The 115,343-nt window shown below is 45.8% G+C and carries 76 protein-coding genes, 3 rRNA genes and 1 riboswitch (2 of these 80 running past the window's edge); of the genes, 7 read left to right on the forward strand and 72 right to left on the reverse strand.

The genetic code is table 11. The features are described from left to right. The 16 genes from ACUN27_RS34925 to ACUN27_RS35000 all read right to left on the reverse strand — a co-directional run. On the reverse strand, window positions 1-790 hold the 5' portion of the coding sequence (locus ACUN27_RS34925; RefSeq protein WP_445560468.1) for a DUF2357 domain-containing protein. 683 nt of this gene lie to the left of the window's left edge; only the first 790 of its 1,473 coding nucleotides appear in the window; the start codon lies at window positions 788-790; the stop codon falls past the left edge of the window. Next, window positions 765-3,812 (reverse strand): McrB family protein, encoded by a 3,048-nt coding sequence (locus ACUN27_RS34930; protein ID WP_445560469.1) that lies wholly within the window; start codon window positions 3,810-3,812, stop codon window positions 765-767. Before ACUN27_RS34930 ends, ACUN27_RS34925 begins: the two co-directional genes overlap by 26 nt. A gap of 38 nt (window positions 3,813-3,850) precedes the next feature. Then, window positions 3,851-4,336, reverse strand: coding sequence for a hypothetical protein (locus ACUN27_RS34935; protein WP_445560470.1), 486 nt, complete (start codon window positions 4,334-4,336; stop codon window positions 3,851-3,853). 190 nt (window positions 4,337-4,526) lie between these two features. Further along, window positions 4,527-6,692, reverse strand: coding sequence for a Z1 domain-containing protein (locus tag ACUN27_RS34940; protein ID WP_445560471.1), 2,166 nt, complete (start codon window positions 6,690-6,692; stop codon window positions 4,527-4,529). A gap of 90 nt (window positions 6,693-6,782) precedes the next feature. Further along, window positions 6,783-9,530 (reverse strand): DEAD/DEAH box helicase, encoded by a 2,748-nt coding sequence (locus ACUN27_RS34945; protein ID WP_445560472.1) that lies wholly within the window; start codon window positions 9,528-9,530, stop codon window positions 6,783-6,785. A gap of 15 nt (window positions 9,531-9,545) precedes the next feature. After that, window positions 9,546-10,781: a hypothetical protein gene (locus ACUN27_RS34950; RefSeq protein WP_445560473.1), complete on the reverse strand. Its 1,236-nt coding sequence runs from the start codon at window positions 10,779-10,781 to the stop codon at window positions 9,546-9,548. Then, window positions 10,768-11,568, reverse strand: a complete 801-nt coding sequence (locus tag ACUN27_RS34955) for an OmpA family protein (protein WP_445560474.1) — start codon at window positions 11,566-11,568, stop codon at window positions 10,768-10,770. Before ACUN27_RS34955 ends, ACUN27_RS34950 begins: the two co-directional genes overlap by 14 nt. Window positions 11,569-11,582: 14 nt before the next feature. Further along, the gene (locus ACUN27_RS34960; RefSeq protein ID WP_445560475.1) at window positions 11,583-13,433 is read right to left on the reverse strand and encodes a hypothetical protein; all 1,851 of its coding nucleotides are present in this window, start codon (window positions 13,431-13,433) and stop codon (window positions 11,583-11,585) included. A 32-nt stretch (window positions 13,434-13,465) separates the two neighbouring features. After that, complete coding sequence (locus ACUN27_RS34965) at window positions 13,466-14,290, reverse strand: C39 family peptidase (RefSeq protein WP_445560476.1); 825 nt, start codon at window positions 14,288-14,290, stop codon at window positions 13,466-13,468. A gap of 1,285 nt (window positions 14,291-15,575) precedes the next feature. Continuing rightward, the gene (locus ACUN27_RS34970) at window positions 15,576-18,788 is read right to left on the reverse strand and encodes a DEAD/DEAH box helicase (protein ID WP_445560477.1); all 3,213 of its coding nucleotides are present in this window, start codon (window positions 18,786-18,788) and stop codon (window positions 15,576-15,578) included. A 12-nt stretch (window positions 18,789-18,800) separates the two neighbouring features. Further along, a complete protein-coding gene (locus ACUN27_RS34975; RefSeq protein ID WP_445560478.1) occupies window positions 18,801-19,541 on the reverse strand; it encodes a hypothetical protein in 741 nt (246 codons plus the stop codon). Continuing rightward, the gene (gene pglZ, locus ACUN27_RS34980) at window positions 19,519-21,417 is read right to left on the reverse strand and encodes a BREX-3 system phosphatase PglZ (protein WP_445560479.1); all 1,899 of its coding nucleotides are present in this window, start codon (window positions 21,415-21,417) and stop codon (window positions 19,519-19,521) included. The genes ACUN27_RS34975 and pglZ overlap by 23 nt, the downstream gene beginning before the upstream one ends. Window positions 21,418-21,436: 19 nt before the next feature. Beyond that, window positions 21,437-24,274 (reverse strand): DNA methyltransferase, encoded by a 2,838-nt coding sequence (locus ACUN27_RS34985; RefSeq protein ID WP_445560480.1) that lies wholly within the window; start codon window positions 24,272-24,274, stop codon window positions 21,437-21,439. An 8-nt stretch (window positions 24,275-24,282) separates the two neighbouring features. Beyond that, the gene (locus ACUN27_RS34990; RefSeq protein WP_445560481.1) at window positions 24,283-27,966 is read right to left on the reverse strand and encodes a DUF6079 family protein; all 3,684 of its coding nucleotides are present in this window, start codon (window positions 27,964-27,966) and stop codon (window positions 24,283-24,285) included. A gap of 18 nt (window positions 27,967-27,984) precedes the next feature. Beyond that, a complete protein-coding gene (gene brxF / locus ACUN27_RS34995) occupies window positions 27,985-28,440 on the reverse strand; it encodes a BREX-3 system P-loop-containing protein BrxF (protein WP_445560482.1) in 456 nt (151 codons plus the stop codon). A 36-nt stretch (window positions 28,441-28,476) separates the two neighbouring features. Further along, window positions 28,477-33,432 (reverse strand): AAA domain-containing protein, encoded by a 4,956-nt coding sequence (locus ACUN27_RS35000; protein WP_445560483.1) that lies wholly within the window; start codon window positions 33,430-33,432, stop codon window positions 28,477-28,479. A 1,183-nt stretch (window positions 33,433-34,615) separates the two neighbouring features. Between ACUN27_RS35000 and ACUN27_RS35005 the strand changes: the two genes are divergently transcribed. Further along, a complete protein-coding gene (locus ACUN27_RS35005; RefSeq protein ID WP_445560484.1) occupies window positions 34,616-35,275 on the forward strand; it encodes an exonuclease domain-containing protein in 660 nt (219 codons plus the stop codon). Between the two features lie 527 nt (window positions 35,276-35,802). On the opposite strand, the gene ACUN27_RS35010 is transcribed toward ACUN27_RS35005, so the two are convergent. From ACUN27_RS35010 to ACUN27_RS35040, 7 genes are all read right to left on the reverse strand, one after another. Continuing rightward, a complete protein-coding gene (locus ACUN27_RS35010; RefSeq protein ID WP_445560485.1) occupies window positions 35,803-36,582 on the reverse strand; it encodes a DUF4230 domain-containing protein in 780 nt (259 codons plus the stop codon). Window positions 36,583-36,909: 327 nt separating this feature from the next. After that, entirely contained in the window at window positions 36,910-40,212 is a 3,303-nt protein-coding gene (locus tag ACUN27_RS35015; RefSeq protein WP_445560486.1) for a UvrD-helicase domain-containing protein, read from the reverse strand. Further along, the gene (locus ACUN27_RS35020; RefSeq protein ID WP_445560487.1) at window positions 40,205-43,111 is read right to left on the reverse strand and encodes a PD-(D/E)XK nuclease family protein; all 2,907 of its coding nucleotides are present in this window, start codon (window positions 43,109-43,111) and stop codon (window positions 40,205-40,207) included. Before ACUN27_RS35020 ends, ACUN27_RS35015 begins: the two co-directional genes overlap by 8 nt. Window positions 43,112-43,127: 16 nt before the next feature. Next, window positions 43,128-44,093: a helix-turn-helix transcriptional regulator gene (locus ACUN27_RS35025; protein WP_445560488.1), complete on the reverse strand. Its 966-nt coding sequence runs from the start codon at window positions 44,091-44,093 to the stop codon at window positions 43,128-43,130. An 80-nt stretch (window positions 44,094-44,173) separates the two neighbouring features. Further along, a complete protein-coding gene (locus tag ACUN27_RS35030; protein ID WP_445560489.1) occupies window positions 44,174-45,292 on the reverse strand; it encodes a vWA domain-containing protein in 1,119 nt (372 codons plus the stop codon). Between the two features lie 254 nt (window positions 45,293-45,546). Beyond that, a complete protein-coding gene (locus tag ACUN27_RS35035; RefSeq protein ID WP_445560490.1) occupies window positions 45,547-46,068 on the reverse strand; it encodes a hypothetical protein in 522 nt (173 codons plus the stop codon). Beyond that, a complete protein-coding gene (locus ACUN27_RS35040) occupies window positions 46,065-46,883 on the reverse strand; it encodes a ParA family protein (protein WP_445560491.1) in 819 nt (272 codons plus the stop codon). The genes ACUN27_RS35035 and ACUN27_RS35040 overlap by 4 nt, the downstream gene beginning before the upstream one ends. A gap of 287 nt (window positions 46,884-47,170) precedes the next feature. On the opposite strand from ACUN27_RS35040, the gene ACUN27_RS35045 reads away from it, so the two are divergent. Then, window positions 47,171-48,346 (forward strand): tyrosine-type recombinase/integrase, encoded by a 1,176-nt coding sequence (locus ACUN27_RS35045; RefSeq protein WP_445560492.1) that lies wholly within the window; start codon window positions 47,171-47,173, stop codon window positions 48,344-48,346. Window positions 48,347-48,572: 226 nt separating this feature from the next. Here the strand turns inward: ACUN27_RS35045 and rlmD are convergent, their stop codons facing one another. The 4 genes from rlmD to ACUN27_RS35065 form a co-directional block, all read right to left on the reverse strand. Next, on the reverse strand, window positions 48,573-50,138 hold the full coding sequence (gene rlmD / locus ACUN27_RS35050) for a 23S rRNA (uracil(1939)-C(5))-methyltransferase RlmD (RefSeq protein ID WP_445560493.1): 1,566 nt from the start codon (window positions 50,136-50,138) through the stop codon (window positions 48,573-48,575). A gap of 51 nt (window positions 50,139-50,189) precedes the next feature. Next, on the reverse strand, window positions 50,190-51,194 hold the full coding sequence (locus ACUN27_RS35055) for a diacylglycerol kinase (RefSeq protein ID WP_315955677.1): 1,005 nt from the start codon (window positions 51,192-51,194) through the stop codon (window positions 50,190-50,192). Window positions 51,195-51,211: 17 nt separating this feature from the next. Continuing rightward, entirely contained in the window at window positions 51,212-51,979 is a 768-nt protein-coding gene (locus ACUN27_RS35060) for a sirohydrochlorin chelatase (RefSeq protein WP_445560494.1), read from the reverse strand. Between the two features lie 150 nt (window positions 51,980-52,129). Then, entirely contained in the window at window positions 52,130-52,420 is a 291-nt protein-coding gene (locus ACUN27_RS35065) for a YerC/YecD family TrpR-related protein (protein WP_079414635.1), read from the reverse strand. Window positions 52,421-52,655: 235 nt separating this feature from the next. Between ACUN27_RS35065 and ACUN27_RS35070 the strand changes: the two genes are divergently transcribed. After that, a complete protein-coding gene (locus ACUN27_RS35070; protein ID WP_445560495.1) occupies window positions 52,656-53,327 on the forward strand; it encodes an aminotransferase in 672 nt (223 codons plus the stop codon). 265 nt (window positions 53,328-53,592) lie between these two features. Here ACUN27_RS35070 and ACUN27_RS35075 read toward each other — a convergent pair whose 3' ends face one another. Together ACUN27_RS35075 and ACUN27_RS35080 are read right to left on the reverse strand one after the other, a co-directional pair. Further along, window positions 53,593-59,013, reverse strand: a complete 5,421-nt coding sequence (locus ACUN27_RS35075) for an S-layer homology domain-containing protein (RefSeq protein ID WP_445560496.1) — start codon at window positions 59,011-59,013, stop codon at window positions 53,593-53,595. A 30-nt stretch (window positions 59,014-59,043) separates the two neighbouring features. Further along, window positions 59,044-60,228, reverse strand: a complete 1,185-nt coding sequence (locus ACUN27_RS35080; RefSeq protein ID WP_315955673.1) for a HupE/UreJ family protein — start codon at window positions 60,226-60,228, stop codon at window positions 59,044-59,046. Between the two features lie 315 nt (window positions 60,229-60,543). Here ACUN27_RS35080 and ACUN27_RS35085 point away from each other — a divergent pair, with 315 nt between their 5' ends. Continuing rightward, the gene (locus tag ACUN27_RS35085; RefSeq protein ID WP_326062958.1) at window positions 60,544-62,697 is read left to right on the forward strand and encodes a helix-turn-helix domain-containing protein; all 2,154 of its coding nucleotides are present in this window, start codon (window positions 60,544-60,546) and stop codon (window positions 62,695-62,697) included. Between the two features lie 35 nt (window positions 62,698-62,732). Here the strand turns inward: ACUN27_RS35085 and ACUN27_RS35090 are convergent, their stop codons facing one another. Both ACUN27_RS35090 and ACUN27_RS35095 read right to left on the reverse strand, forming a co-directional pair. Then, the gene (locus ACUN27_RS35090) at window positions 62,733-64,124 is read right to left on the reverse strand and encodes an ABC transporter substrate-binding protein (RefSeq protein ID WP_445560497.1); all 1,392 of its coding nucleotides are present in this window, start codon (window positions 64,122-64,124) and stop codon (window positions 62,733-62,735) included. Between the two features lie 93 nt (window positions 64,125-64,217). Then, window positions 64,218-65,303 (reverse strand): DUF3048 domain-containing protein, encoded by a 1,086-nt coding sequence (locus ACUN27_RS35095; protein ID WP_315955670.1) that lies wholly within the window; start codon window positions 65,301-65,303, stop codon window positions 64,218-64,220. A gap of 540 nt (window positions 65,304-65,843) precedes the next feature. Here ACUN27_RS35095 and ACUN27_RS35100 point away from each other — a divergent pair. Beyond that, window positions 65,844-66,257, forward strand: a complete 414-nt coding sequence (locus ACUN27_RS35100) for a thiol-disulfide oxidoreductase DCC family protein (RefSeq protein ID WP_326062959.1) — start codon at window positions 65,844-65,846, stop codon at window positions 66,255-66,257. A 15-nt stretch (window positions 66,258-66,272) separates the two neighbouring features. On the opposite strand, the gene ACUN27_RS35105 is transcribed toward ACUN27_RS35100, so the two are convergent. Both ACUN27_RS35105 and ACUN27_RS35110 read right to left on the reverse strand, forming a co-directional pair. Then, window positions 66,273-67,073, reverse strand: coding sequence for a DODA-type extradiol aromatic ring-opening family dioxygenase (locus ACUN27_RS35105; protein ID WP_326062960.1), 801 nt, complete (start codon window positions 67,071-67,073; stop codon window positions 66,273-66,275). Between the two features lie 559 nt (window positions 67,074-67,632). Next, entirely contained in the window at window positions 67,633-68,502 is an 870-nt protein-coding gene (locus ACUN27_RS35110) for an N-acetylmuramoyl-L-alanine amidase family protein (RefSeq protein ID WP_326062961.1), read from the reverse strand. 113 nt (window positions 68,503-68,615) lie between these two features. On the opposite strand from ACUN27_RS35110, the gene ACUN27_RS35115 reads away from it, so the two are divergent. Next, a complete protein-coding gene (locus ACUN27_RS35115; RefSeq protein ID WP_315955665.1) occupies window positions 68,616-68,744 on the forward strand; it encodes a hypothetical protein in 129 nt (42 codons plus the stop codon). 57 nt (window positions 68,745-68,801) lie between these two features. On the opposite strand, the gene purD is transcribed toward ACUN27_RS35115, so the two are convergent. From purD to purE, 12 genes are all read right to left on the reverse strand, one after another. Next, window positions 68,802-70,061 (reverse strand): phosphoribosylamine--glycine ligase, encoded by a 1,260-nt coding sequence (gene purD, locus ACUN27_RS35120; RefSeq protein WP_315955664.1) that lies wholly within the window; start codon window positions 70,059-70,061, stop codon window positions 68,802-68,804. 71 nt (window positions 70,062-70,132) lie between these two features. Further along, entirely contained in the window at window positions 70,133-71,680 is a 1,548-nt protein-coding gene (gene purH / locus ACUN27_RS35125) for a bifunctional phosphoribosylaminoimidazolecarboxamide formyltransferase/IMP cyclohydrolase (RefSeq protein ID WP_315955663.1), read from the reverse strand. Between the two features lie 468 nt (window positions 71,681-72,148). Next, complete coding sequence (gene purN / locus ACUN27_RS35130) at window positions 72,149-72,760, reverse strand: phosphoribosylglycinamide formyltransferase (protein WP_315955662.1); 612 nt, start codon at window positions 72,758-72,760, stop codon at window positions 72,149-72,151. Next, window positions 72,760-73,800 carry a phosphoribosylformylglycinamidine cyclo-ligase gene (gene purM, locus ACUN27_RS35135; RefSeq protein WP_315955661.1) on the reverse strand — a complete coding sequence of 347 codons (1,041 nt, stop codon included), beginning with the start codon at window positions 73,798-73,800 and terminating at the stop codon, window positions 72,760-72,762. Before purM ends, purN begins: the two co-directional genes overlap by 1 nt. Before the next feature lie 60 nt (window positions 73,801-73,860). Further along, window positions 73,861-75,393, reverse strand: a complete 1,533-nt coding sequence (purF, locus tag ACUN27_RS35140; protein ID WP_157317295.1) for an amidophosphoribosyltransferase — start codon at window positions 75,391-75,393, stop codon at window positions 73,861-73,863. Then, window positions 75,378-77,621, reverse strand: a complete 2,244-nt coding sequence (gene purL / locus ACUN27_RS35145; protein ID WP_315955660.1) for a phosphoribosylformylglycinamidine synthase subunit PurL — start codon at window positions 77,619-77,621, stop codon at window positions 75,378-75,380. Before purL ends, purF begins: the two co-directional genes overlap by 16 nt. Further along, window positions 77,599-78,294, reverse strand: coding sequence for a phosphoribosylformylglycinamidine synthase subunit PurQ (gene purQ, locus ACUN27_RS35150; protein WP_127455582.1), 696 nt, complete (start codon window positions 78,292-78,294; stop codon window positions 77,599-77,601). The genes purL and purQ overlap by 23 nt, the downstream gene beginning before the upstream one ends. Window positions 78,295-78,321: 27 nt before the next feature. Beyond that, window positions 78,322-78,561: a phosphoribosylformylglycinamidine synthase subunit PurS gene (gene purS, locus ACUN27_RS35155; RefSeq protein ID WP_079414612.1), complete on the reverse strand. Its 240-nt coding sequence runs from the start codon at window positions 78,559-78,561 to the stop codon at window positions 78,322-78,324. Between the two features lie 30 nt (window positions 78,562-78,591). After that, on the reverse strand, window positions 78,592-79,491 hold the full coding sequence (locus tag ACUN27_RS35160) for a phosphoribosylaminoimidazolesuccinocarboxamide synthase (protein WP_315955659.1): 900 nt from the start codon (window positions 79,489-79,491) through the stop codon (window positions 78,592-78,594). Between the two features lie 33 nt (window positions 79,492-79,524). Further along, window positions 79,525-80,820: an adenylosuccinate lyase gene (gene purB, locus ACUN27_RS35165; RefSeq protein ID WP_315955658.1), complete on the reverse strand. Its 1,296-nt coding sequence runs from the start codon at window positions 80,818-80,820 to the stop codon at window positions 79,525-79,527. 26 nt (window positions 80,821-80,846) lie between these two features. Further along, window positions 80,847-82,022 (reverse strand): 5-(carboxyamino)imidazole ribonucleotide synthase, encoded by a 1,176-nt coding sequence (purK, locus tag ACUN27_RS35170; RefSeq protein ID WP_315955657.1) that lies wholly within the window; start codon window positions 82,020-82,022, stop codon window positions 80,847-80,849. Beyond that, window positions 82,019-82,504 (reverse strand): 5-(carboxyamino)imidazole ribonucleotide mutase, encoded by a 486-nt coding sequence (gene purE, locus ACUN27_RS35175; protein ID WP_315955656.1) that lies wholly within the window; start codon window positions 82,502-82,504, stop codon window positions 82,019-82,021. The genes purK and purE overlap by 4 nt, the downstream gene beginning before the upstream one ends. Before the next feature lie 136 nt (window positions 82,505-82,640). Continuing rightward, a riboswitch (purine riboswitch) is annotated at window positions 82,641-82,742 on the reverse strand. A gap of 309 nt (window positions 82,743-83,051) precedes the next feature. Here purE and ACUN27_RS35180 point away from each other — a divergent pair. Next, window positions 83,052-84,137: a stalk domain-containing protein gene (locus ACUN27_RS35180; protein ID WP_315955655.1), complete on the forward strand. Its 1,086-nt coding sequence runs from the start codon at window positions 83,052-83,054 to the stop codon at window positions 84,135-84,137. A 92-nt stretch (window positions 84,138-84,229) separates the two neighbouring features. On the opposite strand, the gene ACUN27_RS35185 is transcribed toward ACUN27_RS35180, so the two are convergent. From ACUN27_RS35185 to ACUN27_RS35315, 27 genes are all read right to left on the reverse strand, one after another. Continuing rightward, window positions 84,230-84,502 (reverse strand): Fur family transcriptional regulator, encoded by a 273-nt coding sequence (locus ACUN27_RS35185; protein ID WP_315955654.1) that lies wholly within the window; start codon window positions 84,500-84,502, stop codon window positions 84,230-84,232. A gap of 135 nt (window positions 84,503-84,637) precedes the next feature. Next, window positions 84,638-84,874, reverse strand: coding sequence for a hypothetical protein (locus ACUN27_RS35190; RefSeq protein WP_326062966.1), 237 nt, complete (start codon window positions 84,872-84,874; stop codon window positions 84,638-84,640). A gap of 176 nt (window positions 84,875-85,050) precedes the next feature. Further along, window positions 85,051-86,037, reverse strand: a complete 987-nt coding sequence (locus tag ACUN27_RS35195; protein WP_315955652.1) for a pectinesterase family protein — start codon at window positions 86,035-86,037, stop codon at window positions 85,051-85,053. Between the two features lie 26 nt (window positions 86,038-86,063). Then, the gene (locus ACUN27_RS35200) at window positions 86,064-86,987 is read right to left on the reverse strand and encodes a polyprenyl synthetase family protein (RefSeq protein WP_315955651.1); all 924 of its coding nucleotides are present in this window, start codon (window positions 86,985-86,987) and stop codon (window positions 86,064-86,066) included. 49 nt (window positions 86,988-87,036) lie between these two features. Beyond that, window positions 87,037-89,367 (reverse strand): sensor histidine kinase, encoded by a 2,331-nt coding sequence (locus ACUN27_RS35205; protein ID WP_315955650.1) that lies wholly within the window; start codon window positions 89,365-89,367, stop codon window positions 87,037-87,039. 740 nt (window positions 89,368-90,107) lie between these two features. Next, window positions 90,108-91,085 carry an aromatic ring-hydroxylating dioxygenase subunit alpha gene (locus tag ACUN27_RS35210; RefSeq protein WP_326062968.1) on the reverse strand — a complete coding sequence of 326 codons (978 nt, stop codon included), beginning with the start codon at window positions 91,083-91,085 and terminating at the stop codon, window positions 90,108-90,110. A 21-nt stretch (window positions 91,086-91,106) separates the two neighbouring features. Further along, window positions 91,107-92,267, reverse strand: coding sequence for a BMP family ABC transporter substrate-binding protein (locus tag ACUN27_RS35215; protein WP_315955648.1), 1,161 nt, complete (start codon window positions 92,265-92,267; stop codon window positions 91,107-91,109). Between the two features lie 8 nt (window positions 92,268-92,275). Next, complete coding sequence (locus tag ACUN27_RS35220) at window positions 92,276-92,761, reverse strand: (2Fe-2S)-binding protein (RefSeq protein WP_127455571.1); 486 nt, start codon at window positions 92,759-92,761, stop codon at window positions 92,276-92,278. After that, complete coding sequence (gene pucD / locus ACUN27_RS35225; RefSeq protein ID WP_315955647.1) at window positions 92,754-95,048, reverse strand: xanthine dehydrogenase subunit D; 2,295 nt, start codon at window positions 95,046-95,048, stop codon at window positions 92,754-92,756. Before pucD ends, ACUN27_RS35220 begins: the two co-directional genes overlap by 8 nt. Next, complete coding sequence (locus ACUN27_RS35230) at window positions 95,032-96,015, reverse strand: FAD binding domain-containing protein (RefSeq protein WP_315955646.1); 984 nt, start codon at window positions 96,013-96,015, stop codon at window positions 95,032-95,034. The genes pucD and ACUN27_RS35230 overlap by 17 nt, the downstream gene beginning before the upstream one ends. Before the next feature lie 181 nt (window positions 96,016-96,196). Beyond that, window positions 96,197-96,847: a nucleotidyltransferase family protein gene (locus tag ACUN27_RS35235; RefSeq protein WP_315955756.1), complete on the reverse strand. Its 651-nt coding sequence runs from the start codon at window positions 96,845-96,847 to the stop codon at window positions 96,197-96,199. Then, window positions 96,841-97,851 carry an XdhC family protein gene (locus ACUN27_RS35240; protein ID WP_326062338.1) on the reverse strand — a complete coding sequence of 337 codons (1,011 nt, stop codon included), beginning with the start codon at window positions 97,849-97,851 and terminating at the stop codon, window positions 96,841-96,843. Before ACUN27_RS35240 ends, ACUN27_RS35235 begins: the two co-directional genes overlap by 7 nt. A 47-nt stretch (window positions 97,852-97,898) precedes the next feature. Further along, on the reverse strand, window positions 97,899-99,494 hold the full coding sequence (ggt, locus tag ACUN27_RS35245; protein ID WP_326062339.1) for a gamma-glutamyltransferase: 1,596 nt from the start codon (window positions 99,492-99,494) through the stop codon (window positions 97,899-97,901). Further along, entirely contained in the window at window positions 99,488-100,732 is a 1,245-nt protein-coding gene (locus tag ACUN27_RS35250) for a pyridoxal-phosphate-dependent aminotransferase family protein (protein WP_326062340.1), read from the reverse strand. Before ACUN27_RS35250 ends, ggt begins: the two co-directional genes overlap by 7 nt. Continuing rightward, window positions 100,719-102,011 (reverse strand): M20 family metallo-hydrolase, encoded by a 1,293-nt coding sequence (locus tag ACUN27_RS35255; protein WP_326062341.1) that lies wholly within the window; start codon window positions 102,009-102,011, stop codon window positions 100,719-100,721. The genes ACUN27_RS35250 and ACUN27_RS35255 overlap by 14 nt, the downstream gene beginning before the upstream one ends. Then, window positions 102,004-103,401, reverse strand: a complete 1,398-nt coding sequence (locus ACUN27_RS35260) for an allantoinase (protein ID WP_326062342.1) — start codon at window positions 103,399-103,401, stop codon at window positions 102,004-102,006. Before ACUN27_RS35260 ends, ACUN27_RS35255 begins: the two co-directional genes overlap by 8 nt. A 48-nt stretch (window positions 103,402-103,449) precedes the next feature. Then, window positions 103,450-103,806: a hydroxyisourate hydrolase gene (uraH, locus tag ACUN27_RS35265; protein WP_315955640.1), complete on the reverse strand. Its 357-nt coding sequence runs from the start codon at window positions 103,804-103,806 to the stop codon at window positions 103,450-103,452. Beyond that, entirely contained in the window at window positions 103,803-105,266 is a 1,464-nt protein-coding gene (gene pucL / locus ACUN27_RS35270) for a factor-independent urate hydroxylase (RefSeq protein ID WP_326062343.1), read from the reverse strand. Before pucL ends, uraH begins: the two co-directional genes overlap by 4 nt. Before the next feature lie 496 nt (window positions 105,267-105,762). After that, entirely contained in the window at window positions 105,763-106,248 is a 486-nt protein-coding gene (locus ACUN27_RS35275) for a nucleoside deaminase (protein WP_315955637.1), read from the reverse strand. A gap of 20 nt (window positions 106,249-106,268) precedes the next feature. Next, window positions 106,269-107,198, reverse strand: coding sequence for an ABC transporter permease (locus tag ACUN27_RS35280; protein ID WP_315955636.1), 930 nt, complete (start codon window positions 107,196-107,198; stop codon window positions 106,269-106,271). A 46-nt stretch (window positions 107,199-107,244) separates the two neighbouring features. Further along, window positions 107,245-108,366 carry an ABC transporter permease gene (locus ACUN27_RS35285; protein ID WP_445560498.1) on the reverse strand — a complete coding sequence of 374 codons (1,122 nt, stop codon included), beginning with the start codon at window positions 108,364-108,366 and terminating at the stop codon, window positions 107,245-107,247. After that, window positions 108,363-109,871, reverse strand: a complete 1,509-nt coding sequence (locus tag ACUN27_RS35290) for an ABC transporter ATP-binding protein (protein ID WP_445560702.1) — start codon at window positions 109,869-109,871, stop codon at window positions 108,363-108,365. The genes ACUN27_RS35285 and ACUN27_RS35290 overlap by 4 nt, the downstream gene beginning before the upstream one ends. Window positions 109,872-110,179: 308 nt before the next feature. Next, a complete protein-coding gene (locus tag ACUN27_RS35295; protein WP_315955634.1) occupies window positions 110,180-110,713 on the reverse strand; it encodes a chromate transporter in 534 nt (177 codons plus the stop codon). Beyond that, window positions 110,710-111,294, reverse strand: coding sequence for a chromate transporter (locus tag ACUN27_RS35300; RefSeq protein WP_445560499.1), 585 nt, complete (start codon window positions 111,292-111,294; stop codon window positions 110,710-110,712). The genes ACUN27_RS35295 and ACUN27_RS35300 overlap by 4 nt, the downstream gene beginning before the upstream one ends. 700 nt (window positions 111,295-111,994) lie before the next feature. Further along, window positions 111,995-112,111: ribosomal RNA gene (rrf, locus tag ACUN27_RS35305) — 5S ribosomal RNA — on the reverse strand. A gap of 69 nt (window positions 112,112-112,180) precedes the next feature. Next, window positions 112,181-115,098 (reverse strand): 23S ribosomal RNA (locus ACUN27_RS35310). Window positions 115,099-115,334: 236 nt separating this feature from the next. Next, window positions 115,335-115,343 (reverse strand): 16S ribosomal RNA (locus ACUN27_RS35315) (it continues 1,527 nt past the right edge of the window). The 16S, 23S and 5S rRNA genes sit together here, the layout of an rRNA operon.

Genomic DNA, 115,343 nt, shown 5'->3' on the forward strand with positions numbered 1-115,343 from the left:
TAATCTCTTGGAAAATCCCTTGTCTCAACCAATATCTCACAAGATCCCCGTACTTCATAGCCTTCTCTGAAACATCGCTTAAACTGCAGTGCATATAAGTAACTAGAAGGCTTTGAAGTTCTAAAAGATATCTTTTTATGACTCTATTTTCATATATATTGTAAGTATCCAATCGAACATGCGTTAAGACGTTAGCTGGTATTACACTCGAGGGATCTTGAGCATAATGTCTTTCTAACCATTGCGATGTTCGGTTCGTTACGACTTTCATTTGTTCCCGCTTCAGAAAAGTATCCTTCTCTGACAGTCGCTTTAACGGATGTTCCAGAAACCGCCGAATATAGGAAGCAAGATCCTTAAACCCATGATCGATATAACTCCACTGTGCCCATGAAACATCCCTTGCTCTGTCCTGTGCGCAAATTGGAATCGTTAGCCCTGCATGATCAAAACACACCGTTGCTTCTTCCAAAATTTCACGAAGCATAATGTCATATTGCTCAGCAGTCATTTTTCGATCATCTGGGTATACATAGGTCCCATATGTATGTTGTTCTATTGTAAAGGTCAACTGTCCACTTTGGAATGGAGTCATAAATTGACCTGTAACTCCACCATCTACTTTCCGATACGTTAGAGGAACACCCTGTATCAGCAAAATAGAAAAGTCTTTATGCTCCCAAAGCCATTCATATTCTGTCGCCTCAGTTAAATAAGCTTTTTCTATCGAGATCCATTCACTGCCTTTAGAACGGACTAAAAAGCTATCTCCAAAACTGAGCGGCTCCATATCGCGCGATCTCCTTTTCCATCCGCTCTACGATACCTAGGGCAGCAGAATCCAATCCGAACTTTGCTTCAAAAACCTGATGGAGTTCAGTTAACATCTGTGAAATGGAGTCATCACCGCGAACTTTAGGGAGTACTTTTTCAATAATGACTTTTTCAAGAGCCTCCGTTTCTTCCATCTGAATATTATCTTCCAAATCTTTATTATGTGATAATTTTTGGAGCATTTCATTCATCGAACGATAACCAAAATGAAGATAATAGGGCTTTAGAATACCATGTACTTGTTTCAGAAAGTCAAACTCTATCTGAAGCTTAAGCCTTACATCCTCAGCGGATCTATTCCAGAATGTATCGAAATCCACTTCACTTAACGTCATAACAAATGCCCGGTCCAAGACTTTATCAGAAATTGTATGAGTAGTCTCGTCTACATTTACTGTTCCAATCACATACAAGTTTGGAGGAATTGTAACAGTGTTTGGAATATCAATAAGATCAGCTCGGTTATGTAAAGAAATTTCCTTCCTCGACTCCACGCCGCTCAAGTAATCACTAAGATAATACTCCACTCTCGCCAAGTTCATTTCATCGAATACCACAAAATGCGGTTTCTCACGTTCTTGATGAGCTTTCAACACCATTCTCAAAAACTCAGGAATGACATACCGATTTTCGAATGAGCTGTAATAACCGAATAATGAACTAGAATCCGTCCAATCAGGCCGTACTGGAATAACAGACATGTAAGGGTTATTCGCCTCATATTCCATTCCATATACAGCGTTAGCATATAGCCGCGCCAATTGAGTTTTCCCTGTACCAGATATGCCGCTCAAAATTACAAAATGCTTATCGTCCAGTGCCGTCAAATTTAAATGAAGATCCCGAATGATCTCTTTTGCAAAAGTAAAGCTGCTGTTTGCGATTAGCTCCAGAATGGATGTAAGTTGGAAACTCGCGGTGTGTTCTTCTTCCTCTGGTTCTCCTCCTTGTTCATCAGCCTCATCAATAATAGGCCCCATATCATCTACCGTTGGAAGCTGTAGTTTCTCACTAGCATGAGCAAATAGTAGTGCTGCAGTGATCAGCCTTTTTTTGACAACATCCGCTGCCTCTGTAAAGGTTTCAGAGACATTGTCATAAGTACCTGCGAGATATTCGCTCTCTTTAACTTCCAAACCGTGTTGCTTTAATAAAGACATTCCCGTTTCCAGTACCTCAGCATTATTCAAAGACTGCGTGGCAAACAGCTTCCGAATCCACCAATCCTTCGTTCCTGCACCGAGCAGGTTGCGAACGTTTGTATATATGTGGCTATGTCCATCTAATTTAACTGCCAAGACTTGGTGCGGCGATTGTTTTTCCTGAAATTGATAATAAACTACGTAACCCTTTACTATCAGCTGCTCTTGATCTTTCAAAGAAAATTGCTGCCTGCAGACACCCGTTTTTACTTGCTCCAAGGAACCGTACTGCAGTTGATACGATCTATGGAATAGAGTTATGTCCTGTTTTGTCTCTACTGCTTGCACAAGTGTAAGAATATGCGCAGCTTGGACACTAATTGATTCTTCTTCCTGTAAATAATCACGAATTGGGTATAAGTTTTCCCATGCTTCTTTAAGTTCATCTATTAGTTTTTCTACTGACCATTCACCTTCCAATGGATATCTTTTAGCAAAATATATCCATGGTCTTTTCCTAGGCTTAATGCACGACTTAATAAAATCCTCTAGCTCTTGTCGTTGAAGAAGTTCTCGAATTGTTGATTCCTTAGATTGGCTCGAAACAAGTACATCTAAAACAGGATTCAGGTCATTGACAATACCATTAATCCTATTCAGCCGGACAGCTTCCCAGATCGGATAAAAATTCGTTTCAACAGATAGTAAGACTTGCCTCTCCATCCCGTTAAACTCAAGTGTAAGTGCATTTACCTCAGAATCCCCTATTTTTTTCATGATCTGAATAAAATACTTTCTACCGATATTACTTTCTTTTCTTTGTTCAGCATATTTAGGATTCAAAGCATCGTGATAAGTAGTTGTTAAGGTAACACCATATGTATGTAGATATAGACTAGGATCGTTAAAGCTATCCATAAATTGTTGTACGATTGGCTTTAAAGGAGCCTCAATTTGATCAAGAACTTGCTTACAACGTTCGTGTGTGATGTCATTGTTGAAGATTGTTTGATACTCATTGAGATTTATCATTGATGGTACTCCTCTTAAAGAATGAGTTGAAGTTAGCTTCGTTTGTAATTTACTTTTTATTTCTTGATATATTTCTTTCACTTCCTCACTTGTGTCCTTCACCCACGGCTTACCGCCATTACGATCAGCCTTATAGTGTACCATCATGAAGTGATTGAAATCTGCGGAGGGATATCGATTGAGGAGCATAGTTATTCCATCTATCTTTGCTCCACGGAGCCTGTTACTCACTACCTTTTTGTCACGAAGTAATTGGTCTTCCATAAAACGAACTTCATATTGATCATTATCTCTCTTGACTGTCAGCAGATAAAACTTTGTTGGCTGGCCAATTATATATTCTTTATTAGCTATACTTCTCTCTAGTTCGTTATCTTCTACACCTTGAATAATTTGGTTTCCGGATCTTTCATATTGATTAATTTTATTTTCATATTTGGAGTTGAAACTTAATGCCTTAACTCTTTCTCTGCCAATATTCCAAGGGAATTCCAACAGTTCTTGTAAACTGAATATATAACAGTTAGTCTGACCATTTTTAGGTACTAAAACAGCAAAATATGCTTCACAATTATACTTTTCTTTTAGCTTTTTGATAGATTCTAGTTTTTCATCGTTATCAATAATATTGATTTCTGGCTGTTCACTTTGTCGCGTTATAACATTAATAAAAAGATGTTCACCAAATAGATTTCGCCCGAAAACCCACTTACTTTTGCTATCTTCCGTTTGAATTATTTTATAACCCTGAGAATCCAACCAATTTATTATCCTAGCATCTGGATCATTTAACTGTATTGTCATCTATACCATCCTATACTATTTTTGGTTTTCTAGTATTGCTAGTCACTGACTCTCATTGGACCATCTATTCTAACTAACTGTACGAGGTGATTCATTTGTATGATCAGTTTAACCAGTTGAATTGAAACAGCATTAACAATAGATTCAGTGTCCTCAGTAATAACATAATTGATTTTGTAAAACTCATCATTACGTACCGAGTATCCATGCAGCCTAGCGTAAGCGAGCATGATTTTACGTAAGCAATCTTTCTGCTCTTCAGTGATAAAGTTTTCCCTTTGTAGAAATCCAAATTCAATTCTTACCGAGGTCTTTTGATCATTTTCGTAATAAACATGTAAACGGATGTTACAGTAGTCCTTATGCCAAATCGGGGTATCTTTTAGGAAGAAATGACGGTATATAAATGTTTTACCTACGTTAGCCTTATTATTAAAAAGAAGTCTGAACCTATCTAATTCCCTCTCCACAATATTGCAAATCTCATCATTAATTTGGCGTGCTTTCTCTATTAGATTCCCCACTTTTTCACAACCTCCAAGTCATCCAATTTGCCTATTGAACATCAGCTATGTATTCCTCTGTCATCATACAAGTCAATCCGCATCACTTAATTTAAAGACAAAAGACGACAATAAAGTCGTCTTGATTCAGTCAAATTCGATGTTTCTATTCTTTTTATTTAAACTGCCGATTTAGACTTATACTCTCAGATCAATCAGCAAACAAGTTATTTGCAAAAACAACTGTCTGCAACTGTTTCGGTGCCACCAGAACTGGCCAGTAGAAAGGATGACCGTTCCATCCATCAGCAGTACCATTCTGCCTTAACAAAACAAGTGTCGGAATATCTGTTGCTAAATTTCTAGCCAGCCCCTTCTCCTGATATGAGTCGGGAGAGTTCTCTAAACGACCATCCTTTTTATATTTGGCAATGTCTCGGTTCCGACGAAGAATTACCCAAACCATCCCTTTTCGTGAGGGAATACTTGAAAGATTAGCCATATACTCCAAACTTGCTGCAAAGGCGGATGCATCCCAAGAATGTCCGTCTGCAAATGTTTCGGATATCTTCGATAGAAGTTTTGTCGCATCACTTAGATCCATCAAGAAAGGCTCTGGCAAGTTCCCTGTATCACTAATATAGGTTGTAATAATAGACTCAATTGCTGTTACTGGCTTCTGAGTATGTGTCTTCGCCTTTAATTCAAACCCAACCGGTAGCAGACGAGTGCTAGGTTTTAAAGTTGTTGTGTTAGCTAAAAGTATTTTGTTAGGTGAACAAGGGATGATGTGATTGGATAGATCTTTCTGAATAAAAATTACACCATTATCGTTGTTCCCTCTCTCAAATGCTTCTCGTAATGCCGTATCAAATTCATGAATTCGTTTCATAATGATATAAATATCAGGCGTTGTATAAAAGCGAGTAACGGTAAGATCCTCAATTGAACGTGCTCCATACATCCTAGAGTGCTGAAGTACCGTATCTTGTTGAAACGTCTTCGGACGACGTCCATAATAAAACCCTATGAGATTTCCTATAGTAATACCGCGATCTAGAATCTGACCACCAATAAATATATTAAGTGGTGTCCGAAGCTTCAATTGACCTGAATCATCGAGTAGCTCGTTAACATCTTTTTCTGAATTGACCTTCGTTATCATAATAAAATCACGATTCAAAGCTTCACTTACCTCTTCGACTATAACATCTAGACTCGGTAGATACGAATCAAGCATTTGAATTGATGTACTTAAATTCTGATAGGCTTCATCAATTAATCTATAAAATAGTGCAGTATCTTCTTTACATTCTTCGGATAATTTATCTTTGATAGCAAAAATAATATCTTCTTGCCATTCATGAGATGCCTTATTCTGCTCTGTATGAATAATAAAACTATATTTCTTAGGAATACCACCAGCTTCACGGACTTGGATACGACGTATGCATCCACCTACTATAAAGTTTATAATGGCATTCCTTAAGGAAACCACTTTGGGACTAAATATGCTCTCCTCAATTTTAAATGTACGCCGATCTGGTTTTTTCAAAACCTGCAGTTCATTATCACCAACTTCTTCAAATAAATGATAAGCAACGGAGTCTTCATTTTCGCTCTCTTGAAAATAAAAATCGCCACCTACATATTTATCGTGAATGGGAACAAGAGTAGTAAATGCTGGTTTAATTGGTTTGAACACAGCTGTATCCGTTACCACATCTTCGGGTTGAAGGTATAATGAGTATGGAGTGGCTGTTACTTGGAGGAAGCTGCATAAAGGCGCCCTATGCCTAAACTCATCAATTTTCCCAGCAATCTTTTTTATCTCCAAACGTTCTTCCTTTGATGTAAAACCAATACTAGCAAAATCTGCTTCATCATCAATTATTAAAATGCGTTTATCGGCTAGTTCTGGATATGTTTCAAAAAAGGCCTGATGAAGACGCGCCATATTTTTGATCTCTTTCTTTACTACAAAAACCAACTTTTGATCAAGCTCATATCTAGTTAAATTATTGGGGAACACCATAATATCGAATATTTGCAGGAGATCTTGATCCTGATTCATAAGTCCTTTAAACTCATCTTTTAATCTTTCTAAAGTCTGCTGAGCTAAAGCTTTTGTTCCCTTTGTGAGTATGACAACGATATCGTAAGCATTATCAAATGCTGAAGCCATCACACCTAGAAAGGTACGAGTTTTACCCGATTGTATTTTTCCAAGTAACATCCCTGGGCGGTCAACAGAAGTTGAATTAATGGATAATTTATAAACAGTCTCTTCAATACAGGTCTGCATTTTTTGATCATAACTGTTCTTATTCTTAGAGTACGTGTAGAAGGTTCCTTTATTATTTAAAGTTTTCAGCATATTCAATCCCTCCACCATAATTAGATTATGTACTCATTGTAAGTTATCTGTCTGACACTATATTGTCAGGAAACGAATGTTCGCCAAATATTACAAACTAAACTTCTGCAAAACCTCTTTCTCTAGATCAAGCTTTCGACTCGAAATAATAATGGATGAAGCTAGTTCTTGTTTCTCGGATAAAATACGATGAACGATCTCCTCAACGGTCCCCTGCTTCAACACGCCTTCATTGTCTGTAACAATGGGACAATACACATGAACAGGCTTATCTTGACCTATCCGGTATGCGCGATCTGTTGCCTGATTCTCTACGGCAGGATTCCACCAACGCGTATAATGGATGACGTGATTTGCTGACGTGATTGTCAAACCCGTACCTGCAGCTTTTGGAGACAAAATTAAGACATCAAATCCTGGCTTTCGGTTAAACTCATCTACAACCAATTGTCTACGATCAGTCATACCGTTAATGATAAAAGAACTTATACCAAATCGATCTCGAATTGCCGATTTTAAGATGTCCTGCATCTTTAGATACTCTGTAAAAATGAGTACTTTTTCACCTTTAGATTTAATATCATCTATAATTTGAAGCGTGTGCAATAATTTAGGCACCATTTCTGGAGGAAGATTAACCCATTCAGGCGCAATCAGTCCAGGGTGTGAACTTAACAGTTTTAGCCGTTGAATAGCCTGCAAACCATCCATCATTTTTGATTTTACTAACTCAAGAATCTCGGCATAAAGCCGTTTCTGTACATCGCCAAGAGGCACTTGTAGAACATGATGATGCTTAGGAGGCAGTTGACCTGCCAATTCCTCTGATTTCGTCCTGCGTTTGTATACAGAAGATAATTTGGCTAACAGCCGTTTCTCGACAGCAGAGTCTCCCTCACCAGCCTCAAGTGGAGTAATGAACTCTCGTTTAAACTCACTTAAACTTCCTAATAAGCCAGGCTGAACATAGTCCATAATCGACCAAAGCTCACTTAAGCCATTCTCAACAGGGGTCCCTGTCATGGCTAGTCGGAACTTTGATTTCATCGCTTTAAGTACATGGCTTGCAGCGGTCGATGGATTCTTTATCGCTTGGGCTTCATCGCAAATAATTGCCTGCCACTCCACCTGTCCGAAGACAAGCTGATCGCGAGCTAACGTATGATACGTTGTAATCGTAATTCCAATCTGTCTTAATACCTCTGGTGACTTAATTCTGTCCGTCCCTCGATGTAAATACAAACTGGGTAGTAGAAATGGAGCAAATTTCATTAACTCCTTCTCCCAATTATCGATCAGGGTCTTAGGTACAACAATTAAAGTAGGTGTTAAAAGATTCGTATGCTGCAGATAAGACAACAGTGAAATAACTTGAATGGTCTTACCAAGACCCATGTCATCAGCTAACAATCCACCCCACTTCCGAAAGTGCAGCATTTTCATCCATACATAACCATCCTCCTGAAATGGCTTAAGCGTGGCCTGGAAGGAATCTGGCGGTCTGCGTTCTAATACACCCTGATCATGTAACTCTTGATGCGCCTGTAAAATTGGTTTATTGAATTCGAGTTGACTAATGTTTTCGTAGATTTCTAAAATATAAGGAAGTGAAGTGATATCAACAACTGGAATATCCCCAAAACGTTTCTGGACTTCTCCAGTCGATTGAATAAAGTCCTCTACTTCTGCTGGAATTCGCAACCAATTCCCGTTCCATTCAAAATACTCATTTCCATTGTTTCTGGCTTCCTGAATAAGCTGCTGAAACTCGTCTGGTTTAAAAGATTGCCAAACTTCCCCCGTCTCGTTAACGGCTGAAAACCCTGTCTCGATCTGAAACCACCCACGGTCCGACTCTTTCGCATGAACAAAAGGCTGTGTCCGATATACGCGAATTCCAAGAGACTTGACACGATCACCGAATAGTGACAGATCTATCCCCTCTACATCTGGCAAAAAGGCTTCAGGGTTTTCGGCAAATCTAGGGATGTCGTCACCTTGAATGGTAGGAACTTCTTTGATCTTGCTGGCTTGTTCCCAAACTTTAGGATCCACAAATACTTTTTCCCGACCTGCTCCAACCGCGAATCTAGCTCCTTTGTCGTTCAAGCTCTCTAGTAAAGTTGGATCTATCTCATCGGATACATAGGTTGGTTGAATATGAATTTTCTTATCATCGTACTCCACCTGCAGCTCAAGATGATCGACAAAGAGATATTCCTGTCGCTCTAGATAAGAATCTATTGGAATACCTAGACGTTTGGCTCGGTTACGGACTTCTGCAACGTAGGAGAATATTTTTTCGGTATCCCGAGAATCTGGACTATTCCGAATCAACTGATCCAATTCAAAGGTATCTAGATCCAGTAGGCGCATAGAACCATCTGGGAGAGCTATCCATGGGCCAACTATTTTAGATGTCTGTTCAACGTTACGCCATTGTCCATAACTCTTATGTAATACAAACTGGAATCGAGAAGTACCAACAGCCCCTTCATGACCTAACATAAGCTCTGGTTTCACTGGCTCAGGAATGCCCATGAAATCCTTTATCTCAAAAGGAAGATTAAGTAGGTCCGTATACATCAAACAATAGCCTTCCGAATCGCTATGAAGCATTTCGTCATACCACAAGCTTTCAAGTATTTCTAGAAGCTCCAGTTGCGTTTCCTGCTTCAATTGTGAAATCGTTAAGTTAAGAGGGAAGCAGACAAGCTCATCGACTCCCTCGCGAATCAGGGCTAGGCTAAGACCTTTTTCAATAAAAGCCTTCTTAATCTGAATGGGAATATATTCCTCATTTTTCCCATTGCTAAAGAAACGCTTAAATAGGGACATCCCTTATCCTCCTAATTAAAATCGACCGTCTAGGTAGTTTCTCATGTGCATTGTAAACTTTTGTGGCCAACTAAAGCCATGGTGTCCATGTCTATCGATAAATAACGGTAGGCCTTGCTCAAAGGGATTCTTCCGTTTGAGAATCTCCTCTCGTTTACTTTTACTTCCATCTCGGAATTCAGGTAAACTTGACTCTAACTTAATTATTCTTTCAAATCCTACTCTATGATAGAAATAAGCTGCGCCAATGATGCCAAATTCTACAACAACAAATCGTTCAAAATAAATAAATGCTGCCTTTGGGTTTTTAATGACATCTACATCCAAAATGTAATCCTGATTCAAATAATTTTTCCAATAGTCAAATCGCGCATTATCCTCATCCTGCTCGAAGAATTGCTTCATTTTGTTATGAAGAAGCCATTTGTGTACTTGCTCCATAATAGATGGGCTCATAACATCCCAATGCATGGGCCGCTCCAATGGATTTTCTAATCTTTTGATGGCCTGAGTCATAAGTGCATAGTCAAACTCTTTGAATGATCTGGACTCCAAATATACGCTGATAAGAGTCTTGTATTCATCCATTTCATAACGCTCAAGTCTACCTACTATAAAATCGACACCATCACGCTGCACGTAGGATTGCTGAGCCAACCCTCCGAGTAAAACCCCTTTTAAGAGTTCCTTCTCCAGAAGACTGTCTTGCTGTACTTTTAAATTACCTAGCTGCGATTGGGTAGGCTGCGTTGAAGTTAACAGCGAAGTAATCAAACCCGCAACGATACCAGCACGCTCTAAAAGCGCGGTTCGAATCGTATCATTCGACTTCTCTTCAGATACCAAGAACTCAAATTGGTCTGTATTATAAATTAACCGAAGAAAATCTTGCAGAAAGACATCATGAGGATCTTGCTGAAATAACCCCCAGGCTATCTTTCCAACTTGAACGGAATATCTGTATGTTAAAATCAAATTAATTTTCCGGCGTGTTTCGTGACTTTCATCCTTAAAAGGGTAGTCATATAGTAATACGAATACTTCCATCCTCTTTAATTGTTGGGCAAATGTCTCTAGCTCATCAAAAGACACTTGCCGGATTAGCTCTAACAACTTCGGCAGTTTATTACGGCTAAGCTGCTTAGCTAGAGCTTGATCCGCATCTTTAAATACCTTCTCGACTTTGACGCGCTGTTCTTTTAGCTTTAGGGGCTCAAAGGTATAATGATAATATGTCTTATTTTCCATCATTTTGCATCAACCCTTGAAGTTTATCGAGAAGCTGCTCGTCTTTCAAACGGAATTTGAATTCTACTCGCCGTGATTTATCAGCATCAACAGTTCCATTTTCTTTATATATCGGCACTGAGAAAGAACGACCGTTTGCTGTAATAACGTCTTTTAACTCGTCTTTATACTTGAAATTAGAGAAATTAGGAGAAAAAATTTGTTGAACAACAGATAAAGCCCTGTCCTGAGAAAGTTTCAAATTATATAAATAAGAACCATCCGTGTCTGTATGTCCCTCAACAATAATCTGAGCAACCTGCCCTCTAAATTGATCTGATAAGAGAATTCCGATATATTGCGGGATGAACTTCTCTAGATACGCTTTCCCTGTTTCTGATACAGCACTACTGTCCGTTCCGAAGAACACGCCACCAGAAAAACGAATCGTACCCGTTTGTTGGTCCACTTGAAGATTCAGTTCCGAGTCTTTGAATGCTTTCACTAGTTCCAAAATAATCTTCGACTTTACTCCGAGTACTTCCTCAATAAGCTTATCTTTCTCCTGGATAACATCTTCTTTCTGCTTCATGACTTCAGCTTTCTCATCAATAGCAGTTTTAGCCTCATCAATTGCAGATTTGGCCTCTTCATATGAAGTCTGCGTATCAAACATCATGACCATTAACACTAACGCAAATATGATAAGTAATGCGGACATAAGGTCCGTGTATGATACCCAGAAACTTTCCTTCTCTTCCTCATGACCATGAGGGAGGAAGCGCTTTACATTGCGATACCCTCTCGACATCTTACTCCCTCACCTTACGCTGGATTAATCATTCGCTTACTTTGCTTGTTCAGCTCTTGTACCGTTTGTTTTAATGTTTGCATTTCATCAGGGAGCTCTAACAAGCTTTCTTGAATAGCTTGAACCACCCGGTGCAAAAGATTAACCGTAGTACCTAGTTCCTCATCAAACATTTCGAACGTATGTTTAAGGCCGCGGTGCATATCATCGGTAAATTGCCCCATCGATTTCGTTAATTGATTATTGATCTTCGTCATCACTTCACTCGTCGTATCCCAATGGTCCTTTAACACTTCAGATCTGCTATCCATACCCTCAAGTTGTCCTGTCAAATTTCCAACAATATCTTGCATTAACTCATCCATTCGGATACGTTCACTCTCGGTTCGAGTCAGTACCTCTTCCATGGTTGATTGAAGATCACTGAAGGTTCTTGCATTGGACTCCACCTGACCAATAAGTTCAGCAAGTGTCTCACCGGATCTTTGTGTATAACCGGCATATTCAGCCATGCTGTTTGCAAGAGATTCTTGACTCTGAGTGGTATCCGTCATTCCTCTCAAGTTTTGCTCCAGCTTCGTCTGAAGTTCTACCTGTAACTCGGTTTGCTGTACAATAGATTCAACATTTTGTTGAAGTACATACAAGCTTTCATCAAAATGATTATGAAACGCATTACGCTCTTCAATAATCTTCTCGAGTAACACCGATGTAGCTCCGTGAAGCTCTGCATTCTTCTCAGCTGTCTGATTTAATTGAGCAACGGTTCTCTCCAGAACATCCTGTTGCTCAGTAATTTGCGACGTATATTGATGAATATGATCGGTAAGCACCGTTGTTTTCTCAACCATAAGTGATTGTTCCTTCGCAGAATCTTGCATGGATTGAACCAACGTACCCATGTCCTCATGGACACGCTTCTGCCATTCAATCGTAGTACGTAAAGCTTCACCTAGATCTTTCATATGATCCCCGGTAATTTGCTCCAACTGTGCCACAAATGTATTCACCATATCGCCCATGCCCTGCATTTGATTTGCACTTACCGTTTGCAACATGTCCTTCATCATCACTTGCGTTGTTTCTAAATGTGGTGTTAAAGAATGTTCCAAAGCGCTTGTAAAGCCTGACATCATCTGTGGGATGAGTTGCTCCGACATGAAAGCTTGGAAATCCAACATATGTTTCTCTTGGTTACTTAACATCCGGAATAAAACCGTAGATTCTTCTTGAGTAGGAAATGTTTCATCAAGTGTGTCACGGATCAAATAGAAACTATTCGATAACCAACGATAAAAGAATAGTTTATCGAGTAGTTGCCATATAAGTGAGGCTAAAATACCTGCAATCGATGACGCGAATTTGGCTTTCATTCCAGCAAGGAGTGTACCAATTCCCCCTTTTAGTACAGCAGAATCACCACTAGGATCTAAGCCAGAAACCCCCATTGCAATCCCTAAAAAAGTTCCAATAATACCCAGAGCTAGAAATATACCTGGCAATGTATCCATTAACTTTCGTTGACCGAAACGTTGAATAAATCTCTCTTCTTGAAAGAAATCTAATACATCAGGAGTCATCATAACTCCGCTTTGTTGATACTGCATGTATTTCACACGAAATGAATGCCATGCTGGCATAACTGTCTTTTCAACGTAGTTATCCTCTATCTGTGACTTCAACCATAAGTCAAATTGTTGAACACGCTCATGAACAGATTCTTCAACTTGAAGCTGTTCTAGCTTTCTTTGTATGTTTACCGCCATCGTCCTTGCCCTGTAATAAGGAAGAACAATGAAAATGATCCCGCAAACAATAATAAAACCCATTAAACCAATAAGAAAATATGAAATCAATGATGTCATTGCAAAGCCTCCATACGATTTATATTTAACCCTCAGTTAGGAACAGGGGCATACGTCAATGCCTGCTTTCCTAACTGCTCCCAGCTACTAATGAAAGGCTGTTTTGCAATCTTTACTGCTTTTTCCCCATTTAGTGGGTTATTAATGTACACATTTTCCTCATCATAACCTACAAGTAAAACCGCGTGCTCTTCGAATGTCGCGTGAACTGTGTTCCCATCCTTGGTCTTCCATTCAACCCAATTATCAACTGGTGTAAAACTAGACGTCGTCCATATGATCACGGGATAATCCAGCGACACTTGCTTCTCTACCTTGCTGAATGCTTCACCAGTCAAATCAAGCGCTTGACCGTGACTGATCTCGTTCAATACATCAGCTATTGGTTTATGATAAACGCCGTAGCCCATCTGTTTACCAGTTATATCCCCTACAAAACCTAGATTGGGATCGCCCCATATAAGGATCGAATTATCTTCATCTTGTTGGAGTGGAGTCTCATCTTTGGCAAGCATATCGATTAGCTGCTGCCTATCATAGGGGAGCTTTAAATAATTGGTTAGCATGGCTAAACTCGTAATCTCACAGCCATTTACGTACTCGGGGTACTGGGACATGGCAGTGACATCTATGTGATACTCCTTAGGAATAGGAATCTCGCTAATCACAACATGTATCTCAGGTTCATTTCGTTGATCAGGAGGTGATTGCTTTGTAGCTATCCCTGATGTTAAACTAATTTGACTTTCATTTATACTCGATAAGGAATGATTTTCGCTAGAACACCATGTGCTAAGAATGAATGGAATCACGCTAATTAGCAATGTATTAGTAAAATGGAGCTTCGATTTCGGCATGTGAAATCCCCGTTATTCACTAGAATTTTCCTTTGCCCTTAGGTTTCTTATCATATCCTTGTATAACTAAGATATGTGGCTCAAAAGGCATGTTTGAACACATTGTATGAGTTGAAGTGAGCTTTCAATTCCAATTTCTCACTAATAATTAGATAAGATCTAATTTGAGCAGCCTCCAGCTTTCCCGATCCCATATTTTTATTAAAACTATTTAATAAGACTTGGTTCTCCTCCTCACTAATGAGTTTTAATCGAAATAGCTTTTGAATACGATCTACCTTCTTGTCGTCGAAACCTCATGTAATCCTCACACTTCTTCTCATTATTATTATTTTAAAGTATAGCATTACTGCTTTGACAGCAAGATGTCAGAAAACACTTGTTCTTATCGACAAAAAGGACACGATTGTCATTTGAATACGACATTCGTGTCCGGCAAATTATCAATTGATAAACCGTCCAGAAAGTAAGCCATACCTTGGAACTCCTTGTGACTGAAGAACTAGTTCTAGGTGGGTATTATTCGACAAAATTGGAAATAACCCTCTTTTTTGCTAAACATTTTTTTCAGTCCGACCTATATCTAATCAGATACTCCACGACCTTAGACATAATATTTTATTAAAATTCTTAGTTAGCAGGAAAATCAAAAAGCCGTCAGGAAAATATCTCACGCCCAAAAAATCTCTAATATTCCTATCCTTTTACCCGGAAGGCTTTTATGACTTCATCGCCAAGATGATATAAAACCTTGACTGCGATTCTTCCATTCTTGGGGACTTTTGAATGAAATCAAGATATCACTGGTATCGAAATTCCGTTTTTTAAAATATGTATTGTATCTTTACTTCGAATCTACTTTCCATTTTCGTGTAATTTAAATAATTTCTCTAGATTATCCAGTAATATTTTACTCTTGTTTGACTCATTCGGTAACTTTATAAAACTTTCTCCATTTCAACTCCAGTTTTACTATAACCCCTACCGTATCGAGAAGTATTCATATTCTTATCCCTAATATGTTTGCTAGAACCGAACGAAGTTTTCCCACTCAGGAAAAAAATAACAATGTTAATTGGGAATAGTTGACTGAGAATGACTGTTTCATCTTGTAGATCGTTATTAAATTACCTCCCATTACTTGCTTCGAGATGATAATGATAATGTAAGTATACTAGAAATCCCTTACAGTGACCTGTCAGGGATTGTTTCGTTCTTATAGCTCTTAAAGATTTAAAGTAAAATATAGATAGTAACAGATACTATTAGTCTTCTAGAATGCTTACTAAATTAAATAGGTACTCTGAATCTTCCTCTCTTCTTTCACTCTGCCATCCTTAACAACATAAATATAAGTGAAATCATCTATCTCTTTCAAATCCTCAATATAATCTTCGGAAGGCCAGTACAATTCATCATCCGTAATAATAATAAATCTTGGTTCCCCGTTAAATCTTTCACTATAAAAATCAACTAGAGAAAATGGATCAAATGTCTTAATATTTCCACGCCCGTTTTGACGCTCGTAATCCTGGATAAGTTCCTTGTAATCTACTGAGATGACCCGTTGAGTTTTCCCTCTTGGTACAATCTCTAGTTGGACAATACGTTTTGGAGGCTTCATTGCAATATTCTTTTGCCTTTGAACTAGAGCTAGCCTTCGCTCTTTACGCATTTCCACGTCAATTAAATTTGCATCAACTTGATTAATTAATGCGCCATTCCGATTTCCCACATTTTCCCGTTCGTAATTGCCACGGCGTTCAATTAAATCATCAATTTGTTTTTTAAACGTTTTGTCCAAATAACTTGATACTCGATCCAATTGTCCTTCGCGTTTCTGTCGAACCTGATCCCGTAGATCCATTGCTGCTTTCACCGCGGCAGATCGGATGGAACTGTCTAACGACTCACTTAAAGTGGTGAGTTCACCGATAAACTCTTGTTGAAACAACCAAAAATGATCTAATCGAATTAATGAATCATTTTGCCGCTTACCAAGAAGGATAAGCTCATTACCTAGTTCATTTCCTGTGCCATCGGTAACACTATTGAGATAGACCTCAACCGATAAAGGCTCACTGATTGGACAATATATCAGGTAGCGATCTATTGCTAATTTTTCGTTTTCTTTTCGTGTAAGAATCATCCCTAATTTAAACAACGGATGATCCTCAGAAATGATATCGATGCCTTCCTTTTCATATCCTCTAAATGAGGTAAACCGAATTGCTTCTTCTAGTTGATATAATGGAAGTCGGTTAGTCTTTGAAATATCCCGAATGTATTTGGGTAGTCGTTCAATTCTTTTTATTTTCTCATTTTGGGTCTGGTGTATCCTTACATTACATTTCTTAAGGATATGTTCTGTAAATGGCCCATAATTACGTTCTGGTAATTTTTTTACAACTAAATCATGCTGTTCTCTACGCATCTTGGGTAGATCAAATGCATCTTCAGATAACCTTTCCCTCTCTACATCTTCAAGCAGCTTTTTATGCTCCTCCGAGAGTTTTCGCTCCATAGATGCAATAATATCTTCTAGCTTCTCACGGTGAATGACGGCGGCCTGCATTAAAGAAGCCAAATCATTGAAATCCCCATCAACAATATCACCGATGAAATCATACACAAGGTCGGCACCCAAGTCTTCTCTCATGCGTTCCATTTTCTCAAGCAGACGTATCATAACATCGCCTTCACGCGTATTTGAAGCAACAAGATTGAAGATAGCAACTTCATTTTTTTGGCCAATTCGATGAATACGTCCCATTCTTTGTTCCAGCTTATTGGGGTTCCAAGGGATATCATAATTTATCATTTGATTACAGAACTGTAGATTTATTGACTCTCCACCTGCATCAGTAGCCAACATGATTTGACAATCGTTACGGAACAATTCTACTTGCCTTCTACGCTCATCCATAGAAAAACGCCCAACAATCTTTGAAATCTGAGGAACGCGTGTCAATAATCGTTTCTCCAAAAATTCTAGTGTATCTGCCGATTCCGTGAAAATAAGAATTTTTTCCTTTTGATTCAATAATCCGTTCCATCCAAATAAGGTTTGCTCAAGTTCATCATACTTTCGTTCTAGCGCTGTTTCTTTTAAATGGGATGTTTTCCTTATTAATCGTTCTAACTCATTAATTTCAATCCGTAACTCTTCTGGATCGAGGTTATCTGTTGAACTCTCAAGCTCATCTTCTAATAACTCTTGAGTTTCTAACGATTCGTCTTCATACTCATCCAAATCAAATTCCACTTTATTTTTGGTTTGTTTCTTTTTACTTGCGATCGTTTCTTCTAATAGTTTGATTAGCCGGTCTCTTCTTCGTTTAAGGGACAAGTCTATTGCATGAACAGATGAACTAAGCCTTCTTTGAAGCAGCATCATTGCAAAAGCCGTGCTGTTACTACCGGCATTCATTGCGCGGTTAAAGTACAGACGAACATAATCCGTAACCGCTTCATATAAATCCAGTTCATCTTCCGACAAAGTATACTGAATCGTTCTAACTGTTCTCTTAGGAAAAAGAGGCGTCCCATCAAAGTTTTTGAGAGTTTCCTTTAACCTACGGATGATAAAAGGATTTGCCTTTTCTCGCAGTGATTCCGTTACCGACAAGTTAGAAAAAATATCATCATCTACTAAGCGCATCAAGTGCCGGAAATTCTCCATATCACCTTTATGAGGTGTGGCCGTTAACAATAAACAATGCTCCGATTGCCTAAGAACAGTTTCGCCTAAGTGATACAATCTTGTTTTCGATGTTTTCTTTTTTGTAACACCATGAGTATAGGCTGCCATTTTATGGGCTTCATCCACAATCACAAGATCAAAATTCGCTTCACTTACGAGACTTTTTACATCATCACGGGCCGCCCAGTAAACGGAAGCAAGACAGCAATCATGTTCTAAGAATGGGTTCTTTGATCCGTACTGTTTTGTTACAGAGCGATTAATGATGAAGAAATCTTCGTGGAATTTATCCTGTAGCTCTTCCTGCCATTGCTTCAAAACTAAAGGGGGAACAAGAATTAAGATTCTCTCCACACTTTCACGTGCTTTAAGCTCTTTAATCAGCATTCCTGACATAATCGTTTTGCCTGCACCTGGATCATCCGCAAGTAAGAAGCGCACCTGGGGCATTTGCAGCATTCGGCTATACACTGCTTCAATCTGATGTGGCAGCGGGATTAAATTCTTGTTACCTAACGCTCGTTTGGAGGAGTATCTTCCACTTACTACCAACGCATGATAACGAAGATAATGCTGAAGGTCACTTGCAGTTATCTGTTGGTCAATACTTATCTGTCCACTTAATCTTTTTAAAGATTCAAGTTCGGCTTTATCCAACATTAACTCATAATAACGATTCGAATCCCGCCCAAGTGCAGCAATGGAGAAGAAGCCCTCGTCGAAGGATTCTATTTTTTTAATTTCAACGCTTTCAGGGAACTGAGCTCCTTGAACAACTTCACCGACTTTGATCATCATCCCACCGCCTTACCTCAATCCTATCATAACCATGTCTATGCCCTGCCGCATTACTTGTAGACGGCTATTTCTTAATTCGCTTTCCGATACATCTAATACAAATGGGAATACACAAGGTTCCGCTGCGATTTGCTTTAATTCTATAGCTGTTTTCTCGGTAGCTTTCAAAATAACCTCAATAAACCAGAGTTTTAATTCCAACTGTTGAATGGTTCTCTTCTCAGCATTCAAATATATTTTCTTCTGTTCGCTAATCACTTCTAAGTGTTTAAAAGTTCCTAATACGGCTCCTATTGATACACTTACTCGTCTGCGTTCGCCATACAGTGCAAATATTTTCCTGCTTAACTGCACGCTTGAGAATTCCCCATGGAGTTGAAAAAGTCGCCCCACTTGATCTGCAACATCGCTGTAAAATGGATAAGAGAGGAGCAACATTCCCCAATGAAGGAGTAATCTTTCTTCTCTAGAAGCGTTCGCAAACAACTGTAAGCCACGATCCCGAATTTCTTCATTCTCCGTGCCCACTAAGACCCAAATTTTAAACAGAATCGTTCTAGCATTCAGTCTCGACTTAGCACCAGCTATATCTGACATCAAATTTTGATCCACTAGATCATATAATTGCTGTCGACTCTCCACTCTTGTCAACTCACGAGCAATATAGTCCAGTTGATGCAATTGCAGCTTTTGATCAAAACCAACAGCCTTTTTCAATATGACACCTTCATTCTCTTCTTTTCTTAACACGTACAAATGGAACGATTACCTCTTCAATACTGGTTCCACCATGACTGACAACAACTTCGCCTTCTTTTACAAAAGCTTCACCGCTTTTAGCTGTCAATACGAAAAAATCCTCAGGAAGTCCGACTTCTTTCCATTTCTGCGACGAGTATTTATGAGCAGCTCGGTCTCGTAATTCCTCTGAATTATAAATACGAACACGTTCCCCTCGAGTATCTGCTAGCACGCCTTCTCGTATGGTTCCAATGCCTACACTTTCTTTGTTGCCATGATCAGAGGTTATATACACCTCATATCCTACATCCAATAAATCGTGAAGTAATGAACGCAGGTAACCTGCTTTTAACCAAATGGATATTTGACTATGCATTCCCTTAAGTCCTTGAATTGTGTTATGCGTCAACTTATCAATGATATCTACAACAAGTCCCGCAACCTTAATGTTAGATTTGGATAATGCCTTAATATCAGATTTTTGATATTCACCTTGCCCGAGAGACTTCTCGTACGTGACATGGATCGGTGCAATTCCATATCTGGCCCAACATGCTCTCCACTCTTTTTCCTCATTCGCTGTTGTATGAATGCTCGAATAGTAGGTTTTTGGAATTTCTCCAGAGAATATAGCTTGTCTTGACACTGAGGTTAATGTAGGGACCCAAGCAAATGTACCATTCTCTATAAAATCAAAAGAGGTATTTAAATCCGAACGAACTTGACTCCACTGTACAAAACTCAATCCATCCATTACTATTATAGCTTTTTTGGGGTTGCCTTGCAGGTGCACATGCTCAGCCACTTTATGGAGCATAACTGGAGTATGCTGATCCGACAACGAAGCCAGCGCTCCATAATGTGTATTGAGCCATAGTATAAATCTTTCTTCTATGGCTTGTTCAAGTGATTTTAATTTCTTATTAATTTCAGATGGGGACTCCAATGTAAACATCTTTGATTTCGCGGTACTGAATAATTCAATAAGATTGATCCAGCCGCGGCGATCAATCTCAAGTTCTAACATTTTCTCGACCTGACTGATGTGCTCGTTTATAGACATTATTTGAGACTGTTCTTCATTATGTTGTTTTACTCCAAATAATAAAGAATCGGGCAATGAGTCTTTATCAAACGATATAGGATTTAATTTGCCTATACGGAATAAACCAGCAAGTGTATCATGTAATTTGGTATCCCAATATGAATGATTGTCAGGAGTTTCATTTTCCAAGAAATAAAACCATTCCTTCTGTAAGAAGGAGAATAAGGCATTTGGAGATTGGATAAATTCAGATATTACCAATCGCGGATTGCTGTTTTTATGGTTTAATGTATCCACCAGATGCTTTTCAATGATTTCAGGCATTGAACAATGCAACTGATGTCGGTTAATGCAAAGTAAAAGACATTCAGCTTCTGTATCAATGGTGTCGTATGGTAATTTATATATTCGTTTCAGTATGAAGTCTATTGTATCAGCATCTGATCTTTTCGTGGGTATGTCATCAATCAATGACAACGCATCGAGAGTTCGAAAATCCAGTTCTTGCACGATAGGCGCAGATAACATTGGAAACAATTCACTCTTGCTCATTGAAATATGTTTGCCCTGAATCCAAATATCGTAGGGAATATCACTAATATCATCTGACTCGGGATGTATCAGCAAATACCTACTGAAAGTATTCCGTCTATACTGACTTTCGTACCAATACCTGAATACGGCTCGATCTTGAACTTCTACAACTTCTATCCCTAACTTCTGCAACTGACTGATAATGGCTTCATCCTGCAATAAGGAATCAGGGTCGGTCACTAACGTAATATGGTAGAAAGGTGCTTGAAAATGCTCAAGCACCTTTCTACGCCAATTTTTATTCAAATTCTATACACTTCCTTAACTACAGGCCGAGTCTGATCTGTGCATTATCGTAATACATAAGCAATTTGTCATCTTCTTGGAGTACATTTTCAGGAAGACGATCACCAATAGTAACTATAGTTTGGTAATCTTTTTCACCCCAAGCTTTCTTAAATCCGACTCGAATAGACTCGGTGCGGAATTGTTTGAGCTTTTTACGATTACCGATTAATTCATCTCGATATGCCTCAAATTCGCGAAGCAATGATTTTTCACGTAATTTTTCTAAATCTGCTTGTTTGTTTGGATCTGGAACATACCAGCGATCCTTTGCTTTTGATTTTAAAGCAGAATCATTCTTAGGTAGATTTCTCAGATCTTTGAAATCTGAACTTAAATATGTATGAATTTGGCTTGGGACATCTTCAATTGCTTCATATTTAAGATAGTTTTGCTCAAGTAGTGCATCCAACTCAGGTAAAATCTCGTGCTTTGCAATATGTTGAATTTCTTTCATATAATGTGGGTGTAAGTCCTGTCTAGTCTGTGGCTTTTTCATAAGTTGCTGACGAATCCATTCAATTGCACTGTTTTCATCAGATACAAACAACGTTATTTGAGAAAACTCCTTGGCATGAATGCGTTTTTTGTCATATTCAGCAACCTGGGTTTCTAAAAAAGCCATCCCATCCCTCATTGGAAATCGTCGCTCAACACCAATCTGAAAATCTGCCGAAGAGAGTGGTACAGGATAGCCATTTTGAACATGATAGGCAATCATACGGTCGAATAGGATTCGCGGTGTTCTTTCTACGATTAGATCAGCAGCCCCCTTCTCACCAACAAATATCGGCAACTTCTCTAGATGTTGCTGTACGAATGTCCATGCTGACGCCTCTGTATTTTGTTCAAGCATAATTTTCTCAATAAAATCACTTTTGGGCTTGTATGCTGAGATAACTAGGTCTTGTTTAACTGCTGTAGCTGTCGTTATAGCTTTAAAACTTCCTTGCTTTTTATCGAGTGCAGCAACATTTGCAATAATAAATCCCGCTTTCTCAAGGGCATCTCGAATGGAATTCCAAACACTAGATTGTGAATTGCTGAACTCGACTGTTATCCACCTGCCTGGCTTTAATACTCTAAAGTATTCTTGAAAACTTTTTACCATAAGATTATGGTATTCTGGAAGGTATTTATTTTGAGTTCTATTCATGATTGCTTCAGTAGTATTATTTGTGAATACACCGAGCCATGATTCCCATATAAAATTCAGTTCAGAATACATTATGTTGCTACCAAAGGGAGGATCAGTAAAGATATAATCAATACTGTTACTAATAACATTTAATTTGGTTGCCGATGAGGTACTCACGGCAAAATTCCCATTCTGCCCAATAATGTTTCTTAATCCATTTATTATTGCCTTTTTCCGATCTTGTATCTGTTTAATAATTGCTGTTTCAATCGGAAGAGAAGAGACATACAATGTTCCTTTTAAATAGCCAGCATTAAACCCCCCACCCCCAAAAAAATATTTTTTTAGATGGATTCGATTCATTTGCGTAGCTCGATATAGTAAACTTGAAAATAAAAATTCCAAGTAAGGATTATTATTTTTCCTTACTAGCTCTTTTAAATGCCCTAGAACTATTAAATTTCTCTTTGTAAAGAAATGGTGTACATGCGTTATTCCATTTATATCATTTCTTCTTGCCTCATCTCCTTCCGGTAATCTCTTCACTGGAAACGGATGTTTAATTTCAATATTTTCAATTTTGTCAATAAGTGTTAAATCACTTTTATCTGGTCTCTTATTAAAAGTCTTTTTTCTAACACCATAGTTGATCAATACAGGAACTTGTTTAGTTACTTTTATAGTTGAATCTGTTGCTTTATCATATTTAGAAATAAAGGTTTTATCTGAGGATTTCTTTGATATCTCACCACTACAATTAGGGCAGAGATATTGATCGTCAACCTTGCCTTCTTTTTCATTAACTGCTACGTCAAAAAAAACATATTCTTTTATACAGAATGGACATGTGAGAACATCAGACCATACTGTAAAGTTTACCTTTCCCTTAACAACCTCTCCATTACTATCTTTTTGTATTAGTCCATCAATTGAATGATTGGTTAGATACATCCAGGAATGTTCAACCGATAGATCTTGTACTATGCTATCGATTTCACTTTCAAATCTATGAGAATTGAACGTACCATTTTGATTCCGTGTAATATGCGTTGCTATTGGGGATAGATCATTTAATATTGCTTTCCTAATTCCTAACTTAGAAGTGGAACTGTGTTCATCTTGTGAAATATTCCCATCATCACTAACCCTATAACCCATTTCTTTTAGAACTAAAGGACTTCCGCACATTTGTGCTGCAACTCCTGTCATTCCTGTGCCTGAAAATCCATCTAAAATAATATCGCCCGGATTAGTGTAATGTAGTAAGTACCTTATAATTGCTTTATAAGGTACTTTGGTATGGTAGCTGTGGACATTATATAAAGGATCATTCTTGCCTTCACTAACATCTGCAGCAAATGGCCCCCTATCATAGTTATTATATTGGGTTATCCCATAGTCTTCTTTATTCTCTTCCCAAAAAGAAATAAAATTATTGATCCAAGGATTCGGGCAAGCAGTATAGTACGGTGGATCAGACAAAGCCAAGATCTCCTCATCTTCCCCGATCGGAAACCCTTCAATTTTCTTAAGTTCCGGTAATTTTCCACGTAATTCCTCAGTAAAATATGCTCTGCGCGCTTCATCACTCTCAAATGTCAAACCCAAACAGGTTATAGGGCCTGTTTGGGTTTCATTTTTCATCTCGAATAGAGTTCCTTGCTTAAGGTTATCGCTCATAAATTAAGTTACTCCTTCTTTAACATGATCCTTACTCGATTAGAAGATTGGGAACCAACCTGTTCCCGCACTAATTGCTCAAATCGTAGGCGAAGCTCCTCGATTGTTAATGGACTTCCATCCCCTGCCATTTGCAATAACCGATTTAATGGCAATTCAACTTTCTGGATGCCTTCTAGGACTTCCTTTATCGTCTGAACTAAACGTAAATCAACTGGGATCCCAAATATTTTATCGTCAATAAATTGCTTTATTAATTGTTTTTGATCTTTAGTAAGTAATTCAATGTTCTCTCTTAATTCACTATCATTAAGATTAGTCAACAAAGTATTAGTCCAAGAATCAAGTAATTCTTCTAGTTCCGTTTCCAATTGTCGAACAGTTAACTGCTGAGCAAATTTCTCATCTTTTGGACGATATCGGCAATGTGGACAAACTGGAGAATGCTCCAATTCGCTTTTTTGTAACTTCCAGCAAATTTTTAAACCATCTGACTTTACCTTCCATGTTTGCAGTTGTTGTGCAGGCAAAATTGGAATCACGGAAATCTTCTGCAATGTATCGATACGCCCATCGCGTTTGAGCTGATTGAACTTGTTTTCCTCCGTTGCGCCCAGGCGTGATGACGAATGCTGCGCGTAATAGAAAGCAATATACTGATCCTTCAATTGGTCAATCACTTGTAGTTCAACAATGCAATCGCTATTAGTCTTTAAGGAGAGGAATAGATCTTCCAATGCACCTTCAACTTTCATGTACCACTCATCTGTAATCGAAACATGATTTCTCGCACTTACGATGTAATTCGCTTTTTTTGTAATTTGAGAAGCGAGCTCGCGCCATTTGATAAGCTTATCCACTAACAAGATAAATTCTTGTTGGCTTTGAATCTCATCTATATTCTTTTTGAAATTTTTCAACTTTGCCGGTGTATCGAACACTTGAAGACTCTGCAGGAATTGATTTAACCTTTGAAGTTTGCCCTGATACTCCTGCAACTCCTCATCCGATAAAAGCGGCAATTCCCATGTAGGAATCTTATCCTTGAGCTCATGTTGTAGTTTAACCAGTTGAGCTAGCTTTTGCTGCAAGATTGTTTGAAGCGTTTGAACCCCATTCGTTTGAGAATCTGGTTGAAGCAATCCATGACTAATTCCAAATAAATCAAACAATGCCCGCAGCTCTGATAATGGCAGATCACTTGGTTTCTTAATGTGACTAAACTCAGTGATACCCTCAGCTTTCAAAGCGATCAACTGGTTAAACTTCATGGAATCATAAGTTTCTCCGTTAATCGTTATAACAATATCACCAGTGTAAACTAGAGTGGCTAATATTACACTTAAGAGTTCGGGTTCCAATTGATACTCAATCGTTTTTTTAACTTCCCAATCTCCTTGAGATTGAAGAACTTCAAGTAGTTCAGAAGAATTCAGTACTTTTCCATTTCCCTTTTTATTTAACAAGTTCATTATCCATTTTGCAAATCCCGATTTATGTACATTAATTCTCTCTCCATCCAACAAGACTAATCCTTCAAGTATGGTTCTTGCTGTTTTTGTTTTTGGATTCAAGATTTGGGTTAATGTCTCAGGAATATACGTCTTTAACATGGCCTCTCGAGTAATACTAATGGTACTAAGTCGGAATGTAGGATAATCCGAGTATTTCTCCTCAAACCAAGTAGTTAAGCAATCATCTGCTGCAGCATCGATAATCTCCCGCACTGTCGCTTGAGCAGGAGCAGATAGACTCCAATCAGCAAGTTTCTTCGTAACGCTCTTATATGTCATTTTGTATGCGGATGGCATGTTTTCAACAAGCCACTTCATTAATTTTCTTAAGAACTCGGCAGATTTATCATCATACAACTTTTTGGTTACACTTGAAGCAGTTATGGACATCTCCCTAGCACCCGCGTATAGACGAAGGGCATTATGAAATGATTCATCTTTTGTATCTAGTTTGAAAAAAACTTCATCTGGTTTTGCTTCATCTTTGAATTTAGGTGGATCGTATGGTTGAAGCATATAAATATAGAAATCCCGCTCCGGTTGTGCTGTGGAGCGTTCATTAGGCGCACCGAAAAACAAATACCCTGGCCGTGTTACTTTCCTCGAGTACCAGTTCAATTCGTGCTGCCAAATTCGATATCCAGAGACTATACTTGGAGATCCATCGTCTGTTAACTTCTCAAGGACTTCAAAGTAATATCTGTCCAGCTGATTATTAACTAACATTTCTGATTTTTGTTCAATCAATGCATCTACATCAGTATCCTTATCTAAGTCAAGATAATACTGGCCGTTATCGCGATTGAACGAAATAAATTGATAACTTACCGACTTCATAATTTCGTTTAATACAGTGTCAATCGTAGCATTTAAGAAATCAGAATCTAAGTCCGGGAAATCGATATATAAGAATAATTGATCTCTTAATTCTGCTGACGTGACACCAATCTTTACTTTTATATCATCGGTCGTCAATCGAAATACTGATAGTGCACGGACTATTCTTTTGGCCATTGGTTTATACGATGCTTTAGCTTTTGGAAAAGCATTTTCAATTCGGTCAAATAAAATAGCGGACTTATCCATTACCTCTTTAACATCAACATCATTACGAAGACTACTGTCACTTTCAATGTGTAACCAATAATTGTCGTAAGAAATGACACCTGGACTATTAAGTGGTACGTCTGTGTCTAGTAGCTTATTAATTTCTTGGCTTATTGTAGTTAAAGCTACTCGTTTCTCCCCAATTTTGACCTTTTCAAATGAAGAAAGATATGCAGGGTGGATTGGGAACAATTCTGCATACTTCTCAATCTGCTCGCCTAGCTTCTCAAAAAGTGGCGCAAATTGTTGTAAGTGCTCTCGAATAAGTGCTTTTTGCCTGTCATCTTTTCTGAGCATACGTTGGGATACAACATATTCGATATCTTCACGGACAATGATCGCTTGTACAGTACGTTCCTTGACCCTACGAAGCTCTGATGCTACGAATTGAAATTTAGGATTATCAAATAGCATTTCCTGTACTCCGGTCATGAAACGGAATCGTGTATTTTGACATATCTCTCCTAATGCTCTTAGGAAACCTAAATCCAAAATTAATTCCTGTTCTTTTCGTGTACGCAGGTAGTCAAGTAACTCGTCAATGATTAGCAAAAAGCCATGATCTGGATACACTTCATGGAAAGCGGACATCATGCGCATCATTTCGTCCTTATTGCTGGTTAATTTCAACAAGTCTGGCATTTCATAGTCCACGCCATTATCTTGAAGGAACCTTGTCAACTCATGGAAGAGCACTTCTCTTAACGGAACCACGATTCCATCAAACTCAACCCGAAGTACTTTAAATTTCCCTTCAATCTCTTTGGCCTTTTTTGCAATTCGTTCATTTTGAATATGATCAGAAATTCCAGTTGTTTCGGAAATAGCTGCAATAACACTCATCAAATGAGATTTACCTGTACCATAATTACCTACGACCATAATCCCTTTATGATCTATCGGACGTTGAAACTGAAGCTGTTCAATAATTACACTATCGATAACATCTGCCATACGATCTGAAATCACGTAAGTTTCAACAAGTTTTTTAGCCAGTTGATCTTCAACAGAATTCTTTAACACAACAATTGATTTAATTGGTTCAAACTGTATTAGATCTCTATATTTCATATGTATATCCCTCCGCGATTAATAAAAAATAATACTATTACTGTATTCAGAATTCTGAGTATACTCCTGATGTTCAGGAGTTGCATAATAAAGCACTCCTTGTTCACCTTTGCCAGGCCAGACAACCAATAGCACCGTATTTCCACTGTTTGCTTCCAGCAACTTCACAGGATTTTGCTTTAGTTCAGTATCAAATAAATATTCAATACTGTGTATGCATACAACATCATTCTTTTGTTCATTTATAGCCTGCCTTAGCCATTTTGCCACATCGTAAGGCCGTTTATCTGAGGGGATTAATCTTAGTTGTTCTGACAAGTATAAACCAATGTTTACTGTGGGAATGCCCTCATGATTTAAATCATTGATTAGTTTCTGTTGGGTCGTTGATTCCGGAATAAGAAATAATAGTTTATATCTTTGATTTATGACATTAGAAATCTCAATGCGTAGATTCTCTAATTTGATGCTCATCCTGATTCAACCTCGAATTCTATCATTGTTCAAATATCATTCCTGATATTTAGTATACCACGCCGGCTTCTTCTGGGAAGCTTGACTGCCATTTTGCAAGTAGTTGAAAATTATCCCATACTTTTCAAGTTCTTTAAAGTGATGAGCTATTTTCTTATCCCCGATAACCCAAAGCGCCCCGCCCTTATCCCTTTTATCTATATAAGGTACGTTTCTATCTTGGAGATATTGGTGAAGATCAAAAGTTGCTTTAATTAATTTTTCTTCAAAAATTGGAATCTCTATCTGCTTAGGAATATTCATTACTAAATCTTCCTCAAATAAGTCTGGTTGTTGATAAATTTGAGCAGCGGTTGGGCTTATCGGAGTAGTAATTTCATTCCTGCTAGAATTAAATTCCAGCTTACTCGTTGATCTTGATTCGATTTTCGGTTTTTTTACTTTCTCCTTTTTATTAAGGCCCAAGTACTCCCCCTGTTGTTCGTCCCATTCCTTCCTTATCTGACCTGCTCTAATAATTACAGTATTCTTTAAACCCTCATCTTGATTGCCAACAACAGAATCTATCGAATTCAAAGTGTGAAGCTCTCTTGGTATTTCCATTGAAATCAGCGTATTAAACAATGGAATTAAAGCATTTTCTGGGTTTCTGAAGAACTCTCCACCTCTAATTCGAACAAATGTCCATCCAAGGCGTTCAAGAATGGCTTGTCGCGCCATATCTTCACCAATCTTTTCAATTGGATGCCATCTATCACCATCACATTCAACTGCTAGTTTTTTCCTTCCACCTTCAACTACCATATCAATACTATAAGCTCCGACTTTCCATTGGGGCGTTACTTTATAACCTTCTTGAAAGAGTCTTTGAATAACTAGTCTTTCAAACTCAGATTGGATCTTAGGCTCTGCTTGTTTCAACATTTCTTCAGCAGCATACGGATTTCTAATGTGTTCGATGAGTCGTTTACGTAAGTCCCCATCCTTTAATTGTACTGAAGCATAAAGAGAGTGTACGAGCCAAAGTTGATTTCTTGCTCGGCTAGCAGCAACATTGTATCGTTTCTTCATGCGATCTCCAGGATCAGAAAGCATCCTCATAGGCCCATCTCCATCAGAAGAATGAACCATTGATAAGAAGATAATATCCCTCTCATCTCCTTGAAATTGCGCCGAATTTCCACAACGAATGTTGCGTTTTTTATACTCTGTAGCCGGCAAGTACTTCTGTAAATATTGATCGATCAAAATAGCTTGTTCCTCGCCTAAGAGCGTGATAACGCCAAAAGTAGCGTCCTTGTATGCATCTTGCTCAATGGCCGCCATAATAAGTGAAGCTATCGCTTTGGCTTCCACATCATTCTTTTTAGAACCTGAGAGAAATCCATCCACTCTGTACTCAATTGTAAAAGGTCTTGTAAGAACTGAACTTGCATCTCTCAGCGGTAATATTCTCCCCTGATAGGATAAATGATTACTAAATTGAATGATAGGCTCCACACAACGGAAGTGTTCCCTCAGTTGAGTCATACCGGCAAACGACGTTTTTGCCAAGTCATAAATTGATGTCTGGCCATCATACAATGCTGCATTTGGAATCCCTTTGAGGTGCATGTCTATAAGCTTTTGCACTTCTTCCTGTTTTTGGCCTATTGCTTCAGGACTAACCTGTTCATCATCGCCAACAACTACAATTTGTTTTCCCAAATACAGTGCAGTTAAAGCCATCACATCTGCCTGACTCGCTTCATCAATGATCACTACATCAAATTGATTCTCTGTTGGATTAAAACTTTCGACGACACGGTGTATTGGCATAATCCATACCGGAACTGCTGTTTGGCACAATGGCATTAGGCTTCTTGCTTCTGCAATTAGATGTGGTGCTCTAATCCCAGTACCCTTACCGACTTTTTTCATTAATAACTTCCATCCTTGTAGTGCATTTTGCTGCTGTAAGGTTGTTTTTTGCGCTAATGCTAGCCAAGCTCTTTTTTCAACCAATTGAGTTGTAATACTCTTAAATTGGCCGCGCAAATTTAAGAGTTCTTTTTGCAAGGCTTCTTGAGAAAGACTTATTCGCCGCGAAAGTTCCCCATCTAATTGTTTTAGAAGCCAGACATTCTGTAAATCATTGGGTACGATACTATTACCATGTATACCTTCTCTATTCCTGATAACATCCGCCCAACTAGGGGCTACTGCTTCAAGTTTTTTAAAAAGATGACTTCTTCTCTGCATTAATTCATTTTTACCCCAAAGTTCTTCTAATGCTGAATACGCTTGTGCATACTTGCTTACATCGAGTTCATTAACAGCTTGCTTCAAAGAGGTGACAAGTAATGACCCATTTGAGGTATATGTGTCAATTGTTTGTTGTAGTTGTAGTTGATTTTGCAATAAGTTGTTCCAATTAAATTTGTTAATATAAGAACTTACTACTTCTACAAGCTCGTTTTCAACGATCGTTTTAAGATGATACAGCTCAGAATGTTTAGAAATTTCCGCTTTTCTTGATTGAAGCAAAGGTTCCCATTGAAGACCAAAGTCAGTTAATTGTTGGACTTGTTTGCTCCAGGATACTTGAAACCAGTTTAGGCAGTAATGAATTTCATTCTTTATTTGCTCTAAAGATTCTTCCGGCTCATCTCCTAACGAATCTAAATCGTATCCACCAATAGACGTTACTTGACGCTTCCATCGATTAAACACTTGATGTCGCTTTTTCTTATATTCGACATGAACTAGTACAGCTTCAAAATGATCTATCTCTTTAGGAGTTTGATCATTTACCTTAATAGAAGAAATTGCCTTTTTCCATTTTGGTTTCAATAATAACTGAAACGAATTTAATTTATTACCTTCCTTTGAATAACTGATAACTTCTTTAAGAACTTCGGATAGCAGATCTAACTCAACACCATCTTCAATAGACGGACCGAATTTATACTGAGCTGACTTGGCGGAATGATAAAGTTCTATTAATTCCGTAATTTCACGGTTTAATTCTTCCCAATCTTTTGTCCTATTAGCTCCACTTTTTCCTGCTGAAATTATTTCTAATTTCCATTGATGTTCTTGAGAGATAATACCCACTGTGTTAATTACTTGTTGTAACGTATTCTGCAATTCTGTAATTGAAATTCCGTCTTTTTCTTCCCAATAGTTGTCATGCGAGTCCTTTAAGCTTATAGATAAAGCATCGTGATCATTAACCATAATGCCAAACACTTCTGGTGTCATTATTTTTTGAGGATGCAGTTCAACACTTTGGAATTCCTGCTCCTCTTCTAAAGAAACTTCACTTGTACTCATATATAGGAATTCAACTTCGTCCTTCGTAAAAGGGAACTCTTTACCTAGGGTAATTTCCCCTGGAATGATAGAAAGTTGTTCCTGACCAGCAGAAACTAACCTTGCCGCCTTTGACGGTTCAAATTCCTGACCTGTGAACACAATAGATCTATAGTCATTCTCCCTTGTATGCTTTAGATCACTATTGATCTTTCGGATACTCTCAAGCAAATGGTTTCTTCTTTGAGTCAGATTTCTAATATCTTCTTCTGCTTGTTTGGGATGTAATGAATTTAGTTTTTCTGTTATGATATCGATCGAGTTTTCAAGTTGATTTCTTCCACCCTCTTCGTCCAGAACACTGACGCAAAGATCCTGTAAAGGTTCGGCAACCTTATCACGCAAAACATTCAGAGCCTTGGATGTATGACTTGTCACCAGTACGCTTTTTCCCTCAGATAAAAAGTGACCAAGAAGATTTGCAATTGTGTGTGTCTTACCTGTACCAGGAGGGCCTTGAACTAAGACTGACCCATATTTGTTTATCTTTAAAGCGATGTCAAGCTGCTCAGAATTCGCATCTTTCGTAAAGAGAATATCTTCATTTTCTCCATTAACATCTAGAGACTGAAAGATACCCCGGTCTGAGGATTTATCACTTCCTAAATCAATACCTGTAATTCTAGTTACAGCTTCAGGTAATACAGCTGTTTCAATGAGGTCTTCTATAATGTCTTCTATAGCATTTGTGAAACCCAATGAGCGTTTTCTTAAAAAGAGGACTGGATTCCTTTGTATAAAAGGAGCCCTTTCTTCTAATGTAATCTGGTTAGTTGAGTCGCCAAATGCAACAAACTGCCCCTTCGCTGTCAAATGACTTATAACCCTTTTAAGGTAATCATCTGTAACATGATATCCAAGAGGAGTACACTGAATTGCCTCAATGTCCTCCGTACATCTAGTCACTGAATATGCACTTACTTCTTCAACATCCCTAAACAATGCACTAAAAAACTCAATGGTTTGTTCCGTGGGAACTAGAGTAAACTCAGGAACATTGGGATCAAAAAGCAATCTTACTTTTTGCAGAAGGATTGGATGATGGATACTTATTCCCTTAGTTAATTTCCAGTCAAGTATGCCGTCACCAAGGATTAACTCAACTTGGTCATTCTCACGCTCTATCCAAGAATATAATGAGTATAACTTTTCAAATATCTTCATGGTTTTGCGTGCGGGCAGTTCAATAAGCCTCCATTGGTTTCTTTCATTTAACCATTCTTCGTAAACAGCGATTCTGTTCTCGTCATCAGTAAATAATTCAACTGCTTCTTCATCCCGGTTATGATAAATAGACTCAATGATTTCGGGCTCGTTTTCAATTTTTTTCCAACCTGAATTAAGCCAGCCTTGTAACTCAAAAGGTGGCTCTGGACATGAAGTTAAGTCTGGCTTTCTAACAGTTAAATAAGTCTCCGGAGTGTTACCATCTATTCGATCGGGAAATTCAATATCAGATAAAAAATCACATAAAATGTCTTGTTGCTGAGGCAAATCTTTAAACCAAAGAGTCCATAGTTGGTCCTCGATTTGCTTCTTCACTGGATTTCTAAGCTGATCAAGAGCTTGTAAATATTTATATATTTGAACCAGCTTTTTCTTAGCCAATTCTTGGTTTTCTTCTACTTTCTCAGTCATAGTTCTTCCTCCACTCCGAAAAGCAAAACATATTTAATCTTTATAATCCTACCGCGGCGAGAAACTTCCTCCGAAGACTTCTCGTTTATGATAATGTTTGAATCTATTACAAACATCATTTTCAAACGTCTTAAGTGAGTGCGTACGACAAATATTACTTATAAAAAAATCGCAATTACCACAGTTCCGATATTGATGATTTGTTTTATGGATTCCCTTGCTCTTCTTAAGGTCGATCTGGACAGGTTGCTCCTGACTCTTTGGCTTTTTTGGCTGTTCTAATTGTTTTTTTTGTGTATTCTCTTCTTTTATTTTTGGGTCAATATAAGTCTTTAATGTAGAACTTGAAGTTATATTACCTCGATGACCAGTATTTTTCATAGATGTTGGCGTAGTTATGAGCAATTCTAGACGTTCCCACCCAGAATCATCCACATGATCACCCTTTATGACATGGTCCAGATGACAGACTCGACAGTTATATAGATTTGTTGGCCGTTCCACTGATGTTTGCTTATATTGATAAAACCAAGCAGCTTTTTTTCGTATGAGATGAAGACTGGACCCGCAAACCGTGCATCGTTTGTTTACGTCACAAAGTAAATACTGCTTCATGGAAACCGCCTCCGGGTAAATACTTTTATAAGTGCAATTATAACTCCTAATTATGTCAATGCTCTGTCAGCAAACAAACGTTCTAAGAATATGTAGAACATAACATTAGCCTAAAATATGTATGCAATTAACCATAGGATAATTTTATAATTTCGACATTTATGGACCCATGACAAAAGTACTATACGTAAAGAACTATTCGACAAAGAAAGCAATTCCCCTCCCTTTTTCAGTATTGAGTTACATTTAAGAGTACAACATACATTTATTCCTATTCTTCAATCATTATGTGAAATCACAAGAACCGAACAGTACTATAAGAACCATTCGGTTCTTTATCTCATTTATTCAAACCAACATACTCCTGATGCCCACAAAATAAAGACATTGGATCTATTCCACACGGTAAAACCATCCCCCTTCCATACATTAATTTCCAATTATAATCATTCCTATTTGATTTCTAAATGAAAATGTTTTTCCATCTAGAACATCCGTTCCATGACATTAATTTGTCAATTTGATATGCTATCCTATCCTTACAAGTTGACGAAAGGGTGAATCTAACATGAATTACATTGTGTTTGATATGGAATTTACCGTTTTGCGAAGAAGTCAGTACTTAGCCGATATTTTAGAAATTGGCGCGATAAAGTTAAGTGATGAAGATGGTCATCTTTCCATAGTTGACCTTTTTCACACTCATGTCCGTCCAAACAATTATAAAACGATAACAACACTTACTACAGAATTCACAGGCATTACACAAGAACAAGTAAAAAATGCGCCTACTTTCAAAGATGTCGTAAGTGATTTTACTCTTTGGCTAGGAGATTCACCTTATTTCATGTGCTCATGGGGTCCGGATGACAAGCATCAATTAGTCAGACACTGCGCCTTACATAAGATCGAGCTGAATTGGATCCAAAATTATAACGACATTCAGCTCATGTTTACCCGTTTACAAGGAGCTGACTACGGTCAGCGATTTGGATTGAAAAAAGCACTCGCTGCTGTTGAGATTGGCTTCTTAGGCAGTCACCATAATGCTCTTGATGATGCTTTTAATACTGCAAAGCTTTTTAAAAGGGTTTTCCCTCTTCTAACCCTCGAGAAAAACAACGCGGCAACTGAGCAGCAATATTCTACCTCTCTTGTTTATTCTACAGGGGATGGATTGAATAAACCGTTTAGCCAATTAGCTGAATTGATTGGTATGGCCATATGAAAAATAAAACCAAGGGCTGCCTTCAGAAGGTAGTCCTTGGTTATTTTAAGGCGAACGAAGATCACTTCATCATGTGATTTATCTCTATAATATTTCCATTTTCAGCAATATGAATAATGATAAGGTCTCCATTAGGCAACGTAACGGTTTACAATAGCACGATTATGGAAACTACGAATTCCTTATTTCCTTAACAAGGATGTAATCATTTATCAGGAGAAGGGGGATCTCGTAAAAGAGACCCATAAGGGGCAAAAGTTTCTGAAATTGTTAAATAAAGCGTATTACCAGATGGCTTATGATAGTGATTAACAGTCCTCATCTTGGAAACAAGGTGGGGGCTGTTTGACGCTTACTTATCTTCCAATGCTGCTTCCCCTTATATCTTCTGATACTAATGTTAAATTTCATTTATCGGGTTAATGATTGGCGATTTCTGGAAATAAGTAGAATTCGACAAACCTCTATGGTTCCCCCAGTAAATCACAGAACAGGCCTGTCCCAAGTAGCATGGGCAGGCCGTCCTATTAGTTAAACGTGACATTTACCTTATAACCAATATTCTTAAAAAATTCCTTTAACGCTTTTTGTGCATTTTTCTCTGCAGTATCTAGTAAACCACCAGAGATGGCATCTTGACGACTTTGCTCTTGTGCCTTTGCGGCTAGGTCAAACCCTTCATTCCATTTAATATCACCACGAAAAAGTCCACCATTGACATAGGTTTGTATTTTATCCATCTGTAATGATGCGTCCTGAACAATCTCTGCATGTGGAAGGGTAATATCTATTTCTTTTGTTTCTTCATTTATAACCATGTCTTTAGAAGTAATTCCTTTCAAATCAACACCAGCAATAACCGTCCCAGGTACAATTAATAGTAGTTCTCGCTTTGTTCCTAGCAGATCAATTGAGATGTTTTTCCCAAAAATCTTATTATCCTCTTCGTGTATAACCGCTTTCGTATAAGCTTTAGCTGTTGCCAATGTGGCTAGCTCTTGAACGTGTTCAACATACGTGACAGACTTTTGTTTGAAGGTACTGCCCGAAAATAGCCTAATTCCTCCTAAAGTGATGACTAAAAAAACAAGGATGGCCAAAATAATCTTCAATCCACCAACTTTCAAGAAAGACTTAAATATTCCTTTCGGAAGAGATAAAGATCTTGAGTTATGATCTACCGCAAAAGTTGCAGCACTTTGTTGTTGTGCTTCCTTTAATTCTATTAATTGTCTTTCTAGCTGTGCAATTTTTTCGTCTTTTTCTTCTATAATTTCTCTATTTGTATCCATTTTTTCACCTTTCATTTTTTGTCTTCTTATGATTCATATATATTAGTGCTGTTATTTTGAATAGTATCGTTTATAAACAAACTTTTCAATTGCTGAGATCGGTTTCATACTCTGCTTTGAACCTGCCAGAGAAAATCTTCTAACGACTTAACCGTTACCGTAACTAATTGGAAATCTGCCATTGAATCTCCCCATTAGAAAATAACTTTCTAACCCTACAATTAAAAGAAGAATTCTCCCCATTGTTCGCTTCAATAATCCTTTAAGGATGATATCCGAATCTGTGAACGGTCTTGTTAAAGTGCGACGAACATTCCTATCTTGTTTTATTAAGCAACATTTCTATTTATTCAAATCTAAGTACTTCTGATGCCCCACAAAATAAAGCCCTGCTTCCTTCACCTTATACCCGAAAGTCTGCTCCCACTCCCGCGCATAAGTCAACACCTGCGGCCGATAGAAGCGAACAAACGCCTCTTCCTTCCCCGCCTCAAAGTGGTCCGTCTTGAAGTCAACGATCACCCAACCGTCCTCTTCTTCAAACAAGAAGTCGATGACACCCTCAACATAGACATCACGCACAGTCTCTGCTAATGCCCCCTCTTCCACAGAAACGGCAACTTCCGTGGCCGAGTCATCCCCAACAGTACTCCCCTCAGCACTTTTCTTAAATAAAAGCCTGACTTCGTGCAGGCGTGTTTTCGCTCGAAGCGCTCGCTGCCAGAGCTCACTGTTCGTAAAAGCAACGACAGCGAGAAAAGCTTCCGAAATGAAATCCGCGTTCACTTTGAGCTGATCCGCAAGCATTGCCATATAGGCCGCAAGCTGCTCGCCTGCAATGCCCTTACCGGCAGCTTCAATGCCCAAATGCACAAGGCTGCCATAAGCCATGCCGCGTCCTTCGGACGACCATTCGGGTACTTCCCCCGAACTCTTGGTCAGCCCAGTGACAGATGCACGTGCGTAGGTGGACCTCCCCAGTCGCACCACTTTCGCAGCTCGTTCTGCCATGAACCCGGCTAAATCCAGCTGCTCACTATATTCCACACGTTCCTCCGCCTCAAAGGCAGGAACTTCAAGCTCCGGAACCATCTCCATCCCGAGCAGGAGTGGACTCCACGGGCTTTTCGCCGGCTGCTCCGGGTACTGGCTGATGACCAGCATTTGCTTCGCGCGCGTAGCCGCCACATACAAGAGTCGATCCTTTTCAGCGTTCATAAACTCTCGTTCTCTGAGGTTCATCGCCTCCCAACCGACAGGTTGAGCTAACGTTTCCTTCGCGAACTCATACTTTTGCTGCGAGATGGTAAAATAGCCCACCGCCGGATCGACAGTCCGGTCAACATATTCCGTTGCATCGTGGTCCGATTCACCGCAAGGGCAAGCAAGGAAGACTACAGGTGCTTCCAGACCCTTCGCCTTATGCAGGTTCATAATACGCACGGACTTGTTACGTCCCGCATATAAGCTGGAAGTTTCGACACCTCTGCCCTGGCACCACTCCGCAAGTGTGTCGGCCAAAGCTCCCCAACCCGCTGCGCTGTTGATTTCATCCTGTAACTGCTGCAATAGCTTGATTAGCGTCCCCGCGCGTGTCGATCCTGCTTCATTCTGCGCGGCATGGACGAGCAAGCCCATATCCACCATGATGCGTGATAACGCTGTGAGTGCAGGCAGCTTACGGGTCCAAGCATAGTAGGTGCGCAGCTTCTCCAGCACGCCATATACAGGCAACGCTTCCACAACATCTACACCTTCATCAGATGACACCAAATAGTGGAAGGCAAATCCCGCCTTTTTATAGTCGTAAAGCTCCTGATCACTAATGCCAAACAGCTCGCCTCGAAGCACAGATAGGAGTGCAATTTTATTTGAAGGATCATCTAAACAGGCAGCCAACTGCGCCAAACTAAACATTTCGGGATAAATGGCCGCGCTGCCAGCCGTATCTGCCGGAATTCCGCAGCTATCCAGTGCTTCCGCATACAGACTGATGAATTCTCTCGTTTTCAGCAAAATAAGAAAATCACTCGGCACGGCTCTCCGCATCTGATATTCGCCATTCGCATCTCGCTCCTGGATGTTCAGCCCGTTCTTACCGCAAGCCCAAGCGATATAGGCTGATACTCTTCCAGCATCTTCGTTTGCAACGGTTGCTTTGCCCCCTGGCATTTTCGGATAGGTCAATGTATGGATACCATGTGTGGCCTTTTTCTTATCGGCAGGATTCGGAGACTGTGTCTGCATGTTCACAAAAGCAGCCTGTTCCTCGCTCGCTTCCTTCGGAAATTTCGACTCAAACTGATAGTTCACATAGTCGCCAATCGCCTGCACAGATCGGAAATTAGCATCAAGCTGCAGCACATCCCCTGACTTTGCGATTCTGCGCTTCACCTCGTTATAGATGGAAATATCCGCACGGCGGAAACGATAGATCGATTGTTTGGGATCACCTACAATAAATAAGGAGCCTGGACGCGGTTGCAGCTTGCGCCAATCTTGTTCACCCTCGCGATCTCCGCTTCCAGTCAGAAGAAACATCATCTCCGCTTGAATCGGATCGGTATCTTGGAATTCATCCACCAGTAGCCGTTGAAATCTACTAGCAAAATAGCCCCGCACAGCGGAGGATTCCCGCAGCAAAGCTGTCGCCTTCTCGAGTAAATCCTGAAAGCTGACAACCCCCAACTCTGTTCTTCTCTGCTGCGCATAGGCAACGGCTGGCATGACAAAATGAATGAACTTCGGATACAGATACTCTCGCCAAGCTCTCAGGAAGGGCAATAGAACGGTGATCTGCCAGTCTTGGAATCGATCCCGCATTTCCTTCGCCATGGCCTTCTCTGTCCAGCGATTTTGCGTGACCTCCAGCTTCTTATCGAATTCCATTGCCATCGACAGCACATGGAAGTCGTTATCCCAGCTCCAATTGCGCTCCTTCTGCTTAATTAAACGCAGTACCTTTTGCAGCGCATCCCACCCTTTTTCTGGCTCATTGGTCGGCATATAGGGCCATGCCATTGCCATCAATGGCGGCAAAGACAAACGAATCAAATCGAAGTCAGGGCGCGGCACCTCAGCCGCTTCGATCTGCACATCACTGAACAGCGACACACGATCATACACAGCTTTCAGTGTATTCACGGTGATGCCATACCCCTGAAGTTCCTCTAACTCGTTTACCCGCCCAAGTTCTTCAAGCTGCAGCAAATAATCGTCCCAACAACGGCTTTGGAATTCCGCCCCCGCTATTTCGTCTAACTCTCTAAAGGCTGGATCCAATCCCGCCTCTACCGGGCGCTCACGAAGCAACATGCCGCAGAATGCATGAATCGTGCCTATGAAATTCTGATCGAGCCCTTCCATCGCGGCGGCAAACCGTTGCTTTTCCCCAGCATCTTTCGCGCTGCTCAACGACTTTTCCAAAGCTAATCGAAAACGCTCCCGAAGCTCATCTGCTGCCTTATTCGTAAAAGTAATCGCCGCAATCCGATCAACCTGTGCGCTCCCCGTTCGAATCAAAGACACCATCCGGCCTACAAGACTCGTTGTTTTACCAGAACCCGCTCCTGCTTCAACTAATAAGTTGGTATTCAGATCATCGATGATACGGTTCCTAGCTTCCCAATCGTTAGGTCTAGTCAATGGCTTCCACCTCCAAGAGCTCTTTCAGCCTCACAACATTGCCCAGATCTTTCTTTTTATCACCCATAAAAGAAGCATGATTCACACAAACTGTCGCATAATCGCAATAACGGCAACGCCTCGCATCCTCTGTCGGTATGTACACACCCTGTTCCATGGAGGTTAACAAACTTCTCACAAGCCCAGTCAGCACCTCACGCTTATCTTGCGCACGCACCACTTCCCGTCCAACCCCTCTCGCTGTCGGAAAATAGTACGCTGACTCCGTCACCTGGGCATCCTTATCTCTGCCCGTATCCTTCAACCACTGCTCCGCGGCTAGCGCATAGAGCGCATGTTGAAGCTGCGTTCCGCCGGCAAAATACGCATTGTCCCGATACTTACCCGGACTCCCCGTCTTATAGTCGATGATTCGGTAAGCATTCGGACCAATCTGATCAATCCGGTCAATAAATCCTTTTAACGTAAGAGAGGAACCGTCTGTCAGTTTTAACGTCATTGGCTCGCCATCTATCGTAAGGTCTTGCTCGAAATAGAGAGGACGTGTCGTCTTTGTCAATTCTTCGTTATAGAACCATTCCACATCCTGACGGATCTCATCAGACTCTTTTTGCAGGATAAGCTGACTTGGCGCAGGAACTAACTGCTCGAAATCCGCTAATTGCTTTTCTGTTATGGCTTGCATAATCGTTCTGTCATGATTTGCTGGCAGTGAGCCGTCCGACGTTATTTGTTTCAGATACTCGTAAAAAATACGATGTAGTAAATTCCCGCGATCCATAGGTTCTAACCAACGCGTTCGGTCATAAACAGCTTCATCTTTGGCCCATATCCCAAGTACATAACCGAAATAGAATCTCATTGGGCATTCAGCGTAGCGTTCCAGCTGACTTGCGCTAAACGAGCGTTGCCCCATTTCAGCGACTAATGTGTCCGATTGTATGAAGCCATCATGTGCTGTAATCGCGTTGGAGACGCGATTCATCACGGCTTGACTTCCTTTGTTCATATGCGGATACGCCGCATTCAACGTGTCTCGCCCGTTACGCGTTTGATCATGCTTATCCGTCAACGCGACCGTCCATAGATCGGAACTGTCCAAAGGCAGGAAGCTCACCTCATTGGTCGCCTTATGAGATAAATAACTGACAGGCATGCCGAGCGCATTTCCCATTGCAGTGTAATCTGCATCCGACATTTGAAGCTTGTTTCGGAAGATTTTCAGCAGCTCAAACGCAGGACTTGCTTGCTTTCCTTCTGCGATCTGATAAGAGGAGTAACTTAACGTTACGTTCCCTGTAATGCTTCCTAGCCTTCTATGTTGATCTAATTTCGCAAGTTTGCCGCGTTCTGATGCTAGTAGCAGATGAGCGCTAATGTTTTGCCTTTCTTCATCTAGCAAAACCGGATCCTGACGAGAAGCAACGGACCAGTTATGTTCATCCATGCCGACGATATACGTGAATGGCCTTCCTGTTAGACCGCCACCAGAAAGCGATGAAATGTGGATAGCACCAGGTGAGGGTGTTGAAGCAACTTTCACACGAATACCGGATAGGAGCTGTGTGACATATTGCTGAGCAACGTCTTTCTTCATCAGAGAGGGCGAAATCGCATCCACAGAAGCAAGCGTGGCTGCCAGCTCATCTATTTCTTTGACAATACCCGCATCATCTTCATTCTGAATCGTACCGTAGTCCGAAACGATACGCTGTAACCATGTCAGGATAAAAGCTGGGCTCCATGCATCTTCACTCGGCCATTTCGCGAATATGCCTTGAAAGACCTTTCTAAGACTGACTACCAGTGGCTTCTCTTCTGCATCTCCCCCAACTTCAATCGATTCAAGCAAATCTAAATACCGCTCTTTGCCCCAACCAATAGGTAGCTTCTCTAAAGTACGGATCCACTCCGATGATCGAATGCTGTCATCCACATTGCGCAGCGATAAGCCTCCGTCACGTAACAAAGAGATGAAATCCGCAATGGGAAAATCATTCTCGAGCCAATGAATCAACTTTAATAAGGTTCGGCCCATACGAGCGTATTGAAGCGGCAACCCTCCCCCATACGTGCAAGAGATGTCCAACTCAGCGCTCAGTGTATGCATCGCACTTGCGTAGTCTTCATAATTCGATGCAATGACTTCGACCTGATCGAGTGGATTCTCCTGAACTAATACCCTTCTCATCACTTCGCGAACCTCTGCCAATGTACCCGTTGCATGAAACAATTGCGCCTTGTCTGCCGGAAAATCAGATTCGGATGCTGTAAATGGTAAGCCCAACATCGGCTTCACTAAGCGTTCTCCAGCTATCGTCTGAAGGATCGTCTGCTGCGCATGGGAAAGCAAGCTATTCTCAGGCACGATAAACAGGGTACCATCCTGCTCAACCTCAACGAGATCAGTTAGCAGCATTTGATCCACGAAATTGTGTTCCAGCAGCATCTTCTCATAACGCAGAAGGACTTCCCTCACATACATCCCCTTAGGGAGATCAATGAAATAAGACAGTTCTAAGTCTTTGGCCTGAACAAAGGCTTGCCGTAAATCTTCAATGGAACGATGAAAACAGGAAACCATGCCTGGTGTGATCATCGTATCCGAAAGATAGGTATCCTCTCCCTTGGTCAGTTCCATCATGATCTGCTGAATGATCCAGAATGATTGCTGGGGACGAATAACCGTTTTCTTTTGCTGAAAAAGCTTAAGTGCAGCCTGTTTTAGGGCTAGGCTTTCTATCGTTTGTACCTCAACATTCAAAACGTGGCCGTAGACACGACAGACTTGATGCAGCCACATCTGTCCGTCAGCGAACCGAGGGGCAAGAAGTACCTTTTTGGATAAAGGAAATGTCTGAAAGCTCTCATGTAAGTTACGAATAAAAGCTGATACCATGCTATCTCGCTCCTTTTTACTCGTATAAGGATTTCCATCGTTCTAGCTTCTGCCTCATGATATCCCGATACACTTTGGGCTCCAGAATCTCCGCTTCCGGACCATATTGACTTAACCAATTCATAAATTCACGTTCATGATTCACCGTTACTTCAAAAAGTAGACTTCCATCCTTCTGAGGCGTCAATTTCGGCTTTACAAAGAGCTCTTCTTCCTTCACATAACGAGCGATATTCGCATGAAATTTTATTTTAAAACGAATTTGGTCTGCGCCTCGCTCAATGGACCACGTGTTTTTCATATAGGTTTTCAAATTAAATTCACCTTTATCGAAGGTATCACTAAGCAGCTTCACATCCCGAAACCGACTGATCCGGAACGTTCGGATATCGCCGGCAGAATGGCAATAACCAATTAAGTAAAACCGATGGTCTCGAGGTACTAAATAATAAGGATCAATGTCTCTTTGAGACTCCTCGTTGCGGCTTTGCGTGTAATACACCGTTCTTATCGTTTGCTGGGATAATCTAGCTTGAATAATATCGTAAAGGAAAGAAGCGCTTCCATCCTCCTCACGATAGGCAGGTGTACCCATTTGGATAACATCTGTCACATGCTGCAAAATATCGGCTCGCTTTGATTTCTCTTTCTTATGAACGCCCATGACCTTTTCCAAGGCAGAGTCAAAACCTTCCGGTAGTAATGACTTCATTTGTTCCATTACAGAGGGTAACATTGAGAATGACAATGCTTCCTGCTCCGTCCAATCTAGCGGATACATGGAGAAATTACTGATAAACGCATAGCCTTTCCCATGTCCGTAATTCGAAATTGGGATATTCATCGCATGAAGCATTTCCAGATCGCGATAGATGGTCCTTTCCGTTGTTTCGCAGCAATCCGCTAACTCCCTGGCCAATATCCCCGGTTTGGATTGTATCAAATTAATCATTCGCATTAGCCGAATTAAGCGCTCTTTCATGTCGATTTCTCTCCCCTATAGTGCTATAGAACCAACCCACTAGATATAGTAAATTCGACCTATGGTTAGGAGAGTCCTGCCTATTTCTTTCTTTTCATTTGCCTGTACTTCTGTTCATGAAGTGTCTTTCTTGTCTTGCTGGAAAATGTGAAATTTTCTAGCTGGCTGTATAGCAATTGTGCTTCCTCACGTAACTCTGCATCCTCCGATTTAACAGCGGCCACCAACATCTCATCGGCTTGCTGCTGAAGAAGCATTTTTCCCATTTCCTCATCCCCTTGATCAAAAGCGATTATCGCATGCTCGATTGCCATGGCCGATTCCGTGATTTTGAGCTGTTTCTCCACATGGGGGTTCGATGAGTTCATGATCAAATTAAGATCGTTCGTAAAATTGGCTTCGATCTTGTATTGAATTGTGCACAGCTTTGCTCCTTCCGTCACATCTACATAATCCCATTGGATATTAAGAACTTCGTGTTTACCATTGGTATGAGGGAAGAAAGTGATTTCAAGCAAGATTGACTTCACCTCTTGGTCGAAAATATCTCCCATGGACAGCTTCAGACCATTATTGTCTTCTTCAGCTTTATAACCATAGATCCGAGTAATGCGTGTTGTTTCTGAAGGGTGTATCGTTAACTGTACATTTTGGGCAACAACAGATAATAGACCATCCAGCTCTTTGGAGAATATTCCAGGGATGTCTTCCGGCTTTTCAATAAAATAGAAGTTTCCGCCGCCATGGTCCGCAATGCCTTCCATTAGCTCCTCGTCGAACCCATCCCCAATGCCCATTGTTGTTACTCCAATACCCAGACTATGAAATTCCTTTGCAATAGACTGCAGCTTCGCCCGATCTGTGATGCCTTCATTCGCATGTCCGTCGGATAATAATAGAATCCTGTTGACACTACCGTCTACTTTTCCTTGTACCACATACTGAATCCCCTGCAGCAATCCCCCGCTCAAGTTGGTACTGCCACCATCTTGTATAGTCTCTATCTTTTGTTTCATGACATCCTTGTGAGTCACATTCTGTGGCGCAAACACCGTAGTTACCTCATTATCAAAAGCAACCATACTTAATTGATCTTCTTGGCTCATTTGATCGATTACGAACTGGCAAGCCTTCTTACTGTAAGCAATCGGCGCCCCAGACATAGATCCGCTGCGATCCATCACTAGTGATATATTCATTGGCGCTCGGTCAGAGCGAGATCCAGAATTTCCCTTTAACTCGAGGAGCAAGAATGTTTTTTCCGCCCCTCCCATTGGCCAATACTCGTTATTCCATGCATGGGTCATTTGAATAGGTGAACTCATGTGCAACATCCTCTCTCATCTGGTTTCTGATATGAATGTAGCATATGCTTTGGTCAACATGATGTCAGAGAATGTCCGTTCGCATATAAAAGACGTGGACCGAAAAAGTCACACGTCTAATTTTTACGTTAGTATCGCTTTTCTTTTCTCGAGCTTACGATTGCATTGGCCATATTTAAGAAGCTAGAAACATCATCACCTGAATCTTTTAGTAGTTGTCGCTCATTGATCATTTCATCCCTTGGTCTAGCGGATATATAATTCATATACTTATTAACGAGTTCGGCCTTTGTATTTTTCGATGCGGTCAACATGACCTTACGTGAAACAAAGCTTTGTAGCTCTTTTACCGTTCTGAACGCATCTTTAGACAAAAGTATTTTATTTATTTCAAAAAGCAGCTCCTGAACCTCAGGATCAGTAATTGTATAACTACTCACTAGAACCTTTGAAACCGCTTCCTTTTTAGGACGAGTACTTGGTTTAGCTCCAGAAATACCTTCAAGCTCTTGAACTAATTTGATGATATGAGCCAGAAGTGGCTCCGAACCCTTCATTAGCACGTCAGCAACCTGCTCGAATTCCTTGCCGCTATACCGCACTTTTAACTTCAACAAATCAAGTAATAGCTCTTTGGACTGATTCGTCATTCAATACCCACACTCCGTAAAAACTCGTCTCCTACCGCATAAAATTCTTCCATAATATGACCTCGTGATCTAGAATCTTTGAACATCGGCTTTCCCTCACGAATACCGTTAACATACGATTTGGATTCTCTAACTTCATTGTCGAATACATGCCAGTTGTTTTCTTTAGCAAAAGCTAAAACCTCTTTCTTGGAAATACGGTTTTCAGGTATGTCTCCTGCCTCTACATTATTGAAAATAATTCCGGAAACGGAAATTTTGTATTCTCCTTCGTTATCCTCATTGAAATCCTCAATACTTCCCTTAAGCAGTGGCAGTCCGATGATTGCTAATTTTTCAGGCTTTACAGGTATAATTAACGAATCGCTAGCCAAATAGCTGGCCACTGATAGAATGGAGTCAGTCGGTGGACAATCAATCAGAATCAGGTCGTAATTACTTTGAACCTTCGTTAAAAATCGGCGCAGCTTATGCTCCTTTGACGTTGGATTTTTCAAAGTTTTCGATAACTCAGCTCTCGCCGGAATTAGATGTAGTAGACTACCATCCGTCCATTCGTCAACAGAATGAATAATATTAGTTGTAACTTGGCTGCTGTTTTCAAAAATGTCTACAATAGATTGCCTAGGACTTTCTAAATAATCCCGATACCCATCGCCCCCCATAAAAATTTGCGTTAGATTCGATTGGGGATCAAGATCGACGACTAATACTTTATACATTTTTTTAAAAGCTGCATACCAAGCAAGGTTGTAGGTTAAGGTGGTCTTACCGACTCCGCCTTTCATGTTAAGCATAGAAACAACTTTTGGCACGCTACCCGCTCCTTTAACCTAATTTTGAGTTAGATTCTAACATTATGTTCATTCATGTTTGTTCAATAATACGTACGGAGTTTCCCACATATGCGTCCTCGTTCTACTTAACCCAAAACGAAAAAACAGCCCATTGGTTTGGGCTGTTTCACAATTACCCTATACTTTTGTAAGGATTATTTTTCAAGGGAAAATGGATTTTGAATCCATCTCCTGCCATATGTATTGGTCAATATTGAAGTGGTGATACTTGGAATGTATTCCTATTGCTCTGGAGGTCATATGCTATGGCGAGTTTAGAAAAAAGAGGTAAGAATTCATGGAGATTAACCGTTAGCATCGGAAGAGATGCAACCGGCAAATATATACGTCACGGTAAAACCGTTCATTGCCGAACTAAAAAGGAGGCTGAACTTGAACTTTCCAAATTTGAGATTGAAGTACACGCCGGAGCTTACATCGCACCTGAAAAATTGACGTTGCATGCTTTCATTGATGAATGGAGGGACAAGTATGCATTGCAGGAACTTGAAGTAAAGACATTATCCATTTACATAAGAATTTTAAACAAACGGATTCTTCCTGCTATTGGGCACTTACGACTAGATCAAGTGAAACCCTTACATGTCGCTTCCTTAATAAGTGAATTAGGCAAAGAAGGCCACAGACAGGATGGGAAAGATGGTAAGCTTTCTTCTGGAACCATTCAGTACGTGTACCGAGTGTTGAAAAACGTCTTCTCAAGAGCGGTCGAGTGGAGAGTTATTAAATCTAATCCTGTTGCGGATGTAAAATCGCCTAAAGTCGTATATAAGGAAAGTGAAGTATACGATGAAGATGAAATTCAGCTATTGTTTGAGGCATTAGAAAAAGAAGCTTATCATTGGCGCATGATGATCACCCTTGCTTTAACTACTGGACTACGCCGCGGCGAGTTGGTTGGGCTTGAGTGGAAGAACGTTGATTTAGAACAAGGTACGATAAATGTTAAACAAAGTATTTCTGATTTTATTAACGGTAATCCCATTATCAAAGAACCCAAGACTAAAAAATCTACGCGTAAAATAAACCTATCTGATGCGGTATGGGAAGAACTTAGAGAATATCACGAGTACTGTCAACATCAATGGGGTGAATTAGAGAAAACCCGAGATAACGATCATTTCTTTGTTTTCTTTAATCAGTATGGCAGATCATTTTATCCAGAAAGCCCCTATTTGTGGTTTCGTGGCTTCCTAAAGAAGCAAAATTTAAAATACATCAAATTCCATGATTTACGCCATACCTCTGCCACCATATTGATCAACCAAGGTGTTCATGCCAAAATTATTTCTGAACGTCTGGGACATGCCAACATTACGACAACGATGAACATCTATGGCCATGTATTATCGAAGGCGGATAAGGAAGCTGCCAATAAGTTCGATCTGATCATTCCATTTAAAAATCGTAAAGAAGCATAAAGAAGCCGAGCGATCGCTGTACCAATCGTTCGGCTTCTTTTTTTATGGACTATAACAGTTCATTCAAAATGTGCCCTGTTTTAGGCTCTTTTCGGGTGATTTCCGCTGATTTCGGCTCATTTATGTTGAGTTTTTACACCAATTTTACACCAATGGCCAAAAAACCACTAAAAATCACTACTGTATTACTAATTTCACCCTGCTGTTTCATTGGAAAAACCCAGTATTAATAAGGGTTTTCAGCATCTGTTTCATTTCGTACAAGCAGCGCAACCGACTCCACATGCACCGTATGCGGAAACATATCCACCGGCGTCACCTCCGCGACGCTGTAGCCCCCATCAACCAGCACGCGCAAGTCGCGAGCCAGTGTCGATGCGCTGCACGACACATAGACGACGCGGCGCGGCTGCAGCTCTAGGATCGTCGCGAGCAGCGCGGCGTCGCAGCCCTTGCGGGGCGGGTCCACCACGATCACGTCGGGGCGAATGCCCTGACTTGTCCACTCGGGGAGGACCACTTCCGCTGGGCCCGCTTCGAAATGCACGTTCGTCATGCCGTTCAACTCGGCATTCTTCCGTGCATCCGCGATCGCTTCTTCGACGATCTCAACGCCGTAGACCTGTCCCGCGCGCTGCGCCAGGAACAGGGAGATCGTCCCGATCCCGCAGTAGGCATCGACAACGACTTCATCGCCGGTCAACCCGGCGTACTCCAAAGCCTTCCCGTACAAGACTTCCGTCTGAACGGGGTTCACTTGAAAGAACGATCGCGCGGAAATAGCAAATTTCACATCGCCGATATAGTCATAGATGACTTCGCTGCCCCACAGTACGCGAGTCTCACCCCCAAAAATAACATTCGTCTGTTTCACATTAATGTTATGACAAATGCTCTTCACTGAAGGTAGCGCAGCCCTAATACCATCAATCCACTCGTCCACACGCGGAATCGTGCTGCCGTTGGTCACCAAAACGACCATGATCTCGCCCGTGCGGAAGCCGACTTTGACGACGACATGGCGCAGCAGTCCGGCATTCGTCTCTTCCCGATAAGCGGTAATACCAAGCCGCGCACCGATCTCTTTCACCCGAGCGACAACTTCGTCGTTCGCTTCGTGCTGGATCAGGCACTCCTCCATATCAATGATGCGATGGCTTCCCTGTGCATAAAATCCGCCAATGAGGCCGCCGCGCTCTTCCCCAAAAGGAACCTGCGCCTTGTTCCGGTACCGCCATGGCTCGGACATTCCCAGCGTGGGATGGACAACAATCCCTTCAGAGGTCTCCCCAGCCACATCCAGCTTCCCAATCCGCTGCAAATTATCCACAACCTGCTGACGCTTCACGCGTAGCTGCGCCTCATAGCTCAGGTGCTGCAGCTGACAGCCGCCGCACTCTTCATAAATGCTGCAAACCGGCATGACCCGCTCCGCACTCTCTTCCACCAATTGCAGCAGCCGCGCATACCCGTACTGCTTCTTCACATGCTCCACCCGCACCAGAGCACGCTCACCTGGCAGCGCACCAGCGACAAAAAGGGTAAAGCCGTTCACACGGCCCACCCCTTCCCCATCATGGCTGATCCCGATAATCTCAGCCTCGTATTGCTGCCCGATCTGCACCGGCAGATCCGCCATCCAGGCCGGCGCCACCTTGGGCGCAGAATTCTTTTCTTTTTGCCCCGTAGAATTCCCTGCTCTTCTTTCCCTAGAACGTTCTGCAGAATTACCCGCTCTTCTATCCGCAGATTTCTCGTTGGACTTCGCAGTCCTTTTATCTTTTACGCTCATAATACCCTCACTTGTCTCTTCTTTCCCTATATAGCATAAATGTCCCGACCACTACTCCCTAGGCTGATGCGGATGATGCCCATCATGCTCCTCATCACCATGCCGCTCCTTCAATTGAAACGGCGTCGTCAATGTCTCAATCAGCGTCTTCTTATAAATCGACTGACCCGACTCATCGACGATGATTTGGAGGTGACTTTTGAGGTTCGTCATAACGCACGGCAGCGTGCCGCCGAATTCGCCATCCAAGTTCAACTGGACGTAGTCCGGTGAATTAATTTCGATATGATTGGTCTGAAAATAAATCAGATTCGGGTCATTCAGATGCTCCCCGCGCAGCGCGAGTGTGACCACTCGGATAAACTCCGCAAGATTACACTTGCGCAGTATCAAAACATCAAACAAACCGTCATTCATTCTAGCTTCCGGCACGAGCTTCTCGAACCCGCCCACCGAGTTGGTGTTACCGACAAGGAACATCATGACTTCATCGTGAAACTCGAGATCGCCAGCTTTGACGTACAGCTCGATAGGCTTGAGCCTAGGCAGTTTTTCGAGTCCCTTCATATAATAGGCCAACTGACCGATCATGGTTTTGAGTTTGCTTGGGACTTCGTACGTCAGCTCGGTCATCGAGCCTCCGCCGGCAATATTAATGAAGTAGCGGTTGTTGATTTTACCTACATCAATGTCGGTCGTGTACTGCTGGATGATCAGGTCGCATGCCTGCTCTAGATTCTTGGGAATGCCAAGCGCACGGGCAAAATCGTTGGTCGTCCCCAGCGGTAAAATGCCGAGCGGCGGCCGCCCCTCTTTCTCGGCCATACCGTTCACGACTTCGCACAGCGTGCCGTCTCCGCCAGCGGCGATAATAAGATCAAAGCCACGGTTCACAGCTTCAGCCGCGGCCAGTGTGGCATCCCCTTCACCGATTGTCGCGTGAGCAGATGTTTCGAAGCCTCCGCGCTCTAAGCGCTGAAGAACTTCTGGCAGGCGTTTCTTCATTTCTTCCCGGCCGGAAGTCGGGTTATAGATCAGTCTTGCTCTTTTGACCATTGTGTCTCATCACCTGTTCACCGTCTCGAATTTGCGGAAGCGATCTGCTTCTCCATCCATTTGGAAATTAGCGGACTTGGCAGCAGCGCCCGTCCATTATATATATATGCAAATCCCTTCAATCGGGAAGGGATTACTTGTCTCGTAAAATAGCCCTCACTCAGAAAAAGAGGCGCCACAATAACAGCATGTCCAGGCTTCTTAACCGCCCACTCTGTCATCTTGGCATGCACTTGATCCGGCAACAGCATGGCAATATCCGCTTCGTCAAAGCCACCCAAAGCTTTCAACCGCTCTGCGAGCTGTTCTAAGCCTTGAAGCCACTTCTGATGAAAGCCGTCTTCTTGGCTTCCGTGCCCAATCAGCAGCACGATTTCCTGCGTTGGCGCTTCGGACAGTTCTTTGATTTTGGCATACATAATCTCTGCTATAACAGGATCGTCATCAATCGGGGATGTAAAATGAATCCGGGCCTTTATATCAAAAGGTTCCATGTCCGTTTCCAGCAACGGCTCTTCAATAACGCCTAAAGCGTAGCTGATTTCATCGATATGTGTACTGCCAGAAGACACGAACAGGGGAACGACGATGATATCCGTCACACCTTGCGCTTCTAAACTGTAAATACCGTCTTGAATCAACCTGCCTTCCACCAGTTCCAGATAGGAGGCATAGATTGGCATTCCTTCCGGCATGTGAACCGCAGATACAGCTTCGTCGACCAGGTCAACCCAGCCTTTATCCCTAGATCCATGGCTTATGACCAGGACACCAACCTTACTCATTATGTTCTCCCCACCCGTTCTATCCATGGCTACAATCCTATGCTAACGAATGTGTTCCCACATGTCAATTGAGCTCTCCATAAACAGGAAAAATCCCGCATTACACTTGGTAATGCAGGATCTTAAAGAATTCTTTTATGATACAAATATTTAACGACCTAAACGATCTAATGTCAATACATAGCCGTCATTGCCATAATTCAAGCAGCGCTTAACTCTGGAGATGGTGGCTGTGGATGCGCCAGTTTCCGCTTCGATCTGATTGTACGTGCAGCCTTTGCGCAGCATGCGAGCTACCTCCAGACGCTGGGAAAGCGATTGAATCTCGTTCACGGTGCACAGGTCATCAAAAAAGACGTAGCACTCCTCTATATCCTTAAGGGTCAGTATGGCCTCAAAAAGTTGGTCTATAGCTTTATCATTTAATTTTTTTAATTGCATACGTTATCAACTCCTGGTAGAAATGCATGTTAGCTTATTATAGTAAGCTCCAGAGTATCATTCGACACGCCCGCTTTAAATCCTGCCTTTAGGATTGCGAAACGTTAAAATTTCTATGCGTTAATGAGCTGAATTGTGACAAATATCTAGGACCCGTGACATTCGTCCATACCAACGATAGGCAAGTGACATATCCTGTAGGAGACAAATCTGATAAAAAGGATCGTGAATCCCAGTGACTAACCCTAGACAAATCATTGGTAATGGCGGTAACCGTCCTGAAGTGCATACAAGAAGCCTCACCACTTTACCTCCGCAAATTGGTGATGATCGCGCATTCGGCCAGTATCCAGGCTTAGGCGGCAATCCGTTCTCGGATTTCGCTCAAGGCGGAGGGCTCCCTACTCCTTTCCAAGGAGGCGGCGATTTCTTCGGCGGTAATGCCGGCGGTGGCGGTGGATTTTTTGGCGGCGGTGGTAACGCCGGTGGTGGTGGTGGCGGCTTCTTCGGAGGCGGCGGCGGAAATGCCGGTGCCACAGGAGGTGGCGGTGGCGGCAATTTCCTCAGCAACCTCTTCGGAGGGGGTGGCGGTGGCGCCGCAACTGGCGGAAGCTCCAACCCGCTGAGTGGTCTCAACATGAAGCAAATCTCCGGCTTCGTTGAGCGGATGGGCGGCATCGACGGCATCCTTGGCACAATGGGCAAGGTTCAGAAGTTCATGTCCAGCTTTCAGCAAATGGCCCCAATGGTGAAAACGATCTTTGGCGCTCTTGGCAAAGGCAAAGTCGCCTCAGGAGATTCGGTTGAAGTGTTCAGACCGAAACGCAAACGCCGTAAGAAATCCGGAACGGCTCGCAGACGCAAAGGCGGTTCCAAATCCGGAACAGCGAAGCGCAAACGCAGATAAACGGATGATAAGGGAACTCCATTCCCTTATTTAGGGTGAGCGTGGAGTTTCACTGGGCGAAGAGGAACTACAAGCTCTTATTTCGCCACCTTCGCCCAAAAACCTGCCCAGATCAGCTAATTAGCGGACCACAGTTCCCTCTCCCCCGCTAGTAGAGCTGTTTCGGGCAGAATAGCGCGCTGTAGTTCCCCTCCTTGCCCACTAGAGAGACTCTGTGACCAAAAAAAGGCTCCCCGTCTTTTCAGACGAAGGAGCCTTTTCATTTCTATTTCTTCAAGACTCTTAGAATAAGGGTAGATGCTTCCGCGCGCGTTGTTAATCCTTGCGGTTTCAGCGTACCATCCTCATAACCGTTCATGAACCCTTTGGAGGTTAACGTAGCTACAGCCGCTTGTGCCCAATCTGAAATCGCAGCATTATCGGTGAAGCTCGTATTCCCTGCCATCTTGTCCAAATGAGCGGCACGAACCATGATTTCCGCCATTTGCTCACGAGTAATGAAATCATCCGGACCAAAGGTTGTATCTGTGTACCCTGTGATAATGCCTTGTGCAGCAGCTGTGGCGATTGCGTTCTTCGCCCAGTGGTTCGCTGCATCCGTAAACTTATTGTTGCTGTCTTGATCGTTCAATTTCAGGTACTTCACAACGATTGAAACGAATTCAGCTCGCGTGATGCGGTTTTCCGGTTTAAATGTGCCATCTTCATAACCGTTAATGGAACCCGCTTTGACTAGTTCTAGAATGTTAGATTCTGCCCAGTGTCCTTTGATGTCTGTCAAATTAACGTTACCAGACTCAGGTTTTGTTTCTTGTTTCGGGTTAGAGATAACGGCAAATTTCGTAAAGTGGGTGACAGAACCGGTTACGGTACCTTTCACTTTATCAACGACAATGTTATCTAATTGAACCCAAGTTTTCGTTGTTTCATTAAACCAATACAAGCTTACGTCTGACTGATCTAGATTTACTTTGCTCTTATCAAAAGGCAATGTGATTTCGATAGCTTTACTAAAGCTGCCATCTTTATCTTTCTTAATTTCGAATACATCACCAATCAGCTTAGATGATGGGTCTACCGGCAGCGAAGCTGCATCGGATATTTTAGCCACCGTAATCTTAATGTCGCCTGGTATCGCACCACTTGGAATAACGATCTTAGCGCCTTCCAAAGTTACTGTACCACCATCCACTGGAATCGTTGCGCCCGAAGGAATCGCTGGCGCACTGCCTCCACCACTGTCGCTTGATTCTTCTTGATGACTAGTGTTGAATTTCCAAATATCGGACTGTCTCGATCCACCATATTGATCTTCGGCGAGAGCGTACCATTGATAGGTCATATTTAGAGTAAGGTTCGGCCAAACCACGGTTGCCGTCTGTCCACTCTTCACATTATCGACGCTTCCGATCGTTTTGTTCGTATACACGTTCACACCGATATAATCCGTAGCTACGCGTTTGGTTACAGCATCTAGATTCAAATTCAAGTCGAACTCGTCTTTCCCAGGATGTTCGTCCGGTTCATAGAAGTTGTAATCGTCCAAATGAGGCGAGTAAGTCTTCATGTGGATTTTGCCGTTTTTCAAATCAAATTGCATTAATCTCATATACCCAAGTCCGCCTTCAGGAGCGCCCTGGTAATCCGCCAACATTTGATACACATTACGGTCTGGGATGCCGTCGTTGTTATCGTCGATTGGATCGACTTTCAACTCAGCGTCGTGATAGTGACCGGATAGAGCGGCAATAACGTTCTTATTCGGCTTAATAACACGCTCGAATACTTTTTCCGCCATTGGTGCGCGGTTATTGGAGACGAGCATGAATTCGTGGAAGTTCAGAATCGCTTTGCGGTTCGGATACTTTTTCAACACTTCGTTGATCCAATCAATCTCTTTGTCTCCGTAACCCCAACCCATGTAAACGACGATAAAATCGTTGCCGTTCGAGGAAACTAAGTCATAGTGGCCGCGGTTGTTATCATACGATTCGCCGTAGGTCGGTTGGTTTTTGAACCGATCCTCACCAAACCACTTGTCGTAATAGCTGTAATCATTGTCTTGGTGGCCTACGTCATGGTTACCTGCAAGCACCCCGTATGGGATTCCTGCCGTCTCCAAAACTTTCATATCTTTGTCGGCTTCAATCCATTGGTACTCTTGATCGGCATTATCGACGATGTCGCCAGTATGAATGACGTATTTGATTTTGTTGTCTTCTTTGTGATCGGAGATCCATTTCACCATTTTTTGATAGATATATGGATAGCTCTTGGAATAGTACTGCGTATCAGACATCCACACGAAGGAGAAATCATAGTCGGTACTAGGCGCTTGATCCTGTGCGATAGCAATCTCGTCCTGCACCATCACTTGAATTTTCCCGTTATTCGCATAATCGCCAGCTTGAACGTTCGCTTTCAGTTCAAAGTCTTCGCTTCCCGCGATAACGGTCTTAAGTTGACTCCATTCCAACTTGCTTGGGCTCCAAGCATACAAGGAAACTTTACGCCCTTCCAGGGACTTCCCTTTCCAATCAATAACGACTTCGTCTGTGCTTTGAATCGCAGGGTCTAACGCTACCTCAAAACGTTGGTAAGGAAACTTATCGTCAGACTGATCGTTGAGATAGTTGCCGTCAACACTGCTAATTTTACCGTAATCTTCAGGGGTCATAGCCGCTTCACTTGCAGGCTTTTCCTGCTTCGGAGGCTCTGTATCTGCAGCGCCGCGATAGCCGGTGAACGTTCCCTGTGTGCTTGCATCGTATTTGAAGCCTTGATTGAACGTAACTTTCAAGTCGTCGTTCATCGGATCGCTAACCTTCACACTAAGTGAAGCTGAGTTTTCCAAGCCAAATGCACCTTGACCCGGACCAACTTGTACAGGCATATCCGGTGCCTCGTTAGGCACTTCGAAATGAACGGTGACTTCCTTCACATTCCCAACTTTATCTGTAGCCTTCACGTTGAAAACATGCGCTCCACCCGGCAGTTGTGCGGATGAAGTAGCCATCGGCAATGTTATTGGTTGCTCGTCCAGCGTGGCCTCAACCTTGTCTACACCAGCCAATGCATCCGTTACATTCGCATCGATCGTGAAGCTTCCGCGGTACATTTTCCCTTCCTCAATGGAAGGCTGCACCACAGGAGCTGTGTTATCCACCTGAACATTGGAAGTAATCGTTCCATATGTGGTACTGCTTACTGTAACCTGATGATTGCCGTCACTCACAGAAGTCGTGTTCCAATCATAAGCTTTGGAAGCCAGCTGCGTGGACGGAATGACGAAGTTGAAATCAATCACTGGCGATAGACCGGAGGAATCCCCGATTTTGATCACCTTATTCGGATCGCTATATTTCGTGTCATACACAACCGTACCGTCTGCAAACACAAGACGAACGTTCTTCACTTCAAAATTATCTTTATTCTCTTCAGGACGATCATCAAACGGTGAAGCCTTGGAACCAGCACGAATCTGGAACGCATTGCTTCCTTCTTTGAGACGCTCGGCCTTTAATGGAATGGAAAGTGTTTTGTAGCTATTGATCGGATCTTGGAAAATCGAGAGAATTTCCTGCCCTTGGGTAATCCCGTTTTTGAAATAGTAGTTCACGCCCATGACTTCAAAAGCGAAGAAAGCATCATGCTCCACGGCATGATAAGTCGATTGTGTCAGTTCACTGCCGTCGATCGCTAGTTTCAGGCTGTCCGGGCTAACACCCTCGCCTGTCCCTTTCAACGCTTTCGTTTGCGAAACAACTTCGCCGTCTTTCACATTCAAGCGCAGGCTGGAATGGTCTGATCCGCCTTGAATTTGAACACGCTTCGTCTGTGTGACCGTTTCATTCGTGCCGTCGGACGCTGTGAAATAATAATCCAGGTAAGAGTTTCCGATAAGCTCTGGTGAATAAACCATATAGTGGTACAACGTATCCGCGAAGCTTTCTTTCAAGTACCTCTTGTTATATTTGGACTGTTTGTCCGTTTTATAGTAAAGAGCTACGGTTTTGAGCGATGTTTCGTCTTTAGCCTCTCCGATAATTTCTAGATCTAAGGCTTGATCGAGCGTGCTCTCTTTCGTCAAGTCTTTAAGTGTAGGCTTAAGAGTATCACGTGTAACCTTCACCGTCTGTGGTGGCACTTGACCCGGCGTGATGGTTCCCGGGGTAGCTGCGACTGCACTGGATTTGATCATGGTGTTGCCGCTCGTCGGGAATTTATAGACAATACCGTTGTTGGTACTGACGTCTTCCTTACCATAATAAGCTGCAGAAAGCTCGATGCCTGTATTCGTAGCAATCACGAGTCCACGGTTAGAGCCGTTCGCCATCCCGTCGCTGTGCACGCGCACAAGGTTAGTTCCTTCAACCAAATTCGTACCGTAGTTTGCATTGAAGTCGGCTACTGTCGAGTTCCCATTCTGGTTGTTGATGATCCAGAAGACGAGCGTCCCTTTTGAAGGAATGATCATATCTTCTTTATCTGCAGGCCATGGAACGTCCGCATCCGGACCCGAATCCGTGTAACGGTAGACGACTTTATAGTCTTTGAAGTTAACGGATTGATCGGTATTGTTATAAACTTCAATGAACTCATAACCGTCCGCTGAGCCCACATTCGTGGAATCCGGCACAACTTCGGTCACCATAAGCGGTGGAACCTTAGAATAATCGGATTGATCCATAGCGACCGTAACATTATATACACTCGATCTCACTGTGCTGAAGCCGTCATCGGCTTGGATGTAGTATTTCATTGCGCTTTCAGTCAGATTCGCCTTTGGAATGACAGCTTGGTATTGGCTGCTTCCTGTTACAGTCATAGGAACTGATTGATAGCTAGTCTGCGAAGCCATTTGATAATAAACCGCAGCAGCTACTGTTTCTCCCTGTTCAACGTTGACCGTTTGCGCTTGCAGCATCAAATCCTTCTTCTGATCCGCTTGCGTAACCGGTGTATGGATGATAGTCGGAGCCTGCGAAAAAATCCGAGGAACGGAAGGAACTTGGGTAGGATCTATGACTCCCGGAGTAGCATTTTTAGGAGTTGCATCTTCTCCAGATCCATACATGACCATTTTTTTCGATCCGTCAGAAGGATACCGGTAGAAAATCCCTTTATTCGCTATCGTTTGATTATCATTCTGATAGCTAGCTATGGAAATATCGCTGCCCGTCTTTTCCTGAATAACCAAGTCCCTTGGAGAGCTGTTATGCATCCCTCCTCCGCCTTCCACACGATACAGGTTGACATCCATTTGCAGGTTCGTTTGGAAGTTTGTATTGAAATCATTTACAGTCAGCCCTTTATTCTTCGCATTCATTACCCACAGAACGATGGAAGATTGCGCAGGGATCAGCATAGTGCCGTTAGAATTCGAGTTCTGATACGGTGCCCAGACAGTATCCGCACCAGAGAACCGGTAGACCAGATTGTACTGGTTAAAATCAAGTGTTTGATTTGAATTGTTATATACTTCAATAAATTCGTAAGCATCTGCATCTTCGATATTCGCTGTATCCGGAACAAGCTCCGTAATCATCAGCTTAGGCAATTTCGAATAGTCGACCGCGCTGATTTGCGTCTCATCCGCCTGTGCCGCCATAGGCGCGAGCATGCTGAACATCATACCAGCAACAGTCACACCGGATATCCATCGTTTGAAACTCTGTTTAACCAACTTGATAACGTCCCCTCATCATAAAAAGTTTTATTGACTAATAATGCGCTCAATCAACCAGTAAAGCCCGAACACGCCGATGATCCCCGAAGCGTATTGATTCCATTTGATTTGCAAGGGCAACCGTTTAATCCACAGAAGCACTGGAATCACAATCGCTACGACGACAAGCTGTCCAATTTCTACTCCCAGGTTGAATGAAAATAAAGGAAGGGCCATATGTCCAGATAACGTTCCTCGCAGCACCTCGGCAAAACCGAATCCGTGCACAAGGCCAAACAACAACGTAACGATTACGCGCGCACTCTCTTTTCGCTTCCATATATTCTCTACTGCAATATACAGAATGCTAAGGGCAATTAAGGGTTCGACGATTTTAGGTGAGAGATAAGCAACCTCTAGAGAAGATAGGACTAGCGTAATGCAGTGACCTATTGTAAAGGCGGTAATCAGTCGCAATATTTTCCATACCCTTTGCTCAGCGGCTAACAGGAGTCCCAGCACGAACAGCATGTGATCCAGACCCGACCAGATGTGCTCCATCCCCATGAGGACGTAGGTCTTGAGCGTACTTATCCAAGAAGTCGTCTCCAATTGAACAGCAGGCTTTGCATCCAGGGCTGAAGGTGGTGCCGCTGCTGACGGATTCCCGGCTGCTGCGCCCGGCCCTTGAATCTGTACAATATAGTTCTGGCTGCCAAGTACCTGCTGAATGGTTTGGCCACCGACCTGAATCGTGGCATAGTTGCTATGGTTGACATCGACCCCACTGTACCAGAAGAAATTGTACTGCATCAGATATTGCTTCACAGTGGCAGCGAATTTATATCGGATATCGATACCGATCATATCCATGCTGGCTCGTTTCTCATGCTTGGCACCGGTAATCACCGCAGATCCGATTTTCCCGTCTCCCGTTACAATCAGGCCGTCATCGACAAGCCTTGTTAGTGCATCCATAGATGCTGACAATTGTTTATCGCTGATCTTGTCGCCGCCGTCCGGCTTGTCCGGGAATATATGAACAAAGTCGCTCTCCAGAATCGACAGGTGGTATTGGATCGTATCCGCACCCACCTTGATATCGGAATACCCGGTTGAGGAGAAATGAGCTCCCGCCGAACCAGCAAAGGTCATGCTTACGATTACCGCCAAAGCAATAGCAAAAAAGCTCTTATAGATGTTGGTCACGGTTCTATCACGCATGTGTTTCATTTCGTTCCTATCCCCTCATTCGTCTTCATCAACTGATCTTGCTCTTTCGAACCTTAAGCCGCCTCTCCTTCCCATGAGCCTCGCTTGTTACCTGCCCATCATATCCGGAAGGCCGCTGCCTTGCCTATACACATGATTTTCGATACTTTCCCATTGTTTCGATTGGTTTTTTAAGCTTTTATGAACCGCCTGATCAGTAAAAATGCAAAGCTTCCAAAAAAAAGCCCATACCCTTACCAAGGATAATCGTCTACAATTGACTGTATATAACTCGCCGGAAGTCAACAGCGTAACGATCAAAGGGGCCTGCGACTTATGACTATTTTTTCATTGAATAAATCCTTGTTTCGACATGTTTTGACAAGCTTCATCGTTCTGATTCTGATCTTCTCCTCTTTCAGCCTGCTCATCTTCTGGATGCTAAAAAGCCACCTTCGCAGCGAGATGATCGAACAGAATCACCTCACTTTACAGAAAGTGGCGGAGCGTTATCAGTTTCAGTTGGATAAAATCAGAGAGGCCCTTTTCAAGCAATTCACAGATAAAGATGTCATTACTCTTAACAATCAAGTGAATCTAAAAAAAGATGCCGAGTCGCTGACTACTCGTCCTATTGTTCTGGACATCCAAAGTATCGTGGGGGATTCAGAGCTTTATCTGGATAATATGATCCTTCTGTTCCGTTCAGCGAATCTGGCCATTAATAAATTTGGTCCGGGGACGAATGAAGAATTGTTTGCAGGACTGTATGCCAGTAACCCATACCCAGTTTCTTATTGGCAGTCACAGTTTCAACGTACAGACAATTTCGTGCTTCATCCGGCCGCAGGCTTTGGGGCTACGAATACGGATCCAACTGACAAAACATTAATTCCTTATTCCATCAAACCTGCACTAGCTGATAATATGTTAATTGCCATGATCGACGCCGATCGTTTGCGGGACGCGATGCTCAAGGAAAATCCCAATCTGGATTTAACCATTGTGGGGCCGGGGCAAGACCTCATTTATCAAACGAATCGTAGTAGTGCTGCTAAGCTGCCAGAGACGTTATTCACATCTCCACCTACTGAGCGTGCCTATCTACTGGAAAAAGGGATTTATTACGTCGATTATCAAAATGAAGACAGCATGCATTTCATCATGCGAGTTACCAATCCTGATTTCGCAGGTAAAATCCTTCGTTTGGATAATCTCATGATCATCCTGCTAGGTATCTCGATTTTCATCGCTTTCGTTGTCTCGATCTTTTTCAGCAAACGGATTAACCATCCTGTACGCCAGCTTCTGAAGGAAAAAGGGCAAATTCAACAAGAACTGAAGGAGCAGCAGTCCGAGCTGACCAACTACCACTTCATCAATAAGTTAAAAAATATCAATCTGGAATCAGGCGAATGGCCGCACATTCAAGGTACTGAGGAAACTTACACCATCGTTCTGTACGAGCTTCGCTATCGAGCAGCAGCTTTTGTAGCTGTCCCGATGAGCAAGGAGCAGATCTCACAGTCTGTCGGTGCGCAGCTCAAACAGTTTGCGGATGAAACCATTCCTGGGTCCCATACTTTTCAAATTGAGCATCATCAGTTTCTATCTGTTTTTCCCGGTAATGAAAGAGATCGCATTATCGCCATGCTAGCGCAGCTGAAGCAGGTTCTGGATCAAGATAAGCGCTACTGTTTAGTAACGGCAGCCGTAAGTTCTGCATTTGAGCATTCGATCCAGTTCGGATATGCCTACCGCCAAGTCAATGAAATGGCCATGCAGGCCAGACTGCTGGACGAAACGCAAACGATAACCGAGTTCCGCTCGGACCGCTCTACGTATGTCTTAACGCTTTCGCAGGAGCAAGAACTAACCGCAGTTCTGAAGGCTGGCAAAGAGCAGGAAACACTGGACCTCTTCCTCCCATGGTTACAAGAACTTAATCACAAAGAAGCGTCAGTTGATGTGTTTAGGCATATGACACTTGCCGTGACGGACAAGGCCAAGATGGTGCTGGAACATTACAAAGTCCAAACAGAGGCCTTGTGGCAGCTTAAACCCCTTCTGCTTCAGCTGGACGAATGCTGCACACTCGCGGAATACGAATTCACCTTCCAGGCTTATTTTCGTGCTGTTACTCAGATTATCCGTGAGAAAAAAGAAGCCAACGACCCCATCGTTGACCGTGTTCTGCGCGTGATTCATGAGCAATTCGCAGAGGATCTCTCGCTCGATGTGTTGGCCGATCAACTCAATTTAAGCACCTCCTACCTCTCGACCTATATCAAAGAGAAGACGGGTGCCAACTTCATGGAACATCTGCATGACCGAAGAGTAAGCAATGCGAAGGAATTGCTGCACTCGACCGATTTGAACATTCAAGAAATCAGTATCCAAGTGGGGTATCGCAACATCTCTTCGTTTAACCGGATGTTCAAAAACCGCACAGGCTCCTCCCCAGGCGAATACCGCAAAACAAAGCTATAAAAAAAAGCATCCCGAATCGGGGTGCTTTTCTGCGTTTATTTCAATGCCTGATTATACGCTGCTATTTTGGCGTTAATTTCGGCTGCTGCCGCATCAAGTGCTGCCTGCGGCGACTGTTGTCCGCTGAGCGCCTGATTGACGGCTTCCTCCGTAAGCTTCCTTGCGTCAGGATATACGCCAAGAACGCCGTCTAGCGTCGCTTTATTTAATTTTGAAGCATGATGTTGTTCGATCGCTGTCTTGAACTGCGGATATTTCTTCATGTTTTCCTGCACAATTGGTAGCTCATACGTTTTCTTCGTGATTGGAAAATAGCCCGTGTTTACGTGAAAAATGGCTTGTTGTTCAGGCTCTGACAAAAACTTCATGAACGTCCAAGCAGCCTGCTGTTCCTCCTCGGACTTACTGTTCAGAATCCAGTTGCTGCCGCCTCCAACTCCTACGCCGCCACTCTCCGTCTCAGCTGGTTTCGGAAAGAAGCCTGTCCCCACTTCGAACTTGCCTTCAACCGAGTCCAGGATATCACGCAATGCGGCCGTTGTATCGAAAATCATCGCAACCTTGCCTTCGGCGAACGCTTTCTTCGAGGTATCGCCTTTGCCAGCCGAGTAGGTCGCTACATTGTTGTCCACAAGCTCCTTCCACCAAGCAAGCGCCTTAACGCCCTCTGCGCCGTTCAACTGCCAATCGGTAGCTAAGCCATCGCGACCATTCCCGTTATTTACCCACTCTGCGCCTTGATTGGCGACAAACTGCTCCATATACCAGCTATGTGTGCCAAAATAAGCGCCCGTTACGCCGCCTTTTGTCAGCTTAGTTGCTGCTTTCTTAACGTCTTCATACAACACAGGCGGTTGATCAGGATTTAGTCCTGCTGCCGTGAACAAATCTTTGTTGTAGTATAAGATCGGATTGGATGCGTTAAAAGGCATCGAAAACAGCGTATTATCCACTGTGTAATAATTAATAATAGCTTCATCCATCTGAGACGTGTCATACTTCTCTTGATCGATAAACGTCTGAATCGGTGTAATAGCTTTCGAATCAATCATAAACCGGGTTCCAATGTCATACACCTGCGCCATGGTAGGTGCAATTGTTGTACCGATGGACGCTTTCAACTTCGTCAGGCTATCATAATAAGAGCCCTGATAGACGGCTTCCACCTTCATATCTTTATGCGATGCATTGAACGCAGACACGAGCTTGTCTACCACTTTGCCATTTTCGCCGCTCATCGCGTGCCACCAGACGACTTTCGTTACCCCAACGGTCGATTCCGAGACGGCTTCTGCAGCTCCAGCCTTGCCTCCTCTAACACCGCTTTGATTCCCCCAGATTGTATAGCTAATTCCAAAAATGCCAAACAGCAGCAAAATAAACATCGTATAAATGGGTACTGAAACTTTACGTTGAAATTTATTCATGATATTCCCCCCCCATGACTTTTAATCATAGGGGATCAATGTATGAGCATGATTATTGGAATGTTAAGAGATTGTTAAATCTGTGTTCTGCGCCTACTCCATCTTAAGAGCGGTTCCCTCAGGCACGATCTGCACCCATGTATTTCCAGGCAGCAGCGGCACTTCTTTGCCGTCTTCCGCGTAAGCGCGCAGCATGCCGTTTTTGCGTTCCCATGTAATCTGCTGGGATTTGCCCTCTTGCAGGATGACGCCTTTGTTAGGGCCGAACACGTCGACCTCGCGGCGCCCTTCTTTGTCTACGATTTTGTGCTTGCTCTCCAGCACGAGCAGATTTTTGGCTTGCAGCTGCTTGCCGGTCTCCTTGTCGAGATGCGGCTTGCCCTCCATGCTGCGCATGTACACGCCTTCCGTAGGATTATATTCATAGGAAACGAAATACCCTTGGAGATAAGGAATAAGAATATAATGTACGGCAGCGCCGGTAAGTTTACTTTGACCATCATCCTTGGCAAAAGTAAGCAGCGGTCCGTTCCACTCCGAGCGGAATTTGCGCGCTTCGGCGCCTTTCTTCATTTTATCCACAGAGGTATAGAGATTGTGAGGAGCTTTGCGGTCCGTCGAGCGCCAGTAGTAGGCGCCATCGCCGTAGACCTCATCAAGATGAGCCAGCTTGCGGCCCGCCATCATATCCATCGCTTCCTGGCTCCAACCGGCATGAACGATAACGGCATCTAGCGCATCGCCGATCTCAACAAAATAGGGCCGGATGCTGCGCACTGGACCAATCGTTGTGGCCTCGTGGCTTTGGAACACGGAGACGAATCTAGTAATCTCGCCTTCTGCGAGAATTTCGTAGACGATGTCAGCCTGATCAAGGCCGGTTTGCGGCCTGGCTTGCGGAGCATTTTCGACCATGACCATGAAAGGACGGCTCTTCACTTCTTTCGCCGAAGGGAGTCCAGTCAGCGGGAATTTGTAGGGCAGCTCCGATTCTACTGCCGTGGCCGCGGGCTTCGTGGCTGGCGTTGAAGCTGATGGCGTTGCTGCTGCGGTATCCGGCGTCGTTGTTGGCAAGGAAACCGGCGTATCGCTGCAGCCGACCAGGGTTATGACAGAGCAGCCGAGGACGAGCCAGGCGCTGAGCGTTCTTTTGCGACGGGATAGGGACAATGATTTCATCAATAGGCACCTCTTCTCTTCATCTATTGTTCTATGAAATATATATGCTAGGCAAAAGAGAAATAGAAGACATTTTGAGTGGGGTTCATTGCATCGGAGAACTATTTCTCAACCTGCATACTTCACACGTTGGAGGATTTCATCAGGTATCTTCTTCCAGAACCTTCTTAATTCTCACGTTGGAGAATATCACACTAATTAGGTATAGTAGAGGAGAACGGTGTGGTGACAGCAAATTACGGACTAATATCATGTAAAAAGTACAGTAAATTTCGGTGCGCACTCTCAATTTGACGGAAAATCATGCAAAACGTACATTTCTTTTCGCGTCTCTGGGGCATTTCGGGAAGATTTAGCTGATTTACATGTACAAAATGCAGGTATTTCTCTTCAGCATGCTAATATGAGCAAATTTGCTGTACTTTTTACATGATTTGCTCGGGCTAGGAAGTGAACCTGCCTGGTCAAATAGCCCAGTGTAGCTACATGACTCATACAGCCGCCACAAGGAGATACACACCCCAAAAGGAGGCATCGTCCATGACTAAGCGGACTGATAACAAATCCGTCATTCTATTCGACGGTGTCTGCAATTTATGCAGCGGAGCTGTGCAGTTCATCCTGCGGAACGACCCGAAGGGCCATTTCCGCTTCGCGTCTTTGCAGTCGGCTGCCGGGCAAAAGCTGCTCGAGCAGCATCGGCTGCCCACGGACAATATCAGCACGATTGTGCTGATCGAGAACCGGCGCGCCTACACCCGCTCGACGGCAGCGCTGCGCATTGCCCGGCGGCTGCGCGGCGCTTACCCGCTGGCGTATGCAGCCATCATCATTCCGCCTCCGCTGCGGAATCTGGGCTATGCCTTCATCGCGAGCAATCGCTATCGCTGGTTCGGCAAGGCTGAGCACTGCATGCTGCCGAAGCCTGAGTTCAAGCAGCGCTTCCTCGAATAGCGCCGCAGCACGCGCTTAATCCAGGAAGCGCTCAGGCTTTTTCAAGCCGCCGAACATCCAGCAGCATAGGCTGAGCGTGCCCATCTGGAAGCTGTGATGCAGCAGCTTCGCCCGGCGTGCGCCATCTGCCGCACCTAGTGCGAGCAGCAAAGGCGCAAAATGCTGCGGCGTCGGCACCGCCGTAGCCGCATGAGGCGCTCTTTCGTCGTACCTCACAAGCGCCTCAAGATTCCACGTTTCGAGCTGCTCCGCCAGCCACTCATCGAATTCCACCGCCCACAGCTGGGGCACCGGATTATTCCGGTCTAGCCGCTGCAAATTGTGCACGGTGCCGCCGCTTCCGAGGATGAGGACATCCTCCTCCCGCAAAGAGCCGAGCGCCGCACCGATGCGGTAATGCTCTTCCTGCGTCAATCTGGGATTCACCGAGAGCGCCACCACAGGCATCTGCGCATCCGGGTACATCAGACACAGGGGCGCCCATACCCCATGATCCAATCCCCGCTCATCATCCAACTCACAACGGATGCCTTCCTCTTGAAGGAGCTGCTGAATATGCAAGCTCAGCGTCAAATCGCCTCTAGCTGGGTATTTAATGCTATAAACCTTATCTGATGCTCCCGAAACATCGTAGATCATCTCCGGACGAATCGCTGAGCTAACCGTCTGCACAGGACTCTCCCAATACGCACTAAATACAACGACCGCTTTGGGACGCGGTATGCTCTTCGCCAATTTGTGTAAAAACTCGGTGTAAGCATGCTGCTCAATAGCCAAGTTCGGTGTTCCATGTGCGATAAAAAAGGCTGGCAGCATGACAAATCACCCCTTCGTCCGGATTGGAAACATTTTACCAATATTCTACAGTATTCTCCAGTGTAACGAAATAAAACCCGCGGATTGTCATCCGTAAGGTCAGTTTTGTTGAGTGCCCGTTGGATGAAATCCAATGAAAGGGCATATTTGAGGCTTCCCTTTTACTTTACGTTGGACAAACTCCAATGAGGCCTAGAAAAATCGCCTTTTAGAGCCGAAAAAAGACCCCCCCGTTGGATTTCGTCCAACGGGATGGCTGGGCGGCCGGGTACGAGTGGATTCGGAGGCTGATGGCTCGTTACCCAGATTTGGTGGGCGCTCGGTGGATGTAACCTGGGTGCCTCGAGCTAGTGGCTCGAGTGCCGGGAGTCGGTAGGCTCGGTGGATGTAGACTTGGTACCGCGAGCTAGTGGCGCGTGATTGCTGGTGCGATGAGTGCCGGAATTTGCTGGGCTCAATAGATGTAGCCTGGGTGCCGCAAGCTGGAAGCCCAGGGGGCAGCCTAGCTGATCAGCCGGATGGCTAGTCGCCCGTAACCATGAAGGCTGATGGGCCAGCCCTACCTGGCAGGCGATCCAGCATTCAAAAACCGCTCAATCCCGTCAGCAATCCCGGCGGCGAGCTTTTGCTGGTACTCAGCTTCCGACAGCCGCTCATCTTCTTCAGGGTTGGTCATGAAACCAAGCTCAACCAGCACAACCGGCACCTTGGACCAGTTAAATCCGGACAGGTCGCTGCGCTCCGACAGCCCTCTACCGCCTGTCCCTGTCGCCGCCTTTAGCTGCTTGGCAATGAAACTGGCAGCCTGCCGGCTTTCTGCTGCAATGGGCTTCAACGCCGCCGAAGTAGCTGACGGATACAAGACCGAAAATCCGCTAGTTTTCGGCGAACTATCCCCATCCGCATGGATGCGCACGGCCAGCGCTGCGCCGGCCTCATTCGCCATCTCCGCGCGCTGTTTATTAGAGATATCGACCTCGTGCGAATCACGAGTCATTGCCACTTCGATGCCGCGCTTCACGAGCTCGGCCTTCACCAACTGCGAAACCTCCAGGTTCAGCACATATTCCGGTTTCTTCGTACGAACGCCGACGGTGCCGGAGCTGACCTTAGGTTTCACTTCTCGCGTATCCGGGCCTACGGCCTCGGGCGCGTTGTTGCCATGACGCTGATGCCCCGGGTCCAGCATCACCAGCTTACGCGCCACAGCCGGCGATTCCACAGGCGCTGCCCCTGTTTCCGCCGCATGCGCCGTCGGCATCGGCACAAGCTCCTTCTCCTGCACCGCTACCGCCGCAGCTGTCGGCGGAACGCTTACAACCGGCGTCTCCACTGCCGGCAAGCTATCCGCAACACCAGCCCGCTCGCCGCCACAAGCAACGAGCAAACCAACCACCAAGACCAACACACCCATAGCAACCAGCGGCATTGCCCTTTTTCCCACAATCATCAAACCCTTCTCTCCTATCTGTTATGTAACCATGCATGAAACGCAGAGCGGCAGCCAAAACTAGTCGAAAGGCAACCCAAGGAGGCAATCGCATGAACACCCTCTGGAACTTTATCGTAAATCACTGGATTTCGCTCGCGCTCATCATCGGCGTGCTCCTCGCCATCTGGTACGAATTCAAAAACAAAGACAAGTACATCCGCGGTGGGAAAGATAAGTAGTAAAAAAGCAAAAACACAGCCCTTTCCCGCAAGAAAGACACTGTGTTTTTCATTGTTCTATTTCATAGCCTTCATCGCAATATCCGTCCGGTAATGCTTCCCGTCAAAATGTATCCGGTCCGCATCCGCGTAAGCTTTCTGACGAGCTTCGACGATGTCTTTGCCGATACCTGTGATGCCCAGAACGCGTCCACCGTTCGTCACGATCTGCCCGTTCTCCAGCGCCGTTCCTGCGTGGAACACCAAGGAATCCTGCACGTTCTCCAGTCCTGTGATCGGCAATCCTTTCGGATATGGCCCTGGGTAACCGCCGGAAGCCACGATCACACAAACCGCTGCGTCCTCGCTCCACTCGATTGGCTGCTCAGCCAACGTTCCGTTGTTGATGGCAAGGAAAATATCCAGCAGATCTGTTTTGAGGCGAGGTAAAATAACCTGCGTCTCCGGATCGCCGAAACGCGCGTTGAACTCGATTGTTTTCACACCGTTCGGGGTCAAAATCAGACCCGCATACAGCACGCCTTTGAACGGTCGGCCCTCTTTCACCATCGCATCAGCCGTCGGCTGAACGATGTTTACAAGCGCTTCCTGCACGATGGACTCCGGGATATGCGGCAGCGGTGAGTAAGTGCCCATTCCGCCCGTATTCGGCCCTTTGTCGTTATCGAAGACTGGCTTATGATCCTGCGAGGGCACCATCAAACGAACCGTAGAACCATCCACGAAAGCAAGCAGCGACATCTCTTGCCCCGTCAAGAACTCCTCAATCACGACGCTCGCACCGGATTTACCGAATACTTGATCCACCATAATATCGCGAAGCGCCGCTTCCGCTTCTTCCATCGTTTGCGCGACAGTCACACCTTTACCAGCAGCTAGCCCGTCAGCTTTAATTACGATTGGCGCTTTTTGCGAACGCAAGTAAGCAAGTGCCGGTTCGTACGCGTCAAAAGTTTCATAAGCCGCCGTAGGAATGTTGTATTTTTTCAGAAGCTCCTTCATAAATACTTTGCTTCCTTCGATAATCGCAGCATTTGCGCGAGGACCGAACGCTTCAATCCCTTTGGACTCCAAGTGGTCCACAAGACCTGCAGCGAGTGGATCGTCAGGCGCTACCATAACCAGATCAATCGCTTGCTCTTTCGCAAACGTGCTGATCTCTTCGAATTGCAGTTCTGTGATCGGCACACATTCCGCCAATCCGGCAATGCCGCCGTTCCCCGGTGCGCAGAAAAGCTTGCTGATTTTCGGGCTTTTGCTCAGAGCCCATACAATGGCATGCTCGCGCCCGCCTCGTCCAATTACTAATACACGCATCTTTGTCACCAGTCCCTTTCATGGGGAATGCCCACGGTCCGCACTCGAATCGTGAGCATTCTCAGTTGTTTTTAGTGTTTAAAGTGACGAACGCCCGTCATAACCATCGCGATTCCGTTCTCGTTCGCTACGCGAATGGACTCTTCATCTTTGATCGATCCACCCGGTTGGATAACCGCTGTGATGCCTGCTTTCGCAGCCATTTCAAGCGTATCGCCCATTGGGAAGAAAGCATCGGAGGAAAGAACAGCGCCTTTCGACTTGTCCCCAGCTTGCTCAATCGCAATTTTAGCCGCACCGACACGGTTCATTTGACCCGCACCCACGCCAACCGTCATGTCGTCAGCGACAAGTACGATCGCGTTAGATTTAACGTGCTTAACTACTTTCCATGCAAAAAGCAGCTGCTTCATTTCTTCTTCTGTCGGCTGACGCTCGGAAACAACTTTCAGATCAGCTTCCGTCAGTTGGTAAGCATCGCTATCTTGCACGAGCATGCCGCCTTCAACGGTTGTAACAACTGGCTCTGCCTTGCGGCCAGCAACTGTATCTAAGCCGACTACTTTGAGCAGACGGATATTTTTCTTTTTAGAAAGGATATCAAGTGCTTCCGGTGTAAAATCTGGTGCAATGACGATTTCCAAGAAAATCTCATGCAGCAATTGCGCTGTTGCTTCATCAACTGTACGGTTCGCAGCTACAATACCACCGAAGATGGACGTAGGGTCAGCGGCGTACGCTTTTTGATAAGCTTCCAGCACGTTTGAACCGATACCTACACCGCAAGGATTCATGTGCTTAACTGCAACAACGGCAGGTTCGCTGAATTCCTTAACGATTTGAAGCGCCGTATTAGCGTCATTGATGTTATTGTAAGAAAGCTCTTTGCCGTGAAGCTGTTCAGCCGTCGTAATGTTGCCGGCCGCTGCATTCGGCTTGCGGTAGAACGCCGCGCTTTGATGCGGGTTTTCTCCATAGCGAAGCTCTTGCATTTTCTCGTATGTGACTGTGTAACGCTCTGGGTAAGGCTCGCCCATTTGTTTGGACAAGTAGTCAGCAATCAAAGCATCATATGAGCCTGTGTGACGGAATACTTTGGCCGCAAGACGTTTGCGCGTTTCAAGCGTTGTATCGCCAGTCTCTTGGACTTCTTCAAGCACCTTGGCATAGTCCGCTGCATCGACAACTACGGATACGAACGCATGGTTCTTTGCCGCCGAACGAAGCATAGTCGGACCGCCGATATCGATATTCTCGATAGCGTCTTCGTAAGAGACATTCGGCTTCGCAATCGTCTCAGCAAAAGGATACAAATTCACGACAACCAGATCAATATAATCCAGCCCTAGCTTCTTCATGCTCGCTTGGTGCTCTTCGTTGTCACGAACTGCCAACAGACCGCTGTGAACAGCCGGATGCAGCGTTTTGACGCGGCCATCCATGATCTCAGGGAAGCCTGTAACCTCGGAAATTCCGATAACCGGAACTCCTTTATCCTTCAACAAACTTTGCGTACCGCCAGTAGAAATAATCTCAACGCCCAGCTTCGCAAGCTCGCTCGCGAACTCAACGATCCCCGTCTTATCGGACACGCTGATCAGTGCTCTTTTGATTGCCACGGTTCTTCCTCCCAGAAAAGTAATTTAATATTTAATGCTGTTAATCAACTTTAACTCGCAACGCTTAAGCCCGTTCCACGCTCAACCACCACTTTAACGCTGTAAAACACTCTTAAAGTAGCCAATTCTCACGCCTAGCATCGTTTAGCGCTGTAAAGCACCCTTAACGCCAAACGCTTACGCTATTCTCAGGCAAATCGCCCTGATCCAATCACTAGCTACTCAACTTCCCGAATCCAATCACACAGATGATGTAAAAAGTACAGCAAATCGAGCCACTATAGACGCAAAATAAGAAAATACCTGAAAAAGTGCAGTACATTTAGCGAAAAATAATCATATCTGCCTAAAACCCGGGATTATAACATTACAAAATACATCAAATCCCCAGAGAACAGGCAACCCGCTCATATTTTGCTGCACTTTTTACATGTCCTTCGCTCAGCCGTATAACAAGAGTTGCCCTACCTACAGCTTAATACCCACCTTGCGGCCATCCATGCTCACGCGTCCCTCGCGCAGTTGACGGATCACCTGTGGCAGCAGCACATGCTCAGCCGCATGAATCCGCTCTGCGAGCGATTCCGCCGTCTCGTGCTCGTGGATCTCCACCGCACGCTGTGCGATGATCGGGCCGGAGTCCAGCCCGCCGTCCACGAAGTGCACAGTGACGCCCGTTTGCTTCACGCCGTACTCGACGGCTTGCTCAATCGCGCGCACGCCCGGAAAGGAGGGCAGCAGTGAAGGATGTACGTTGATCATCCGGCCAAAAAACGGCTCCACCAGCACATTCGTAATGATGCGCATATAACCGGCCATCACGATAAGATCAATCTGCCGCTCCTGCAGTTCCTTAAGAATAAGAGCTTCATAAGCCTCACGATTGGCATATTCCTTGGGACGGAACGCAAACACGGGCACTTTCGCTTCCGTTGCGCGCTCCACCACGTACGCTTCCGGACGATCACAGACAAGAAGCTCGATGCTGACATCAAGCTTCCCCTTCTGTACCTGATCCACAATGGCTTGGAAATTCGTACCACTGCCCGAAGCAAAAATCGCTACTCGATAAGGCTGCATTACACCTCAGCTCCTTGGAATGTTACGACACGCTCGCCTTCTGTAACAACGCCCAAACGGTAAACTTTCTCGCCTTGCGCTTCCGCTGCGGCAATCGCTTTCTCCGCGTCATCCGCGTTCACAATAATAACCATTCCGATTCCCATGTTGAACGTGCGGAACATATCATTGTTCGAAATGCCGCCCTCACGCTGCATCAAAGAGAAGATCGGCAGAATCGGCCATGAGCCGTATTGGATATCCACGTTCACGCCGTCAGGCAGAACACGCGGAATATTTTCGATAAAACCGCCGCCTGTAATATGCGCCATGCCTTTGATCGCTACGTCTTCCAGCATCGCCAGAATCGGCTTCACATACAGCTTAGTAGGCTCTAGCAGCACGTTGCCAAGCTTGTCACCCAGTTCGTCCACATGCCCTTGAAGCGTGTACCCTTTCTCTTCCAGCAAAAGCCTGCGCACAAGAGAGAACCCGTTACTGTGCACACCGCTTGAAGCCAGACCTAACACTACGTCTCCAGGACGGATTGTCGTACCGTCGATGATCTTTTTCTTGTCGACGATTCCAACCGTAAAGCCGGCAATGTCATACTCCCCTTGTGCATACATGCCAGGCATTTCCGCCGTTTCGCCACCGATGAGTGAGCAACCGGATTGCGCACAACCGTCTGCGATCCCTTTGATAATAGCTTCAATTTTCTCTGGAATTACTTTGTCACAAGCGAGGTAGTCAAGGAAGAAAAGCGGCTCAGCGCCTTGAACAATAATATCGTTCACGCACATAGCAACCGCGTCGATCCCAATCGTATCATGCTTATCCATTGCAAAAGCAATCTTCAGCTTCGTGCCCACGCCGTCCGTTCCAGATACAAGCACAGGCTCCTCATACTTGTCTTTGTTCAAGCTGAACAGCCCGCCGAAGCCGCCGAGGTCAGTTAACACTTCAGGACGGAAAGTCCGTTTGACGTGTTTTTTCATCCGTTCTACTGCTTCGTTACCTGCCGCGATATCGACTCCGGCCTTTTTGTAAGCATCCGACACTTCGCAACCACTCCTTATATTTGTCTATATATATTGGGAGGCCGAGGCCTCCCCTATCCTTTAATCGCAAGCACAACCAACCTTCGTTACATCCACAATCTCCGTTGGGTACGTATTATCGAAGCAAGCTGTACAGTACCCGCTCTGGGAACCGGCCGATCCTTGACCAATGGAATCAAGCAGCCCTTCTTTGGTTAGAAAATGCAGGGAATCCGCGTTGATCGCCTTACGAATTTCCTCGATAGAGTTCATCGCAGCAATCAGCTCTTTCCGATCCGGTGTATCAATGCCGTAGTAGCATGGATTCATGAAAGGTGGCGAAGAAATCCGCACATGCACTTCTGTAGCTCCAGCTTCTCTGAGCAAATTAACAATTCGAAGGGACGTTGTTCCACGAACGATGGAATCATCGATCATCACAACACGTTTGCCTTCAACTACTTTGCGAACGGCGCTCAGCTTCATTTTGACACCTTGTTCACGAAGCTCTTGGCTAGGAATGATGAACGTCCGGCCTGTGTAGCGGTTCTTGATCAGCCCCAGCTCATAAGGGATACCCGTTTGTTCAGCAAAACCAATTGCCGCCGAGATACTTGAATCCGGTACTCCTGTCACAACGTCTGCGTCGACGAAAGCTTCCATCGCCAGCCTTTTCCCCATCCGCTTACGTGCGGAGTGAATGTTCACCGTATCGATGTCGCTATCCGGACGAGCAAAATAGATATATTCCATCGCACAAATGGCGCGCCGGCCGCTCTCTGTGAACTGCTCGGAACGGAAACCGTCGCGATCCAGCACGATGAGTTCGCCAGGCTGAACATCACGGAAATACGTAGCTCCCACCGCATCGAAAGCGCAGGACTCGGAAGCGAATAAGTAGGAATCACCGAGTCGGCCGATCATGAAGGGACGCAAGCCGTTCGGATCGAGCGCAGCAATCAATTTATCCTTGGTGATAATCAGGAAGGCAAATCCGCCGATGACTTGCGTCAAAGCGTCTTTGACCGCATCCACGATATCGTCATGCTCCGAACGGGCAATCAGATGCGCCAGAACTTCGGTATCGCTTGTTGTTTGGAAAATCGAACCCTTACGCTCAAGCTCGCGTTTGATAATGTTCGCATTATCCAGGTTGCCGTTCGTTGCAATCGCAAGATCGCCTTCACGATATTTGAAAACTAACGGCTGTGCATTCGCCAGCTTGCTTTCGCCTGCTGTGGAATACCTTACATGGGCAATCGCCGTGCTGCCTGTCAGAGGGGACAAATTCTCGTTCGTAAATACCTCTTTGGCAAGCCCCATTCCGCGATAGTAGTTAAACTTGCCGTCTTCTACCGTACAAATACCAGCGCTTTCCTGTCCACGGTGCTGCAATGCATGAAGACCATAATAGCAGAGAGAGGATGCTTCGGAATGACCATACACGCCGAAAACGCCGCACTCTTCATTCAGCTTATCAAACAATCCGCCATGGCCGCCTACACCTTCGTTGAAGTACTCCCCTGTCCAAAGCTCGTGCTGCTGATCCCCTAGATTAACCAGGGGAGCCGCAGGTAGCTTTAGGGCCTTGGATTGTTTTATGCCATTAGACATGGAATCGCATCCTTCCAGACTTTCGCCAGCTCGTTAACCGAAGACTGGAGACGCTGTTCGTTGTTGATTTTCACAGTTAGTTCTGTACCTGTTACTGTTCCAATTTCTTGATAAGGCACGCCTTGCGAAGCAACCCAGTGCTTCAGGGCATCCGCTTTGTCCGGGGATGCACTTAGCAAAATACGGGATTGGGATTCGCTGAACAATGCGAAATCAGGACGAAGTTCGGAAGCTACGTTAACGTCAGCGCCTACACGGCCGCTGATGCAGCTTTCCGCCAAAGCAACGGCCAAGCCGCCTTCGGACAAGTCATGCGCAGAAGCGACAAGACCTTCTTGGATCGCTTTAAGCACTGTGTTTTGCAGACGTTTCTCCACCGCTAGATCAAGCTCAGGTGGACGTCCTTCGGTTACACCGTGAATTACATATTGGAATTCGCTGCCGCCGAGTTCCGCTTTGGTCTCGCCGAGCAGGATGATGATGTCGCCTTCTTTTTTGAAGCTTTGCGTCGTGATGTGGTCGATGTCATGCACCAGACCTACCATTCCGATAACCGGAGTCGGGTAAATTGCACCTTTGGCGTTCTCATTGTAAAGAGAAACGTTACCGCCGATAACCGGCGTATCCAAGTAGCGGCAAGCTTCCGCCATACCGTCTGTGGATTTCTCCAACTGCCAGAAGATCTCAGGCTTGTCAGGGCTGCCGAAGTTCAAGTTGTCCGTAACGGCCAGAGGCTCAGCACCGGAGCAGACAACGTTACGAGCAGCTTCGGAAACCGCGATCCGTCCGCCAACTTCCGGATCCAAGTACACATAACGTCCGTTGCAGTCGGTTGTCATCGCAAGACCTTTGCGCGTGCCGCGAATGGTCACAACCGCTGCATCCGAACCCGGACGAACAGCTGTATCCGTACGAACCATGTGGTCATACTGGTTGTAAACCCACTCTTTGCTCGCTACCGTCGGGGACGCGAGCACCGATTTCAGCGCATCCGTCAGCTTCGTTACCTCTGGGTAACGTGTCGTGTCGATCGCTGCGCTTGCTTCATAATAAGCCGGAACCTTGCTCGGCTTATTGTAAACCGGGCACTCGTCGACGAGTGCGCCTACCGGCATGTTCCCCACGACTTCACCGTGGTGGATCAGCTTCAGGTAACCGTCGTCGGTTACCTTACCGACTTTCGCGCAGTGCAGACCCCAGCGCTCGAAAATACCTTTCGCTTGCGCCTCATGCTTCGGCTCAACAACGAACAGCATGCGCTCTTGCGATTCGGACAGCATCATTTCGTATGCTGTCATGCCTTCTTCGCGCTGCGGAACTTCATCCAGGTAAAGCTCCATGCCGTTGCCTGCTTTACTTGCCATCTCCGCGCTGGAGCAGGTAAGACCTGCAGCGCCCATATCTTGAATTCCGAGCACAATGCCGGAATTGATTAACTCTAAGCACGCTTCCAGTACGAGCTTCTCCATGAACGGATCGCCCACTTGTACCGCCGGGCGTTTCGCTTCGGACTCAGCCGTCAACTCCTCGGAGGCGAATGTCGCACCGTGGATACCGTCGCGGCCTGTTGCCGGACCGACGTAGAACACAGGGTTGCCTACACCTTTGGCAACACCGCGTTGGATTTTGTCGTGGTCGATAAGACCCACGCACATCGCATTAACGAGTGGATTACCTTCGTAGCTCTCGTCGAACATCACTTCGCCGCCGACTGTCGGAATCCCGATACAGTTACCGTAACCGGCGATACCGGATACAACGTGCTCGAACAGGTATTTCACGCGGTCATTTTGCAGCTTGCCGAAACGCAAAGAGTTCAATAAAGCCACTGGGCGTGCGCCCATGGAGAAAATATCACGAATAATACCGCCCACGCCTGTCGCCGCGCCTTGGTAAGGCTCGATGGCGGAAGGGTGGTTATGACTTTCAATTTTGAAAACAACCGCTTGGTTGTCCCCGATATCTACGATCCCTGCGCCTTCGCCTGGTCCCATCAGAACGCGAGGTCCTGTAACCGGGAATTTGCGAAGCACCGGTTTGGAATTTTTGTAAGAACAATGCTCGGACCACATCACGCTAAATACGCCGATCTCCACATAGTTAGGATTACGTCCAAGGAAGCCGCAAATTTTGGCAAACTCTTCGTCCGTTACGCCCATTTGCTTGTAAATTTTCTGTTCCGCGATTTGTTCGGCTGTTGGTTCCTTAGCGGATAGCTGCTGCGTCATGTTTTTCCCTCCAAGCACTTAGAATAGATGTGAACATTTTCTTGCCGTCTGCGGAGCCCAAAATCTCATGAATGGCGCGTTCCGGATGGGGCATCATACCTACAACATTGCCTGCCTTGTTGCTAATTCCGGCAATATCGTCAAGGGATCCGTTCGGGTTAGCCCCTGCTTCATAACGGAAAACGATTTGATTGTTTTCTTGCAGTTCTTTCAATGTAGCATCGTCACAATAGTAGTTGCCTTCGCCGTGTGCGATTGGAATATTGATAAGCTCACCTTCGGCGTAATCACGCGTGAAGGCCGTTGTGTTGTTTTCCACTTTCAAAACCGCTTGGTGGCAGCGGAATTTCATGCCGTTATTGCGAAGCAAAGCGCCTGGCAGCAATTTAGCTTCCGTCAAGACTTGGAATCCGTTACAAATACCTAGAATGTATTTGCCTTCTTCCGCAGCTTTAGCCACAGCTTTCATCACATTCGTAAATTGCGCAATCGCTCCGCAGCGCAGGTAGTCCCCGTAAGAGAACCCGCCCGGCACGAGGATGCAATCGTATTTGGACAAATCGTCCGCCGTATGCCACACATAATCAACCGGTTGTCCGATCGTGTCCTCGACTGCTTTGTAGCAGTCGATGTCACAGTTCGATCCCGGAAATACAAGAACCGCAAAATTCATGACGTTTCCTCCCTCTCCTGATCTCTATTAGGCCAACTCGTAGCGGTAGTCTTCGATAACTGTGTTCGCGAGCAGCTTCTCGCACATTGCTTTCACGCGTGCTTCCGCTTCTGCTTTATCCGTAGTTCCAAGTTCCAACTCCAAATATTTCCCGATGCGCACTTTACCAACTTCCTCAAAACCCATGGAATGAAGCGCTCCTTGCACCGCTGTTCCTTGCACATCCAATACGTTCTGCTTTATCGTTACATAGACCGTTGCTTTCATTTTCTATTCTCCTCCTCGTATGTGCTTGCTCTAATTTTCTGAATCGACTAAACGGTGCAAAATCTCTTTGTATCGGTTCGAAGTCTCTTCCACGACAGACGCTGGAAGCTCATCCGGCTCACTGTTTTTATCCCAACCGGAACTTGCCAAATACGTGCGAACTGGCTCTTTGTCCATCGAATCAATCTCGATATCCAAGGCATATTTATCTTCCGACCAATAACGAGAGGAATCCGGCGTGAAAATTTCATCAATAATAATCAGTTCACCTGCATAAAAGCCGAATTCAAACTTCGTATCTGCTAAAATAATGCCTTTTCGCTCACAAATGGAATGAGCTAGCGTATAAAGCATAATGCTGCGCTCTTGCAGCGCGTATGTCAGCTCTTCGCCAACCAGCTCAATCATCTGTTCGATGGATATGTCTTCATCGTGGCCGACATCATTTTTCGCCGCTGGGGTGAAAATAGGGTCCTGCAGACGTTGGTTTTTGCGCAATCCTTCAGGCAGCTTACGGCCGTTGATCTCGCCGGTTTTCTCGTACTGTCTCCAGCCGTTGCCTGTGATATATCCGCGAACGACGCACTCGATGGAGATGCGCTCCGCTTTTTTCGCCACAATAATACGCTCTTTCAGTAGCTCTCTCGCTGCCGCATCCGGAATAATATCTTGAAGCAATTCGACATCCGTGTGAACGATATGATTTTTCATATAACCGCTCGTTATATCGAACCAGTACTTGCTGAGCGCGTTAAGCACGTATCCTTTGTCAGGAACACCCGGCTTCAAAATGTAATCAAAAGCTGAAATCCGATCCGTCACGACGATCAGGAAATTTTCACCCAAATCATACAGCTCGCGTACTTTTCCTTTGTGTACCAGAGGCGCTTTTACGAGTTCAACCGCTGAATCAAGGATTTTACCTGCCACAGACAACCCATCCCTTCTCTCCCAAAGTGCCTTCTATTTCAAACCTAAACGGTCAAAGATTGTAGCAACATGTTTCAAATGCCAGCTTGGATCAAAGCAATCCGCAATTTCAGCCGGGCTTAATACTTCGGTAATTGCACGCTCATTCTCTACGATGTCACGGAACGAACGTTGCTCTTCCCAAGCTTGCATCGCTCTAGGCTGTACAGTATCGTACGCTTGCTCGCGGGAGAAACCTTTGTCGATCAGCTTCGTCATAACGCGGCCAGAGAAAGGCACATCGTACGTGCTGCGCATATTGCGTTTCATGTTCTCAGGGAACACCGTCAAATTTTTGATGATGTTGCCAAGACGGTTTAGCATGTAGTTCAGCAATTGTGTTGCATCCGGAAGGATGACACGCTCAACGGAGGAGTGCGAAATGTCGCGCTCATGCCAAAGCGTCACGTTCTCGTAAGCGGAAATCATGTGCCCGCGAATGACACGGGACAGACCAGAAATGCTCTCGCAACCAATTGGATTGCGTTTGTGCGGCATCGCGGAGGAACCTTTTTGACCTTTTGCAAACGGCTCTTCCACCTCGCGGAATTCACTCTTTTGTAGAGCGCGAATTTCTGTCGCGAATTTGTCCAGGGACGTAGCAACTAGAGCCAAAGTAGCCATGTACTCAGCATGACGGTCACGCTGAAGCGTTTGTGTAGAAATCGGAGCTGCTTTCGTGCCAAGCTTCTCGCACACGTACTGCTCTACGAACGGATCGATGTTCGCGTAGGTGCCTACTGCGCCGGAAATTTTACCGAATTGTACGCCATCAGCGGCAAAACGGAAACGCTCCAGGTTACGTTTCATTTCCTCGTACCAAAGCGCCATTTTGAGTCCGAACGTCGTCGGCTCTGCATGCACACCATGCGTTCTGCCCATCATGGCTGTATCTCTATGTTCAATCGCTTTATTGCGAAGGATTTCTATGAAGTTCTGAATGTCTTTGTCCAAAATCTCATTGGCTTGTCTTAGCAAGTAACCAAGTGCCGTATCTACAACGTCTGTTGAAGTTAATCCGTAGTGAACCCATTTGCGCTCAGGCCCCAGTGTCTCGGATACCGCTCTTGTGAAAGCAATAACGTCATGACGCGTTTCTTGCTCGATTTCGTAGATGCGGTCAATGTTGAAGCTTGCGTTCTCGCGCAGCACTTTCACATCTTCTTTCGGGATTACGCCTAGCTCAGCCCATGCCTCACAGGATAAAATTTCAACTTCGAGCCATGCTTGAAACTTGTTTTGCTCAGTCCATATGCTCGCCATTTCCGGGCGTGTATAACGTTCGATCATTTTGCCGTTCCTCCAATAATTATCATTTACTTACTTTCCCAAATCGCCGTGCGTTCTATCCAAGTCAGTGCTTGCTCTACGTCGTTTGTCAGCAGATTAATGTGTCCCATCTTGCGTTTCTCTTTTGCTTCCTTTTTCCCGTACAGATGAACCTTGGCGCTAACGCCTAAGTCTGCATCTTCCAAGAAACCGGGCTGGTCGATCAGACCGTTAAGCGGTTCGATATGCTCGCCAAGCAAATTCACCATAACCACTGGTGATAAAAGCTCCGTCGAGCCTAACGGCAAATTGCAAATCGCTCGAACATGCTGCTCGAACTGTGACGTGCGGCACGCTTCCATCGTGTAATGACCGGAATTGTGCGGGCGCGGCGCAAGCTCGTTGACGTATAGCTGGCCATCCTTCGTCAGGAACAGCTCTACGGCGATCAATCCGATCACGCCAAGTCCTTCGGCGATTCGCGTCGCCAGCTTCTCGGCTTCTTGCTGCACATCCGCTGGGATGCGGGCAGGCACGATGGATTGATGCAGGATGTTATGTACATGTATATTTTCCGCTGCAGGGAATGCCTTCACCTCACCGCGAGGGCTTCTTGCTGCAATAACGGATAATTCTTTGTCAAAATGAATGAATTGTTCGAGAACGAGCTCGGTTTTGGCACGGCTCAGCGTTTCGTAGGCTTCCTCTACTTCATCTAAAGAGCGAATGACCCATTGGCCTTTGCCGTCGTAACCGCCGGTCGCTGTTTTGAGCACACACGGTGTACCGAACTTGATGACCGAGTCTTTCAGCTCTGCGGCGCTCTTGATTTCCGTATAAGGGGCAACCGGAACGCCTGCCGCCTCAATAGCTCTCTTCTCGCGAAGACGATGCTGAGTCGTATATAAAAGCTCGCTTCCTTGGGGAACATAGGACTCATTCATAAGAATGCTAGTCACGTGAGCGTCCACGTTCTCGAATTCGTAAGTGATCACATCGGATAATGCCGCAAGCTTCCGCGCCGCTTCGACATCATCGAAGCTCGCAAGAATCTGTTCATCTGCGACTTGTCCGCATGGCGCATCCTCTGTGGGATCGAGCGTTACGAAGCGATACCCCATGTTGCGACCGGCCAAGGCCAGCATGCGGCCTAGTTGCCCGCCGCCCAAGACGCCGATCGTGCCGCCGGGCTTGATGACCTTACCACCTGCTGTGTCTGTCATAACAGGTCACTGCTTTCCATCACTGTCTGCGCGACGCGTTCACGGCGTGCTCTGACTCTCGCTTGCAGCTCAGGATCGAAAGCGCCCAGAATTTGCGCAGCCAGAAGGCCTGCATTCGTTGCGCCTGCATGCCCGATCGCCACCGTAGCAACCGGAATGCCGCCTGGCATTTGCACGATCGAAAGCAAGGAATCGAGACCATTCAGCGTCGATGTTTTGACTGGAACACCAATAACCGGAAGCTCCGTTTTGGCTGCTACCATTCCTGGTAGATGAGCCGCTCCGCCTGCTCCGGCGATAATGACTTGAATGCCGCGGCCTGCCGCTGCGGCTGCATATTCGAACATCAGATCTGGCGTTCTGTGCGCGGAAACCACCTTTTTCTCATAAGGCACTCCCAGCTCTTCCAACATGTCGCATGCGTGCTTCATCGTTTCCCAATCCGACTGGCTTCCCATTATGACACCAACACGTACCGTCATCACTAACCCACTCTCTATTGTATGGTAAATATGGTCAAACCCTCTAAACCAAAAAATGCCCAGAGCTAGAATACACGATTCTATCCGCTGGACAGCAAAAGAACCGAATGCAAAAAGACCATCATCTTCCTATGGTTTCCCTCATTCGCTTCCTCGTAGTCCAAAAATTCATGGTTTTTGGGTAGAAACTTTCAGGCCTTATCCCTGATTTTATACGAGTTGATTCGACATTTTCAATTAGTGCGGCTTCATTTCCCGCTTCCCTAGTTTACTACCAACTGACGTGTCATGTCAATTTCAAAAAACGAACGATTTTTAGGTAAATCTTTTGAATAGTTCGTTTTTTGCTGTTTTTTTCTCTAAAAACAAACTTTTGAGACATTCTTTCTATTTTCACCCTCACATCAAGGTTAGACTTGTTCGGTATTCGGGTATAGAATAGGAAAAGACCCTCATCTTTTTTTCGACAAATCCGAAGAATGGCACAAACTTTTCCGCGCAAATATCGTCTAATAAGATAGATGACTTCAAAAAGGAGAGAGTTCAAATGAAAAAGAAGATGTTCTCTGCAAAAATCGCATTGGCTACAGCCCTGCTAGTCGCTGCAAGCTCTGCTCTTCTCCCGCAGCAGGCAAGTGTGTATGCCCAATCCGACAGCGTGGATTTCAGCGTACAGCTCGCAACGATTAATATTCAGATCGGGGATCAACTGCTTAGTGTGCCTGGCGGTAAATCGAAGGATGGCGACACCTATGTCGGCCTCGCTTTTCTTAGCAAAGAGCTGGGCTTGACGACTTCCTGGGATGCAGCGACCAAAACCGTCACCGTCAGCGGGCCTAATAAGACAATGAGTATGCAAAACCAAAGCACGCAATACGCGTTAAATGGTCACACCTTCTTCGCGCCTCTACCTCCCGTCATTATCGATGGAACTACCTACTTGCCGCTTCGTCTGCTGCTGGAGCAAATGGGCTATACGATCGGTTACAACGATAAAAGCCGTGTCGTGAGTATTTCTAAAATCAAAGAAAACGAGCTTAAGCTCACGAACAAATCCGAGACGCAAACGAAGAGCGATAACCGGAGCATTAGCCTGCAGTATCCGCAGATCGAAGGCTGGGCGAATTCCGCTGCAAGCACGAAAATTAATACATTCATTCAAAATGAGATTGCGAAATATAAAGCCGCGGCCATCCAACAATTAGCCGATCTTACTGAGGATAGCAGCGGGACAGCGCCCGATTTTCCAAATACGTTCGATGTAAATTATCAAATTACTTACAATCAGGACCATAAACTAAGTCTATATTTTATCGTTTACACATTCTCTGGCGGTGCGCACGGGTTCTATTCCTGGGATGCCCATACGTTCGATCTGGATACGGGGAATGAGCTGAGCCTTCAGCAAGTGACTTCGAATAACACAACCTACAAGACTATTATCAATCAAGAGATTAAGAAGCAATTGAAAGCGAACGATTATGAACTTATTGAACCGTTCGAATCTATTCGTAACGATCAGGGCTTTTATCTAAAAGATGACACCGTCGTCGTCTACTTCGGGCTTTATGAGTATGCCCCTTATGCGCTGGGTATTCTGGAATTTCCGATCCCGTTGTCTGCTTTTAAGTGAAATTGCAAAAAGCGCCCCATCGACTGCGCGAAGCTGTGAGAGAGCTTCTTCGTAGCGTTGAGGCGCTTTTTCTTTGTTGCAGCCGCTTATGCTTATGAGCTTAACGCGGCTTCATACCGCATGGAGCTTCCGATTATGGCCAGCTCCTTCACCAAACCCAGCTGTTTGAACACATGCAGAGAGCTGTTCACCGTCATCGCATTGATCGTCGGATATTTGACGACTAATGCTTCACAAATCTCTTTGACCGTTGTGTAACTGCCTTGGTCGTACATAAATTCCAACAGCGCGTAACGCTGCGGAGTTAATTGAATGTTTTTGGCTCGCATGCGCTGCAGCGCTTGATTCAGATCGTGTTTTGCCATTGTGGAAACCTCCTCTGCGATTTATGCTCTATTTTAAGGCGCTTAGGTACGCTCTTATCGGATAACAATTCCTTATTTAAAATTATTATAATATAGTATTTATTTTATTCTAAATGATAACGATTGTCAATGATCTCATGGACTCACTTCGTATTTAGCGCCGATTCCTCCAGCTATTTTCCACGATTGCTCCAGTTTTGGCCAAGCAACTGTAGTTTCTACCACTAATTCCGCCAGATCTAGCAGATTTCGTCGAGTTGCTCGTGATTTAGATGGAGCTTCTACGGCTATTCCTTCCCCTGCCACCGAGCAGCGCAGAATAACGGTATTTTTTTCATCTGTACGATTCGAAGCACTCCATTCAGTGCCCATACCGCAGAAACCAGCATCCGAGTTGATGCCAAAAAAGCCGACACCCCCAACCGCACACGCGATTGAAGCTATCGGCTTTTACATCTATTCCTAAATCAACCCTTCGATTGGCAAAATGCCCAGATCTGCTATGTCTTCAACAATCGTCCCGCTACTGAGAAGCTAAGAAGTACGTGTCATCCATCACGCCGGCCAGAAGCCCATGCCGCTCGTGGACTCCATCCATCCCGACCCGCAAGAATGCGGTCAATATCAAGTGCTTTCGCCTCCTGCTCCGTCAGCTGCTTAGACCATTCCACCCGCTCCCCGACATCCGCGCCAGGTCCCATATTCCCATACTCGGCGAAAGCAAGCGCCTCCACACTTTCCCGCTCGTTCCATCGGTCCCAGCCGGCCTTCTTCACATGCGGGCCCAGCCAGCAGCGCACGAATGCCACTTTGGCGTAATTTCGCCAAGGTCTTCCAAGCCCGACTGACTCAGTAGGCGCTTCCCCTGTCAGTTTACAGCCAATAAACACGTATCCGTATTGAACGTCTTCGGGTGTAGACGCGGCTGTCACCCAGCCTTTACCGGAAGATACAATCTCGCAATCCAGAAATACCGCGGTCGCCGAACCAAAAATAAAATCGACATCGCCTCGAATATAGCAGCGCTCATAGTACTGACGCACGGTGCGCGGCGGTATGCCATCACGCGGCCCCCCGAAAGTCGAACGGTCTCGCGGTTTTGGCGGCAGCGGTCCCGTAAACAACGTATCTTGATGCCCGATGAACCGGCAATCCCGGAACGATACCCTGTCTCCGTCCACATAGGCGGCCAAGGCTTGCCCGACCTCTTCCCCTTTTCCCGCCGTATTCTCGAAAGTGAGCCGCTCCATCGTGACATCATTTGCACCAATTAAGGCCGTATAGGAATGAAAGGTGTGATACGGCTCGCCATTAGGAAAAATTTTTTTCGCATAATCACCGTTCGTGACAATCGTTGTCTCAGCCGACTCCCCAATGAGTCTGATGAACGGCTTCGTGATATGCAACTTTTCTTCATATACGCCGCTTCTCACATAAATGACCGTTTCTTCCACTCTCTCCTCGGCAAGGCTGTCGATTGCTTCCTGAATACGGATATAATCGGCGGTTCCATCTGCGGCTACTGTAATCATCATTTATCGCCCTTCCTGATCAATTATGCTTACTCTTCCACAACAAAACTGCCATACGTCACTTCCCGGAACCTTTCCTTCCAAGGGGAAACGGCTTGCAGCTTCTCATAGATTTCCTCCGCTTTTTGAACACACACCGACTGCACAACCTGTCCATACTCCAGGCATCCGGAGTCCTTGATCATTTGAATAAACGTTTCCTTCTCCTGCAAAAGAACGTCCGACGAAATTTTCCCTTCATAGTAGTCCTTCAATGGAGTAAACGCCTCGTCCTCGACGGAGAGCAAATACAGAATAGGAAGCGTGCGCTTTTTACCGTACAAATCGTTTTTCACATCATAGCGGACGATATCGCGCATATCATTCTGAATCTGATGAATGAGCCCGAAGCAATCGGCCAGCTCATGAAGCTGCTCGATCGTCTCCCGCGGGGAATCCACCGTCATGTATCCCATAAAACAAGCTAAACGAAAAAGAGATCCGGACTTCTCCTGCGTCATCACCAGATAATCATCCACGGACACGGTTGCATTCACCACGTCTTTGTGCTGGCCGTTGATCGAACGTCCAATGATTTTCGTTGCCTCGACCAGCCATTCCGGTTTGATCTGCAGCTGCCCCAATTCACCGAAGAATCCCATGATCAACGCCAGAACCGCGTTCAATGCCTCCGCTTGCGAGCATGTCATCCATGGTTTGTCCTCTTGATCCTGATCCTGCAGATCATCCACAATGTCCAGAATTAAATTGGCCAACTCCGCGAGTGCCGCGTAACGGTCAATATGCGGTGAATCCCCACCCAACATATAGTGCGTACAAAGTGTGACCTTAGCCCAAGCCCCATTCTCTTTATCTTTATCCGCAATAAAAGACTTCAAAAGCTCGTTTAAGCCCTGCACCTCAATATACTCGTCCACCAAGCGAATCATATGTTCTTTCACACTTTGCTTCATGCTCCATTCGCCTCGCTTTTATCTCTTTCGTATTAACAAGCTGCCTCAGCTAGGCAGATATAACTTCCTCAATTGGAATCCACATTCTAAATGTCGTGCCCTGCCCTTTTATCGTATTCAGAACCATTTGGCCGCCCATATGAATAATTCGGCTTCTGATTTGTTCAATCCCCATGCCGGAAGCTCCGATCTCCTTTTGTACGCCTTCATTTTGAACATTGAACCCCACACCGTCATCCTCATAATGGATATAAAAATAATGATCCGCTTCCTCTACGGTAAAGATGACTCTTGCCGCTTGCGAATGCTTTTTTGCATTATTCAGCAGCTCTTGCACAATTCGGAATAGATGGCGTTTTGTCGGCAAATCTTTGCTTTCTATAAAAGCTACCGAGCCTACGTCAATAGAAAGCTCGAACGGCGTTGTATAGGCTTCCTTCTCCACATACATTTGAAGCGTTTGAATCAATCCTACTTCCCTCAATAAATGTGGGTTCAACTCAAAGCAGCTCTGGCGCAAACTCGCATTAATCATATCCACAAAATTGTTCATGTTGTTAAGTTGTTCCTGATCGGACTTTTCCAAGGTGCTTTTATCCGCGATGGAGGAAATTCTTCTTTTAAGAAAAAATAAATCCTGCATGGTCGTATCATGCAAATCGTTTGCGATGCGAATCCGTTCCTCTTCTTGCAGCTCAAACATCACCTTACGAAACCACTGGATGTCCTGCGCGACCGCCTCATGCGGAAGCTGTGCGGCAAACTTTTGCAAATTCCCCGTTAACTTGCGTATCAAGTGTACGTTTTCCAGACTAATTTCCAAATACGTCGTAATAAACTGGAGCCACTGTTTCTCCTCTTTTGAAATGAGCATATTGGTCTTCTTGCGTGTCATCACCAAATATCCCGTAAATGCCCCGTGCCCCGTTATCTCTATACTTGTAAAATCAGGATGGTTAGGTAAGGTTGAATCAAGGACCAAACGCTCGATTTCCAACGCATCAATTTCACCTTGCGTAATAATTTCTATTCTTTCATTTTCATGCCGAAATACGATGGCGCCTCCAAGAACCTGTAAGGTATTCACAATGTCGATCAGAATAATATCCTTCAACTCTCGCAATGTGGAGATGGCCCCCAAATTTTTTGAAATCTTTTTTAAAGCTAACTGCAGGACGTGCTTCTTCGGGAAAAGAAAAGGCTCAAGACGCGTTGTCCAGTACTCTGCTGCATAGAGCAAAAGCGATCCCAGAAATATCGAACCTGCGAAAACAAACAAGATTTGCTTCTCGTTCACCTCATGACTAAACAGGAAAGCATAGATACCCGTGAGCAAACTGACCGGAATGACCGACACAAGACCAGCAAAGATAAAACGACGAATCACCATGCCAATATCATAAAGCTGATTAGAAGCTATTAAGTATATAAATGAAATCGGGAACAAGATGATCGTCCAACTCGTATAAATCGCATCAATGACCCAAATGCCAAGAAAAAGCTTAGGAAGAAAAGACAAGCATATAATAGGAAATATAGAGATAAACAAAGAAAAACAGACACTTTTTACTATGCTGGATAAGTACGTTTTCTCATTACGAACTTTAAAATACATGTACGCAATCACACAGATATTAATTAAAAAGCCTATGATGAAAAAAACTAATGTTACAATCCCGTCCAAACGGTAAAACTGAGACATGGATGGCAATAAGTAAAACCCTCGCAGCATCGCTATAACTATTAGAATGGCATAAATATATTTGATATACCCCGTAGCGAGTTGTAATTCTCCTTTTTCCTTAAAAAAAGTCACTATAAAATGTAAGAAGACAACCGGTAGTATCATCATAAAAGAGGATATTACGATCTTTCCAATCAGATCACCTCTAATCGAGGCACCTAGACTCATGTAAATAAGTCCCATTGCTAAAAAAACAACGGAAAGCAATCTGGCAGACGGAGAACGGCGTAATTTCAATAAGAGGATACAGGCTAAAAATATACAGATAGATTCCTCTGCTAGGGGGATCACGTCATAAACAGTCGTACTATTTTTCACTATTTTAAAATCATGATCAATGCCATCTCTGGATAAAAGCAAGGTGTTGGCCTGTTCAATAGCGCCCCATTTGACAACATACTTAGAATCCTCAGGGGGCTTTCCATCAACAAGCTTTACAACATCTCCTACTCTAATCCCCAATTTAGCACTTGCACTCTGCGAATGAGCCTCTGTTACTTCCCATTGATCTGCCTTATTCAAAGCTAACAAGATTCCGATATATGGCGAATGAAACGTTATATAAGAACACCAGATTTGCAAGAATGCAAATATTGCGAGAAAAAAACTAAATAAATACGTTTTTCTAGTATCCATACTACACGTCCTCCAAACATTTGATATAATCAAATAGTAGTTAAAAAATTGTTGAAGGGAGTCTTTCTACACAATGACTATCCAATTAGCCTCTAAGCTGCACGACGTTGTTCACATGCTAAAAAATCTTGAATTAAACCCAGTATCAAACCCTCTAGCAGTTGCTGGTGCCCTTTCTAGAGAGGAATCGTCAGCGATCGTGAAAACCTTTACAACAAGAGAGAAGAAACAAACCGAACCAATCTGCAACTGGTTCTAATCCCGTTGTCTTATTTTACCAAAATCAAAAAGGATTGTATAACCAGCTTTTGGCTGTTATACGATCTTTTTTGCATTTCTTTCATCCGAAAAGTTGGTCATGCAAGTCTACTAGTCTTGCGCCGTGAATCAGTATAACAAATAATATGTTAATTAGTACACATATGGAATATATTTGAGAGGGGTTGTGGGGCGTTCGGGGAGGTATTGTAATAATAATAGGGACTATGAGTCCGCTATTTTGATAAATATCGCATATTTCATTGTGCAAACGGAACTACAGAGGCCTTATTTCTTCAAATCCCCGCACACTTCCGCCAAAATCGGCATTATAGCGGACCATAGTTCCCTCTCGCTGTCCATATGGCTTCAAAGTGCAGAAATAACGGACCGTAGTTCCCACATACGATTCTGTTTGATAAAAAAAGACTACCAAAAAGGCCACTCCCAGCCCCTTCGATAGCCCTACTTATTTAACCACATTAAGCAGTCCCAAATGTGACGCCCAATTCCCTTAACCGCTTGCGATACGCAATACTTAATCGGTCCGTGTTCAAATGCAGCTCTGCCTGCAAATCCAGCGGCAGCAGCTCCGGCTTCTGATTTTCAACCATTTCGCGGTCCTGCTCGATCAGCAGGTCCTGGAACTGGATGAAAATATCATCCGGCTCCTCATACGCATAGTTCCGCTGCTTGAGCATAAAAGCCTGGCTGCGCTGCTCGGATTCCGGCAGCACCATGAGGAACAAACGGAAGATATGATCCGTATCCCGATCTCTTTTCGTAAAAGCAACGCTAAGCGGGCCATACACTTCGTACACGTAACGGCTATGTACCCCACGCCCCGTCCCATCGGGGTCGGGCTGGTAGACGACGATTTCCTCCGAAGTGAGGACACCGTCCTCCTCATGCACCTGATAATCGCCAATTTCAGTATAATCACTATCGCCCAGCAGACCCTCATGAACAAACATAAGGTGGGAGACATCGAGGAAATTCTCAATAATACGAGGACCTGCAGCTTGCAGGGTATACGGTCCCATCCATACTTCTTTAAAGCCCTCCGGGATATAAGCGCTCACCTTCGGCATCGGCCCTTCCGGTTCCCCCAGGCATACCCAGACAAATCCGTGTGCCTCCACACAGGCGTAGACAAAAGCCTTCGCTTTCGAAGGAATCGCCCGATTGGCAGGCAGTGAGGGAATTCGTGTACACGTCCCGCAGCCGTTATAAGACCAGCCATGGTAAGCGCACACGAGTTCATCTGACTTGACTTTGCCCAGAGAGAGCGGAACGCCCCGATGAATGCACAAGTCTTTGAAGGCGTGAACGCCGTCAGAAGTGCGGAAAACAGCCACCTTTTCCCCCAGTACAACAACGGGAACCGGTCGATCCGTCAGCGCCGACGACAACAATACCGGGTGCCATTCATCAAGAAGCGTCTTATCCTGTATCGTCATCGTCCCACAACCTTCCCCATGTTATTTTGGAATGACACCTTTAATGCCCTTAACAAACCAGGTTGTACCCAGGATTTCCTCATCTGTCATCTTTTTGCCCTGTTCAAATCGAACTTTGCCGTCTTGATCGACAATCGGGCCTTGGAACACATCGAAGGTTCCCGCCAGAATCTCCTGCTTTTTCTTCTCGATAAGCTCCTTTACGTCAGCCGGCACATTTTTGCCAAGCGGTGCCATTTCCGTGATGCCTTCCTTCATACTGCCGAAGTAGGCTTCGGACTTCCAAGTACCGTCCATAACGCTTTTCACCGTTTTCACATAGTAAGGGCCCCAATTCCATTTCGGGTTGGAAATGTACGTTTCCGGAGCGAAGCGACCCATGTCGGAATCGTTACCGATTCCCCATACCTTGCGCTCAGCAGCCGCTTGAATGCCAGCAGGCGAATCTTGATATGCAGCCAGCACGTCAACGCCTTTATCCAGCAGGGAAATAGCCGCTTGCTTCTCCGTTGCCGGGTCAAACCAAGTGTTACTCCAAACAACGGAAACGTCCACGTTCGGATTCACGCTTTGTGCGCCCAAGGTAAAAGCATTAATGGTATAAATGACTTCCGGAATTGGGAACGCACCCACATAGCCCAGGTGATTGTTTTTCGTCATTTTGCCTGCAGCCATGCCGACGAGGTAGGCGCTTTGATATTCACGTCCCATGTACGTCCCCATGTTAGGCAGTGTTTTGTAGCCTGTGGCATGGAGGAATTTCACATTCGGGTGCTTTTGCGCCACGTTATACATCGGGTCCATATAGCCGAAAGAGGTTCCGAAAATGATATCGTTTTTCTGTGCCAATTCTTCGAAAACCCGCTCCGCGTCAGGGCCCTCAGGAATATTTTCAACCGTAGTCGCTTTGATACCCAGCTCTTTCTCCATCATCAGACGACCTTGATCATGCTCATAGGTCCAGCCTCCGTCACCGGGCACTCCGATATAAACAAAGGCGACTCTAGGCAGTTTTTTCTCTGTTTGCGTAGGGGTTGAAGAGGTTGTGCCCGCAGTTGAAGCCGCCGCAGGGGAGCTCGCTGGTGCTGTCGTGGTGCTTGTCGTGGATGTGGGTGAACTGGAGCAAGCGGATAGGATCATTAGGAAGATAGCAGTTAAGGATAACATCAGTTTTCTTGGCATTATGGCTTCTACCCCTCTCTTTTTATCGACAAACCACATCGTTCTACCGCTCTGAAAATCCCTTCATAACCGGTGCAGCGGCATAAATTGCCGCACAGCGCTTGCTCGGCCTCAGCCCTTGTCGGGGCGGGGTTTTTGGCCCACAAGGCCGTTAACGTGACAACCATCCCGGCGGTACAATAACCGCACTGCAGCCCTCCTTCCTCTAACATCGCTTGTTGAACAGGATGCAGCGTTTCCCCTCCGGATATCCCCTCTATGGTCGTTACCTGCTTACCTGCGGCTTGATAAGCCATGAGCAGACACGCATTTACAGGCTTTCCATCAAGCAGCACCATGCAGGCGCCGCATCGTCCAATCTCACAAGAAACTTTGGTACCGGTTAGGCGCAAGTCGTCTCTTAAAATATCTGACATCCGCTTGGAAGCAGGAACCGGAATCGCGATCTCTTTCCCGTTGATGGAGCATTCCAGCACATACGTTGTATTAATCAATGGCCTCCACCCCTTCTAACCAATCGATGGACTGCACGATGTCTTCCGGTGAAATCGGAAGCCGGTTCACCCAAATGCCGGTTGCGTGGCGAACCGCTGCCGTAATTGCCGGCGCCAATCCGACGCTGCCGATTTCGCCTACCCCCCGCGGGCCGAATGTATCGCCCTCGGGTAATTCTTCAATCGCTTCTACACGAATGATTTGCGGACTATCTCGAAAACTTGGAATCAGGTAAGTGTCCAAATTATGTCTCACATAGGAGCTTTCCTGCATAACAGCATCCTCCGTTAATGTGAAGCCTAAAGCCATTACACTGCCTCCCTCAATTTGACCGAGGAAGCCCATCGGATTAATGACAGGACCGGCTGCAATCACGTGGTCCGTCGCAACCACTCTCACCCTCCCTGTCAGCATGTTCACCTCTACCTCCACGATGGCGGCAGCGTAGGAGTACAAATAATGCGCTCCTACCTGCCCCGCCGGTGTCGTCGGGTAGTCAAAAGCCGTCTGCGCCAGGATCGGCTTCGCTGCTGATAAGGCAGCCGCCGCCAACTGCGCATACGTCACAACCGGCTCACCCTCCCCATCGCTCTTGCGATGGATCCCGCCAACGCCGGTTGTCAGCTCCTCCGGCGCGAAGCCGCCAAGCGCAGCCGCCTGCTCCAGCAGCGCCTGCACGAACGGCGGCTTCAGCCGCTGCAGGGCGCGCCACATCATCGTGGTGGCGCGGGATGCCGTGCTCGAGCCGCTGCTCGGCACGCGGTCGGTATCGCCGATGACGATGCGGATGTCACCGGCGGCGCAGCCGAAGCAATCCTGCAGCATCAGCGTGAGCGCTGCGTAGAGCCCTTGCCCGAACTCCTCGAAGCCGAAGGAGGCCTGGATTTTGCCCTCCGGCGTGAGCTCGATGCGTCCGCCGGAGTGATCCGGGATGCCGAGGCCGAGCCCGGCGCCGTGCATCACCATCGAGGCGCCGATGCCACGGCGCAGCCACGGCTCAAGCTCGCTCGCCTGCGACTGGCCCCGCTTCGCCCAGAGCGGCGACTCCTGCGCCTTGTGCCATACCTGGCTGGCGCCTTCGGTCGGCACAATCTCTTGGCCCATTGGCCCAGGGTCGCTAGGAGCGCGCAGGTTCAGCCTGCGCAGCTCCCAAGCGTCCATCCCGAGCTTCTCAGCGAGCCGCTCGATCTGACTCTCCACGGCAAAAATCACCTGATTGCCGCCGAATCCCCGAAACTCTCCGGATACGCCGTTATTCGTATAAACACTAGTCCCTTTTACATCAATATGAGGAATCGTATACGGCCCTATCGCATGTTCAGTGGCAAAGTTCAGCACTTCACAGCCCAACGTTGCGTAAGCGCCTGTATCTGCAAGAATGCTGACTTGATGCGCGATAAGATGTCCATTTGCATCCGTACCCGTCTTCATTGTGATGCGCATCGGATGCCTTTTGATCCCGGCAATGACCGACTCCTTGCGGGAATTGTGCATCTTGATGGGAGCGCCTGTCATTAGCGCAAGCAGGGCACCGAATGGCTGCACATTCAGCTCATCCTTCCCGCCGAACGATCCGCCAATGGGACTGGATACTACACGAATCTGCTCTTCTTCCATGGCGAGAATACGTGCTAGCTGCATTCGGTCTTTATAGCCATGCTGCGTTGGCGAGTACACCGTCAGCCGGCCATCTTTTTCCGGAATAAACAGGCCGCCCTCTGTCTCCATGTAGGTATGCATTTGCCTTGGGGTGTAGTAGGTCTCCTCTACGATATGCGCACACTGCGCGAAAGCAGATTCCGCCTCACCTTGCTTCAGGCTGGTTCGATGCAGCAGATTGCCATCCGGATGTAGCAGCACAGTTCCTTCGTCCAGCGCCGTTTCCGGATTGTCTACAACCGGCAGCGGCTCATAGACAACTTCGATTAAACTAAGCGCATACTCAGCGATCTCCTCTGTATCCGCTGCTACGGCCGCCACTGCATCACCGATATAACGGACACGATCGTGGCAGAGGACAGGCTGATGCGGGAAGGCAATGCCGAACAAATTCATGCCCGGCACATTCTCCGCTGTAATAACGGCGCGAACCCCCGCTGCCGCTTTGGCTCTGCTGGTATCAATGGATAGTATCCACGCATGCGGGTACTTGCTTCTTAACACTTTCCCATGCAGCATACCCGGTGCCGTTAAATCCGTCAGGTATTGGAGCTTCCCCGTGACCTTCTCTTCACCATCGGGACGAATGATCCACTTTTTTGCATACGTATCACGACCTAGGAGCATAGGCTCCGCCCCCTTTTCGCCAAGCTTTGTAGCACTCGGAAACGATCAGATTCGCCGCCGTTATCTTGCGGTAAGCAACACCTGCGTAATCATCCGCTACAGCCTCGAACCCTTCAGACACTCCCTTATGCAACGTTTGCAGGACCTCCTTGGATAAAAGCTTACCGGTGACCGCGTTCTCAAGCTCGGCGAACCTCGCCGGAACAGCGCTTCCTCCGCCTGCGCTTAAAGCGATGGCGGCAATAGTTCCGTCCGCCTCTATCCTTAAACTGCCTGCAACCGTTACGACAGATGGGGTAAATGCCTCTCTTCGCCCTACTTTCAAATAAAACTCATGGGTCCGGGAAGCGTCTTGTTCGAGTTGTTCTACCTTGTTCGGCCCCACGTTAGTCTGCTGCTCTGCCTCAGTCTGTTTCGCAGAAACCTGCCCAGAAGCTCGCACCACAATCTTGGTCATCATTTCATCAGAGGTAAAAAGCTTGCTTTCCAGCCACTCCTTAAGCGGCAGGATGCGCTCTTTCTGCCCATCCGACCACCCCACTTGGGCATCCATGACAAGGAGAACCGGAATGAGATCTCCCGTGCGGGTTACCACATTGCCTCCGATCGAAGCTAAATTACGGACAGAAGGTGCTGCAATTTCCGAACAAGCTTGCACCAAGAGTCCGCATCGCTGCCTCATCAACTCATTTTCCATCAAATCAGATAAACAACAGGCTGGACCTATATGAACATGACCTTGTGTGTCAATGGTTAAACCCGAAAGAGCGGGAATGCGCCCCAAACTGATCAAGTGCTGCGGGGTCGACGAAAGACCATTTTCCCAGCGTGTGCGAAGCCATGTGCCGCCTGAGATTAACACCGAGTTGTCTCCCCATTGATGCTTTAATTGCATGGCTTCCTCTACGCTTGTCGGCTGCCATACCGAAGGCTGCTGCTCCGGCAGCTGGTACAAAGGAACTGACATGAACAAAACCTCCTCAGCGTATTCTGAACCGCCGTTTTCCACAAATTATCCGTAGTTAAATTAGATCAACTATAAACAATTTGCAAAAACAGAGTCAACTAACTTAACATCATTTTGTGTTTTTGTATAAAAAAATAGCGCATCATTAGTAATAATGCACTTTTCGCTTCAAATATGTTATTTAAATTGACATGAAGTGGTCGGCAAATAGCTTTTTCGCCTCTTCATATCGGTCTGCTGTGTCTATGTCCATGAATAGCAACTCGGTACCCTCAAGGATACGCCCCCGGTACAATGGCGAGCGAAACAAGGAACGTGCCCCGACATCCCCTTTGAGCGAAGCTGCGGCCTGCCACATGCTCGGTCCCATAATCAGCGGAGGCTTCGGTTGACCTTTATCTCCGCTGGCGATATAGTCCTCTCCTGTATGCTCATTGAAGGCATTCGTAAGGTTATACAACATCGCCATATCAATGAATGGCTGATCCGCCAGCAGAATCATGATTCCCTCTGCGCCCAGCTCCTTGGCTGCCTGAATGCCTGTGCGCAGTGAATGCGCCATGCCGATTGCTGCATCTGAACAGACCGCAATATGACAGCGTTCCAGCGGTATTTGCGCTAAAGCAGATGCTGGCAGCCAATCTAAAGTGTCGCCTGCACGCACGACAACAACCATACTGCTTAGCTCCGAGCTCAGCGCTTGCTGGAGAGCAACCCCGCCTAGCCGAACGCCTCTCGCCAGTTCTAAGGACATCTTCGATGTCCCCATTCGGCTGGAGCTGCCGGCTGCCAGATAGACGCCAACGATTTTTCGCTTCCCAGCGCTCACCATGGGCGGCACCCTTGGATATCTCCCGATATGACGGAGGAGCTCCATTCTTCCTTTGCGCGTACATTTCGCTTTTTGCTAATTAACTCCGCTACGATGCTAATAGCATTTTCGATGGGACCTTCTGAACCAATGTTTAAACCAACGGGATAATGCACCCATTCCGGTCGCTCCATACCGTCCAGCAGCCTCTCGGATCTTGAACGTGATCCCATAATGCCGAGGTAGCGCAATCGCAATTTCAGAACTGCCCGCACGAATTCAGCATCTTTATCGAACTGGTGACTCATAACAACGACATAGTCGTCAGCGGTCAATCTTAGCTTTTTAACCAGCTCTCCTGGAAAAGCAACAGCCGTCTCCGCACCGGGAAAACGTTCTTGCGTGCAGTAGGCGTCGCGCCAATCCGCGACCACTACGCGAAATCCGCTGCTTATGGCCAGCCCTGCGAGCGGAATAGCATCTTGATTAGCACCAAACACGATGACTCTGGGCTTAGGCTTGAACGTGTAGACATACGCATTGGATAACGATTGGCAATCAGAGGAAGAAGAAGATGGAGACGCATCCTTATCTATCCCACTCAACTTATACTGTATATCGGAATACCCCTCAGCAAACGAGCGTGTTAACCGCATCACTTCTCCGCGGTCCACAGCCGCTTTGGCCGCCAGGAGGTGAACCAGCAGTTCACCGGTGACCGGCTCAAGCAGAATGCGAATTAATCCGCCGCACCCGATCGTTTCACCCCAGCCGAAATCATCGGCAGGCCGCATGTCGTACTCCACCATTTGCGGCTTCTGTGATGCCTCGACGAGGGGGACATATCCGGATAGATCGGCTTCCAAACAGCCCGGAGAGATGCTCCCGTACAAGCTGCCATCCGAGAGCAGCAGCATCATGGCTCCTTGCTTCCGGTAAGCATGCCCTTCTACATGAATGACCGTCGCCAACACAGCTGACTGCGCACAATCCTCTACCGCTTGTAAAATGTCGTAGGCTTCCATCCCTCAGATCACCTCGCTTCTTATGGCATCATCGTCTTATCATCGTTTTACCAGCCGATTGCAAGACCGTCACCTCTCGGATCCGCAGCTCCGCTCATAAAACCCCGCTCATCAATGACAATCCCTTGCGCTTGCCCCATGATGCCATCCCATGCTTTCATTGGTTCTACCCGATGTCCCCATTTTTTGAGACGGGCATAGACGTCATCATCCAGACGATGCTCAAGTTTCAACGCATCTCCGTCTTCCCCCCATGTACGTCCGTAGACCCAACGGGGAAGTGATATTGCTTCTTGAATGGACAATCCATAGTCCAGTACGCCGGTAAGGATGGAAAGCTGCGTTTGCGGCTGACCTTCCCCGCCTTGGGTGCCATATAACATGTACGGCTTACCTTCCTTGCTGACAATAGCCGGCATTAACGTATGGAACGACCTTTTTTTCGGCTCCAACACGTTCGCGCAAGCAGGGTCCAGCGAGAAAAAGGAGCCCCGATTCTGCATAATCATCCCCGTATCCCCTGGCACATAGGCAGCGCCAAAGTCGAAATAGAGGCTTTGAATAAAGGAAACGGAATTGCCCGCTTCGTCAACGACAGCCGCATAAGCCGTATCTTGGCCGATCGCCGGAGATAAATGCTCACTTGCCTTAAACGGCTCATCCTGTATTGCCTGCCAGAGCTCCTTGGCATAATCCTTGGATAACAGACGCTCCAGCGGAATCTCCCGAAAGTTCGGATCAGTTAAATACAGATCACGGTCTTTAAACGCCTTTTTTATAATTTCCGACATGATATGATAAAAGTTGGCTGAAGCTCTGGGAACCGCGCTTACTTCTATATTTTCCAGCATATTCATCATCATTAGCGCTGTGAATCCTTGCGAGTTCGGCGGCATTTGATAAATTTCATAGCCACGGTATGTGGTAGAGAGCGGCCTCACCCATTCCCCGGCATAACTCGTAAAATCTTCTTCCTGCAGCAATCCGCCATCCCGCTGCATATTTTCCACAACTGCTTTCATGACAGCACCATTGTAAAAAGCATCCCGGCCATCCCGACCTATCTGGCGCAGCGTCTCGGCCATCTCTTTCTGAACCAGTCGATCCCCTTCCTTCAAAAGCTCGCCGCCAGCCATATATAGCGCGCTAAGCTGTTCAGAGGACCGAATGAACACTTCATCCTTCTGCATCCAGAAGCGCAAATTACGTGAAATCGGAAACCCCTTCTCCGCGTAAGCAATTGCGGGTTCCAGCAGCTTCTCCCAAGGCAGCTTGCCGTATTTCTCCCACACCTGCCACCACGCATCTACCATACCCGGCACCGTAATCGCGCTCAGAATCCCTCTCTGCGGAATCGTTTGCAAACCTTTAGCCTCGTAGAAATCAGGGCTCGCCAGCGCAGCAGACTTCCCGCTTCCGTTAAAACCTGTATAGGTGCCTGTCGCTGCATCGTACATCAGGAAGAAAGCATCGCCGCCAATGCCCGTCATGTGCGGATACACAACGCCGAGCGTCGCGCTAATCGCTATCGCACTGTCAAAAGCATTGCCTCCCTGCTGCAAAATCGCGCTGCCCACGCTGCTAGCCAAATAATGAGGCGTAGCAACCATGGCACGCTCCGCTCGCGGCATGATGTTTAACATGGCTGTTCCTCCTCCTTACGCGCATATTGAGTGAGGGCTGCTTGCAGCGCTGCACCAACATTCACATCGGCTCCGTGCCAGAGAAGAACAGCCTCCAGGGCGCCAAGAACGTGAAGTACGTTCTTTTGATTACAGCTAAAGCCCATCGTGCCGATTCGCCAAATTTGACCCTTCAGCGGCCCGAAAGAGCTGGCAATTTCGATTCCGAACGTATTCAGCAGCATTGAACGTACGGACTCCCCGTCAATCCCATCCGGAATGCGGATGCAGGTGACGACCGGCAGCTTGCAGGTCGGGTTCCCATACAGCGTAAGCCCCATGGCCTGCAGGCCTGCGACCAGCGCTGCTTCATGACGCTTATGACGAAGGAAGCGTTCCTCCAGCCCCTCCTGCAGGACTAGGCGCAGCCCTTCGCGCAAAGCATAAAGCATAGATGTCGCTTCCGTGTGATGATTGAGCCGCTTCGGGCTCCAGTAATCCTGCAGCATACCCAAGTCAAAATAGTTGCTCGCCACTGGCTTCAAACTGGAAACAACCGCCCCTTGATCACGCAGCCCCCGTTCAATCGTTTTACGCCGCAGCACCTTGGCTTCGACTCGATCATTATAGGTGATCGGCGACATTCCGGATGGAACGGACAAGCATTTCTGCGTCCCGCCGATGACAGCATCGAGCTGCCAAGCATCCGTTTGAACCGGGACACCGCCAATTGTGGCTACAGCATCCACGATTAGCAGCGCATCCACTTCCCGGCAAGCTGCGCCGATGCCATCAAGCGGTTGGATGCTGCCCGTTGACGTTTCGCCGTGAACCATCGCGACGATGTTCGGTTTTTCCCGGTGGATGGTGCCTATGATCTCCTGTGTGTCAAACACAGACCCCCACTCCCGCTCCAACATGAAGACCTCTGCACCGCAGCGTTCAGCGATTTCTACAAGCAAATGACCGAAACGTCCATAAATAGGAACAAGCACCTTGTCCCCTGGCTCAATAACACTTACAAGCACGGCCTCAATTCCGGAACGCGAAGTGCCATCTACCGGATAAGCCCATTGATTGCTCGTTTGAAATACATCGCGAAGCATTTCCATCGTCTCATTCATTAATTCTGTAAATTCAGGATCGAACTGCCCCAGAATCGGATAAGACATCGCACGCAGCACCCGTGGATCGACCTCTACAGGTCCGGGGGTCATAATGGTTCTCAGTGAGGGCGACAAGTCCTTATAGTATTTCATCTGCTTTCCCCCCATAGCCATATTGGTATAACACATGAACCAGTGTGTGAAATCCGGCGATCAGATCATCCGCTTCCGTAAATTCCTCCGGACTGTGACTTATGCCGCCAACACTCGGCACGAAAATCATCGCTGACGGACATATAGGTCCGAACAGCTGAGCATCATGTCCTGCGCCGCTTGGCAGCCGCATATGTTGAAATCCGCCGGCTTCACAGGCAGCCTCAATTTCGTTCGCCATGCTTTCCTGCATCGCGACCGGTGGAGCATGTAAATTTTCAACCGTTTCTATAGTAAGCCCTCTTCGCATCGCGATCTCTTCGAGCTTTGTTAGCAACCTTACACAAAATGTACGCATCTCCGGCTCGTCAGTATGCCGAATATCCAGTGTAAACTCCACTTCGCCCGGCACCACATTCGAGGTTCCCCGCTTCACTTCCAAACGTCCCACAGTAGCAACAAGCGGCTCTCCTGCCTCAAGGGCCATTTGCTCCGTTATTGCCACCATTTCTGCCGCTCCGGCAAGCGCATCCTTGCGCATCATCATCGGGGTTGTTCCCGCATGATTGGAGCTGCCTGTTACCTGTACAGTTAGTCGGATTTGGCCTACGATGGCCGTTACAATGCCAATTTGTTTCTTTTTATAGGTTAAAATAGAACCTTGCTCAATATGAATTTCGATATAGCCGCCAATGAATTCGCGTTTTGCCGGATACTGCTGCCCAGCAGTTGTAGCATCAAATCCTGCTTCCCGCATCGCTTCAAGCAAAGTAACGCCGTCGCTATCTGCAATCTCGGCTGCAAGCTGTAAGGGTCTTACGCCGGTGACATGCCCTGAGCCCCAGTAGGCCAACGGGAATCGGCTGCCCTCTTCTTCACAGAACGAGACGGCTTCTAACGTTCGCTTCGGAGCACCGTAAGCTGCTTTCAGATAACCCAAAGCCATCATCGAGGCTACGACACCGTAGGCGCCATCGTACTTTCCGCCGGTTTTGACCGTATCGATATGTGAACCAGTCAGTAACGGCTTCGCATCCGGCTGACTGCCCGGCAATTTTCCAAATACATTGCCAACAGCATCAAATCCGGCTTCCAACCCCAGCTGCTGCATTTTGTTAACAATCGCTCGCTGTGCCATCAGCCATGGTTCCGTGTACAGCAGTCGAGTCACTCCTCCTTCGGCATTAGCCCCATACGAGGAAAGCTCCTCCAACTCCACCAGCATCCGCTCTCCAAATTGGGACAGCAAATCAAGTGAATTCGGTACTCTTTTAGCCACCGACCTCACCTCCAACGATCACTGCAGGACGTAACCATGCGCCATCAGCCGTCTCCGTAACTCCTTCTCCAAGCTCATACACCTTACTTCCACGGCAAAAGGTCGCCTGCACACGGCATCCAAACGCCCGCCCCACATAAGGACTATGCTTGTGGCGGTAAAGCAAATCATTCGCCTGCAGGGTATACCCCCTGCTCAGATCAACCAATGCCAAGTCGGCATCCGCTCCGACCGCAATAACTCCCTTTCGAGGATACAGTCCAAAACGCTTGGCAGGCTCAAGCGAAAGCATCCTCGACAGCTCAAGCAGCGGCACATTTCTGCGAAGATGCCCCTTATCCAACATCAGCTCCATGGAGCTCTGCGCCCCGGAGATGCCGCCCCACGCTTCGAAGAAATCCCCCTGCTTCATGTATGTTGGGCACGGGGAATGGTCCGAAGCGAGGATGTCGAGCCGCCCGGCCATCAGCTCCGCCCACAGCCGGTCTTGATCTTCCGCCGTGCGCAGCGGTGGCGCGCACTTCGCAACCGGCCCCAGCTGCGCCAGATCGGCGCTGGTCAGTGCCAAATAATGCGGGCACGTTTCCACCGTGACGTCCAGCCCTTTGGCCTTCGCCTCCGTGATGGCCTGCACACCTTCCGCGCTGGAAATATGCACGAAGTGCAGCCGGCAGCCCGTCTGCTCTGCGTAGCACAGTGCGCGGTTCACCGCTTCCAACTCTGCAGCGATTGGCCTCGTCGCGACGTAGTCGAGCGCTCCTCGTCTGCCTTCCGCTTGAGCCTTGGAGGCTCGCTTGGATACGATCTCTTCGCTTTCAGCATGAAGAGCGAGCACTAACCCCAAGCGCGCGATCTCCTGCATGCCTCTATAGAGTGTTTTGTCGTCCACCTCAGCGAAAATATCTTCCCCTTCTCCGCCTGGACAAGACATGAAAGCCTTGAAGCCAATGACGCCGGCTTCCGCCAGTTCCTGCAGATTCCCGATATTGCCGGGAACCAATCCTCCCCACAGGGCATAATCGACCACGGAATGTCCTTCAGCCGCTGCCAGCTTTTGTTCCAGAGCGCTGAGCCTTACAGTTGGAGGTACGCCATTAAGCGGCATATCGATAAATGTCGTGCATCCTCCTGCTGCGAGAGACGACGAGCCTGTCGCGAATCCCTCCCAATGACCAAGCGCCGGTTCGTTGAAATGAACATGTGCATCGATCATGCCGGGCAGAATATGCAGGTGCTCCGCCTCATAAACAGGCGTCTGCTCCGAGCACATGAGATTTTCGCTTAGCGCAGCAATTTTGCCGCCTAGAATACCGATGTCTACTTGCCGCACGGCATCCATGAGCACAACGGTACCTTTGCGAATCACGAGGTCAAACTGTTGATCATCCATGCGAAATCCTCCCTCGGACGTAGATATAGCCACGCTTTTTACCAAACACTAGCTTCCTCTATATGTGTTATATCCCCACGGTGCAATCAAAAGCGGGACATGATAATGGCTATCTGCTGCGGCAACGCCGAAACGGATTGGCACTTGATCCAGAAAAGGAGGATCGGTTAGAAGGACTCCCGTCTCCCTGAAATAATCTCCGACATGGAAAACTAATTCATAGGTTCCAGGTACAAAATCTTCCCCACTCAACATCGGTCCCTGCAATCGGCCATCTGCATTCGTGATTTCCGCTCGAAGAAGCTCTGCCCTTCCCCCTTGAAGACGGTACAACTCTATCCGCACCGCTTGTGCAGGTCTGCCTTGGCTAATATCCAAAACGTGCGTTGTTAGTCCAGCGCTCATAGGCCCTCCAGATCACGCTTTGTCATCGAAAAGCCTTGAAAACCATACGGCGGTCTAGGCTCTGTGAACACCTTTCCTTCACCTGCCGTGGCGTGTTCCAGAATGGTTTCCCACGTACGGTTATTCGATTCGAACCGAATCTCTTTTAACTGCGGGAACCTTAGTAATGCGCGCTGTCCGATGCGGTAGATGAGATTTTGAATCGATGGCGAGTGCTGTTCATGAAAAACCGTATGTGCGATGTCCCGAATTTGCTCAGCAGCCACATAACGTCCCAGATCCGAATCCAGCGCATCCTCCACTTCCTCATAGCTCCAAGCAATATCCAGGAAAATAAATAGCGGGCGGTCATAGGATTCTGGTAGTGTTGTATACTCATCTCGTACAAAACCTGCGAATGAACTGCCCTTCACCTTGATCAGCTTCAGATCAGCCATACCGCCTTCGTGCTCCTGAATCGCAATTCCCTCTTCCGTCCTTGTGAGCTCTACTTTGGCTGTCGGATGCTCATTTTGTGAATACCGGTAGACCAGATTCCCATTCTCGAAGCCTTTGGCTCCCGGAACCGGCAGCGGATCAAAAGCAACCTGGTCGGCCGTCATTTTCACGCCGGTCATCTGCGGGTATGTTTCTAACAGCTTGCGGCTTGCGAAGGCGAGAAAACCTTCAGCCGTTGCACCTTCGTATTCTCCAGCTTTGCGCAAGATGAAATTTTTCATGGAATCCGTGGCTACGACCAAGGTGTTATCCCCCTCTGTAAAAGAAGTGAAAAACTTCTCCCCACTAACCGCCACCTTAATATTCATCCCAAAAAGCACATTGTCTCGTCCCACAAAACCCGATTCAGGGATTAATGTCAGATTGGTTAGCGGTTTTGCATAGGACCTGTACACCCATACGTCGCCTTTGCCGTAGTACATGATTCTCTCAGATCCGTTCTTCATCGCTTTCCCCTCCGCTTCGTCTACTAGCAATGCCTCTAGGCGAAACCGCCCGATTTTGCAAACCTCCTGTAAAGCCTTGCCCATCTCCTCCTGCACCTCTCGATGAATGCGATGGCTCAGCGCTTCGCGAATCGTTTCCTTGGTCTGACCCTTGACGGCCATGATGAACGGAAACTGAAAAGCCTCCGTGTACTGCTTGTTAAGCTGGAGAAACCGCTCATATTCTTCCGGTGATAACTGATTCAGGCCTGCTCCCGCCTGCTCATTTACGGAGTGGTCCGTAATACGAACTCGTGTTCCCAAATCGGGATGAGCTCGCAGCAGAGCCAACTGCTCTTCCCGACCCGCGCGCCATACTTCCCTTTCCAGACTGCTGATCAGATCCTGCCTTGTTGCAAAAGGCCGTGAACTCCACGCCCGCTCCGCCACCCAAGGGGAGTGTTCAAACAAAGGGCCGAAGTTCTCGACGAACCCTTCTTGTGTCAGTTCATTTACTTCCTGAAGCGTTAGCGCCACTCCCCATCACCTCGATAACGATGTAAATGTTAACCATTCTTGATCAAGATTTGTTTCATTGTAAATGCGCCATCCCCATGGGTCAATTTATATGAAAGAAGTTTGTAAAGTTTCATAACATCAGAAACTTTTTTTGTGAAATTACAAAAAAAGCCACTAGGGACACGGAGTTTTCCCTAGCGGCTTTCATTTTCGGACTTCTGAATCGCGTTGAAGTAACGGACTCAGAAGCCGTTATTCTGCCCATATCGGCGAAATTGAGATGCTAACGGACTGAGATGACGTTATTTATGGATTTTGTCACTGTTTTAGGCAACTTCATGGCCAATAACGGCATGTGAGTCCGTTAGACACTAATCCTCCCCTAAAAGTAGCAAATAACGGCACCTGAGTCCGTTAGCCGAGAGCCGCTCTACCACCAGCCCCCCATGTAGCCACCGTTCCGTAACGGAACACGGAAGCCATTGTCGGTCGAACGCATTGTGGCTAGCGATTTTCATCCCCAATAACCGGCATGCGCGGCAACAGCCTCCGCCTCAATCTCCGGAACCGGACCGATAACCTGTATCGGTTTGCTTCCTCGAGCAAAAACGACCCGACACGGCAAATCCAACGTCGGGTTCTGTTCATCCGCCCCAGTCAATTCAGCCAGACGCGTCTCCGAAATGCCATAAACAACGCGCCCCACGTTGCCCCAATAAATAGAACCCGCACACATGGCGCACGGCTCAGCAGATGAATACAGCGTGCATGCCCATAGCTCGGCTTTGCTGTATTTTTTTGAGGCCGCTTCCATCAGCGTGGTTTCAGCATGCCCCGTACAGTTGGATTCGGTTATTTCTATATTCCCTTGCTCCAAAAGAATTTCCCCTGTCGGCCCTACCAGCAGCGCACCGAATGGCGTATTGCCGGACTTTCTGGCTAGTACGGAGAGTTCAACACATCTTTTTAAATAGAATAAGTGATTCTCTGGTTCATTCATCGGCAACCCTCCATGTTCGTTTAAAATCTTTGCTCCCTAATATAGGGAACACCCAGCGCTTCCGGCGCGCCCGAAGGCTTATTGCGGTTACGCCAGCCTAAGTACATAAGAACGAGAATGGTTACGAGATAGGGAATCATTTTCAGAAAATAAGAAGGGATATGGCTTCCAATCAGCTGTACGCGGAAACCCAGAATATCCAAAACCCCAAAGAAATACGCGCACACCAAGGCACGAATCGGATTCCACCTGGCAAAAATAATTAATGCCACGGCAATCCAGCCACGCCCGGACGTCATGCCTTCATTCCATGTCGGCGTGTACACAAGCAGGAGATCTGCTCCTCCCAAGCCAATCAACATGGAACCGATGATAACGCAGCCATATCGAATGGCGATGACAGGTATCCCCATGACATCTGCCGTTGCAGGATTATCCCCGACAGCTCTCAGGTGCAGCCCCCACGAAGTCCGATGGATAAACAGATGCATCACAAGCACCAGCACAAAACTAAACCAAGTAAACAGGTCCATATGCGCAAAAATCTTCCCCAAAAAAGGCACATTCTCCAGCCATGCCAAATGAAGCTTTGGCACCGCTCCAGTCAACGGCTGCCCGCTCACGGGCTTACCCAGGTATGCGCTAAGACCGGTACCAAAGATCGTCATCGCCAATCCGCAAACCACTTGATTCGCATGCAGCGATACACTCAGCACCCCATGAAGCAGTCCCAGCAGTCCACTCACGATAAGAACGCAGAGAATAGCCAAAGCTAAACTCCCGGTATGTATGTACAAAAGACATGAAGTTACCGCCCCCATCAGCATAAGCCCTTCTGCCCCTAACTGGGTGATGCCGGATCTCTCGATTAGAATCCCGCCGAGCACGGCCAAAAGCAGCGGAGTCCCCGAAGAAATAGCCGAAACAATTAATTGCGTAAGGATCTCCATCACACTCAGCCCCTTCTCCTCAATGGCTACTGTTGTCTCAAGTTAATCAGCTGTTACGACGCATGCGAAACTTCCCCGCCATACCGCCTGCAATCAGGAAAAATAAGATAGCTCCTTGAATCATCGACGAAATCGACGACGGGAGACCAATCGTTTGTACACTATATCCACCAACAATTAATCCGCCAAAAAGCACCGACGAAACCACCAGACTAAGCGGATTCAACTTCGCCAGCCACGCCACAATAATCGCCGTATACCCATACCCCGGAGAAATTCCGTACATGAGGCGATGTGCCACACCCGATACTTCCCCCATGCCAGCAAGCCCAGCCAGGCCTCCGCTAATGACCATAACGACTAACACATGCCTGGAAATCCTTATCCCTGCATTCCGCGCTGCTTCTGCATTGGCTCCGATGAGTCGCAGTTCATATCCCCAACGTGTATATCGAATGACGAACGCATAAAGCAGCACACCAACGATGGCAAAAATGATGCCCAAATGGAGCCGCGAAGCGCCAAAAGTAGGCAGAGATTGCGCCGCAGTGAACATCGGCGAGCCTGGGAAGTTGAAACCCTTCGGATCTTTCCATGGGCCGAATACCGCATAATTCAAAGCGAGCAGCGCTACATAATTCAGCATCAGGGAAGTAATCAGTTCGTTAACTTGAAAATAGGTTCTCGGGATCGCCGTCAGCAGCCCCCAAAGTCCCCCCGCCGCGATGCTAGCCACCAGCATACAGGGAATTGAAAGGTACATAGGCAGATGTGGAAAATAGATCGTTACCGCTGTCGCCGCCATAGCACCGGCCAAAAATTGCCCTTCCGCACCGATATTCCATACGGAAATCCGGTACGCAATCGATACGCCCAAGCCGCACAGCAGCAGCGGGATCGCCTTCACCAACGTCTCCGTCAGGCCGAAGGAAGAGCCGAAAGCTCCCGTCAGCATTTTGGCATAAACGGTAATCGGGTTCATGCCATTCAATGAGATAAAAATACCGCAAGCTACCAGCGCCAAAACGATGGATACAATTGTCATCCACCATGGGCTTTCACGACCCGCCGGGTCAATCTCCAAACGATACGGCAGACGTATGCCTGACTCACGCTTGACGACTTTCGTTTCCATCGGAATCGTTCCAACCGTTTGTTGTTCACTCATCCTGCGTCCTCCTCCTCTGACCCTGCCATCAGCATACCGATATATTCGCGGTTCGCTTCCTCTCGGGCCATATTGCCCACGATGCGTCCGCCGTACATGACCATAATTCGGTCCGATAGCTGCAGCAACTCATCTAAGTCCTCGGATATGAGCAGGACAGAACGCCCCTTTTTCCGCAGCCCCTCTAACAGATCGTGTACGCCAGCTGTTGCACCTACATCGAGCCCTTGCGTTGGATGTACCGCTATCATCAGCTTCGGATCGAGGTCCACTTCCCTAGCGAAGAGCAGCTTTTGTTGATTGCCACCCGACAAGTGGTGCACAGGCGCATCGATTCCCGGCGTCTTCACATCAAAGAGCTCAACAAGCTTCTGCGACCAATTCCGATTCTTCTCTGTGCGTAGCAGGCCGAAGCTCGAGCGTTCGGGAGAGCGGTAAGTTTTGAAAAGCAGATTATCGACCGCTCCCAAACTGCCAGCGAGACCGCTCTTCATCCGGCTCTCTGGCACATGGGCTATGCCTTGCTCGATAGCTCCCCGTATGGAACCATTGCGCAGCGAAAGGCCATCGAATTGGATGTCACCGTCTTTCCATGAGCGAAGACCTGTTAACACTTCCGCGAGCTCTTTTTGCCCATTTCCTGACACGCCGGCAACTCCGACAATTTCCCCTGCCTTCACATCAAAATGAAGCCCATCCAGCACCTTACGTCCCTGATCTGCATAAGCATTCAAACCGCTGACCACCAGCATAGGAATGTCCAATGGCTTCTCCCTCACAACCGTTCGGGCAGTTACACTCTCTTGGCCGACCATCAGTTGTGCCAAATCACGTTCACTCGTCTCCGATTTCGCCATCGTTGCGATCATCTTTCCTTTGCGCATCACGGAAATATGATCGGAAGCGAACATCACTTCTTTCAGCTTATGTGTTGTCATAATGACAGTCTTGCCTTCCTGCTTCATGCGGTTCAGCGTTTCGAACAACTGCTCCACTTCACCTGGCGTCAAGACCGACGTCGGCTCATCCAAAATAATAAAGTCGGCTCCGCGATAGAGCGTCTTCACAATCTCTACCCGCTGCTGTTCGCCGACGGATAGCTGCCAGATCGGCCTGTCGACTGGGAACGGCAGCCCAAAATGCTTGGAAATCGCCTCAATCTCCTCCGACTTCCGCGTTAACCAACGTTGGCCTCTCCAGAATGAGGACGTTTCTCCGAGCACAATATTCTCCGCGGCCGTTAGAGTCTGCACGAGCCTGAAGTTTTGAAACACCATGCCGATGCCAAGCCGCATAGCATCCTTAGGTGATCGAATGCGCACTTTCTCGCCATGCAAGCGGATCTCGCCATGTGTGGGGCGGTATACCCCGGAAAGCATGCACATCATCGTGCTTTTGCCGGCGCCATTTTCCCCGAGCAGCGCATGGATTTCTCCTGCTTTGGCCCGAAAATTCACCTCGTCGTTTGCGATAACCGAGCCAAATTGCTTCACAATCCGGATCATCTCAACGGAGTACTGCTCCTCTTTCTTCAATCGCGCCCCTCCTCTTATAACCGCATATGCTCAAAACAGCATCTCCCCATGAAGGATCTGCTGCTGCTCCATACTTCTATCCATTTTTTCCACTATACTGTTCAGGTGAAATATACGTCAATTAACATCACATCTTATTAGCGCTGTACACGAAAAATACCTCATTCTTTGTGCTAAGCGCCCAAAGTAGCGTCAACTAACATAACGCGAATATAAAAAGGAGCAGTCACAAAGCGTCTCAACAGACGTTTTGTGACTGCTCCTTAGCTAATCGCTCTCTAGGAAAGAAAGATGCCGCCGTATACAAAGCCGGCCACAATGACAAAAGCAGGATGAATCTTTCTCTTTTGAATGAGATAGAATGCCACTGCCGCGATGCCAATAAATTGAAGATATCCGATTGTCTTTGTAGATTCCACCATGCTGCTCCATGTAACCAGCACCATCATGATTGCAATTACGGGCTGCACAAGCAGCGTCATTCCTTTTATCACAGGAGATTGCTTATATTTCTGCAGGATATTCAATAAAATGATGAGTGCGATAATCGACGGAACCACCGTTGCCGCTACAGCCACCAAAACCCCGACCCATCCGCCGAGTTGAAACCCGACATAAGCGGCAATTTTCGTCGCGATCGGCCCCGGCAGGGCATTCCCTAGCGCCAGCATGTTAGAGAACTCGCTGCTGGTCATCCAGTCATGGTTCGTGACAATCTCCTGATACATCAATGGTATCGAAGAAGGTCCTCCTCCGTATCCAAACACGTTTGCCAGAAAAAAACTAACCAATAAATGCCACCATTCCATCATGCGTCCTCACCAGTCCCCAGCCGTCTCTTCTTCCACTTATCCTTGAGTTTATGATGGAAGGCACCATATAGGAGGAAGAGAAAAATGACAATCGCCGGATGCACAGAAAACGTCTGAAGCAGCAAGAAAGAGATCACGAAAAAAGTAATGCCTGCCACCCAGCCCAATCCCTTGATGGCTTTCTCCCCAAACTCATACGCCATGACACCCAGCATCACCGCCACAATCGGCACAACAGCTGCTATCATCCCTTTGATCACATGCGACGTACTAAAAAATTGAATAAATGAATATAACCCCACCATCGCCACACAGGTAGGCACAATGTGCGCAAGCACCCCAACGGCTGCTCCAGCTGTTCCTTTAAGTCGGTAGCCCAGATACCCGGCTAACTTCGTTGCAATGGGTCCCGGCAGCGTATTCGCTATGGCCAGTACCTCCATGAACTCCTCATCTTTCATCCATTGAAAACGCGTCACTGCCTCATACCGGACTAACGGGACTATAGACGGTCCACCGCCATATCCCAGAATTCCCGTACGCAGCATCGCCATTCCAATCTGAACATATGCATTTCCCACACGCATCACTCCTATCTCTTGTTGCAACTTCAGCATCTATATGTACATACATCTGCAAGCAGGCATCAAAGTAAACTTTGCCTTATTGTAATCTAAGTTTATATGATTTATCTGATTCTATCCGCACTTTTGTAAAAATGACAAACAATGTTTGGTTTCTTTGGGCTCTCAGCTTACCAGCAAGCACTCCTGCATCGCCTATGTTGTACTTTGTGCATTTAAATCACGCAAAATAGCGAGAGATTGCCTCTTCGTTGTACATAGTGCAACTTTCATTTGAGAGGCGAGCCTTTTTTCCGCCTATTCTGATAAAATGGTTATATTTTATGCAACGAGAGGCTATTTCGTAGCAGAAATGTCCCTTTTATGTTGTATTTAATACAACATAACGAGGCAATGATGCTCTTTATGTCTCTCGTTCATCCAACTTACTGCAAAAAGTGCAGATAATTGCCCTCTTCTTCGTCCATATAGCTAACTTAAATGTAAAAGATGCAGCTAATTTCAGGAGAAACCGGTTATTCCGGGTCATTCGCTTAAATTTGCTGTAGAAAATACAGCTATTCGTTTAAAATGCGGGGAGCTGCGTTAATTTTACTGTACTTTTTACAGTTGAGCTATGTATGGGCTCACGGTAAAGGGTGTAAACAACAAACAAAAAAACCTTACGAGGATTTCTCCTTGTAAGGTTTTTAATTGTGCTTGGCAACGTTCTACTCTCCCAGAACCCTGCGGTTCAAGTACCATCGACGCTGGAGGGCTTAACGGTCGTGTTCGAGATGGGAACGCGTGGGTCCCCTCCGCCATCATCACCAAACAGTCAAAGCGTGATTTGCGCCTTGAAAACTAGATACGAAACTTGCGTAAAGATGAAACCTTAGTTTTATTGGTTAAGCCCTCGACCGATTAGTATTCGTCAGCTGCATACGTTGCCGCACTTCCACCTCGAACCTATCAACCTCGTCGTCTACAAGGGGTCTTACATACTGGGAAATCTCATCTTGAGGGGGGCTTCGCGCTTAGATGCTTTCAGCGCTTATCCCCTCCGTACATAGCTACCCAGCGGTGCCTCTGGCGAGACAACTGGTACACCAGCGGTACGTCCATCCCGGTCCTCTCGTACTAAGGACAGCTCCTCTCAAATTTCCTACGCCCGCGACAGATAGGGACCGAACTGTCTCACGACGTTCTGAACCCAGCTCGCGTACCGCTTTAATGGGCGAACAGCCCAACCCTTGGGACCTACTTCAGCCCCAGGATGCGATGAGCCGACATCGAGGTGCCAAACCTCCCCGTCGATGTGGACTCTTGGGGGAGATAAGCCTGTTATCCCCAGGGTAGCTTTTATCCGTTGAGCGATGGCCCTTCCATTCGGTACCACCGGATCACTAAGTCCGACTTTCGTCCCTGCTCGACTTGTAGGTCTCGCAGTCAAGCTCCCTTATGCCTTTGCACTCTGCGAATGATTTCCAACCATTCTGAGGGAACCTTTAAACGCCTCCGTTACATTTTAGGAGGCGACCGCCCCAGTCAAACTGCCCACCTGACACTGTCCCCATACCGGATCACGGTACCAGGTTAGAACTCCGATACGATCAGGGTGGTATCCCAACGGCGCCTCCACCCAAGCTGGCGCTCAGGCTTCAAAGGCTCCCACCTATCCTGTACAGATCGTACCAAAGTCCAATATCAAGCTGCAGTAAAGCTCCATGGGGTCTTTCCGTCTTGTCGCGGGTAACCTGCATCTTCACAGGTATTAAAATTTCACCGGATCTCTCGTTGAGACAGCGCCCAAGTCGTTACGCCATTCGTGCGGGTCAGAATTTACCTGACAAGGAATTTCGCTACCTTAGGACCGTTATAGTTACGGCCGCCGTTTACTGGGGCTTCAATTCATAGCTTCGGGGTTGCCCCCTAACCACTCCTCTTAACCTTCCAGCACCGGGCAGGCGTCAGCCCGTATACTTCGCCTTGCGGCTTCGCACAGACCTGTGTTTTTGCTAAACAGTCGCTTGGGCCTTTTCACTGCGGCCCCCTCGGGCTATTCACCCTACCGAGGCACCCCTTCTCCCGAAGTTACGGGGTCATTTTGCCGAGTTCCTTAACGAGAGTTCTTCCGCGCGCCTTAGAATTCTCTTCTCACCCACCTGTGTCGGTTTGCGGTACGGGCACCTTCGCCTGGCTAGAAGCTTTTCTTGGCAGTGTGAAATCATGACCTTCGGTACTTAAAATTTCCCTCCCCATCACAGCCCAGCCTTACGGTTAGCGGATTTGCCTACTAACCAGCCTCACTGCTTGGACGAGCATCCATCAGCTCGCGTCACTATCCTTCTGCGTCACTCCATTGCTCATAACGGCTACGGTGGTACAGGAATTTCCACCTGTTGTCCATCGACTACGCCTTTCGGCCTCGCCTTAGGTCCCGACTTACCCTGAGCGGACGAGCCTTCCTCAGGAACCCTTAGGTTTTCGGCGGATCAGATTCTCACTGATCTTTTCGTTACTTATACCGGCATTCTCACTTGTATGCGCTCCACCTGTCCTTACGGTCAGAATTCAACGTACATACAACGCTCCCCTACCCATGCACATACGTGCAAGCCATAGCTTCGGTGGCGTGTTTAGCCCCGTTACATTTTCGGCGCAGAGTCACTCGACCAGTGAGCTATTACGCACTCTTTCAATGGTGGCTGCTTCTAAGCCAACATCCTGGTTGTCTGTGCAACTCCACATCCTTTCCCACTTAACACACACTTGGGGACCTTAGCTGATGGTCTGGGCTGTTTCCCTTTTGACAATGGATCTTAGCACTCACTGTCTGACTCCCGGATTTAAGTTTGTGGCATTCAGAGTTTGACTGGACTTGGTAACCCTTGGCGGGCCCCGCACCCAATCAGTGCTTTACCTCCACAACTCCACATCCGAGGCTAGCCCTAAAGCTATTTCGGGGAGAACCAGCTATCTCCGAGTTCGATTGGAATTTCTCCGCTACCCCCACCTCATCCCCGAATTTTTCAACATTCGTGGGTTCGGGCCTCCAGTGAGTGTTACCTCACCTTCACCCTGGACAGGGGTAGATCACACGGTTTCGGGTCTACGTCCACGTACTAAAGCGCCCTATTCAGACTCGCTTTCGCTGCGGCTCCGTCTCTTCGACTTAACCTCGCACGGGAACGTAACTCGCCGGTTCATTCTACAAAAGGCACGCCATCACACATAAAGAGTGCTCTGACTTTTTGTAAGCACACGGTTTCAGGTTCTTTTTCACTCCGCTTCCGCGGTGCTTTTCACCTTTCCCTCACGGTACTGCTTCACTATCGGTCACTAGGGAGTATTTAGCCTTGGCAGATGGTCCTGCCGGATTCCGACGGGGTTTCACGTGACCCGCCGTACTCAGGATACCTCTAGGAGATTCGTTTGATTTTGGCTACAGGGCTTTTACCTTCTATGCCGGACCTTTCCAGATCACTTCGCCTACCAAACTAACCCCATGATGAGGTCCTACAACCCCAAGGAGCAAGCTCCTTGGTTTGGGCTATTCCGCTTTCGCTCGCCGCTACTGACGGAATCACTTTTGTTTTCTTTTCCTCCAGGTACTTAGATGTTTCAGTTCCCTGGGTCTGCCTCTGCATTACCTATGTATTCAGTAATGAGTAACTGCGCATTACCACAGCTGGGTTCCCCCATTCGGACATCCCCGGATCAAAGCCTGCTTACGGCTCCCCGAGGCATTTCGTCGTTCGCCACGTCCTTCTTCGGCTCCTAGTGCCTAGGCATCCTCCGTGTGCTCTTTCTAGCTTAACCTAGAAATTACATTTAAAGATTTTCGTGCAACCCGAAGGTTACACTACCTAAGTTCTTACTTTACGTTTTGTTTCGTTATCTAGTTTTCAAGGAACAATGTTGCAACCATTACATACGCAAAGCGATGTTGGTTGTCAACTAATTTTGAAAGATTGCTCTTTCAAAACTGAACACGAGTGAGTAAACGTTGTGTGCTTGCGCACTTGACTGGTCTTATCAAGACCGAGTCTCCATAGAAAGGAGGT

It is taken from the genome of Paenibacillus sp. WC2504 (assembly GCF_052682475.1).

Coding starts and splice junctions, on each gene's coding strand:
- ACUN27_RS34930 (WP_445560469.1), bottom strand. CDS start 3,812: ATGACAATACAGTTAAATGATCCAGATGCTAGGATAATAAATTGGTTG.
- ACUN27_RS34940 (WP_445560471.1), bottom strand. CDS start 6,692: ATGCTGAAAACTTTAAATAATAAAGGAACCTTCTACACGTACTCTAAG.
- ACUN27_RS34945 (WP_445560472.1), bottom strand. CDS start 9,530: ATGTCCCTATTTAAGCGTTTCTTTAGCAATGGGAAAAATGAGGAATAT.
- ACUN27_RS34950 (WP_445560473.1), bottom strand. CDS start 10,781: ATGATGGAAAATAAGACATATTATCATTATACCTTTGAGCCCCTAAAG.
- ACUN27_RS34955 (WP_445560474.1), bottom strand. CDS start 11,568: ATGTCGAGAGGGTATCGCAATGTAAAGCGCTTCCTCCCTCATGGTCAT.
- ACUN27_RS34960 (WP_445560475.1), bottom strand. CDS start 13,433: ATGACATCATTGATTTCATATTTTCTTATTGGTTTAATGGGTTTTATT.
- ACUN27_RS34965 (WP_445560476.1), bottom strand. CDS start 14,290: ATGCCGAAATCGAAGCTCCATTTTACTAATACATTGCTAATTAGCGTG.
- ACUN27_RS34970 (WP_445560477.1), bottom strand. CDS start 18,788: ATGATCAAAGTCGGTGAAGTTGTTCAAGGAGCTCAGTTCCCTGAAAGC.
- ACUN27_RS34985 (WP_445560480.1), bottom strand. CDS start 24,274: ATGAGCGATAACCTTAAGCAAGGAACTCTATTCGAGATGAAAAATGAA.
- ACUN27_RS34990 (WP_445560481.1), bottom strand. CDS start 27,966: ATGAAATATAGAGATCTAATACAGTTTGAACCAATTAAATCAATTGTT.
- brxF (WP_445560482.1), bottom strand. CDS start 28,440: ATGAGCATCAAATTAGAGAATCTACGCATTGAGATTTCTAATGTCATA.
- ACUN27_RS35000 (WP_445560483.1), bottom strand. CDS start 33,432: ATGACTGAGAAAGTAGAAGAAAACCAAGAATTGGCTAAGAAAAAGCTG.
- ACUN27_RS35005 (WP_445560484.1), top strand. CDS start 34,616: ATGAATTACATTGTGTTTGATATGGAATTTACCGTTTTGCGAAGAAGT.
- ACUN27_RS35010 (WP_445560485.1), bottom strand. CDS start 36,582: ATGAAAGGTGAAAAAATGGATACAAATAGAGAAATTATAGAAGAAAAA.
- ACUN27_RS35020 (WP_445560487.1), bottom strand. CDS start 43,111: ATGGTATCAGCTTTTATTCGTAACTTACATGAGAGCTTTCAGACATTT.
- ACUN27_RS35025 (WP_445560488.1), bottom strand. CDS start 44,093: ATGAAAGAGCGCTTAATTCGGCTAATGCGAATGATTAATTTGATACAA.
- ACUN27_RS35030 (WP_445560489.1), bottom strand. CDS start 45,292: ATGAATATATCACTAGTGATGGATCGCAGCGGATCTATGTCTGGGGCG.
- ACUN27_RS35035 (WP_445560490.1), bottom strand. CDS start 46,068: ATGACGAATCAGTCCAAAGAGCTATTACTTGATTTGTTGAAGTTAAAA.
- ACUN27_RS35045 (WP_445560492.1), top strand. CDS start 47,171: ATGGCGAGTTTAGAAAAAAGAGGTAAGAATTCATGGAGATTAACCGTT.
- rlmD (WP_445560493.1), bottom strand. CDS start 50,138: ATGAGCGTAAAAGATAAAAGGACTGCGAAGTCCAACGAGAAATCTGCG.
- ACUN27_RS35055 (WP_315955677.1), bottom strand. CDS start 51,194: ATGGTCAAAAGAGCAAGACTGATCTATAACCCGACTTCCGGCCGGGAA.
- ACUN27_RS35060 (WP_445560494.1), bottom strand. CDS start 51,979: ATGAGTAAGGTTGGTGTCCTGGTCATAAGCCATGGATCTAGGGATAAA.
- ACUN27_RS35065 (WP_079414635.1), bottom strand. CDS start 52,420: ATGCAATTAAAAAAATTAAATGATAAAGCTATAGACCAACTTTTTGAG.
- ACUN27_RS35080 (WP_315955673.1), bottom strand. CDS start 60,228: ATGAAACACATGCGTGATAGAACCGTGACCAACATCTATAAGAGCTTT.
- ACUN27_RS35085 (WP_326062958.1), top strand. CDS start 60,544: ATGACTATTTTTTCATTGAATAAATCCTTGTTTCGACATGTTTTGACA.
- ACUN27_RS35090 (WP_445560497.1), bottom strand. CDS start 64,124: ATGAATAAATTTCAACGTAAAGTTTCAGTACCCATTTATACGATGTTT.
- ACUN27_RS35095 (WP_315955670.1), bottom strand. CDS start 65,303: ATGAAATCATTGTCCCTATCCCGTCGCAAAAGAACGCTCAGCGCCTGG.
- ACUN27_RS35100 (WP_326062959.1), top strand. CDS start 65,844: ATGACTAAGCGGACTGATAACAAATCCGTCATTCTATTCGACGGTGTC.
- ACUN27_RS35105 (WP_326062960.1), bottom strand. CDS start 67,073: ATGCTGCCAGCCTTTTTTATCGCACATGGAACACCGAACTTGGCTATT.
- ACUN27_RS35110 (WP_326062961.1), bottom strand. CDS start 68,502: ATGCCGCTGGTTGCTATGGGTGTGTTGGTCTTGGTGGTTGGTTTGCTC.
- ACUN27_RS35115 (WP_315955665.1), top strand. CDS start 68,616: ATGAACACCCTCTGGAACTTTATCGTAAATCACTGGATTTCGCTCGCG.
- purD (WP_315955664.1), bottom strand. CDS start 70,061: ATGCGTGTATTAGTAATTGGACGAGGCGGGCGCGAGCATGCCATTGTA.
- purN (WP_315955662.1), bottom strand. CDS start 72,760: ATGCAGCCTTATCGAGTAGCGATTTTTGCTTCGGGCAGTGGTACGAAT.
- purF (WP_157317295.1), bottom strand. CDS start 75,393: ATGTCTAATGGCATAAAACAATCCAAGGCCCTAAAGCTACCTGCGGCT.
- purL (WP_315955660.1), bottom strand. CDS start 77,621: ATGACGCAGCAGCTATCCGCTAAGGAACCAACAGCCGAACAAATCGCG.
- purQ (WP_127455582.1), bottom strand. CDS start 78,294: ATGAATTTTGCGGTTCTTGTATTTCCGGGATCGAACTGTGACATCGAC.
- purS (WP_079414612.1), bottom strand. CDS start 78,561: ATGAAAGCAACGGTCTATGTAACGATAAAGCAGAACGTATTGGATGTG.
- purB (WP_315955658.1), bottom strand. CDS start 80,820: ATGATCGAACGTTATACACGCCCGGAAATGGCGAGCATATGGACTGAG.
- purK (WP_315955657.1), bottom strand. CDS start 82,022: ATGACAGACACAGCAGGTGGTAAGGTCATCAAGCCCGGCGGCACGATC.
- purE (WP_315955656.1), bottom strand. CDS start 82,504: ATGACGGTACGTGTTGGTGTCATAATGGGAAGCCAGTCGGATTGGGAA.
- ACUN27_RS35180 (WP_315955655.1), top strand. CDS start 83,052: ATGAAAAAGAAGATGTTCTCTGCAAAAATCGCATTGGCTACAGCCCTG.
- ACUN27_RS35185 (WP_315955654.1), bottom strand. CDS start 84,502: ATGGCAAAACACGATCTGAATCAAGCGCTGCAGCGCATGCGAGCCAAA.
- ACUN27_RS35190 (WP_326062966.1), bottom strand. CDS start 84,874: ATGGGCACTGAATGGAGTGCTTCGAATCGTACAGATGAAAAAAATACC.
- ACUN27_RS35195 (WP_315955652.1), bottom strand. CDS start 86,037: ATGATGATTACAGTAGCCGCAGATGGAACCGCCGATTATATCCGTATT.
- ACUN27_RS35200 (WP_315955651.1), bottom strand. CDS start 86,987: ATGAAGCAAAGTGTGAAAGAACATATGATTCGCTTGGTGGACGAGTAT.
- ACUN27_RS35205 (WP_315955650.1), bottom strand. CDS start 89,367: ATGGATACTAGAAAAACGTATTTATTTAGTTTTTTTCTCGCAATATTT.
- ACUN27_RS35210 (WP_326062968.1), bottom strand. CDS start 91,085: ATGACGATACAGGATAAGACGCTTCTTGATGAATGGCACCCGGTATTG.
- ACUN27_RS35215 (WP_315955648.1), bottom strand. CDS start 92,267: ATGCCAAGAAAACTGATGTTATCCTTAACTGCTATCTTCCTAATGATC.
- pucD (WP_315955647.1), bottom strand. CDS start 95,048: ATGCTCCTAGGTCGTGATACGTATGCAAAAAAGTGGATCATTCGTCCC.
- ACUN27_RS35230 (WP_315955646.1), bottom strand. CDS start 96,015: ATGTCAGTTCCTTTGTACCAGCTGCCGGAGCAGCAGCCTTCGGTATGG.
- ACUN27_RS35235 (WP_315955756.1), bottom strand. CDS start 96,847: ATGGTGAGCGCTGGGAAGCGAAAAATCGTTGGCGTCTATCTGGCAGCC.
- ACUN27_RS35240 (WP_326062338.1), bottom strand. CDS start 97,851: ATGGAAGCCTACGACATTTTACAAGCGGTAGAGGATTGTGCGCAGTCA.
- ggt (WP_326062339.1), bottom strand. CDS start 99,494: ATGTTAAACATCATGCCGCGAGCGGAGCGTGCCATGGTTGCTACGCCT.
- ACUN27_RS35250 (WP_326062340.1), bottom strand. CDS start 100,732: ATGAAATACTATAAGGACTTGTCGCCCTCACTGAGAACCATTATGACC.
- ACUN27_RS35260 (WP_326062342.1), bottom strand. CDS start 103,401: ATGGATGATCAACAGTTTGACCTCGTGATTCGCAAAGGTACCGTTGTG.
- uraH (WP_315955640.1), bottom strand. CDS start 103,806: ATGAGCGCTGGACTAACAACGCACGTTTTGGATATTAGCCAAGGCAGA.
- ACUN27_RS35275 (WP_315955637.1), bottom strand. CDS start 106,248: ATGAATGAACCAGAGAATCACTTATTCTATTTAAAAAGATGTGTTGAA.
- ACUN27_RS35280 (WP_315955636.1), bottom strand. CDS start 107,198: ATGGAGATCCTTACGCAATTAATTGTTTCGGCTATTTCTTCGGGGACT.
- ACUN27_RS35285 (WP_445560498.1), bottom strand. CDS start 108,366: ATGAGTGAACAACAAACGGTTGGAACGATTCCGATGGAAACGAAAGTC.
- ACUN27_RS35290 (WP_445560702.1), bottom strand. CDS start 109,871: ATGATCCGGATTGTGAAGCAATTTGGCTCGGTTATCGCAAACGACGAG.
- ACUN27_RS35295 (WP_315955634.1), bottom strand. CDS start 110,713: ATGATGGAATGGTGGCATTTATTGGTTAGTTTTTTTCTGGCAAACGTG.